Genomic DNA, 87,002 nt, shown 5'->3' on the forward strand with positions numbered 1-87,002 from the left:
ACCCTGAAGGAAGCCCAGCGCCGCGTGCTGTTCGCCTCCGTTCCCTGAACCCGTTTTTTCCGAAACCTGACCGCACCATGAAATTCACCACCTACCTGCGCGACGGCGCGCCCCGCCTGGCCGTCGTCGACGGCACCGACCTGATCGACCTGAACGACGCCCAGCCCCAGGTGCCCGCCGACCTGCGCACCGCGCTCAAGACGGGCGTGGATCTGCACGCCGCTGCGAACGCGGCGCTGGCCGCGAAGACCACCCGCCAGCCCCTGGCCGGCACCGCGCTCGCCCCGCTGGTGCCCGAACCCGGCAAGACCGTGTGCCTGGGCCTCAACTACTTCGATCACGCCAAGGAAGGCGGCCGCGAGAAGCCCGACTACCCCTGGTTCTTCTACCGCGGCAGTTCCTCGCTGATCGCGCACGGCGACGCCGGCGTGGTGCCCCGCGTCTCTGGCAAGTTCGACTACGAGGCCGAGCTGGCCGTGGTCATCGGCCGCCAGGTGCCGCGCCACACCACCCAGGCGGATGCGCTGGCCTATGTGTTCGGCTACAGCTGCTTCAACGACATGAGCGTGCGCGACTACCAGAAGCGCACGCCGCAGTGGACCATCGGCAAGAACTTCGACGGCACCGGCGGCTTCGGCCCGGTGCTGGTGACCGCCGACGAGCTGCCGCCTGGCGCCGCCGGCCTGAAGATCCAGGGCCGCCTCAACGGCCAGGTGATGCAGGACGCCAACACCAGCGACATGATCTTCAGCGTGGCCGAGACCATCGCGCTGCTGGCCGAGGTGCTGACGCTGGAAGCCGGCGACGTGATCGTGATGGGCACGCCCGCCGGGGTCGGCCAGGCGCGCACGCCGCCGGTGTGGATGAAGGCCGGTGACACCTTCGAGGTGGAGATCGAGCGCATCGGCACGCTGGTCAACCCCATCGTGAACGAACGGGCCTGACCATGCAACAGCAGCAGCGCGTCTTCGATGTCGCCATCGTGGGCTACGGGCCCTCGGGCGTGGTGGCCGCCGGCCTGCTGGGCCAGGCCGGCCTGAGCGTGTACGTGTGCGACCGGCTCACCGACGTGCACCAGATCCCGCGCGCCATCGCGCTGGACCACGAGATCATGCGGGTGTTCCAGCAGCTCGGCGTGGCTGATGCGGTGGCGCCGTTCTGCGAACCCTTCACGCCCTCGGAGTACTTCGGCGTGGACGGCCAGCTGATCCGCCGCATGACCATGGTGGCGCCGCCCTTCCCGCAGGGCCACACGCCGTCGATGGTGTTCACCCAGCCCGAGGTCGAGAAGATCCTGCGCGCGCGCGTCGCGCAACTGCCCAACGTGGTGGTGGAGCTCGGCGTGGAGATGACCGGCCTCACGCCGCACGACCAGGGCGTGGACCTGGCCATCGGCGATGTGCAGGGCGAGCCCACCCGCACGGTGCGCGCGCGGTACGCCATCGCCTGCGACGGTGGCTCCAGCGCGGTGCGCACCGCAATGGCCATGCCGCTGGAAGACCTGGACTTCGACGAACCCTGGCTGGTGGTGGACGTGCTCATGAACGAGCGCGGCCTGGCCAAGCTGCCCAAAGTGAGCGTGCAGTACTGCGAACCCGAGCGGCCCTGCACCTTGGTCATCGGCCCGAAAAACCACCGCCGCTGGGAAATCTCGCTCAACCCGGGCGAAGACCCGAAGCACGCGGCCACACCAGAAGAAACCTGGCGCCTGCTCTCGCGCTGGATCACGCCCGAGGACGGCACGCTGTGGCGCCAGTCGAGTTACCGCTTTCACGCGCTGGTGGCCCAGCAGTGGCGCCGGGGCCGCGTGTTCCTTGCGGGCGACGCGGCGCACATGCAACCGCCTTTTCTCGGTCAGGGCATGTGCCAGGGCATCCGCGACGTGAGCAACCTCGCGTGGAAACTCACGGCCGTGCTGCGCGGCGAGGTCAGCGGCGCGAGCGCCGAGGCCCTGCTCGACAGCTACGGCGACGAGCGCAAGGCCCACGTGCGCGAACTCACCAGCCGCATCAAGCACGTGGGCGCGGTGATCTGCGAGCGCGACCCGGTGAAGGCCCGCGAGCGCGACGCGGCGATGCTGGCCCAGTGCGGTGGCAAGGTGAAGGACACGCCGCGCCAGGACATCCTGCCGCCGCTGACCACCGGCTGGCTCGCCGCGCAGGACCACACCGCGCGCGGCAGCCTGTTCCCCCAACCCTGGATGCTCAGCGGCCCCCAGCGCCAGCGCATGGACGCCATCGCCGGCAACGGCTGGCGGCTGGTGCTGGCCCCCGGTCAGGCGGTGCCCGGCATCGTGGGTGCCCTGCCCTGGCTGCGGGGTGTGGTGCTGGGCACAGTGGACGCGCTGGAGACCGACGGCGTGGCCGAGGCCTGGCTGCAGCGCCACCAGAGCGTGGCGGCGCTGGTGCGGCCGGACAACTATGTGTACGGCGTGGCCGGCACGGGCGAGGAGTTGGCAACGCTGGTCACCGAACTGGCCACCCGGCTGGGCGCGGCGGCCGAGGCCTGCCCGGCCTGAGGCGGTTCCACGAAAGGCGCCGCATGGGTTGGCATGGCACCCTCGGAGCGCGGATACTCGACGCACCACAGACGCAGCGTCCCATGCCCAACAGGAACACCATCGAGATCAAGGCCTTCCTGCCCGCGATCGACTTCGACCTGTCCCGGCGCTTCTACATCGACCTGGGCTTCACCGAGGCCTGGGCCTCGGAGCAGATGGCCTACCTGCACGCCGGCAGGAGCAGTTTTCTGCTGACGAAGTTCTACGTGAAGGACTTCGCCGAGAACCTCATGATGCACCTGCTGGTGGAGGACGTGGACGCGTGGTGGGCGCACGTCGAGGCGCAGCGGTTGAGAGAGCGCTACGGCGTGCGCGCCGAGCCACCCGAAGACCGGCCCTGGGGCATCCGCGACTTCATCCTGAACGACCCGGCGGGCGTGTTGTGGCGCATCGGGCAGGACATCGAAACAGCGTAGCCGGTCAGCAGATGCCTTTTCACACCTTCGAGAAATCCGGCTTCCTGCGCTCCATGAACGCTCCGAACGCCTCGCGCGCGGCCGGCTCGCCCAGCATGCGGCCAAAGCTGGCGCCTTCTTCGGCCATCACGGCCAGCACCTGCTGCGTCTGGTGCTTCTTCATCAGGCGCTTGGTTTCGATCAGCGCGCTCAGGGGCTTGGCCGCGAGCTTGCGCGCCACGGCCTGCGCATAGCCGGCCGCTTCCATCGGCGGCAGCACGCGGTTGACCAGACCCACCTCCAGCGCGGCTTCGGCCATGAAGGGCTCGCCCAGCAGCAATGCCTCGGCGGCACGGTGGTAGCCCAGCATCTGCGGCACCAGCAGGCTGGACGCGGCCTCGGGGCACAGGCCGAGGTTGACGAAGGGCATGGAGAAGGCGGCGTTGTCACCGGCGTAGACCAGGTCGCAATGGAACAGCATCGTGGTGCCCACGCCCACGGCCGGGCCGCACACCGCCGCCACCAGTGGCTTGGGGAACTGCGCGATGCCGCGCAGGAAGCGGAACACCGGCGAGTCGGTGCCGGCCGGCGGGTTGTTGAGGAAATCGGCAATGTCGTTGCCGGCGGAGAAGATGGTCTCGTTGCCCTGCAGAACGACACAGCGCACGGTGGCATCGTCCTGCGCGACCTGCAGCGCATCGGCCAGCTGGCCGTACATGGCGGCGGTGATGGAGTTCTTCTTGTCCGGGCGGTTGAACGTGAGGGTGCTGACGCCGGCTTCGGTGTGGACGAGGATGTCGCTCATGGGGTGTCTCAGGATGTGCGGGAAGGGACCCGCAAATTACCACGAACGGGCGTGCTTTTTTTGGGCGGCCCATCCAGGGGATGACCGGTGCGTGACAGGGTGTTTCCGGCCGCGCCCGGGACACGGCCCCCGCCTACACTTGCCGCTTCCGGGCGCCACGGCGGCGCCACTGCTCACAGGTGCCGTTCTTCCCATGCCAGCCCGACTTACCGCCCTCATCGTCCACGGCCTCGCCGGCGCGCTCGTCCTGTTGCTGACCGGCGCCCCCGCGCTGGCGCAGCAGGCCCCCGCCCCGACGGCCGAGCGCCCGCGCGTGGGCCTGGTGCTCTCGGGCGGGGGCGCGCGCGGGTTTGCGCACGTGGGCGTGCTCAAGGCGCTGGAGGCCGCGCGCGTGCCGGTGGACCTGATCGTGGGCACGTCGATGGGGGCGATCGTGGGCGGTCTGTACGCCAGCGGCATGACGGCGGACGAGCTGGAGCGCGAGATCCTGGCGGTGAACTGGGGCGACCTGTTCGACCGCCGCGAGCCGCGCCAGCTGCTCTCGCAACGCCGCAAGGAAGAAGACTTCGAGCTCTCCCCGGTGCTGATGCTGGGTTTTCGCGACGGCGCCTTCGTGCTGCCCACGGGCGCGGTCTCCACGCGCTCGTTGGAGATGCTGCTGCGGCGCTACACGCTGTCCACGCGCCACCTGGCGAACTTCGACGGCCTGCCCACGCCGTTTCGCGCGGTGGCCACCGACATGGAGACCGGCAAGCCCGTGGTGCTGGACCACGGCGACCTGGCGGCCGCGTTGCGCGCGAGCATGTCGGTGCCGGGCGTGTTCTCGCCGCTGGCGGTGGACGGGCGCATCCTGGGCGACGGCGGGCTGGTGGACAACCTGCCGGTGGCCGTGGCGCGCCGCATGGGGGCGGACGTGGTGATCGCGGTCAACATCGGCACGCCGCTGGCCGGGCGCGAGACGCTGGGCAGCGTGGTGGGCATCACCACGCAGATGGTGAACATCCTGACCGAGCAGAACGTGCAGGCCAGCATCGCCACGCTGACGCCGAACGACCTGCTGCTGACGCCGCCGCTGGGGCAACTCACCTCCTCCGATTTCGGCAAGGCCCCCGAGCTGGTGAAGATCGGCAACGACTACGCCAAGACGGTGGGGGATGCGCTGGCGCGCTTCTCGGCGGATGCGCCGCGCTACCAGCGCTGGGTGGCCGCGCGCGAGGCGCAGGAGAAGGCCAACACGGGGCGCATCGGCACCGTGGCCTCGGTGACCTTCGAGGGCGTGAACGAGATCCGCGCCGAACGCCTGGCCACCGCGCTGGACACCTCGGAAGGCCAGCGGCTGGACGTGCCCAAGCTCGAGAACGACCTGCAGCGCCTCGCGGCCATGGGCGACTTCGAGGCCGTGGACTACACCCTGACGCGGCGCGAGGACGGCGCCGAGGACCTCAAGGTGCACCTGCGCGAGAACGCCTGGGGGCCGAACTACCTGCGCGTGGGGCTGGACCTGCGCACCGACTTCCAGGGCCAGGGCGCGTTCAACCTGCGCATCAGCCACAACCGGCACTGGCTCAACGACACCGGCGCCGAGTGGCGCAACCGCGTGCAGGTGGGCGAGACGCTGGGCCTCTACTCCGAGATCTACCAGCCCCTGACCCTGCGCAGCGACCGTTTCGCGGCCGCCTACGTGGACGCGAACCTGCGCAAGGTGGAGCTGTTCGGCACCGACGGCGAAGCCCTGGCGCTGGCGCAGCGGCAGAGCCTGCGCGTGGGCGCCGACATCGGCTGGCCCATGGGCCTGCTCGGCAATGTGGGCGACATGCGCGTGGGCGTGATGGCGGCGCAGCGCAAGGTGACGCCGGAGCTGGTCGCGGCCAGCATCGCGAACAGCACCACCTCGCTGAAGTGGCGCGAGGTCGGCCTGCGCGGTGCGGTGATCGCCGATCAGCTGGACTACGCCAACTTCCCGTCGCACGGCTACCGCGCGCAGGGCGAGGTGGTGTTCGGCCGGCGCAGTTTCGACGGCGCGCACAGCAGCAGCTTCACCAGCTTCGAGGGCACGGCCACGGCGGTGACGAGCTGGGGGCCGCACACCATCAATCTCGGCGCGCGGCTCGCCAAGACCAACCAGATCCCGCTGGGCGCGATCGACGAGTATTCGCTCGGGGGTTTCCAGCAGCTCTCGGGCTACCGCGTGGGCCAGGTGGCGGGCAACTACCTGGTGTTCGGCCGCCTCACCTACTACCAGCGCCTGCCCTGGAGCGTGGGCGTGGCGCGCGCCCTGTTCGTGGGCGGCTCGCTGGAAGCCGGCAACGCCTGGACGGCGCGCCGCGACATCTCGCTGGGCGATCTGCGCGCGGGCTCCAGCCTGTTCGTGGGCGCGGACACCGGCATCGGCCCGCTCTACCTGAGCATCGTGAGCGCGCCGCGCGGCTACACCGGGCTTTATCTGTTCCTGGGCAGACCCTGAGCGCGGGTCACTCCTTGTAGTAAACGATCTGGTGCGTGGTGGCCAGCAACACGCCGGCCTCGTTCCAGAGCTGCGCGCTCTGGTCGAAAAAGCCATTGCGGAACGCCTGGCCGCGCGCCTGGGCCAACAGCCAGCCGCTGCCGGTGGCCGTGTGCTCGGCCGAGCCGGCGTGGAAGTACACCGTCATCGACACCGTGCCCGTGGGCACGGGCTTGGCGCGGCGCAGCCAGACGCGCGGGTAGAACACATCGGCCAGCGCGGACAGGCTGGTGAAGTCGAGCCCGCGCTGCGGTTCGTCGCGCACCCACATCTGGATCAGACTGGTGTCGCCCTGGCCGTCCCAGCGCTCGGGGATGGTGCCGGTGATGAAGCGCATGGCGTAGCGCTGGGGCCAGGCCACCTGCGGCGCGATGGTGGCCTGCGCGACGCTCTCGGGTGCGGGCACGGCGGGCAGGGGTTCGTCGTCCACACCCCAGGTCTCGCGCCGCACGGCGGTGACGGCCGTGCCGGTAAGCACCGTGGCGGGCACGCCGTCGGCGCCGGGCTGGGTGATTTCCAGCACCCAGTGCTGGGTGGAGCGGTTGGTGCGCACCGGCCGCGCTTCGATGGCGAAGTCGCCGTCGGCCAGCGCGGCAGCGTAGTTCACCGTGAGCGAGATCGGCTCGCCCAGGCGCTCGGGGTGCTGCATCACCGACTGCATGGCCGCGGCGGCCGTGATGCCCCCGAACGGCCCCACCATGTTGGCGTAGGCGGGCGAGGTGGCGCCGCGGTATTGATGAGCGCCGGTGGGGTGCAGCGCAACGGCCTGGTCGAGCGCGTGCATGCTCAGACCCGCTCGAAGATGCCTGCGGCGCCCTGGCCCATGCCGACGCACATCGTGACCATGCCGTACTTCTTGTTGTGCCGCTTGAGCGCGTGCACCACGGTGGCCGAGCGGATGGCGCCGGTGGCGCCCAGCGGGTGGCCCAGCGCGATGGCACCGCCCATGGGGTTGACCTTGCTCGGGTCCAGGCCCAGGGTGTTGATGACGGCGAGCGACTGCGCGGCGAAAGCCTCGTTGAGCTCGATCCAGTCGATCTGGTCCTGCGTGAGGCCGGCGGACTTCAGCGCGGCGGGAATGGCCTCGATCGGGCCGATGCCCATCAGGTGCGGCGGCACGCCGCGCGAGGCGTAGCTCACGAAACGCGCCAGCGGCGTGAGGCCGAAGCGCTTGATGGCCGCTTCGCTGGCCAGGATGAGCGCGCCCGCGCCGTCGCTGGTCTGCGAGCTGTTGCCGGCGGTGACCGAGCCGCGCGCGGCGAACACGGTGCGCAGCTTGGCCAGTCCTTCAATGGAGGTGTCGGACCGCGCGCCTTCGTCCAGGCTCACGGTGCGCGTGCTCGTGCTGACTTCGGCGCTTTCCAGATTGACGCTGCGTTCGGTCACTTCCACCGGTGTGATCTCGTCGCTGAACTCGCCGTTCTTCATGGCCAGCACGGCGCGCTGGTGCGACTGCAGGGCGAAGGCGTCCTGCGCCTCGCGCGAGACCTTCCACTTCTGCGCCACCTTCTCGGCCGTGAGGCCCATGCCGTAGGCGATGCCGTAGCTCTCCACGTCGTCGGTGTTGCGGAAGATGGTGGGCGAGAGGCTGGGCGAGTTGCCCATCATGGGCACCATGCTCATGCTCTCGGTGCCGGCGGCAATCATCACGTCGGCCTCGCCCACACGGATGCGGTCGGCCGCCATCTGCACGGCCGAGAGGCCGGAGGCGCAGAAGCGGTTGACGGTGATGCCACCCACGCTGTTGGGCAGGCCGGCCAGGATGGCGCCGATGCGCGCCACGTTCAGGCCCTGCTGCGCTTCGGGAATGGCGCAGCCGCAGATCACGTCCTCGATGGCCTTGGGGTCCAGGCCCGGGGCCTGCGCGAGCGCCGAGCGCAGCGCGAGGGCGAGCATGTCGTCCGGGCGCAGGTGCTTGAAGGAACCCTTGTGCGAACGGCCGATGGGGGTGCGGGTGGCGGCGACGATGTAGGCGTCTTGAATCTGTTTGCTCATGTCGTGTCCTTAGTTGCGCACAGGCTTGCCGGTGTTGAGCATGCCCAGGATGCGTTCCTGCGTCTTGGGGTGCACGATCAGCGAGCAGAAGGCCTGGCGCTCCAGCGTCATCAGGTAGTCCTCGTTCACCAGCGTGCCGGGCTCGACGTCGCCGCCGGTCACCACGTTGGCGATCAGCGAGGCGATGTGGAAGTCGTGCTGGCTGATGAAACCGCCGTCGCGCATGTTGACCAGGCTGCCCAGGATGGTGGCCTTGCCATCGCGGCCGGCCACCGGGAACAGGCGCTTGTGCGGTGCGCGGTAGCCGCCGTTGAACAGGCCCTTGGCTTCGTTGATGGCCACGTACAGCAGCTCGTCCTTGTGCGGCACGATCACGTCGGAGTGCAGCACGTAGCCGAGCTGGCGCGACTCGATGGCGCTGGTGCCCACCTTGGCCATGGCAGCGGCGGTGAAGCCTTCGGTGAGGAAGGGCAGCAGGTCCTTGCCCGTGGAGGTCTCGGCGTTCTCGGCCGCGCGGCGCGCGATGTAGGTCAGGCCGCCGGCGCCGGGCACCAGGCCCACGCCGACTTCCACCAGGCCGATGTAGCTTTCCATATGCACCACGCGGCGCGCGCTGTACACGGCCATCTCGCAGCCGCCGCCCAGCGCCAGGCCGCGCACGGCGGAGACCACCGGCACGTTGGCGTAGCGCAAGCGCAGCATGGTCTGCTGCATGAAGCCTTCGGCGTCTTCGATGGCGCTCACGCCCACGGCCATGAAGGCCGGCAGCATGGCCTGCAGGTCGGCGCCGGCGCTGAAGGGCTCGTCGCCCGACCAGATCACCAGGCCCTGGTACTCCTTCTCGGCCAGGTCCACGGCGGCCATCAGGCCTTCGCAGACCTCGGGGCTGATGGCGTGCATCTTGGTCTTGATGCTGGCGATGAGCACCTGCTCGTCCAGCGTCCAGAGGCGGATCGAATCGTTCTCTTCGAGGGTGCTGCCGGCGGTCTCGAATGTCGGGCCGGCTTCGCCGAGCAGCAGCTCGGGGAAGTGCTGGCGCTGGTAGACCGGCAGTTGCAGGCGCGCTTCAAACGCGCCCTTGCTGGGGTTCCACGAACCCTGCGCGGTGTGCACACCGCCCGCTTCGGCCACCGGGCCCTTGAACACCCACTCGGGCAGCGGCGCCTTGCTCAGCGCCTTGCCGGCGTCGATGTCTTCCTGGACCATCTTCGCCACCTCGAGCCAGCCGGCTTCCTGCCAGAGCTCGAACGGGCCCTGCTTCATGCCGAAGCCCCAGCGCATGGCCTGGTCCACGTCGCGCGCGGTCTCGGCAATGCTGGCCAGGTGCACAGCGGCGTAGTGGAAGCTGTTGCGCAGAATGGCCCAGAGGAACCGGCCTTGCGGGCCTTCGCTGTTGCGCAGCAGCTTCAGGCGCTCGGCGGCCGGGCGCTTGAGCATGCGGCCGTAGACCTCGTCGGCCTTTTCGCCGCCGGGCACGTACTCGCCGCTCTCCAGATCGAAGCGCAGGATGTCGCGGCCGACCTTCTTGTAGAAGCCGGCCTTGGCCTTCTGGCCCAGGTTGCCCAGCTCGATGAGCTTCTGCAGCACCGGCGGCGTGCCGAAGCTGCCGTAGAACGGGTCGCTCTCCAGGCTCAGGTTGTCCTGCAGGGTCTTGACCACGTGCGCCATGGTGTCCAGGCCCACCACGTCGGCGGTGCGGAAGGTGCCGCTGCTGGCGCGGCCCAGGCGCTTGCCGGTGAGGTCGTCGACCACGTCGTAGGTGAGGCCGAAGTTCTCCACCTCCTTCATCGTGGCCAGCATGCCGGCGATGCCGATGCGGTTGGCCACGAAGTTGGGCGTGTCCTTGGCGCGCACCACGCCCTTGCCCAGGCCACTGGTGACGAAGGTCTCCAGGTCGTTGAGGATCTGCGGCTCCGTGGTGGGCGTGGCGATCAGCTCCACCAGCGTCATGTAGCGCGGCGGGTTGAAGAAGTGGATGCCGCAGAAGCGCGGCTTGATCGCCTCGGGCAGGGCCTCGCTGAGCTTGGTGATCGACAGGCCCGAGGTATTGGACGCAACGATGGCGTGCTCGGCGATGAAGGGCGCGATCCTGGTGTAGAGGTCGAGCTTCCAGTCCATGCGCTCGGCGATGGCCTCGATGATGAGGTCGCAGTCGCGCAGCTGCTCCATGTGCTCTTCGTAGTTGGCCTGGCCGATCAGGTCGGCATCGGCCGCCACGCCCAGCGGCGAAGGCTTGAGCTTCTTCAGGCCCTCCACCGCGCGGGTGACGATGCCGTTCTTCGGGCCTTCCTTGGCGGGCAGGTCGAACAGCACCACCGGCACCTTGACGTTGACCAGGTGCGCGGCGATCTGCGCGCCCATCACGCCTGCGCCGAGCACGGCGACTTTCTTCACTTGAAATCGGTTCATTGGTTTTCCATGAAAGGGGTCGGACGCGCGGGCTTCACTCGACGCGGATCCACACCTGAGTGCGGTAGAACGGGCCGATGTAGCCGCGCATTTCCAGCTTCTTGCCGTCTTCGACGGGCTTGAGGCGCGTGCGGTAGACCTTGCCGTTGTTCGGGTCGACGATGTCGCCGCCGTCGTAGACGGTCTTGTCGTCGGCGCTCTGCTTGAGGTTGCGCAGGATGGTCATGCCCAGCACGGGCTTGTCCTTGCGCTCGTCGGTGCACTTGTCGCACACCGCGTCCTGCTTGCTGCTGGGGTCCAGCAGCTTCTCGATGGTGCCGCTGTAGACCCCATTGCTTTCCTTGATGCGCACCAGGGACTTCTCTTTCTTCGAGTCGTCGTCGATCGTTTTCCACAGGCCCACGGGCGACATCTGCGCAAGGGCGTGGCCGGCGAAGACGAGGAGCGAAGCGGCAAGCGTTGTCTTGATCATGGAAGTCTCCTGGTGGTGGTGGGAAAAGACGGGTTTACGCGAGCGCAGCGTCGGTGTCCATCAGCACCTTGCTGCCGGCGCGCGCGGTGCGCATCAGCGTCGCGGTCTCGGGGAACAGCTTGGCGAAGTAGAAGCGCGCGGTCTGCAGCTTGGCGGTGTAGAACGGGTCGGTGTTGCCAGCCGCGATCTCGCGCAGCGCCACCTGGGCCATGCGGGCCCAGAAGTAGCCGAACACCAGGTGACCGGCCACGCGCAGGTAATCCACGGCGGCGGCGCCCACTTCGTCGGCGTTCTGCAGGCCCTTGAAGCCGATCTCGGTGGTGAACTTGGTGATCTGCTCACCCAGCACGGCCAGCGGGTTGATGAACTCGGCCATCTTCTCGTTGACGCCCTCTTCCATCACCAGCGCGCCGACCAGCTTGCCGAACTTCTTGAGCGTGGCGCCGTTGTTGCCCAGCACCTTGCGGCCCAGCAGGTCCAGGCTCTGGATGGTGTTGGTGCCTTCGTAGATCATGTTGATGCGGGCATCGCGCACGTACTGCTCCATGCCCCATTCCTTGATGTAGCCGTGACCGCCGAACACCTGCTGGCACTGCGTGGTGGCGTTGTAGCCGTTGTCGGTCAGGAAGGCCTTGGTGATGGGCGTGAGCAGCGAGAGCATTTCGTCGCTGTCCTTGCGCACCTTCTCGTCGGGGTGGTGGTGTGCCTTCTCCAGCAGCACCGAGCAGAACATGGCCAGCGCGCGGCCGCCTTCGGCATAGGCCTTGGCGGTGAGCAGCATGCGGCGCACGTCGGGGTGCACGATGATCGGGTCGGCCGGCTTGTCCTTGGCCTTGGGGCCGGTCAGCGAGCGCATCTGGATGCGGTCCTTGGCGTAGGCCAGCGCGTTCTGGTAGGCCACCTCGGTCAGGCCCAGCGACTGGTTGCCCACGCCCAGGCGGGCCGCGTTCATCATCACGAACATGGCCTGCATGCCCTTGTTGGGCTGGCCCACCAGGGTGCCGATGGCGCCGTCGATCACGATCTGCGCGGTGGCGTTGCCGTGGATGCCCATCTTGTGTTCCAGGCCGCCGCAGTAGATGCCGTTGCGCTCGCCGAGCGAGCCGTCGGCCTTCACGTGGTGCTTGGGCACGATGAACAGGCTCACGCCCTTGATGCCGGGAGGCGCGTCGGGCAGGCGGGCCAGCACCAGGTGGATGATGTTGTCGGCCATGTCGTGTTCACCGGCGCTGATGAAGATCTTGTTGCCGGTGATCTTGTAGGTGCCGTCGGCCTGCGGCTCGGCCTTGGTGCGCATCAGGCCCAGGTCGGTGCCGCAGTGCGGTTCGGTCAGGCACATGGTGCCGGTCCATTCGCCGCTGGTCATCTTGGGCAGGTAGGTCTTCTTCTGCTCGTCGGTGCCGTAGGTGTGCAGCGCGGCGTAGGCGCCGTGCGTGAGGCCGGGGTACATGGTCCAGGCCTGGTTGGCCGAGTTCATCATTTCGTAGAAGCACTGGTTCACCACCAGCGGCAAGCCCTGGCCGCCGAACGCGGGGTCGCACGACAGCGCCGCCCAGCCGCCTTCGACGTAGGTCTTGTAGGCGTCCTTGAAGCCGGTCGGCGTCTTGACTTCGTGCGTCGCCTTGTCGAGCGTGCAACCTTCGGTGTCGCCGCTGATGTTGAGCGGGAAAATCACCTGCGAGGCGAACTTGCCGGCTTCCTCCAGCACGGCGTTGATGGTGTCGGCGTCCACCTCGGCATGCTGGGGCATGGCCTTGAAGTCGTCGGTGACCTTGAGCACTTCGTGCATCACAAACTGCATGTCTCGCAGGGGCGGGTTGTAAACGGGCATGAGGAACTCCTGTGCTGGGTTTGTGAAAAGGCGAAAGGAATCAGCCCTGCGGCTTGCGCGCAGGAGCCGGGGATTTGCGGGCGCGCGCGGGGGCGTCGCCGGAGGGATGGCTGTAGCGCTCCACGATGCCCTCGAAGGCCTGCAGCGCGCGGCGCACCGAGTCGGGGCTGCGCAGAAAGCGGGCTTCATAGTGCAGCGCGAGGATCTGTGCGTGGATTTCAAACGCCATCTGTGACGCGTCGGTGTCGGCCGCCAGGTGGCCTTCCTCGACCGCAATCTCGACCGCGCGGCGCATGGCCGTGAGCCAGGTGTTGACCGAACTGGCCAGCGCGTCGCGCACCGGCCCGGGCCGGTCGTCGAACTCGACCGCGCCGCTGATGTAGATGCAGCCCGAGTCGATTTCCACCGAGGTGCGCTTCATCCAGTTGTCGAACAGCTTGCGCAGGCGCGGGAGCCCGCGCGGCGCGACCATGGCGGGGTAGAACACCTCGTCCTCGAAGCGCGTGTGGTACTCGCGCACCACCGAGATCTGCAGCTCCTCGCGCGAGCCGAAGTGGGCAAACACGCCAGACTTGCTCATCTGCATGACCTCGGCCAGCGCACCGATGGACAAGCCTTCCAGGCCGATCTGCGTGGCCAGACCGAGCGCGGCATCGACGATGGCGGCCTTGGTCTGCTGGCCCTTCTGCAGGGGCTTGTGGGCCGGGGCGTCGGCGCGCGCGCGGCGGGCAGTGGGTGTGACGCTCATGGGTTCGGTCCTGGTTGGATGAGGGGTCAAAAAAACGACCGCTCGAATAAATACGAACGGTCGTTCTATTTTTACCGCAAAACCGGCCCCCGGTGCAAACCACCGGCGATTTGTGTGAGGTTTGTTTAGGGGCTGTGCCCTAAATGCCGCGCTTCTTCAGTGGCGGACGATGGGCAGCAGCAGCGCGAGGCTGTGCTCCAGGCTTTCGCTGGGCGAGCGCTTGAAGCCGCTGCGCGCAAAGCGTTGCAGGCGCCCGACGCAGAACGCCGTGATGGCCGAGGCATCGGCCTGGGCATCGACAGTGGGCGTGGCGGCCCCGGCCACCAGCGAGGTTTCCCGCAGGTTCTGGCGCAGCGCGGCCTCGATCTTGTCGAAGAACAGGTTCATGCGCTGCTGCAGGCGCTCGTTCTCGAACACCAGCGCATCGCCGACCATCACGCGCGTCATGCCGGGGTTCTTTTCGCCGAATTGCAGCAGCAGGGTGACGAGCTTGCGCGAGCGCACGTTGGCGTCGGCTTCGCGCTCGCCGAGCTGGTTGATGAGGCCGAACACCGACTGCTCGATGAACTCGATCAGGCCCTCGAACATCTGGGCCTTGCTGGCGAAATGCCGGTACAGCGCGGCTTCGCTCACCTCCAGCTTGGCCGCCAGGGCGGCGGTGGTGATGCGCTCGGCGCCCGGCTGCTGCAGCATGGTCGCCAGGGCTTCGAGGATCTGCACCCGGCGCTCGCCGGGTTTGGGCCGCTTGCGCCCACCACCCCCATCGGCATGGGCCGCCGCGTCGATGGCCTCGGCGGCTTCGCGCGCGGCAGCGGCTTTGTCTTCCGGGGAGGGGGACTCAGGGGCGTTGGATGTCATGGGCGAGCGATCCGTGTGGTTTCAAACATTCTCGCACAGCCCTTTGACTTTTTATCAACGCCATTGGGCCCTCCAAAGACAGTGAGTGACCGCCTCGATTGAGCGGCCTGGCCGCTCAGTGGGAGCGGATCATGGTGCCGAAGGGCTCGTTGCCGAGCACCTCCAGCAGCAGGGCGTGCGGCACGCGGCCGTCGATGATGTGAACCGCGTTCACCCCGCTCTTGGCCGCATCCAGCGCGCCGGCGATCTTGGGGATCATGCCGCCGGAGATGGTGCCGTCCACCACCAGGTCGTCGATCTGGCGCGGCGTGAGTTCGGTGAGCAGCTGCATGTCCTTGTCGAGCACGCCGCGGATGTTGGTGAGCATGAGCAGCTTCTCGGCCTGCAGCACGGTGGCCAGTTTGGCGGCCACCACGTCGGCGTTGATGTTGTAGCTCTCGTTCTGCTCGCCAAAGCCGATCGGGCTGACGACGGGGATGAACTGGTCGTCCTGCAGGGCCTTGACCACGGAAGGGTCGATGCTGACGATGTCGCCCACCTGGCCGACGTCGTGCTCCAGGTTCGGGTCTTTCTGGTCGGTCATGCGCAGCTTCTGCGCGCGGATCATGGCGCCGTCGCGCCCGGTCAGGCCCACGGCCTTGCCGCCGGCCTGGTTGATCAGGCCCACGATGTCCTGCTGCACCTCGCCGGCCAGCACCCACTCCACCACTTCCATGGTCTCGGGGTCGGTCACACGCATGCCCTGGATGAACTGGCCCTGCTTGCCCAGGCGCTTGAGCAGCGTCTCGATCTGCGGGCCGCCGCCGTGCACCACCACCGGGTTGATGCCGACCAGCTTGAGCAGCACCACGTCCTCGGCGAAGTCCTGCTGCAGGGCCGGGTCGGTCATGGCGTTGCCGCCGTACTTGATGACCATGGTCTTGCCGTGGTACTTGCGGATGTACGGCAGCGCCTGCGCAAGGATCTCGGCCTTGTCGCGCGGCGCAATGGAGGTGATGTCGGTGGGCTCGGTCATGCGGGTTCCTGCTAAGCGGGCAAAAGCGAAATTCTAGGGCCGGCGCATGACTCGCCCGCCGGCCCCGGGCCCGCGGTCAGAAGTGAATGCCGCGCATCATCTGCTGCATCGCCACGGCTTCGGGCGACAGCTGCGGTTTGGCGCCCTTCTCGCCCTTGGCCGCCGACGAGTCCGGGAACATGCGAAAGCTGGTGTTCATCACGATCTGCGCCACGCGCGGCACCAGCGCGTGCATCACCTGGCCGGTGACGCCCAGGCGCGTGGCGATGCGCACCGGCTTGAAGATGCAGGCCTGCGCAATCATGTCGGCCGCCTCTTCGGGCGCCAGCGTGGGCACGTTCTGGTAGATCTTGGTGGGCGCGATCATGGGCGTGCGCACCAGCGGCATGTTGATGGTGGTGAAGGTGATGCCCTGGTCGGCGAACTCGCTGGAGGCGCAGCGCGTCCAGGCGTCCAGCGCGGACTTGCTGGCCACGTAGGCCGAGAAGCGCGGCGCGTTGGTGAGCACGCCGATGGAGCTGATGTTGACCACGTGGCCTTTGCGCTTGGCCACCATGCCGGGCAGGAAGCCCATGGTCACGCGCAGGCAGCCGAAGTAGTTCAGCTGCATGGTGCGCTCGAAGTCGTGGAAGCGGTCGTAGCTGCCTTCGATGGCGCGGCGGATCGAGCGGCCGGCGTTGTTGATCAGAAAATCCACCCCGCCGTGGTTCTGGATCAGCAGCTGCACGAAACGGTCGGCGTCGGCCATGTCGGCAATGTCGGCCGGGTAGGCCACGAACTGGTAGCCCTTGTCCTTGGCCTCCTTGCAGGCCTCGTCCAGTTTGTCCTGGTCGCGCCCGCAGATGATGGTGACGGCACCGGCCTCGGCGAACTTGTGCGCCGCCGCCAGGCCGATGCCCGAGCTGCCGCCGGTGACCAGCACCACCTTGCCCGCCACCGTGCCCTTGAGGCTGCGGTCGATGTGCAGGTCGGGGTCGAGGTGGCGCTCCCAGTAGTCCCACAGGCGCCAGGCGTAGTCCTTGAGGTTGGGGCACTCGATGCCGCTGCCCTTGAGCGCGGCCAGCGTCTCGCGGCAGTCGAAGCGCGTGGGGTAGTTGACGAAGGTCATCATGTCTTCGGGCAGGCCGAGGTCCTGCATGACGGCCTTGTAGACCCGGCGCACCGGCGCCAGCGCCATCAGCCCCTTCTTCACGCTCTTGGGGATGAAGCCCATCAGCGCGGCGTTGACGAACAGGTTCATCTTGGGCGCGTGCGCGGCCTTGCTCAGGATGTCGAGCACATCGCCCACGCGGTAGCCCATGGGGTCGACCAGGTGGAAACAGGCGCCGCTGCCGCGCTTCTGGTGGGCGATGTGGTCGAGCGAATCGACCACGAAATCGACCGGCACGATGTTGATGCGCCCCCCCTCCAGGCCCACGCTGGGCATCCAGGGCGGCAGGATCTGGCGCATGCGCTGGATCAGCTTGAAGAAGTAGTAGGGCCCGTCGATCTTGTCCATCTCGCCGGTGCGCGAATCGCCCACCACGGCGGCCGGGCGGTACACGCTCCAGGGCACCTTGCATTCCTTGCGCACGATCTTCTCGCTCTCGTGCTTGGTCATGAAGTAGGGGTGATCGACGTTCTCGGCCTCCTCGAACATGTCCTCACGGAACACACCTTCGTACAGGCCGGCGGCGGCGATCGAGGAAACGTGGTGGAAATGGCCCGCACCGATCGCCTTGGCGAACTCGACCGTGTTGCGCGTGCCGTCCACGTTGACGGCGATCTGGCTTTCCTCGTCCGCCTCCAGGTCGTACACCGCGGCGAGGTGGAAGAAGTGGTCGATCTGGCCTTTGAGCGCCTTCACGTCGTCGGCCGACACGCCCAGCTTCTTGGCCGTAAGGTCGCCGAACACGGGCACCGCACGCGATGCGCCCACGCCCCAGTACTCGCGCAGCCCCGCCACCTTGCCTTCGCTCTCCTGACGGATCAGGAAATGCACCACCGCGCCCTTGCGCTGCAGCAGCTTGGCCACCAGGCGTTTGCCAATGAAGCCGGTGGCACCGGTGACGAAGTAATGCATGAAGGTCTCCTGAGCGGTTGGATCACAAAAGGCGGGAACGCCGTGTGCCCGCCATTCTTGACCAGGAAGACAGCCCCCGCCTTCCGCAAAAACCCGCGTGGGGTTTAGTTGTGCGCCCCTACACAGGCCCGGCGCACGGGCCGTACAGTGGCCCGTCTTTCCAACCCCTCCAGGAGCATTCCCCATGGTCAAGAAAATCCAGAAGAACGGCAGCGCGGCCAAGCCCACCGCCGCGGCCTTCAACTCCCCCCTGTCCGGCGCCATCAAGGACTCCGCGCAGCAGATCTGGCTGGCCGGCCTGGGTGCTTTCTCCAAGGCGCAGGAAGAAGGCGGCAAGGCCTTCGAGTCGCTGGTGAAGGAAGGTCTGTCCATCCAGCGCAAGACGCAGGCCGTGGCCGAGGAGCGCATCTCCGAAGCCACCAACCGCGTGAGCAGCATGGCCGCCGACATCTCGTCCAAGGCCACCGGCCAATGGGACAAGCTGGAAAACATTTTTGAAGAACGCGTGGCCAAGGCGCTGAACAAGCTGGGCGTGCCGTCCGCGCGCGACGTGGAAGCGCTGATCGAACGCATCGACGCGCTGAACCGCCACGTGCAAAGCCTGGGCGGCAAGGCCCCGGCGAAGACCGCCGCACGCAAGGCCGCACCTGCAAAGAAGGCCGCCCCCGCCAAGAAGGCGGCCGCACGCAAGGCGGCGCCGCGCAAAGCGGCCTGAGCCGATGCGGGCCGGCCACGGCACGATGAACCAGGGGGCGCATGACGCCCCCTTTTCGCGTGCGCACCGCATGCTGCATCGCAGCACTTTCGCCGTGCCTCGCCGTCTACACTCAAACGCATGACGACGTCCCGCAAAGCCTCCCACCCAACGGCCATGCAGAAGTCGCGCCGTCCCCGCATCGCCCTGGCGCTGGCCGGCGGCGGGCCGCTAGGGGCGATCTATGAAATCGGCGCGCTGTGCGCGCTGGACGACACCCTGCAAGGCCTGGACCTCAACGGCTGCGAGCACTACGTCGGCGTGTCCGCCGGCGGGTTCATCGCTGCCGGGCTGGCCAACGGCATCCGCCCGCGCCAGCTGTGCGAGGCCTTCATCGAAGACCGCCCGGGCGACGACAACTTCGACCCGTCCTGGCTGCTCAAGCCGGCGTGGGGCGAGTTCGGCGACCGGCTGCAGCGCCTGCCGCGCCTGATCGGCAGCGCCTTGTGGGCCTGGGGTGTGCACCGCAAGCCCTTCACCCACGCGCTCGAACGCGTGGGGGCTGCGCTGCCCACCGGCGTGCTCGACAACGAGGGCATCCACCATCAGATCGAACGCCTGTTCAGCCAGCCGGGGCGCAGCAACGACTTCCGCGAACTGCGCGCGCGCCTGACCCTGGTGGCCACGCAGCTCGACACCGGCGACGCCGCGCCCTTCGGCCGCCCGGGCTGGGACCATGTGCCGATCTCGCGCGCCATCCAGGCCAGCGCGGCCCTGCCCGGCCTGTTCCCGCCGGTGGAAATCGGCGGCCAGCACTACGTGGACGGGGCGCTGAAGAAGACGCTGCACGCCACGGTGGCGCTGGACGAAGGCACCGACCTGCTGCTGTGCCTGAACCCGCTGGTGCCCTTCCACACCAACCCCAGCCTGCACGACGGCCGGCGCATCCCCTCGCTGGTTGAAGGTGGCCTGCCGGCGGTGATGAGCCAGACCTTCCGCTCGATGATCCATTCGCGGCTGGCGCTGGGCCTCAAGCACTACGAGCGCGCCTACCCCGGCACCGACATCGTGCTGATCGAGCCCGACCAGCGCGACGCCACGCTGTTCTTCGCGAACACCTTCAGCTACCGCCAGCGCCGCGAGATCGCGGAACACGCCTACCAGCAGACGCGCCGCATGCTGCTGGACCGGCAGGCCGATCTGGCGCCGCAACTCGCGCGCCACGGGGTGGTGCTGGACCTGGCCGCGCTGCGCGATCCGCACCGCCGCCTGCTCGGCGCTTCGCGCAAGCCGCCGGCACACACGGCCCTGGCCGCGCGGCTGCACGCCACGCTGGACGAACTGCAGCGGCACCTGGAAGGTTCCGCCGCGCCGGCCCACAGCCGCTGAAAGCGCCGCGCCATGGCCAAGAAAGCCCCGCGACGCACCGCCGAGCGCATCCTGGAGGTGACGCTGGAGCTGTTCAACCGCTTCGGCGAACCCAACGTCTCCACCACCCTGATCTCGGCCGAGCTCGGCATCAGCCCGGGCAACCTGTACTACCACTACCCGGCCAAGGACGAGCTGATCAACTCGCTTTTCGAGCGCTACGAGCGCGCGCTCGGTGAACTGCTGAGCGCGAGCGAAGGCGTGCGCAACGTGGAAGACGCCTGGTTTTTCCTGCACTCGCTGTTCGAGATCATCTGGGAATACCGCTTCCTCTACCGCGACCTCAACGACCTGCTGTCCAAGAACCGGCTGCTGGAAACCCGCTTCCAGACCGTGCTGAAGAACAAATCGCGCGCGATCCGCCTCCTGCTCGACGGCATGAGCCGCCACGGCGCGGTGAGCATCGACGCGCGCGAGAGCGAGCCCACCGCCACCAGCATGGTGGTGGTGCTCACCTACTGGCTGAGCTTCGAGTACGTGCGCGACCCGCGCAACGCCCTCGAACCCGACAACGCGCAGCAGGCCCTGCTGCGCGGCGCACACCACGTGCTCAACCTGCTGGCGCCCTACCTGGAAGCCACGCAGCGGCAACACCTCATGACGCTCACCGGCGCCTACGGTCCCCAATCCTGAACACCTCCCGGGAGAATCCACCATGGCCGACTGGAAACCCTTTCCCTCTGCAGGCCACACCGCGCTCGACGCCGATCGGCTCAAGGCGCTCTGGAACCGCCTGCACCGCGGCGACGCCGAACCCTGGCCCGACGAATCGGCCGTGGTGCAGGCCTGGGTGCTGTTCCACAACGGCGAGTTCCAGCGCGCGGCGGAAGCCGGCCTGGCGCTGGGCGATGCCGGCATGAACGTGGCCAACAAGGCCACCTGCATCTACGCCAACTACCTGGAAGCGCGCACCCAGGTGCGCCAGGACCTGCTGCTCGAGGCGGCGGCCCGCGCCGAAGCCCTGCAGCGCCGGCAGGCCGACCACACCGGCGCCTGGTATTGGCAGGCCTACGCCCTGGGCCGCTACAGCCAGGGCATCAGCGTGGCCAAGGCCCTCACCCAGGGCCTGGGCGTGCGCATCCGCCATGCGCTGGAGACGGCGATCGCGCGCTGCCCGCAGCACGCCGACGCCCACCTCACCCTGGCAACGTTCCACGCCGAGGTGATCGACAAGGTCGGCAGCATGGTCGGGGGCATGACCTACGGCGCGAACAAGGCCACCGGCCTGGCGCTGTACGAGAAGGCCATGGCACTCAACCCGGATTCGGTCGTGACGCTGACCGAATACGCCAACGGCCTGGTCATGCTGGAAGGCGTGGACGCCCTGCCCGAGGCGAACCGCCTGCTCGACCGAGCGGCGTCGATCGAACCGCAGGACGCCATGGAGCGCCTGTACGTCGCATCGGCGCGGGTGGCGCTGGAGAGCTGAGCCGGGCTCAGCCTGCCGACAGGCCGTCCACGGCCTGGAACAGGGCCTGCCGCGCCTGCGCCACGATCTGCGCCTTCCACTCGTCGGTGTCCACGTAGAAAGCAGCCAGGGTGCGCGCCTTGATCGCGGCGCGCAGCTCGGCCGGCGCTTCCGGATGCAGGTGCAGCCAGTGGTCGCCGCGCAGCGCGTCGATCACCTCGGTGACGGGCACCGTGCCGTACTCCATGGCGATGCCGGTGTACTCGGCCTGCGGGCACTCCTGGTAGGCCGCACACCACATCAGGCCGGTGAGCAGGGCCGAGGTGGACGAGCCGTCGTAAATGGAGGTCACCGGGGTCTTGCCGCTGCCCCCCCACCAGGCCCGCGCGCGCTGGAGCGCCGCCGCGTCGTCGGCGCACGCGAAGATGCGCTCGCCCAGGCCCGAAGGCCCCAGGCCGGTGTGCAGGTCGATCCACCCGAGGCGCCGCGCCTGGCGGCCGTGCCGGCGCAGCACCGCGCGCAGCGTCTGGTTGCTCCAGGTCGCGGCGGTGCCGCCGAAGAACAGGCCGTCGGCGAACGCATGCTGGCCCTGCGTCACCGCCGCCTGGAAACGCGGCAGACCATGCTGGGCGATCCAGGCCTGGATCGCGGCCTCGTTCTCCGGTGTCGGCGGCCATTGCGCAGGCAGCAGCAGGCCATGCAACTCGGCGTAGGCCGGGTTGTGCGGCAGGGGCTGGCTGAAGTCCTGGAAGTTGCGGTTGAGGTCGACGTTCTCGTTCGTCACACGCCGCACCCACGAGAAACCGTGCGGGTTGAGCGCGTGGATGTAGAGCACGGCCACGCCGGCCGCGCGCGCGTGCTCGCGCCACTCGGCATCGTGCGCGGCGAACACCTGCACACCCGAGCCGCAATAGCCCTCGACGCCATGGCAGGCGCTGCTGACGATCAGCAGCTGCTCGGCATCGGGCGAACCGTCCAGCGCCACGTCCATCGCCAGCGTCTCGCCGTCGCGGCCGGGCAGCGGGTGGTTGTGGCTGGTGATGGCCATGCCGGCCGCCGCCGCGCCTTCGAGAAAGCGCACCCGGGCCCGGGCGTAGGACGGGGAAAAGGCGTCTTGCGGCGAGATCAAGCGGCACCCCCGGTGCGCGGCTGGCCCAGCCATTTTTCGGCCAGTCGCACCCAGAAGGTCGCACCCAGCGGGATCAGGTCGTCGTTGAAGTCGTAGCTCGGGTTGTGCAGCATGCAGGGCCCGCCGCCGTGGCCCATCTCGCGGTGCGCGCCGTCGCCGTTGGCGATGAAGGCGTAGCAACCCGGCTTTTCCTGCAACATGTAGGCGAAGTCCTCCGCACCCATGGTGGGCTCCTGCTCCAGCACGCGGTCCGCACCGACGATCTCGGCCATCACCTCGCGCGCGAACGCGGTCTCGGCGGGGTGGTTGATGGTGGGCGGGTAGTTGCGGTGGAACTTGAACTCCACCGTGGCGCCGAAGGCCGCGCAGGTGTGCTGGGCGATCTCCTGCATGCGGCGCTCGATCAGGTCGAGCACCTCGTAGGTGAAGGTGCGCACCGTGCCCTGGATCTCGCAGCTGTCGGGCACCACGTTGGTGGCCTCGCCGGTGTGGATCATGGTGACCGAGATCACGCCGGCATCCACCGGCTTCTTGTTGCGCGTGATGATGGTCTGGAAGGCCTGCACCATCTGGCAGGCCACGGGCACCGGGTCGATGCCGTTGTGCGGCAGCGCGGCGTGGGAGCCCTTGCCCCGGATGACGATGTGGAACTCGTTGCTCGATGCCATGACCGGGCCGGCGCTGGCGGCGAAGGTGCCGACCGCCATGCCGGGCCAGTTGTGCATGCCGAACACGGCCTCGACCGGGAACTGCTCGAACAGCCCGTCCTTGATCATCTCGCGCGCGCCGCCGCCGCCCTCTTCGGCCGGCTGGAAGATCAGGTAGACCGTGCCGTCGAAGTTGCGGTGTTTCGCAAAATGCTGTGCCGCCGCCAGCAGCATGGCGACATGGCCGTCGTGGCCGCAGGCGTGCATCTTGCCGGCGTGCTGGCTGGCGTGCGCGAAGGTGTTGTGCTCCTGCATGGGCAGGGCGTCCATGTCGGCACGCAGGCCGATGGCGCGCCCGCTTTGGCCGCCGTCGCGGCCGTGCACGATGCCCACCACGCCGGTGGTGCCCAGGCCCCGGTGCACCGGGATGCCCCAGTCGGTGAGTTTCTGCGCCACCACGTCGGCGGTGCGCACTTCCTGGAAACAGAGTTCGGGGTGGGCGTGGATGTCGCGCCGCACGGCGGCGATGCTGGCCGCCTGGGTCAGGATGGAGTCAATCAGCTTCATGGGGAACCCTCTCGATACCCCTCGGGGCATCTGTTCAAAAGAGGCATGGTACCCAAGGCAGGGGCCGACCCCAGCCCCGGGGGCGACAACCGACCGCGTTCAAGGGGATACCCCGGGGAATATCATGGATGGCTGCCACACCACCCTCCCATGACGCTCCCCACGACCCCCACGGCAACGCTCCAGGTGCGCGGCGCCTGCCCGCACGACTGCCCCGACACCTGCGCCCTGGTCACCACGGTGGAGAACGGCGTGGCCCTGCGCGTGCAGGGCAACCCGGCCCACCGCCACACCGACGGCGCCCTGTGCACCAAGGTCTCGCGCTACGCCGAGCGCAGTTACCACCCCGAGCGCCTGCTGACCCCGCTCAAGCGCAGCGGCCCCAAGGGCAGCGGGCGCTACGAGCCCGTGGGCTGGGACGAGGCGCTGGACGACATCGCGCGGCGCCTGCAGGCCATCGCCGCGCGCGACCCGCAGGCCATCCTGCCCTACAGCTACGCCGGCACCATGGGCCTGGTGCAGGGCGAGGCCATGGCAGGGCGCTTCTTCCACCGCCTGGGCGCGTCCCTGCTCGACCGCACGATCTGCGCTTCCGCCGGCGGCGAGGCCCTGGTGCAGACGCTGGGCGGCAAGGTCGGCATGAAGGTCGAGCACTTCGCGCGCTCCAGGCTGATCCTGATCTGGGGCAGCAACTCGATCGGCAGCAACCTGCATTTCTGGCGGCTGGCGCAACAGGCCAAGCGCGAGGGCGCGCGCCTGGTCTGCATCGACCCGCGCCGCACCGAGACCGCCGACAAGTGCCACGAGCACATCGCCCTGCGCCCGGGCACCGACGCCGCGCTGGCCCTGGCGCTGATGCACCAGCTCATCACCCACGGCTGGCTGGACCACGACTACATCGAGCGCCACACCCTGGGCTGGGAAGGCCTGCGCGAGCGCGCCCTGCAATGGCCGCCCGAGCGCGCCGCCGAGGTCTGCGGCGTGCCGGTGCAGCAGATCGTGGACCTGGCGCGCGCCTACGGCACCACCAAGCCGGCCGCGATCCGCCTCAACTACGGCATGCAGCGCGTGCGCGGCGGAGGCAACGCGGTGCGCGCCATCGCCTGCCTGCCCGCCCTGGTGGGCGCCTGGCGCGACCCGGCCGGCGGCCTGCTGCTCTCGGCCTCGGGTCATTTTCCCGTGCAGCGCGCGGCCCTGCAGCGGCCCGACCTGCTGGCCGGGCGCGCGGCGCGCACGATCAACATGAGCACCATCGGCGACGATCTGCTGCGCGAGACCTCGCCCGGTTTCGGCCCGAAGGTCGAGGCCGTGATCGTCTACAACAGCAACCCGGTGGCGGTGGCGCCGGAATCCGGCAAGGTGGTGCAGGGCTTCGAGCGCGAAGACCTGTTCACCGTGGTGCTGGAGCATTTCCAGACCGACACCGCCGACCTCGCCGACTACATCCTGCCGGCCACCACCCAGCTGGAGCACTGGGACATCCACACCAGCTACGGCCACACCGACGTGCTGCTCAACCGCCCGGCCATCGCCCCGGTCGGCCAGGCCCGCACCAACACCGACATCTTCCGCGCGCTGGCCGCGCGCATGGGCTTCGATGAGCCCTGCTTCGCCGACGACGACCTCACACTCTGCCGCACCGCCTTCGGCGACGCGGTGGACTTCCAGCGGTTGCTGGACCAGGGCTTTGCCACGCTGGGCGTGCCCGAGGCCCCGTTTGCCGAAGGCGGCTTCCCCACCGCCTCGGGCCGGTGCGAATTCCACAGCGCGCGGCTGGCGGCCAAGGGAGAGGACGGCCTGCCCGACCACCTGCCCAACTTCGAGGCCTTCGGCAGCTCGGCCCAGTTCCCGCTCGCCATGATCTCGCCGCCGGCGCGCAACTTCCTCAACTCCAGCTTCGTCAACGTGACCAGCCTGCGCGACATCGAGGGCGAGCCCCTGCTGGAAATCCACGCCGACGACGCCGCCGCGCGCGGCATCGCCAGCGGGCAGATGGTGCGGGTGTTCAACCAGCGCGGCGAATACCGCTGCAAGGCCAGCGTGTCCAAGCGGGCGCGCCCGGGCGTGGTCAACGGCCTGGGCATCTGGTGGCGCAAGCTCGGCCCCTTCGGCACCAACGTCAACCAGGTCACGAGCCAGCGCCTGACCGACATGGGCGGCGGCCCGGTGTTCTACGACTGCCTGGTCGAAGTGGCCGTGCTGTCCGAAGGCGGCTGATGCGGCGCGGCCTGGCGCTCCTGGCGGTGGTTCTGCTGAGCGCAGGCTGCACCAGCACCACGGGCGTGGGCTACTACTGGCAGTCGGTCACCGGCCACCTGCGGCTGATGCAGGCCGCGCGCCCGGTGGACGACTGGCTGGCCGACGCCCAGGCACCGCAGCGCCTGAAGGAGCGGCTGGCCCTGGCGCAGCGCATCCGCGCGTTCGCGGTGACCGAGCTGGCCCTGCCGGACAACGCCAGCTACCACCGCTACGCCGACCTGCAGCGCCGCGCCGCGGTCTACAACGTGGTGGCCGCGCCCCCGCTCTCGCTCACGCTGCAGACCTGGTGCTTCCCGGTCGCCGGCTGCGTGGGCTACCGGGGTTATTTCGACGAGGCCGATGCACGGGCCTTCGCCCGCAGCCTGCCCGCCGGTCTGGAGGTCGCCGTCTACCCGGTGCCCGCCTACTCCACCCTGGGCTGGATGAACTGGGCCGGGGGCGACCCCTTGCTCAACACCTTCATCGCCTACCCGGAAGGCGAACTGGCGCGCATCGTCTTCCACGAACTCGCGCACCAGGTGGCCTACGCCCGGGACGACACCGAGTTCAACGAAGCCTTCGCGACCACCGTGGAGCGCCTGGGCGGCGCGCGCTGGCTGGCCACCCAGGCCGGCAAGCAGGCGCGCACCGACTACGCGGTGTTCGACCAGCGCCGGCGCGCCTTTCGCGCGCTCACCTTCTCGGTGCGCCAGCAGCTGCTGGAGATCTACCGCGACACCACGATCGACGACACCGGCAAGCTGCAGCGCAAGGCCGCCGTCATGGCCGACTTCCAGCGCGCTTACCAGGACCTCAAGCGCGGCTGGGGCGGCTTTGCCGGCTACGACCCCTTCGTGGCCCAGGCCAACAACGCGAGTTTCGCGGCCCAGGCGGCCTACGACGGTCTGGTGCCGGCGTTCGAGGCCCTGTTCGAGCGCGAAGGGCGCGACTTCGCGCGGTTCTATGATGCGGTGCGTGCCCTGGCCGCGCTGCCCCGGGAAGAGCGGCGAACGCGGCTGCGCGGCCTGTTGCCCCTGGTGGCCAGCCAGGGCGGCACGCCACCCTGACGACCCCCAACAACACCACACGAGGCAAGCCATGGCAGACATCCACATCGAACGCGAACACGTCCTGGGGCTGCCCGCCGCGCGCAAGCTGGCCTGGCGCTGGGCCGAGCAGGCGGAGAACGAGTTCGACATGAGCTGCACCTACGAGGAAGGCGACTGCTGCGACGAGGTGCAGTTCACGCGCTCCGGCGTCAGCGGCACGCTCAAGGTCTCGGGGGAGCGCTTCGAGCTCGACGCCCGCCTGGGTTTCCTGCTCGGCGCGTTCAAGGACCGCATCGAAAGCGAGATCGTGAAAAACCTCGACACCCTGCTGGCGGCGAAGAAGCCGGCCGCCAAGGCGGCGGCCAAAAAGAAGAAAGCCGGCTGAGCCGGCTTTCGGTGAGTCGACGCAGGACGGCTCAGCTCAGGGATTCGATGAGGTCGATGTACTGTTGCATCGCGTCCTCGCTGCCCGTGCCCTTCAGGCCGTTCCACGCATCCCACTTGGCGCGGCCCACCATGTCGCCGAAACCGGGCTTCTTCTCGGCGTTGTCGCCGGTGGTCGCCTGCTTGTACAGCGCGTAGATCTTGAGCAGCGTGGCGTTGTCGGGGCGCTCGCTCAGGTTCTTGGAATTCGCCACCGCGGCGTCGAAACGGGATTGGACATCGGCCATGAATGCTCCTGGTTTGAAATGGAAGGCCTGACCCGGCACGACCGGGCTTAGGGCTGTCCCGCTATCTTACGGTTTGGCCTCTCTGCACAATAGAGCCACAACCCCAAGACCCGCGGCACCGGCGCATCCACCGCCCGGTTCACGCACCCGAGGAGCACCCATGGTTCAACGCGTCGCCGCCCGCCCCGGCCCCTCCGCAGCGCGCCCTGCGAAATCCCCGGCCGCCCTCGTGCGGGGCGCAAGCGCCTCGGTCCAGCACGCGTTGGCCACCACGCTGGGTCTGGAGGGCGAGCGCATGAGCAAGGTGGACACCGCCTGGCTGCGCATGGACTCGCCCTCGAACCTGATGATGATCGTGGGCGTCTGGATCCTGCGCCCCGGCGTCACGCCGGCCGCCTTGAAGGAACGCGTGCGCGAACGCCTGCTGCCCTACCCGCGCTTCGTGCAGATCGCGCGCGAAGACGCTGCCGGCGCGCACTGGACCCACGACCCGGACTTCCAGATCGACCGGCACATCGTCACGCACCAGCTCAAGCGCCGACGCGGCCAGACCGAGCAGGACGCGCTGCAGGACCGCGTGGGCGAGCTCGCCATGCAACCGCTTGACCACGGCCACCCGCTCTGGCGCTTCGAGCTGATCGAGCGCTATGACGGCGGATCGGCCCTGATCGCACGCATCCACCACTGCATCGCCGACGGCATCGCGCTCATCAGCGTCATGATGAGCCTGGTCGACGGCGGCGGCGCGCCGCCCGAGCGCCAGCGCCGCAAGGCCTCGAAAAACCGCCTGGACGGCGCCGAGGACTGGCTGGCCGACACGCTGATCCGCCCCTTTGGCGACATCACGGCCAAGGCGCTGGAGGTCGCCGGCGGCGGCGCGGCGAAGTCGCTCTCCATGCTCGCCGCACCGCAGCAGAGCCTGAGCGACACCCTGGGACAGGCGGTGGACATCGCGCGCATGGGCGGCCAGCTCGCCAGCGACCTGGCCTCGCTGGCGCTGATGCCCGACGATTCACCCACCCGCCTCAAAGGCCAGCCCGGACAGACCAAGCGCGTGGCCTGGTGCGAGCCGATCCCGCTGGACGAGGTCAAGGCGATCGGCAAGGCAATGAACTGCTCGGTCAACGATGTCCTGCTGGGCTGTGTGGCCGGCGCCATCGGCGCCTACCTGCGGGGCCTCGGCGACGACACCGCCGGCAAGGAAATCCGCGCCATGGTGCCGATCAACCTGCGCCCGCTGGAAGAAGCCTGGAAACTGGGCAACCGCTTCGGCCTCGTGCCGCTGGTGCTGCCCATCGGCTTGGACAACCCGATCGAACGCGTCTTCGCGGTGCGCTCGCGCATGAACGAACTCAAGGGCAGCCTGCAACCGCTGCTGACCTTCGGCCTGCTGTCGGTGGCGGGCCTGCTGATCAAGCCGGCACAGGACGCCATGCTCAGCCTGTTCGGCCGCAAGACCACAGCGGTGATGACCAACGTGCCCGGCCCCGCCACCAAGCTGAAGGTGTGTGGCTCCACGCTGGAGCAGACCATGTTCTGGGTGCCGCAGACCGGCACCGTGGGCCTGGGCGTGTCGATCCTGAGCTACGGCGGCGGCGTGCAGTTCGGCGTGATCGCCGACACCCGGCTGTGCCCCGACCCGCAGCAGATCATCGACCGCTTCGAGCCGGAGTTCGCCCGGCTGCTGACGCTGACACTGATGCTCCCTTGGGGCGAAGCGAAGGGCTAAAACAGCTTCTCCGGAGTGCACCGTCTTTGTCCAGAGCACCCAAGGAACCGGCTTTGCCGGGCCTTAGGGTGCGCCCCCCTTTTAGGGGGGACGCGCGAAGCGCGGCGGGGGGTCAGACCAATGCAAGGCGGCGGTTGGCGATTTCCAGCAGGCCGTCGAAGATCAGGCTTTCCACCAGTTCGACCTCGGTGGACATGCTCGGCGCCATCTTCCAGCCCGCGCCGCCGGTCATGAAGCAGGCCGGCTCCTCGCCGCAGTGGCGCCGCAGGTTTTCCACCATGCGCTGCACCGCGCCGGCAATGGCGAAGGTGCCGCCGCTGGTGAGCGCGTCGCTGGTGTTGGTGGGAAAGTCGCGCACCTCGCCCGTGGGCACATGCAGACCCGCCGTGCCCGACTCCAGCGCGCGCAGCATGATGCCGTGGCCCGGCAGGATGATGCCGCCGAGAAAGCGCCCTTCGGTGTCGATGGCCTCGACCGTCACCGCCGTGCCCACCATCACCACCACGCAGGGCCGCGCCCGGCCCCGGGCCAGCAGCCGCTGGCGCGCGCCGATCATGGCGACCCAGCGGTCCGACCCCAGCCGGGCCGGGTGGTCATAACCATTGAACACGCCCGCCTCGGCGCTGCTGGAGACGACCCAGTGCGGCGTCACGTCCCACAGCTCCAGCTGCTCGCCCACCCGCCGTTTGACGGCGTCGCCGGCGACCACGCAGCCCAGCACCCATTGCGGAGCGGGCAACTGGCGCCAGTCGCCGTCTTCCAGGGTTTCGATGTTTTCCAGGAATTGCGCGCCACTGGCCAATAGCGTGGCGCCCACGCACGGCGCGTCGTAAAGGGCCCACTTCAGGCGGGTGTTCCCTACGTCCAGGGCCAGAAAAGTCATGCGCGGATTATGACGAAGCCCTGGCGCCCGAATTGCCGCAGTGCAACATGAGTGCGGCCGACGGGTTCAGATCAGACCGATCCAGCAGGCGCGCTGCACGGCGGCCAACTTGTTGTCGGTTTGCAACTTGGACATGGCATTGGCAAGGTGGTAGTTCACCGTGCGCTCGGAGCAATCCATGCGTTGCGCAGTTTCGCGGGCGGTCAGTCCCTCGAAGGCCAGGTTGAGGCTTTCGAGCTCGCGCGGGCTCAGGCCCACGCGCTGTTCGGCGATCGTGCGGCGCAACATCGGCCACACGTTGAAGGCCGACCAGGCCAGCACGGCTGCCTCGGATCGGTCGGCAAAAGCCCGCGGGCTGAACATGAAACACTCGAACGCGCGACCCGCCGGCAGGCTGAACGCAACCCGCACCAGCGTCTGGTAGCCGTGCGCCAGCCACAGGCGGCGCCAGCGGCTGGACTGCTCGAACGACGATTTGGAAATGTCCTGCCAGGCCACCAGCGGCGCATCGCTGTCGCGCCAGCCCGCACCGAAGTCGCGGCTCTCGGCCAACGCCTCCGCAGCCCCCACCAATCGAGGGGGATGCACCGCCAGCACCTCGCGCTGATCCCGCCCGCCAAGGGGGTTCGGGCCCAGCACCAACACGGCGTCCACGCCCTGATCGCGCAGGGCGCAAACCCAGTCGGCCAGAATACCGTCCAGGCCGACACTGTCAAAGTTGACAGGCAGGGTCATGGTTTACAACACCCTGTTGCATTCACAATGCCTGCTAAACCAGGATGGGGGTAACACGCCACAGGTGTCTGGCGATGGAAGGAGTGCATATTGTCTTTTGACCGGTTGTGGATGCTCAGCGCCAAAGCCCGCATGTGGCGGTGGGTGATGGACGAGGTCGTCCATGCGCCCGTGGAGCCTATTTTGCACCCATCCCGGTACCGGCTGCTCTGGATCGGGGCATTCACATTCGTGGGTCACCTGGTCATCTACGCCATCTGGGGCCACCTGGTGCCCCAGCCGTACGAAAACGTGTGGGCCCGCCTGGTCATGGCCTTCCTGGCCCTCATATATGTGTTGCCCCGGATTTCGCGCGATCCGTCGGCCACGGCCAGCGGCCGTCTCTTCAGCCTGGCCACCTGGATCCAGCTGCCCTGGTTCTTCACCTGGATGTACTGGATGAACGGCGGCAATGCCGCCTGGCTGGGCAGCGTGGCGGCGATGATCCTCATTTATTACCACGCCACCGACTGGCGCCTGGCCACGCTGGGCCTGATCACCGGCGGGATCGCGGGCTGGGCCACGGCGGAGTTCTACGGCGGCAGCACCCAGCCGTTCGAGGAGCCCCTGGCGAACCTGGTGGTGATCGTCTTCGCCTGGCTCATGGGCCTGATGCTGGGCTTCTCCAGCGCCAACCTGCGCCGCGCCCGCCTGCTCAACACCCTGAGCACCATGGGCGTGATGGCCCACGAGCTGCGCACGCCGCTGGCCACGGTGAACCTGATGGGCGACGTCATGCGCAACCTGGTCCAGCACGACGTGCCCGAGTCCAAGCGCAAGAAGCTGGAGGAACTCGCCACGCGGCTGCAAAACCTGGTGCGCAGCATGAACCGCCAGATCGACACCCAGATCTCCAACGCGCAGCTGATGCGCCTGCCGCGCGAGCAATCCCTGATCATGGCGGCCGAACTGGTGCAGGAGGTGGTGAATCAGTACCCCTACCGGTCCTCGCGGGAGCGCGACTGCGTGCAGGTGCACATCCAGAGCGATTTCTGCTTCTCGGCCTCACGCCCCCTGTTCGCCCAGGTGCTCACCAACCTGATCAAGAACGCGCTGCACGCCCTGGCCGCCGCCAGCACGGCGCCCAGCCCGGGCGACCTGCGGGTGGACGTGGGCCTTCACCACGGCAAAGGCCGCATTGCGGTGTCGGACGACGGCATCGGCATCACGCACGAGCAACAGCAGCGCATCTTCGAGCCCTTCTTCTCCACCCAGAGCGGGGCCGGCAACGGCCTGGGCCTGACCTTCTGCAAGAACGTGGTCGAGGCCGCCCATGGCCGTCTCAGCGTGCACTCCCAACCCGGGCTCGGCGCGGTCTTCATGATCGACCTGCCCCTCAACACATCCACGGCCCAGACGCTGGCCGTCTCAGGCTGACCAAGATGGCACTGACGATCTCACTCTTTCATCGCCCGGGCAGCGTCCTCTTCCTGGACGATGACACCGACTACCTCGAAATGCTGGGCATGGTCATTCCCGCGCACTGGCAGGTCGAGCTCTATTCGCGCCCCTCGGGTTTTGCCGCCCGCATGCAGAACGAGCCCGCGCGCTGGGAGGCCGACGCCATGGCCCAGCTGCAGATGATCGAACGCTGGCGCCAGGGCCAGCCGCTGCTGCCCCAGGTGTTGCGCTACTGGGCCATCAGCGCCGCGCGCTACGAACTGGCCCAGATCTGCGTGGTGGACTACGCCATGCCCGGCACCGACGGCCTGCGGGTGCTCAACACCTTGCTCGACTGGCCGGGCTCGCGCGTGCTGCTGACCGGGCAGGCCGATGAGCAGATCGCCATCCAGGCCTTCAACAACGGGCTGATCGACCAGTTCGTGCCCAAACAGACCACCGACATCACGCGCCACCTGCTGGGCGTGCTGCGCAAGCTGTCACAGACCCCGCATCCCCGCCTCAACACCCTGTGGCGCGCCGCCCTGCGGCCGGCGCAGCAGTCCATGCTGCAGATCCCGTCGGTGGCGCAGGCGCTGCGCGCCTACACCGAGCAGCATTGGGTGGAGTACGTGGTGCTGGGCGAGCCTTTCGGCCTGATCGGCCTGGACTCCATGGGCAACTGCCACTGGCTGCAGCTCGAACCGACCGCCAGCCTGCCCGATCTGGCCGAACTCGCGGGGTCGGCCGGGCTGGGCTTCGATGCCGTGCGCGCCGTACAGGCCGGGCAACGGCTGGCCGCCGTGGAACTGCACCAGCAGATGGGCCTGCGGGGCCCGGTTCGGACCGCGCAGGCCTTCCCGGTCGGGGACGACGGCGTGTTGTCCGGCGCCCTGTTCAGCCTGGACCGCGCCGACCTGCCCCAGCCCATCTATGCCTACCGGCATTTTCTGGAAGCCCAGGGCGGGCGCGAGGTCCACGACACTTAAGCGGCGAGGGCCTCCTGCTCCTGCGCGCCGGCCTGGACGCGGGCGCGCCGGGCGCACGGCCAATCCCAGGGTTTGACAATGGGCGCGATCTCGCGCGCCACGGCCTCGAGGTGGTCCAGCTCGGCCTCGGTCAGCGCCGCGTTGAGCGTGAGGCGCACCAGGGCGCGCTTGCTGCTGGTGGCCGGGGCGCAGAAGATCGCGCCGAACACGCCGCGCTTCTCCAGCTCGTCGCGCAGGCGCATGGTGTCCGGCTCGGTGCCGGCTTCGAGCGAGATGATCTGCTCCGTGCCCTGGTGGATCCAGTAGCCCAGGCCGCCCAGGGTGTCGCGCACCCGGCGGGTGATGGCCTTGAGGCGGGACCGCTCGTCGTCGGCCTTCTGCAACACCTCGACCGTGGCCCGCAGCCCGGCGATTTCATGGGGAAGCAGGCAGGAGCTGAAGATATTCGGGAAGCTCGAGCTCAGGATGTAGTACCGCATGCTGGCCGGGGCAGTGAAAAAGCCGGCGCGCCCGGCGACCGACTTGGCCAGGCTGGCGGAAATGAAGTGCACCCGGTCCGTCAGACCGAGTTCGGCGCACAGGCCGGCGCCGCTCGGGCCGTGCGTGCCCAGGGAGTGCGATTCGTCCACCAGGATCATGCTGCCATGTTTTTCAACCACCTCGATCATGGCTTCCAGCGGACACACCGAGCCGGTGGTGCTGTAGACCGAGTCCACCACCACCACGCCCGGGCCGTTCTTGGCCATCATCTTGTCGAGGTGGGCCGCGTCGTTGTGCCGGAACGCAAAAGCCGGCGCGCGGGCTGCATGGGCCCCTTCCCACAGGGAGGCGTGGGCCTGGGTGTCCAGGTACACGGGGGTATTGGCGTCCGCGATGGACTGCAGCAGGCCGACGTTGGCCGAGTAGCCGGACTGGCAGACAAAGGCGTCTTCCTTGCCGACCCAGCCCGCCAGCGCCATTTCAAGTGCGCGCGTGGGGTGCTGCTGCAGCAGAAACACGCCCGACTGCACCACGAACTCGCTGGACTTCGTGATGGCCTCGACCTGGGCCGCGACGATGCTGGGGTGGCCGGTCACGCTGAGGTAGTCGTTGCCGTCCAGGCGCACCGCATTGGGGCCGGGGGAAGAGCCGTGCAGCACAAATTTGCCGCCCCAGTTGCCCTCCCAGCGAGGTTTGAAATCCCGATCCATCCGCTGAACCAGTGTGGCGGCCAGCGGTGGGTTCTTGAAGACGGCCTCTTGAGCACGTTCCAGCGTTTCCATGGGGTTCCCCTTAGCGGATAGAAAACCCCATTAAAAAAAGAAATCCGTGAAAAATCACACGACCCCTGTCAGGTTTGACAGGGGTTATGAGGCTTTCTTCTCAAGTTTCAGCTCTTGGTGCCGACAGGCGGTGACGCGGTGCAGCAACACCCCGAAAAGGCCACCGCCTCAGTTCTGCCGCCAGGGCAGCCCGCGGTACCGCCAGCCACCTTTGCGCCCCCGGTGGGCGTCGGCATCGGGATCGCCTTCAAAGCCTTCGAGGATGTTGTAAGCCTCCAGGCCCAGTTCGGCGGCCCGTTTGGCCGCTGCGATGGAACGCACCCCGCTGCGGCACAGCAGCACCAGCTTGCGGTCGCCGGCCGCCTCCCGCACCTGCTGGTCGAAGCTCGGGTTGACCGCCATGCCGGGCCACTGCTTCCAGGCCACCGGCACCGCCCCCGGCACGAACCCCACCCACTCGCGTTCGGCGTCGGTGCGCACGTCCACCAGCACCGCCTCCCCGCTCTGGACCCAGCGCCAGGCCAGCTCGGGCGAGACATCGCCGGCGTAGCTGCCCTGGTGAGCGCCCGACGCCGGCAGGGGTTGCATCTGCAGCGCGCCGTCGACGTCGTGGCGCAAGCCGGAGGTGAGATTGGCGGGCACGGCCTCGTCGATGCGCCTGGGGCGCGGCAGGTTCAGCGAGTTCATCAAGGCCACGAACTCGGCCTCGGTCTTGCCTGCCACCCTGGTATTGGTGGTTTTCTCGCGCCCGATGCTGGAGCACGAACGCCCCTGGTAGTCGTGGCCGGGCCAGACGACGGTGTCGTCCGGCAGGGCGAACAGCACCTGGGTGAGGCTGCGGTACAGGGCTTCGGCGCTGCCCGACTGGAAATCGGTGCGGCCGCAGCCGTTGATGAGCAGGGTGTCGCCGGTGAACACGTGGTCGCGCCAGAGAAAGCTCATGCTGCCGGCGGTGTGGCCGGGTGTGTGCAGCGCCTTGAGCACCTCGCCGCCGAACTTCAGGGTGTCGCCGTCCTGGAGCTGGACGCCGGCCGTGCCGATGCCGCAGCCCTGGGGGGCGGCCGTCCTGGCGCCGGCCAGTTCGGCCAGGCGGCCTGCGCTGGTGATGTGGTCGGCGTGCGCATGGGTCTCCACCGTCCAGACCAGCTTCAGCCCGTACTCCCGCAGGACCGCGAGATCGCGGTCGATCTGCTCGTCGACCGGGTCGATGAGCAGTGCATCGCGGCTGAGTTGGTCGAACAGCACATAGGTGTACGTGCTGGAGGCGGGGTCGAACAGCTGGATCGGCTTCATCGGAAAGTGGGGGTGGAACGCGTGGAGGGGCCATCATGCCCGAGGGCGGAAACCACGAAATTTCAACATCGATTGAAGATATTTTCACGCCCATTTTTGGTGCTGGTGCAAGCAAAAACAAGGACTTGCGGCCGGAAGGGTGATTCACTGGTCGGTGAAAACCCTGCGCACGGCAGTGGCACCTTGGGCGCATCATCGGCGGCTCATCAACCCGACTGGAGACAACAGATGACTGACAAGAAGACCGTCACTTCGCGCCGAGGCATGCTCAAGGGCGCCGCCGTTGCGGCCGGCGCCATGTCCGTGCCCATGATCGCCACGGCTCAGACCACCACGCTGCGCTTCCAGAGCACCTGGCCGGCCAAGGACATCTTCCACGAATACGCCCAGGATTTCGCCAAGAAGGTGAACGACATGGCGGGCAGTCGCCTGAAGATCGAGGTACTGCCGGCGGGGTCGGTCGTGCCGGCCTTCCAGTTGCTGGACGCGGTCGCCAAGGGCACGCTGGACGGCGGCCACGGCGTGGTCGCCTACTGGTACGGCAAGAACTCCGCCCTGGCCCTGTGGGGTTCCGGCCCGGGCTACGGCATGGACGCCAACATGGTCCTGGCCTGGCACAAGTACGGTGGCGGCAAGGCCCTGATGGAGGAGATCTACAAGAGCCTGAACCTCGATGTGGTGTCCTACCTGTCCGGCCCGATGCCCTGCCAGCCGCTGGGCTGGTTCAAGAAGCCGGTGGCCAAGGTCACCGACATGAAGGGCCTGAAGTTCCGCACCGTGGGCCTGGCGGTGGACGTGTTCACCGACATGGGCACCGCCGTGAACCCGCTGCCCGGTGGCGAGATCGTGCCGGCGCTGGACCGCGGGCTGATCGACGCGGCCGAGTTCAACAACGCCTCCAGCGACCGCGTGCTGGGCTTCCCCGACGTGGCCAAGAACTGCATGCTGCAGAGCTTCCACCAGTCGGGCGAGCAGTTCGAGATCCTGTTCAACAAGACCAAGCTCAATGCCCTGCCAGCCGAGCTCAAGGCCATCATCGACAACGCGGCCGAAGCCGCCAGTGCCGACATGAGCTGGAAGGCCATCGACCGCAACTCGCAGGACTACGAAGCCCTGAAGAAAGACGGCATCAAGTTCTACAAGACGCCCGATCCCATCCTGCGTGCGCAGCTGGCCTCGTGGGACAAGACCATCGCCAAGAAGGCGGGCGAGAACCCGCTGTTCAAGAAGGTGCTCGACTCGCAGAAGGCCTTCGCGCAGCGGGCCGGCCAGTGGCACAACGACTACACGGTCGACTTCAAGATGGCCTTCAATCACTACTTCGCCAAGAAGACCTGATTTCGGCACAAGGGAACGAGGGGCATGGCGCCGGCGCGATGCCCCTCTTTTTTTTGCCCGTTCACCGCGCCGGCTGAGGAATCACGATGCAATCCATCTTGTGGACCATCGATCGGCTGTCCACGCTGATCGGCAAGGTCTTCGCCTGGTGCGCCCTCCTGCTGACACTGCTGATCAGCTGGGAGGTGTTCTCGCGCTACGCCCTGAACAACCCCCACGCCTGGGTGCTCGACGCCCAGATCATGTTGTACGGCACGATGTTCATGACGGCGGGCGCGTACACCCTGTCCAAGAACGGACACGTCCGGGGTGACGTGCTCTATGGCTTTTTCCAGCCGCGGACCCAGGCCACGGTGGACCTGGTGCTGTACATCCTGTTCTTCCTGCCCGGCATCGTCGCGCTGACCTGGGCCGGCTGGATCTACGCGGGCGAATCGCTCGCGATCCGCGAACAGACCTTCTCGGCCGACCCCCTGCCACTGTATCCCTTCAAGTATGTGATCCCGCTGGCGGGCCTCACGCTGCTGCTGCAGGGCCTGGTGGAGATCGTGCGCTGCATCCAGTGCATCCAGACCGGCGCCTGGCCGGCGCGCGAAGATGACGTGCAGGAAGTCGACGTCGAAAAACTCAAGGAAATGGTCAACGTGAAAGACGAAGACATCGCTGCACTCGACGCCGTGGTCGTCGCCCAGGAGAAAAAGCAATGAAGCTGCGCAAGGAACTCTGGTTCGGCCTCAGCTTCATGGCCCTCATCGTGGTGCTGGCGGCCGGCGTGCTGCTGAGTGCCGAGACGATCACGCAAGGCCACCTCGGCCTGCTGATGCTCTCGCTGGTGGTTGTCGCCATCATGCTGGGCTTTCCCACCGCGTTCACGCTCATGGGCATGGGCATGCTGTTCACCTGGCTGGCCTATGAACGGGACGTCACGCGCACGCTGGACCTGATGGTGCAGTCGGCCTACAAGACCATGGCCAACGATGTGCTCATCGCCATCCCGCTGTTCGTCTTCATGGGCTACCTGGTGGAGCGCGCGAACCTGATCGAATCGCTCTTCAAGAGCATGCACCTGGCCATGGCCCGCCTGCCCGGCGCCCTGGCGGTGGCCACCCTCGTGACCTGCACCATCTTCGCCACCGCCACCGGCATCGTCGGCGCGGTGGTGACGCTGATGGGCCTGCTCGCCTTGCCGGCCATGCTGCGTGCGGGCTACAGCGTGCCGCTCGCGGCTGGCGCCATCACGGCGGGCGGCTGCCTGGGCATCCTGATCCCGCCGTCGGTGCTGCTGATCGTCTACGGCGCCACGGCCGGTGTGTCGGTGGTCCAGCTCTACGCGGGGGCCTTCTTCCCCGGTCTGATGCTGGCGACGCTGTACATCGTGTACGTGATCGTCGTGGCCAAGCTCAAGCCGCAATGGGCGCCGCCGCTGAGCGCCGAAGAGCGCCGGGTCCACCTGCCCACCCTGACCCAGCGCCTGACGACCGACCCGACCGCCCACGCGGTGCTGGGCCTGCTCAAGGGCCGGCGCAACGCGGATGTGCCGATGTCGCACCTGCTCAAGCAGATCGGCCTGGCCGCGCTGCCCGCGCTGATCTTCGCCGCCGTCATGATCCCGAGCTATGAGGCGGTGACCACGGTGAGGGCGGAGGCCGTGTACGAAATCGAGGAAATCGGCGCCAGCCGCTCCGGCGCCGCCGAGGGCGGCCTGGCCGAGCCGCCGACCGAAGGAGGTCTGGCCGAGCCCCCGTCCGAATCGGGTGGCCTGGCCGAGCCCCCGGCGGACCCCGATGTGCCCGAGGCCGCGGGCGGTCTGCAGCCGCCCCCCGGCGCCGAAGCCGACAAACCGGCGGACGCACCCGCCGCTGCAACCGAAGCGGCCACGGAGGCCGGCGCGGTGGACGACGCCGCCACGACGCAACCCGCCCCTACCTGGTGGTGGGTGGTCTTCGCGGTCACGGGCGCGCTCGTCACCCTGTTCTACCTGTTCCTCAGCTTCGCCCGCCTTGAAATCTTCAAGATGCTGCTGGCCTCGTTCTTTCCGCTGGTGCTGCTGATCCTGAGCGTGCTGGGGTCGATCGTGCTGGGCCTGGCCACGCCCACCGAGGCCGCGGCCATGGGCGCGCTGGGCGGCATGCTGCTGGCGGCCGCTTACCGGCGGCTCAACATGGCCGTGCTCAAGGAGTCGGTCTACCTGACGGCCAAGACCTCGGCCATGGTGTGCTGGCTGTTCGTCGGCTCTGCGATCTTCTCCGCGGCATTCGCGCTGCTGGGCGGGCAGGCGCTGGTGGAGCAGTGGGTGCTCAGCATGGAACTCACCAAGATCGAGTTCCTGGTGATGACCCAGATCATCATCTTCCTGCTGGGCTGGCCACTGGAATGGACCGAGATCATCGTGATCTTCATGCCCATCTTCATCCCGCTGCTGGCTCACTTCGACGTGGACCCGCTGTTCTTCGGCCTGCTGGTGGCGCTGAACCTGCAGACCGCCTTCCTCAGTCCGCCGGTGGCCATGGCCGCCTTCTACCTGAAGGGTGTGGCCCCCCCGCACGTCACGCTGAACCAGATCTTCCTGGGCATGCTGCCCTTCATGGGCATCCAGATCCTGGCCATCGTGCTGCTGTACATGTTCCCCGGCATCGGCCTGTGGCTGCCGCAGCTGCTCTACAAGTGATCTGACGGGTCCGGTCTCACCCCAGGGGGCGCTTCGGCGCCCCTTCTTTTTTTGGGGAAACGGGTTATATTACGTTTACGTAAACGTCAATTGCCCGGATGCGCGAAGAATCGTGTCCGAGCCGCCCCTCGCTGGAGACCGAATGCCCCGCCCGAACGACGCCTCCCCGCCCTTCCCGCGCGCCGCCCTGCGTGCGGGCAAAGGCAGCGCGTGGCGCGACTGGCAGATCGAGCCACTGGCCGAAGGCGCCACGGCCACCAAGGTCTCGCTCAAGAAGCTCAAGCCCGAGGCCAAGCCCTTTTCCAGCGGCGACAAGGCGGCCGACCAGGCCGCCGTGCAGGCCCTCGCCGAAGAGCTCGACGGCCTGCAGGACCTGTTCTACGCCGACCGCCGCTACAAACTGCTCGTGGTGCTGCAGGGCACCGACACCGCCGGCAAGGACGGCACCGTGCGAGGCGTGTTCGCGCGCACCAGCCCGCTGGGCGTGCACACCGTGGGCTGGAAAGCCCCGACCGAGGCCGAGCGCGACCACGACTACCTCTGGCGCATCCACCAGCAGATGCCAGGCGCCGGCGAAACCATGGTCTTCAACCGCAGCCACTACGAAGACGTGCTGGTGCCCGTGGTCAACGGCTGGATCACGCCTGCCCAGACCGCCCAGCGCTTCGCGCACATCAACGACTTCGAGCGCCTGCTCGCCGAGACCGGCACCGTGATCCTGAAGTTCATGCTGCACATCGGCAGCGACGAGCAGCGCCAGCGCCTGCAGGAGCGCGTGGACGACCCGACCAAGCACTGGAAATTCAGCGAAGGCGACCTCGACGTGCGCAAGCAATGGGCCGACTACCAGCGCGCCTACGAGGCGCTGCTGGCCCGCACCAGCACCCCCTGGGCGCCCTGGAACGTGGTCCCGGCCAACTCCAAGACCCACCGCAACCTGATGATCGCGACCATCGTGCGCGACACCCTCAAGGCCCTCGACCTGCGTTACCCGCCGCCCAAGCCCGCGCTGGCCGGCCTGCGCGTCGAGTGAGCCCTTCCGCCATCCGCCCCCAGAGAGAGACACCATGAGCAACCTCGCCGCCGAGTACCAGGCACTGGCCAACTACCGCCCCACGCACAAGGTGCGTTTCGTCACCGCCGCCAGCCTGTTCGACGGGCACGATGCCGCCATCAACATCATGCGGCGCATCCTGCAGGGCATGGGCGCCGAGGTGATCCACCTGGGCCACAACCGCTCGGTGGACGAGGTGGTGACCGCCGCGCTGCAGGAAGACGCGCAAGGCATCGCCATCAGCTCCTACCAGGGCGGCCATGTGGAGTACTTCAAGTACATGGTCGACCTGCTCAAGAGCCGGGGCGGCGAGCACATCCAGGTGTTCGGCGGCGGCGGCGGCGTGATCGTGCCGGCCGAGATCCGCGAGCTGCAGGACTACGGCGTGACGCGCATCTACAGCCCCGAAGACGGCCAGAAGATGGGCCTGGCCGGGATGATCGGCGAGATGGTGATGCGCTGCGACCGCGACCTCAGCCCCTACGCGCCCAAGGCGCTGGCGGCCATCGAAGGCCAGGGCGAGCTGAACTGGCGTGCGCTGGCCCAGCTCATCACGGTGCTGGAGAACGGCAGCGCCGACGCCGCCATCGTCTCCGCCCTGCGCGAACAGGCCAAGAGCAAGAAGGTGCCGGTGCTCGGCATCACCGGCACCGGCGGCGCGGGCAAGTCCTCGCTGACCGACGAACTCATCCGCCGCCTTCGGCTGGACCAGGACGACCGCCTGCGCGTGGCCGTGATCTCCATCGACCCCTCGCGCCGCAAGAGCGGCGGCGCCCTGCTGGGCGACCGCATCCGCATGAACGCCATCAACCCCTGGAGCCAGGGGCAGCGCGTCTACATGCGCTCGCTGGCCACGCGCGACTTCGGCAGCGAGATCAGCGCCGCCCTGCCCGACGTGATCGCGGCCTGCAAGTGCGCCGGCTTCGACCTCATCGTGGTCGAGACCTCCGGCATCGGCCAGGGCGACGCGGCCATCGTGCCGCATGTGGACCTGCCCATGTACGTGATGACGCCCGAGTTCGGCGCCGCCAGCCAGCTCGAGAAGATCGACATGCTGGACTTCGCGGCCTTCGTGGCCATCAACAAGTTCGACCGCAAGGGCGCGCTCGACGCCCTGCGCGACGTGGCCAAGCAGGTGCAGCGCAACCAGGAAGCCTGGAGCACGCCGCCCGACCAGATGCCCGTGTTCGGCACCATGGCCGCGCGCTTCAACGACGACGGCGTGACCGCGCTGTACCAGGCGCTGAAAGTCCGCCTGGGCGAGCTCGGCCTGCCGCTGCAGGAAGGCCGGCTGCCTGCCGTGAAGGTGCGCCACAGCACCAACCAGACGCCGGTCGTGCCGCCCGCGCGCACGCGTTACCTCGCCGAAATCAGCGACACGGTGCGCGGCTACAAGAAGAAGGCGATCGAGCAGTCGCGCCTGGCGCGCGAGATCCAGCAGCTCAACGCCAGCGCGGCCATGCTGCGCAAGGACAAGCCCGAGCGCGCACGCGCCGCCGAGGCCGTGATCGACCTGGCCCAATTGCGCGAGCTCGACCAGGACCCGGCCGCCCGCAAGCTGCTCGCCCAGTGGCCCGACATGCAGAAGGCCTACGCGGGCGACGAGTACGTGGTGAAGATCCGCGACAAGGAGATCCGCACCGCGCTGACGACGAAGAGCCTCTCGGGCACCGTCATCCGCAAGGTCGCGCTGCCGAAGTACGAAGACCACGGCGAGATCCTGAAGTGGCTGATGCTGGACAACGTGCCCGGCAGCTTCCCCTACACCGCCGGCACCTTCGCCTTCAAGCGCGAGGGCGAGGACCCCACGCGCATGTTCGCGGGCGAAGGCGACGCCTTCCGCACCAACCGCCGCTTCAAGCTGCTCTCCGAGGGCATGGCGGCCAAGCGCCTGTCCACCGCCTTCGATTCGGTCACGCTCTACGGCAACGACCCCGACCCGCGCCCCGACATCTACGGCAAGGTGGGCAATTCGGGCGTGAGCATCGCCACGCTGGAGGACATGAAGGTGCTCTACGGCGGCTTCGACCTCTGCCACCCGGCCACCTCGGTCTCCATGACCATCAACGGCCCGGCGCCCAGCATCCTCGCGATGTTCATGAACACCGCGATCGACCAGAACCTGGAGAAGTTCGAGACCGAAAACGGCCGCCAGCCCACCGCCACCGAGGCCGCCAAGATCCGCGAATGGGTGCTGGCCAATGTGCGCGGCACGGTGCAGGCCGACATCCTCAAGGAAGACCAGGGCCAGAACACCTGCATCTTCTCGACCGAGTTCTCGCTCAAGGTGATGGGCGACATCGCCGAGTACTTCGTGCACCACGACGTGCGCAACTTCTACTCGGTGTCCATCAGCGGGTACCACATCGCAGAGGCCGGCGCCAACCCGATCAGCCAGCTCGCCTTCACGCTCTCCAACGGCTTCACCTTCGTGGAAGCCTACTTGGCGCGCGGCATGCACATCGACGACTTCGCTCCCAACCTGAGCTTCTTCTTCAGCAACGGCATGGACCCGGAATACACCGTGCTCGGCCGTGTGGCGCGCCGCATCTGGGCCACGTCCATGCGCGACAAGTACGGCGCGAACGAGCGCAGCCAGAAGCTGAAGTACCACGTGCAGACCAGCGGCCGCTCCCTGCACGCGCAGGAGATCCAGTTCAATGACATCCGCACCACGCTGCAGGCGCTGATCGCGATCTACGACAACTGCAACAGCCTGCACACCAACGCTTTCGACGAGGCCATCACCACCCCGACCGAAGACTCGGTGCGCCGCGCGATGGCGATCCAGCTCATCATCAACCGCGAGTGGGGCCTGGCCAAGAACGAGAACCCCAACCAGGGCGCCTTCATCATTGACGAGCTCACCGAGCTGGTCGAAGAGGCCGTGCTGCAGGAGTTCGAGAAGATCGCCGAACGCGGCGGTGTGCTCGGTGCGATGGAAACCGGCTACCAGCGCGGCAAGATCCAGGACGAGTCCATGCACTACGAGATGCTCAAGCACACGGGCGAATACCCGATCGTGGGCGTGAACACCTTCCGCAACCCGCACGGCGACCTCACGCCCGAGACACTGGAACTCGCCCGCTCGACCGACGACGAGAAGCAGAACCAGCTCAAGCGCCTGGCCGACTTCCACGCCCGCCACGCCGACGAGGCCCCTGCCATGCTGCAGCGCCTGCGCCAGGCGGTGATCGAGAACGGCAACGTGTTCGAGGTCCTGATGGACGCCGTGCGCGTGTGCTCGCTCGGTCAGATCACGAACGCCCTGTTCGAGGTGGGCGGGCAGTACCGGCGCAACATGTGACGAGGCCCGGCGCGGGCCCGGGGTTCACATCGGCCGCGCCAGCGGCAGGTTGAGCAAGAGGTTCTGCGGCTTGAGCTTGAGCAGGCCGTCGGCCGCCATCGCCAGGCCCAGGTAGACCGGCTTGCCGCGCACGTCGGCGCGCATGTCCTGCGGGTCGACGAAGCTCAGCCGGAACAGGCTGATCAGCCGGCGCTGGCGCTCGGGGTCCACCTCATTGCCCAGGTAGAGGTCGTTGAGCAGCGCGGTCGAGGTCACATCCAGCCCCACATGCCAGCGCCACGACGGGTCTTCCACCCGCGCTTCGGGCTGGATCTTCACGGCCACGCCGTGGAAATGGCGCACCCACTTCTCCAGCACCGAGGCCAGCGCCTTCAGGCCCGAGCGGGAGCGCGTCATGGTGAGCGTGAGCCCATGCGGCAATTCGTTCTGGATTTCGTGCGTGAGGTCGAGCACGAAGTTGAAGCGCCCAGCCCCCTCCCGGCTGCGCAGGTATCGCGGCGCATTGTCGTCGCCCAGCACCTCGATCTGCGTGGCCGGCAGCGCCGCGCCGCCCTGCACCAACAGGCGCCCCAGCTCGCCCAGGCCGCCGGTCTCGTTGAGCAGGTCCAGCACCTCGCTGTCGCCGCCAAGCACGCGGCCATCCTGCACGCTCACGCGCTGGCGGCGAAACAGCATCTCGGCCGCGCGCCAGGCCCAGGCGTCGGTTTCGTCTTCCAGGAGGTGGCACACCAGGGCCTGCACCAGCAGGTCCAGAAACAGCGGCGGGATCTGGATCGCACCGGTCTGGAAAAAACCGGCGTAGGCGGCCTCGAGCGAGCCCGCGGCCACCACCGCGTCCCGGAAGCCCAGGAACAGCCGGTGGTTGGCGCGGGCATCCTCGTCCTCGAAGGCGTCGAGTTCGGCCGGCGCGACGGCGCGCGTGGGCTCAGCCATCAAGGCGGCGTGCAACGCCCGCTCGGCTTGGCAGGACTCTTCGACCAGCGCGAGTTCGGGGCGATCGAGCCAGAGCCGCCAGTAGCCGTCGGTGGGGGTCAACCAGCCGCGCGCATCGCGCACCAGGTGCTCGTGGCCGCAGGACGACCAGATGGAAGGGGAAACGTCGGACATGAAGAAAACCCGCTGCGCGCGCAAGCGCGTGGCGGGTTGGGAGTCAATGGGTGAACGCATTGTCGTTCACCCGCAGCGGCGCCGAGGCGCCGCTGCTTCAGGGCGCGGCCTGCAGGGCGCCGGCCTTGCGGCTGCCCGAGATCGCCCGGGAGGCGTAAGGCGCGGGCGCATCGCGGGTGTAGGTCGCATCCGGCACGCCGGCCAGGCCGATCAGGGCCTGCAACGTGGCATTCGGCCAGAAGTTGGGGCTGGTGATGTTGCTCGCGCCCGGGATGTTGGCGGCCACCGAGTTCACGTTGTTCGACTGCGTCACGTTGGAGAAGCTGCTGGCGAACAAGGACTGGTTGCCGGTCCCCGCGAACAGGTTGGCGGTGAGTGCGACCGAGGCGCCGCCGGCCACGGACAGGTAGGCCCCGCCCGAACGGGTGATGGCGACGGTGTTGTGCACCATTTCCAGCGAGGTGCTGGGGTTCGACAAGCCTTCCATGCCGTAGGCGATCGCGTTGTTGTTTTCCGCCAGCGGCCCCTTGTGGAACAGGTTGCCCTTCAGGACCACGCGGCCGCCGTTGGGGAAGTCGGCCAGGTAGCTCGACGTACCCGAAGGGCCGTCCATGAAGTAGCTGTTCTGGATGATGGACTCGCGCGCCCGGCTCTTGAGGTTGTGACCGACCTTGGCCTCGTGGAAGTAGCTGGAGTTCACCGTCAGCCGGTCGATCTGGTTGACGTAGATGTTGTGCGTGTAGCCGTCGCCCCGGCCGTTGCGCGCGAACTCGGAACTCTCGATCGTGATCGTGGCGGAGCCGGCGTTGGCCAGGATGCCGTTCTCGTTGTCGTAGAAGCCGCTGTTGGTGATGCGCAGGTCGCCGGTGTGCTCGGCCCGGATGCCGGCGCCGTTCTGGTCGGGCACCACGGTGTCGCGGAACTCGATGTTGTCGATGGTGATGTTCGCGCCCGACACCACCCACAGGCCCTTGCCGCGGGCGTTGTTGCCATTGGCGAACAGCCGCGCGCGGCTGCCCATGCCACAGATGGTCAGGTTGTTGACGGTCCAGGAGGCCACGTCGCCCCGGTAGTCGCCCCCGTCGATCTTGATCACATCGCCCGCCTGCGCCACGGCCGCCGCCGCACTGGGCACCGCGTAGGTCCGGCCCGGCCCCACCTGGAGCACCCGGCCGGGTGCGGTGTCGCACACGGCGCCGGCCGACAGGGGTGGCGAAGGCGACGGCGTGGGGCTGCCGCCCGAGGAGGAGCCCCCCGAGGACGAACCGCCGCCACCACCGCCGCACGCACTCAGGGCGGCGGCGAGCAGCAGACCGGGGAACGCAAGGGAAGAAAACGGACGGCGAGCAGCAGGGCTCGATGGCAGAGAGAAGGGCGTGTTCAAGATGGGCAAGGAATGGAGGTGCGGGGCGCAGGGCCGGCGGAGAGCTGCGGGGGGAGTCTCGCCGTTCGGCGCCCCACCCCCGCCAGAACCGGGAGATGGGCCGCAGTGTGGGCCCTGACGCAAGACCTATTGTCACATGATGATTCTTTATGTAACCGATGTCCGCCACCCTGCCCGGCAAGCCCCACCGATCGGGGCTTCACCTGTAACAGCTCATACGCTTTGATGCATGAAAAAGGCCCGCACGGGGCGGGCCTTCAGAACGGAGCGAACCGGCCTCAGGGCGCGGCCTGCAGCGCGCCGACCTTGCGGCTGCCCGAGATCGCGCGCAGCGTGTAGGGCGCGGGCGCATCGCGGGTGTAGCTGGCGTCCGGCACCACCGACAGGGCAATCAGGGACTGCAGCGTGGCGTTGGGCCAGAAGTTCGGCGTGGTGACGTTGGACGCGCCCGGGACGTTGCTGGCCACCGAGGTCACGTTGTTCGACTGCACCGCGTTGCCGGCGGCATAGCCGCCGGTGATCAGCGCGGGGCTGCCCGTGCCGGCGAACAGGTTGGCCGTGAGCTTGACCGAGCTGGTGCCGTTGGCGATCGCCAGGAAGGCGCCGCCGGAACGGGTGACGACCACCGTGTTGTGCGCGGCCTCGAAGGTGTTGCTCGGGTTGGACAGGCCTTCGGCGCCATAGGAAATGGCGTTCGGGTTGTCCGCGTTCGGGCCCTTGTGGAACATATTGCCCTTCAGCACCACCTTGCCACCGTTGGGGAAGTCGGCCAGGTAGCTCGACGTGCCGGTGGCGCCGTCCATGAAGTAGCTGTTCTCGAGCACCGACTCTTTCGCCCGGCTCTTGAAGTTGTGGCCGATCTTGGCTTCGTGGAAGAAGCTGGAGGTCACCGCGATGCGGTCGATCTGGTTGACGTAGATGTTGTGCGTGTAGCCGTCACCCCGGCCGTTGCGCCCGAACTCGGAGCGGTCGATCGTGATCGTGGTTGCACCGGCGGCCGCCAGGATGCCGTTTTCGTTGTCGAAGAAGCCGCTGTTGCGCACCGTCAGGTTGACGCCGGGCTCCACGCGGATGCCGGCGCCGTTCTGATCGGGCACGGTCGCGTTGCGGAACTCGATGTTGTCGATCGTGATTTTCGGGCTGGAGACCACCCACAGGCCCTTGCCCTGGACGTTTTTCCCATCGGCGAACAGACGGGCTTTGCCGCCCACGCCGCAGATGGTGATGTTGCTGGCCTTCCAGGTTGCCGCATCGCCCCGGTAGTCGCCGGCGGTGATCTTGATCACGTCGCCCGACTGCGCGACCGCAGCCGCGGCGCTCGGCACGCTGTAGGTCTTGCCCGGACCGACTTGCAGCACGCGGCCGGTGGCCGTGTCGCAGGCCGTGCCCGAGGGAGCTGGCGCCGGTGCCGGTGCCGGTGCGGGGGCTGGCGCCGGTGCGGGGGCTGGCGCCGGTGCGGGGGCTGGCGCCGGTGCGGGAGCTGGTGCCGGTGCGGGAGCTGGCGCCGGTGCGGGAGCTGGCGCCGGTGCGGGAGCTGGCGCCGGTGCGGGGGCTGGCGCCGGTGCGGGAGCTGGCGCCGGTGCGGGAGCTGGCGCCGGTGCGGGAGCTGGTGCCGGTGCGGGAGCTGGTGCCGGTGCGGGAGCTGGCGCCGGTGCAGCCGCGGCCATCACCTCGCAAGTCTTGGTCGCGCCCTTGGCAGGGTCGTTACCGAAATAGCCGCTCGTGCAAAGACCGGCCGTGCGAACCGTCTTGTACGCCCAGCGGCTGCCGGTGCCGTAGCGCACGTTTTTCGTGCCGGAGAACCAGAACACCTTGCCTTCGTTGGCGACCTTGGTCCAGGTCGCGGACGTGCTCTGGGCCTGGGCCGGCGCGGCGGCCATGGCGAACAGCACGGCACAGGCGGCCAACACACCGGCGTGCGACGCCGGACGGGAGAAGGAATCGAGTTGGGACATGAGAAGAATCACCTGAAAGCTGAAGAAGAAAAAGCGACCGCCTCCTGAGCACGGGCTCTGCCGTGCCCTCCTGCCGGGCGGTCCGGCGGGTTATGGGGGTGACTGAAGTGCGCCCACCTTGCGGCTGCCCGAGATCGCCCGGGCGGCGTAGGGGGTGGGCGCATCGCGCGTGTAACTCGCGTCCGGCACCGTCGAGAGGCCGATCAGGGCCTGCAGCGCCGCGTTGGGCCAGAAGTTCGGGCTGGCGATGCTGCTGGCGCCCGGGATGTTGCTGGCCACCGAGGTCACGTTGTTCGACTGCGCCGCGTTGCCCGCGGCGTAGCCGCCCGTGATCAGCGAGGGACTGCCCGTGCCGGCAAACAGGTTGGCCGTGAGCGTGACCGACGAGGTCCCACTGGCGATGGCCAGGAAGGCGCCGCCCGAGCGGGTGATGGCCACGGTGTTGTGCACCGCCTCGAAGGTGTTGGTCGGGTTCGACAGGCCCTCCGCACCGTAGGAAATGGCATTCGGGTTGCTCGCCTGCGGGCCCTTGTGGAACAGGTTGCCCCGCAGGTACACACGGCCGCCGTTGGGGAAGTCGGCCAGGTAGCTCGACGTGCCCGTGGGGCCGTCCATGAAGTAGCTGTTCTCGATCACCGTCTCGCGGGCCCGGCTCTTGAGGTTGTGGCCGACCTTGGCTTCGTGGAAGTAGCTGCGGCTCACCGTCAACCGGTTGATCTGGTTGACATAGATGTTGTGCGTATAGCCGTCGCCCAGGCCGTTGCGCGCGAACTCGGAACCTTCGATGGTGATGGTGGACGAGCCGGCGTTGGCCAGGATGCCGTTCTCGTTGTCGTAGAAACCGCTGTTGACGATGCGCAGGTCGCCGCCGTGCTCGGCCCGAATGCCGGCACCGTTCTGATCGGGCACCGTGGTGTCGCGGAACTCGACGCTGTCGATGGTGATGTTCGAGCCGGTGACCACCCACAGGCCCTTGCCCCGGGCGTTGTTGCCGTTGGCGAACAGGCGGGCCTTGCCGCCCACGCCGCAGATGGTCAGGTTGCTGGCGGACCAGGAGGCGACGTCGCCCCGGTAGTCGCCGGCGGTGATCTTGATCACGTCGCCCGACTGCGCCACGGCGGCGGCGGCGCTGGGCACGGTGTAGGTCTTGCCCGGACCGACCTGCAGCACGCGACCGGTGGCGGCATCGCAGGCGGTGGTGGCGGGTGCCGGAGCAGGAGCAGGAGCAGGAGCAGGAGCAGGAGCAGGAGCAGGAGCAGGAGCAGGAGCCGGTGCGGGCGCCGGAGCTGGCGCGGGTGCGGGTGCGGGTGCAGGCGCCGGAGCTGGCGCGGGCGCCGGAGCTCCCGTGACCGGTTCGGTGGTCGTGCCACCCCCCGCCGCCGTGGAACCACCACCACCGCCACCACCACAGGCGGTCAGCGTGGCCGCGAAGAGCACGGCCAGCAACGGCAGCGACTTGCGGGTCGAGGAGGCATCCATCAAGGGCGTCGGGATCGGAGTCGGGTTCATGTCTGCGGCACAAAAACACCTTGACGCTCACTCGGGGGTGGCGGCTTGGCGATCGGAAGGGAGTTCCGGGTCACACTGCGATGCAGTGTCTGACACGCCTGGAACGTGAGATAAATCACCGCGATGGGCGGAGACCCACCCAGCGCGAACGGAGTATCAGCTTCCCAACGGCTTGGAGTCCGGCACGAAAGGTGTGGGTTGGTAACAAAATTCCCCGACGAAAAACGGGTGCCCGGTGGAGGGCCTGTGCCCAAGGTCCGCCCTGCGGCCGGTGGCTGGTAACACGCCATACGTTTTGAAACCAGCCCGAGGTCGATCACACTCGGGCATCACCTCACTCACAATACCGCCATGCAAAAAGACGTCAGCCTCATCGGTGTGCCGACCGACATCGGCGCCGGCGCCCGCGGCGCCTCCATGGGTCCCGAAGCCCTGCGGGTCGCGGGCCTGGCCACGGTGCTCGAAGGCCAGGGCCTGAGCGTGGCCGACCGCGGCAACCTCGGTGGCCCGGCCAACCCCTGGCTGCCTCCCACCGAGGGCTACCGCCATCTCCAGGAAGTGGTGGCCTGGAACCAGTCGCTGCACGAGGCCGTGCATGCCGAACTTGCGCTGGGTCGCCTGCCGATCGTGCTCGGCGGTGACCACTGCCTGGGCCTGGGCTCGATCAGCGCGGTGGCGCGCCACTGCCGCGAAGCACGCAAGAAGCTGCGCGTGCTCTGGCTCGACGCCCATGCCGACTTCAACACCGCCGCGCTCACCCCCAGCGGCAACATCCACGGCATGCCGGTGGCCCTGCTTTGCGGCATGGGCCCGCCCGAGCTCACCGGCATCGGCGGCACCACACCGGCCATCGACGCCAGCGTGGTGCGGCAGATCGGCATCCGCAGCGTGGACGCGGGCGAGAAGCGCCTGGTGCACCAGGCCGGCCTGGAGGTGTTCGACATGCGCTACATCGACGAGATGGGCATGCGCCACACCATGGAACAGGCGCTGATGGGCGTGGACGAGCAGACCCACCTGCACGTGAGCTTCGACGTGGACTTTCTCGACCCGGAGATCGCGCCGGGCGTGGGCACCACCGTGCTCGGCGGCCCGACCTACCGCGAGGCGCAACTGTGCATGGAGATGATCGCGGACACCGGTCGCCTGTGCTCACTCGACGTGATGGAGCTCAACCCGGCGCTCGATGTGCGCAACCGCACCGCCGTGCTGGCGGTGGACCTGATCGAAAGCCTGTTCGGCAAGTCGACGCTGATGCGGAAAAACTAAAGTTGTAACTCGATTACAACCAAAGGGTGCCTGGCGGCGGAGGCGAGGCGCTCAGCCCTGGCCCACGAGTTCAAAGTGCTCCACCACCGGCGGTTGCACGAAAAAGGGGCCGACGATGGCGCGCCATTGCGCGAAGGCTTCGGAGCCGCGGAAACCCACCGTGTGGTCTTCGAGCGTTTCCCACTGGATGAGCAGCACGTAGCGCCCCGGCGTTTCGATGCATCGCTGCACCTGGTAACCCTTGAGGCCCTTCGCCTGGGAAATGACGGTGCTCACGCCGCGAAGAATGGCTTCTTCAAAGGCTGAGCTCTTCAGGGGGTCGATGCGGATGTCGGCATGCTCGAGAATCATTTTTTGGAGCCCCCCGCGCCGCTTCGCGTCACCCCCCAGGGGGCGATGCCTGCGGCCTGGCAAAGCCAGTTCCGCGGCATCCTGGACGAAACGCGTGCGCGCCGGAGGAGAAGTGGTGGATCGGAGAAGTAAGGTTAACCGGAAACCGCGTGGAACCGGCTTTGCCGGGCCACTGCGGTTGCCCCCTCGGGGGGTGACGCGCCGTCAGGCGCGGCGCGGGGGGAACGATCGGCTCTCATCATATCGACCGCCTTCTCCGCCATCATGATCACTGGGGCGTTGGTGTTGCCGCCCACCACGCTGGGCATCACCGACGCATCCACCACGCGCAAGCCGGCCACGCCGTGCACGCGCAGGCGCGCGTCCACCACGTCCAGGCCCCCGGGCGCGCCATCCGGCCCCATGCGGCAGGTGCCCACCGGGTGGTAGATCGTGTCGGCGTGATCGCGGATGAATTGCTCGATCTGCGCATCGCTCTGCGCCTGGGCGGACGCCGCCGACTCGGTGCCGCCGTGGCGGGTGAGCGCGGGTTGCTGCAGCAGCTCGCGCATCCGCTTGAAGCCCTGCACCAGCCGCGCGGTGTCGTCGGCGTCCTGCAGGAAGGCGGGGTCGATCAGCGGCGGCGCCAGCGGGTCCGCACTGGCCAGCCGCAGGCTGCCCCGGCTCCGGGGGCGCAGCAGGCAGACATGGCACGAGTAACCATGGCCGAAGACCGTCTTGCGGCCGTGGTCCACCAGCTTGCCGACCACGAAGTGCAGCTGCAGGTCGGGAATGGGCTCGGCGGGCGAGCTCTTGATGAAGCCGCCCGCTTCCGCGAAGTTGGTGGTCAGCATGCCGCTGCGCCGGCGCCGCCACTCGAAGATGCCGCGCACCACCCGCGCCACGCCGGTGAGCGAGAGGCCGAACAGGTCCTTGATCCTGGGGGCGTTGACCACCATGACCACGTCCACGTGATCGTGCAGGTTCTGTCCCACACCGGGCAGGTCGTGCACCGGGGCGATGCCGTGCTCGCGCAGCTGCGCGGCCGGGCCGATGCCCGAGAGCATGAGCAACTGCGGCGAACCGAAGGCACCCGCGCTCAGCACCACCTCGCCGCCCTCCTTCAAGCGCAGGATCTGCAGCGGGCCGCGCCCGCCGTTGCCCCGGTACTCCACGCCGACGGCGCGCACCGTGCCGTCCTCGTCGGTGTCGGTCACCACGCGCAGGGTGAGCGCGTCGGTGATCACCCGCAGGTTGGGCCGATCCAGGTGCGGCGTGAGGTAGGCCTTGGCCGCGCTGTGGCGCTCGCCGTTCTTGTGCGTGACCTGGTAGGCGCCAATGCCCTCCTGCTCTGGGCCGTTGAAGTCGGCATTGCGGCGGTAACCCGCCTGCTCGCCGGCGTCGAGGAAGGCCGGCAGAAAGGGGTTGGGGCTGCGCAGATCCATCACATTGAGCGGGCCGCCCTGGCCGTGCCAGGCGTCGGCGCCGCGCTCGTTGTGCTCGGCGCGCTTGAAGTACGGCAACACCTCGTCGAACGACCAGCCGGGGTTGCCCTGCGCGGCCCAGCCGTCGTAGTCGCTGGCATGGCCGCGCGCGTAGATCATGGCGTTGACCGAGCTCGACCCGCCCAGCACCTTGCCGCGCGGCTGGTAGCCGCGCCGGCCGTTCAGGCCGGGTTGCGGCACGGTCTGCAGGCCCCAGTTGGCCTGGCCGTTCTTGGCCAGCAGCGCCAGGCCGGCCGGGCAGTGGATCAGCACGCTGCGGTCCGGCGGGCCGGCCTCCAGCAGGGCCACCCGCGTGGCGGGGTCTTCGCTGAGGCGGGCGGCGAGCACGCAGCCGGCCGATCCGCCGCCCACGATGATGTAGTCGAACATGGTGTCTCCGTGGTGGTCTGCGCCGTGCAAGCCGTGCGCGACAATCAACGGGCAAGGTAGCACAGGGCCTCGCGCCCGGTTAGGCAGCACCGCCTAGGAAAGACACCCCGGCGACGCCGGGTTTTCACGGACTTTTGAACAGGAGCAGCGTCTTCATGAACAGCATCAACACGGTCGGCATCATCGGCTCGGGCACCATGGGCAACGGCATCGCACAGGCCTGCGCCACGCGCGGCATCCGCGTGGTCATGGTCGACATCGCGCCGGCGGCCGTCGACAAGGGCCTGGCCACCGTGGCCGGCAGCCTGGACCGCCTGATCAAGAAAGAGAAGATCACCGCCACCGACAAGGACCAGGCGCTCGCCCTGATCAAGGGCTCGACGAACTACGAAGACCTCAAGGGCGCGCAGCTCGTGATCGAAGCGGCCACCGAGAACGAAGGCCTGAAGGTCAAGATCCTGCAGCAGCTCGACGGCCTGCTCGCACCCGAGGTGATCGTGGCCACCAACACCAGCTCGATCAGCATCACCAAGCTGGCCGCCGCCACCCAGCGGCCCGACCGCTTCATCGGCATGCACTTCTTCAACCCCGTGCCCATGATGGCGCTGGTGGAGATCATCCGCGGCCTGCAGACCAGCGACGCCACGCACGACGCGGTGAAGGCGCTGGCCGAAGCCCTGGGCAAGTCGCCCATCACGGTGAAGAACGCGCCCGGCTTCGTGGTCAACCGCATCCTCGTGCCCATGATCAACGAGGCCTTCTTCGTGCTGGCCGAAGGCATCGCCACGGCGGAAGACATCGACGCCGGCATGAAACTGGGCACCAACCAGCCCATCGGCCCGCTGGCCCTGGCCGACATGATCGGCCTGGACGTGTGCCTGGCCGTGATGAACGTCTACATCGCCGAATTCAACGACAGCAAGTACCGCCCCGCCCCGCTGCTCAAGGAAATGGTGGCCGCCGGCTACCTGGGCCGCAAGACCGGGCGCGGCGTCTACACCTACTGAGCGTCGCCGGGGGCCGCCCAGCGCAGCGGCAAGGCCCCCTGCACCCGCCGCGCGTGGGTCACCTGCATGCGCAGCAGGCGCAACTCGCCGTCCCACACCACCCTCGCCTGCACCGCGAGGTACAGCAGGTCGCCCCGCTCGAAGTCCACGAACAGCAGGCCGGCTGCCGGGTGCAGCGCGATGTTGCCCAGCGTGTTGAAGAAGTGGTTGCCCATGTAGTCGGGCACCGTCAGCACCTCACCGGCCACGTTCACGAAACCCGGCGGGCCGCCCCGGTGCGACACGTCGACCCCATGGCTGGGCTCGCCGCCCGCAGACGCCTGGGGATGGGCCGTGGCGATGAAGAAGGTGTCGGCGGCGCGGATCAGCCGGCGCGACGCCTCGTCGAGGCCAGGCCCCTCGAAAGCGACCTGCCCGGCCGGTGCATCCGGTGTCCATACCGGCTCCCGCGCCTGGATGTACTTCGGGCAATTGCCGAAGCTCTGGCCGACCTCGACCGTGAAGCCATCGTCCCGCAGCCACGCCGTGCCGTTCATGCGGTTGCGCCGGCGCGTGTGCGGCTGGATGCCGAGCAGGCCCAGCGCAGCGCCGTCGCGCAGCGTGGTGTTCAACGGGTCGTGCGGCAGCGGTCGCGCGCCGATGTGCAGGTGCGTGGGGTCGGGCGATCGCAGAAAGCCCGGCGCGCCCGCGAGCACGCTGGCCCAGGGCTGGCCCTGCGCGTCCACGCTGCCCACCAGCACCCAGGGCAACAGGCCGAAGAACTCGCGGTGCTGGTCCGGCATGTGATCGCGCAACACGCGCGGGCCGATCTGCGCCATCTGGGCCTGCACACCGGTGCGCGCCTGCATCGCCTGCTCACCCGCATGGAAGGAGGGGGTCATGGGTCGCTCCTGAAGAGGAAAGACGCCATCTTCTTTCTTGCAAACACATTCACCAATACCCCTGCACGCACAGGACTGCTCCACAAATCGGTCTAATGGCGCATGGACAAGTTCCGCGCCATGGCCACCTTCGTGCAGATCGCCGACGCCGGCAGCCTCACCGCGGCGGCCTGGGCGCAGGGGAGCTCGCTGCCGGCCGTGGTGCGCTCGCTCGCCGCCTACGAGGCCGAGCTCGGGGTGCGCCTGTTCAACCGCACCACGCGCCGCATCTCGCTCACCGAAGAAGGCCGACGCCACCTCGAGAGCTGCCGCCAGCTGCTCGCAGCGGTGGACGACGCCGAGGCCGCGCTGAAGGACGACGCCACCGAACCCGCCGGCCAGCTCACCCTGACCGCGCCCGTCCTGTTCGGCCAGATGCACGTGGCCCCCGTCGTCACGCGGTTCGTGCAGCGCCACCCCCAGGTGCATTGCCGCGTGATGCTGATGGACCGGGTGGTGAACCTGCTGGAAGAAGGGGTCGACGTCGGCATCCGCATCGCCCACCTGGAAGATTCGAGCCTGGTCGCGCTGCCGCTGGGCGAGATCCGCCGAGTGGTCGTGGCCAGCCCGGCCTTTCTGCGCGAGCACGGCCGCCCGCAGCACCCCAACGACCTGCTCAAGGCCAACTGCGTGCGTCTGGTGGGGCATGCCCCGCATTGGGGGCGCTTCCAGGACGGCCACAAGACCTTCAAACTCACCGTCGGTGGCAACCTGGAGTTCAATCACATTGCCCCGGCGGTGCAGGCCTGCGCGGACGGCGCGGGTTTCGGCCAGTTTCTCTCGTACCAGGTGGCGCCCCTGTTGCAATCCGGCGCGCTGGAAACCGTGCTGGACGATTTCGCGGACGCGCCGCGCCCGATCCACGTCGTGTACCCGCACGCCCGCCTGTTGCCCGCGCGCACGCGCGCTTTCATCGATTTCATTCGCCAGGAACTCAAAGGCTTCGAGCCCGGACACCCCCCACCATGAGCACTTCCTCTTTCGACTTTGACCTCTTCGTGATCGGCGGCGGCAGCGGCGGCGTGCGCGCCGCCCGCATGGCCGCGCAGCGCGGCGCGCGCGTGGCGCTGGCCGAAATGCAGGGCGCCGCCGGCCTGGGCGGCACCTGCGTGAACGTGGGCTGCATCCCCAAGAAGCTCTACAGCTACGCCGCCCACTACGCCGAAGCCTTCGAGGAATCGCATGGATTCGGCTGGGAACTGGAGAAGCCCCGCTTCAACTGGGCCACGCTCAAGGCGAACCGCGCGAAAGAGATCAGCCGCCTCAACGGCATCTACGGCAACCTGCTGACCGGCTCGGGCGTGACCGTGTTCGACGCCTTCGCGCGCATCGACGGCCCGCAGGCCGTGGTGCTCCAACCCGCGGGCGAGGCCGCCGAAAAACGCTTCACCGCGAAGCACATCCTCATCGCCACCGGCGGCAAGCCCAGCGTGCCGGACATCGAAGGCCGCGAGCACGTCATCGACTCCAACGCCATCTTCGACCTCGAACCGTTCCCGCAGCGCCTGCTGATCGTGGGCGGCGGCTACATCGCCAGCGAGTTCGCCTCCATCTTCAACGGCCTGGGCGCGACGGTGACGCAGCTCTACCGGGGCGAGCAGATCCTGCGCGGCTTCGACGACGAGATCCGCCACTTCGTGGCCAGCGAGATGACCAAGGCCGGCGTGGACCTGCGGCTGGGCGCGGACGTGACCGCCATCGAGAAGACCACCGACGGCCTGCGGGTGAAGCTCCAGGGCGGGGGCGAGGTGATGGCCGATGCCGTGCTGTACGCCACCGGCCGCGTGCCGCATGTGAAGGGCCTGGGCCTGGACGCGGTGGGCGTGGCGCAGGGCAAGGGCGGCGAGGTGATCGTCGACGAGCAGTACCGCACCAACGTGCCCTCCATCTTCGCCGTGGGCGATGTCACCAGCCGCCTCCAGCTCACCCCCGTGGCCCTGGGCGAGGCCATGGTGGTGGTGGACCAGCTGTTCGGCCCCGCCGCCGGCAAGGCGCCTCGCGGCATGGCCTACGACTTCGTTCCCACCGCCGTGTTCACCCACCCCAGCATCGGCACCGTGGGCCTGAGCGAGGCGGACGCGCGCAAGCAGCATGGCGACGTGACCATCTTCCGCAGCGAGTTCAAGTCCCTCAAGCACACGCTCTCGGGCAGCACCGAGCGCACGCTGATGAAGCTGGTTGTGGACACGAAGAGCGACCGCGTGGTGGGCCTGCACATGGTGGGCGCCGAAGCGGGCGAGATCGTTCAGGGTTTTGCAGTGGCGCTCAAGGCCGGCGCGACCAAGGCGGTGTTCGACAGCACCATCGGCATCCACCCCACGGCGGCGGAAGAGTTCGTGACCATGCGCGAACCCGTCAAGGCCTGAACAGGCTCAGCGAAGCACGGCCAGCAGGGCCATGCACACGGCGGTGTGCACCCACAGGCCGGGCACCAGCCAGGCCGCGTACCGAAGCCCGCCGCTCAGGGCGGCGGTGAGGCTCTTGCTCAAGGCGTGCACGCCCAGCGCCAGCATCACCGCCCAGGGCACGCCGCCCTGCGGCGGCTCGACCGATGCAAACACCGCCGCCAGCGCCGAGTGCAGGTCCACCAGCGAGGCGAGCAAGGTGCCGGCCAACACGCCGGCCTCGCCCAGCCAGAGGCCCAGCGCATTCACCAGCACCTGGATGCCGGCCAGCAAGGCCGCAATGGCGGTGGCCCCCCACAGGCTGAACATGCGGTCGCCCTGCGCGGCCCCCAGCCCCTCGGTGTGCGGCGACGAACCCATCGTGCCCCCTTGCGCCATGGGCGCCCCGCGCACCAGCCACCCGCCCCACACCGCGGCCAGCGCCGCGCCCGCCAGCGCTGGCAGCCACAGGCTGGAGAGCCAGGCCGGGCGGACCGCAGCGGCCACCAGCAGCATCTGCAGCAAGGTCGGCACACACGACAGCAAACCGCCCCCGGCCATCAAACGGGCCTCGCCGCCTTGCTGGCGCGCGCCCATGCCCAGCGTGGCGATGGTCGCCGTGCTGGACACGAAGCCGGAGGCGAAGGCTGAAAACGCCACCGCCTGCCGCGCCTGCAAGAGCCGCCGGCACAGGTGGGCCAGCGACTGCACCGCCAGCAGCAGCGCCAGCAGCTGCACGATGGTGGCCGGGTTGAGCACCGGGCCCCACAGGGGCCGGTTCGGCAGCAGCGGCAGCGCCACCAGCACCAGCGCGGCCAGCACGATGCCGTCGCGGATCTCCGCCGGGCGCAGCCACTCGTTCACGAACCGATGCAGCCGCTCGCGCGCGGCCAGCAGCGCCGTCAACGCGGCGGCCATGGCGGCCGCCAGCGGCAGCTGCCAGACACACACCACGCCGATCAGGTAGGTCAGCCACAGCGCCACTTCGGTGGTCACGCCGGGGTCCTCGGACCGGTCGCGCGCATAGGCCACCACCCCGAGCGCCGCCACGAACACCGCGCCGACCGGCACCAGGCCGGCCTGCGGCAGGAGCGCGGCGGCCGCGCCGCTCACACACGCCAGCGCGAAGGTGCGCAAGCCCGCAAACGCCCGCGCCGGGCCCTCACCCTTGCTGCGCTCGCGCTCGACGCCGATCAGCAGCCCGCAGCCCAGCGCGGCGGCCAGGGTGGCGGCGGCGTGGATCCATTCGGCGGGCAGGGTGAGGGGCGACATGGGGGTTTTCTCCGGGTTCGGTCGGCGTGCGGTGCACGGCACCGGCGCGCCACAATAGCGCATGCAAAAAACCCCTGCCTACACCGCCCCCCTCGTTTTCAAGGACCCTGCCGAAGCGCTGGCTCAGGTGCAGCGCATCTACCAAGACAGCGTGGAGTTCCTGCGCCAGGCCATGCGCGACTTCGTCGCCGGTGGCGATTTCACCCTGACCCACGTGCGGGCGTGTTACCCCTACGTGCGGCTGCACACCCACAGCGTGCTGCGCCAGAACGTGGTCGGCCAGCCGCTCAGCCGCCTGAGCTACGGCTTCGTGGCCGGCCCCGGGCGCTACGAAACCACCCTCACCCGCCCCGACCTGTACAGCGACTACTACCTGGAACAGTTCCGCCTGCTGCTGGCCAACCACGGCGGTGAGCTGGAGGTGGGCACCAGCACCCAGCCCATCCCCATCCACTTCTCCTTCGCCGAGCACGACCACGTGGAAGGCAGCATGGACGTGATGCGCCGCGCGCTGATGCGCGACGCGTTCGACCTGCCCGACCTCACCGCCATGGACGACGGCATCGCCAACGGCACGCACGAGCCCCGCGCGGGCGAGGCGCACCCGCTCTCGCTGTTCACCGCGCCGCGGGTGGACTACTCGCTGCAGCGACTGCGCCACTACACCGGCACCGCGCCCGAGTGGTTCCAGAACTTCGTGATGTTCACCAACTACCAGTTCTACATCGACGAGTTCATCAAGCTCGGCCACGCCGAGATGGCCAAGCCCGACAGCGAGTACGTGGCCTTCATCGAGCCGGGCAACGTGGTGATGCGCCGCACCGGCCTGGCCGCCGAGAACGGCGATGAGCTGGGCCACGCGCCGCCGCGCCTGCCGCAGATGCCGGGCTACCACCTCATCCGCGAAGACCGCAGCGGCATCACCATGGTCAACATCGGCGTGGGCCCGGCCAATGCCAAGACCATCACCGACCACATCGCCGTGCTGCGCCCGCACGCCTGGCTCATGCTTGGCCACTGCGCCGGCCTGCGCACCAGCCAGCAGCTGGGCGACTACGTGCTGGCCCACGCCTACGTGCGCGAAGACCACGTGCTGGACGAAGAACTGCCGCTGTGGGTGCCGATTCCCGCGCTGGCGGAGATCCAGCTCGCGCTCGAGGCCGCCGTGGCCGACGTGACCGGCGTGCCGCCGGCCGAACTCAAGCGCATCATGCGCACCGGCACCGTGGCCAGCACCGACAACCGCAACTGGGAGCTGCTGCCCGACAACATGCCGCAGCGCCGCTTCTCGCAGTCGCGCGCGGTGGCGCTGGACATGGAGTCCGCCACCATCGCGGCCAACGGCTTCCGCTTCCGCGTGCCCTACGGCACCCTGCTGTGCGTGAGCGACAAGCCGCTGCACGGCGAGATCAAGCTGCCCGGCATGGCCAACCACTTCTACCGCGAGCGCGTGGACCAGCACCTGCGCATCGGCATCCGCGCGATCGAGATCCTGCGCGAAGGCGGCACGGACCAGCTGCACAGCCGCAAGCTGCGCAGCTTCGCGGAGGTGGCGTTCCAGTGAGGCCGGTCGCGCCGCGCCTCAGGAACGGCCGGCGCGCACCAGCTCCAGGGTTTCGTTGACGCGGGTGCTGCCCGCCGCAGCGGCACCGGTTCCGAATTCGACATTGAAACGGACCACGCGCATCAAGGCTGGCGCGTACCAGACCGTGGCGCGGTAGGGCACGATGAAATGGAAGAGGCCGAAGACCCGGCCATGCCAGCCCTGCAGGTTGATGCGCACCGTGTCGTACTCGACCTCGCCCACGCGCAGCTGCTGTCCGGGCGCGGCCACGGCCGTCAGATCGTAGGTGGCCGGCTGGCTCTGCCAGCTGGCCTTGACGTTGAGCTTGCGCACGCCGCTCATCACCTGCCCCCCGGGCGCCCAGCCTCCTGGCGGCGTCACCATGTCGAGTTCGACCAGCGCGTGCGACTGGGAATCCAGCGGCTTGCCATCTGGCGCCTCCACGCGCGCGCCGCCATTGAACACGACCCGGTCGGCCGTCACGCGGTCCACCCGCAGGTTCACGGCCTGCTTCAGTTGCGTGTAGTGGTCGGTGATGACGTACTCGAACCAGTCACCCGACTGCCGCTGCGCGGCCAATTCCATCGGGGGCGGGGGTGCGGCGGGCGCTGCGGGCACGCTGGGTGCCGTGGGGCCCGCGCCAGCGGCACGCTGTTCCAGCATGCGGCGGCCGCGCTCGGGCACGTCGGCCACCCGGTAGGCCGGCACCGCCAGGTTGAGGTTCTGCGACTCGCGCCGCATGAAGGTGGTGATGCCGATCAGCCGCCCCTCGGCGTCGAACAGCCCGCCCCCGCTCGACCCTGGCGAGATCGGGGCCGAGGTCTGGATGAACATCAGCTGCCCGTTGGCATCGCGGCGCAGGCCCGACAACAGCCCGTCGCTGAGCGTGGTCTCCATGCCCTGGGGCGTGCCGATGGCGAACACCCGCATGCCCACGCGCAGTTTGTCCATCTCAGCCAGCTCCACCGCGGGCGCGGTGAAGTTGTCCACGCGAAGCTGGCAGAGGTCGTTCTCGGGATCGGGAAACTCCAGCCGGCCGGTGTAGCTCACGTTGGCCTTCATCACCTGGATGCGGTTCATGCGCGCGAGCACATGGCAGTTGGTGACCAGGCGCCCCGGGCCGACCACCACCGCACTGCCCTGCGACAGGTTGCGCCCCTGGGCATCCGACGCCATCACGGTCCAGACGCTGGGCTCCAGCCGGGCGAAGAGCGCATCGGGTTCGAGCGCGGCGGCCGGTGCGCTCAGCCAGCAACCCGCGAGAAGCGTCCACAGGCGGCGGCTCATCGCGCGGCCGTCCCACCCGAAGGGGGCAACAGCATCTCCAGATCGGCCATGCTCACACCCACCCTGCGCGCGGGGCTTTCCACGGGGCGTGGCGCCGTGGCGGTGGTGGTTGCACCGGCCCGCGGGTCCGGCAGGGGCGATGTGCCGGTGAACCGCAGCGAGGACAGGTCGGCCAGCGCCGTGGACTCGGGCCGCACGTTCAGATTCACCCGCCCCACCAGCAAGCCAAATCCCATGCTGGACGCCACGTAAACGGTCTGGCCAGCCACCAGGTCGAACTCCAGCCGCGCCTCGACTTCGGTCTGCGAGGTCGCCAGATGGCGCCCGGGCTGGGTGTCCACGTAGAAGAAGCCCCCGGGCTGCGAACGCCCCACCACCTGACCGTCGAGGCGGATCTCGGGCTGGATCGCCGCGCCCATCATCGACGCGTCGCGGTAGAAAAAGACCCGGCAGGCGTTCCCCTGCAACGGCGGAATCGCGCTGGCCATCTCCTCATAGCGGAATCCGCCGGTGGCGCATCCCGACAGCAACACCACGGCCCAACCGGCCCACACACAGGCCCACCGCCGAATCCATCCCATCACCACCTCCCATGGCTTGTTCCGATCGATGTTACCCGGATGTAACAAGACGAACGCATGGGACTTTCACCAGCCCAGGCCCCCGGGTATGCTGCGCCGACCCCCTTTCAGGACCCCCATGGCCACCACCCGACGCAAGTTCCTCCTCGGCACCCTCGCCGCCAGCGGTGCGCTGGTGCTGGGCTGGTCGGTGCTGCCGCCGCGCCAGCGCCTCACCACGGCCCAGCCGCTGCCGACGGGCGCGAACGAGTCGGCCCTCAATGGCTGGGTGAAGATCGACGCCGAAGGCGGCGTCACCGTGATGCTGGCCAAGAGCGAGATGGGCCAGGGCGTGGCCACCTCGCTGTGCATGCTGCTGGCCGACGAGCTGGACGCCGACTGGTCGCGCGTGCGCTTCGAGGCCTCGCCCATCGACAAGATCTACAACAACATCGCCACCGTGGTCGACGGCCTGCCGGTGCACCCGGACACCGAGAGCCGGGTGCTGGACGCGGCGCGCTGGATGGCGGCCAAGGCCATGCGCGAGATCGGCGTGATGATGACCGGCGGCTCGTCCAGCGTGAAAGACCTGTGGCTGCCGATGCGCGAGGCCGGGGCCTCGGCGCGCGAGATGCTGGTGAACGCAGCGGCCCGTCAATGGGGCGTGGCCCCGGACACCTGCCGCACCGAAAACGGCGAGGTGCTCGGCCCGGCCGGGCAGCGCGCGGGCTACGGCAGCCTGGCCGTCGCGGCCGCGCAGCAGCGCCTGCCGCGCTCGCCCACGCTCAAGGCGCCCGCGCAGTTCAAACTGATCGGCCGGCCCACGAACCGCATCGAAGCCGCCAGCAAGACCGACGGCAGCGCGCGCTTCGGCATCGACGCGCGGCCCGAGGGCCTGCTGCACGCCAGCGTGCAGATGTGCCGCACCCTGCGCGGCCGCGCCGTCCGCTTCGATGCGGCCGCCGCCCAGGCCATGCCCGGCGTGCGCACGGTGGTGCCGTTCGAGCCGCTGAACGGCGGCACCGGCGGCGTGGCCGTGATCGCCGACCACCCCTGGCGCGCCAAGCAGGCGGCCGAGGCGCTGAAGATCGAATGGGACGCGGGCGAACTCGCGAGCTTCCACAGCGCCGAAGCCCTGGAGCAGCTCGCGCGCACGCTGGACACCGACAAGGGCTTTGCCTTCTTCACCGAGGGCGACGTGGACGCGGCCATGGCCGGCGCGGTGCGCGCCATCGAGGCGGAGTACCGCGCGCCCTACCTCGCCCACGCCACCATGGAGCCCATGAACTGCACGGTGCGCTACGACGGCGACCGCGCCACAGTCTGGGTCTCGACCCAGGTGCCCGGCCTGGCGCGCAAGGCCGCCGCCAACGCGCTCGGCCTGCCCGCCGAAGCGGTGACCGTGCACGTGATGCTGCTCGGTGGCGGTTTCGGCCGGCGGCTGGAGGTGGACTTCATCGCCCAGGCCGCCACCATCGCCAAGGCCGTGCCCGGCGCGCCGGTGCAGACGCTGTGGTCGCGCGAACAGGACATGCGCCACGACATCTACCGCCCGGCCTGCGTCTCGCGCTTCAAGGCCGGCTTCGATGCCCAGGGCCAGCTCGTGGCCTGGCAGAACACCAGCGCGGGCCAGGCCATCGTGCCGCAGGTGCTGGGCCGCCTGTTCGGCCTGCCCGGCGGCGGGCCGGACAAGACCACCTCGGAAGGCGCGTTCGACCAGCCCTACGAATGGCCGGCCGCGCGCATCGCACACGCCGCCGTCGCCCTGCCCTTGCAGGTCGGCTTCTGGCGCTCGGTGGGCCATTCGCACCAGGCCTTCTTCAAGGAAAGTTTCGTCGACGAGGCCGCGCACGCCGCGGGCGCCGACCCGCTGGCGTTCCGCGAACGGCTGCTGCAGCGCCACCCCCGGCACCTCGCGGTGCTGCAGGCGGCGGCCAGGGCCGGCGGCTGGGGCACGGCCTCACCGCCTGCGCCCGACGGCGCCAAGACCGCGCGCGGCATCGCGCTGCACGAGTCCTTCGGCAGCATCGTCGCGCAGGTGGCCGAGGTCTCGCTGGCGGCCGACCAGGCGATCCGCGTGCACCGCGTGTGGTGCGCCATCGACTGCGGCACGGCGGTCAACCCGGCTGGCATCGTGCAGCAGATGGAGAGCGCCATCGTCTACGGCCTCTCGGCGGCCCTGTACGGCCAGGTGGACATCGTCAACGGCCAGGTGCAGGCCGGCAACTTCCACGACCAACCGGTGCTGCGTTTCCACGAAATGCCGGCGGTCGAGGTGCTGATCGTGCCCAGCAGCGCGCCGCCCGAAGGCGTGGGCGAGCCGGGCCTGCCGCCCATCGCACCGGCGGTGGCCAACGCGCTGTTCGCGCTGACCGGCCGGCGCCAGCGCAGCCTGCCGCTCAGGTCAGCTTGACCGCACGCCCGATGTAGAGGATCGGCCCGGTCGGGCGGCCGGTGGGCGAGCCGTTGTAGGGCTCCAGCGTGATCTCGAACAGCTGGTTGGGCACCAGCGGCGGCAGTTGATCGAGCTTCACCTCCAGCGGCTGGCCCGGCTGCACCAGGCCCAGCGAGACCGGTGCGTTCCAGCCGTCGGCCTTGGTCCAGAACTGCAGCGAGCGCTGATCGGGCACGGCCGTGGTGCCCAGCGGCACCAGGCGCAAGGTGTTGGCGCCGCTGGTCTGCACCACCCAGCCCGGGGCGGTGCCGTTGGGCGCGACCAGCACCACCATGTACTGCGGCGCGGCGGGGGCGAACAGGCCGGTGGACGGCAGCAGCGCGACCACCGACGCGGCAACGAAACCGGTGGCGGCCACCGCGCGCCAGAAACCGAGGCTGCTCCACCAGGTCTGCCACGCGCTGGCCTGGGCCGGGGCACGCCGGGGCGCGATGCCGCGTTCGATGCGCGCCCACAACGCGGGCGAGGGCTCCACCGCCTCGACCAGCGCGGTCAGCGGCAGCAGGCGGCCTTCCCAGCCGTCGACCGCATCGCGCAAGGCCGCATCGGTGGGCAGGCGCGACTGCACCTCGCGCCGGCGTTCGGCCGACAGCGTGCCCAGCACGTAGGCCGAGGCCAGTTCGTCGATCGGATCGTGCGCGGTCATGCCAGGCACTCCCGCAACGACGCCAGTCCCCGGCGGATCCAGGCCTTGACCGAGCCCAGCGGCGCGCCCAGGCGCTCGGCGATCTCGCCGTGGGTGCAACCGTCCAGGTAGGCGTAGAGCACGCAGTTGCGCTTGGGCGTGTCCAGGCGGGCCAGGCAGTCGTCGAGCCGGCCCAGGTCGGCGCGCAGCGCAAAGGCCTCGGCCATGTCGGGGGCGGCGGGCGGATCGACGGCCTGCAGCGCGTCCAGCTGGTCTTCGTCGGCCGACACGGTGCGCGCACCGGCCCGCACGGCATCGAGCGCGCGGTGGCGCACGATGCCGTACATCCACCCCCGGCCCGCACCGCGGCGGGCGTCAAAGGTGTCGGCGCGGGTCCAGATGTTCATGAAAGCGTCGTGCAACACGTCTTCGGCGGTGGCGCGGTCGCGCACGATGCGCAGCGCCACCCCCAGCAGGTACCGACCTTCGTGCTCGTACAGGCGGCGCAGGGCCGCACGATCGCCCCGCGCACAGGCGGCCAGGGCGGCATCGTGGTCGAAAGCGTCGGGCTCGGGTGGAGGCAAGGGCGGTGCTCGCAAGTGCGGGGGCTGCCGGCCATCCTAGCCGACGGCAGCCCCGCCCGCTCAGGAGGCCTTGTAGAAAATGTAGTCGGCCTGGTACTGCACGACCTGTTTCGCGCCCACGTTGGCGGCGCCGCAGGCGGAATTCGGGGCCACACCACCCTTGGTGGCCACGCGCTGGGTGTAGGTCACGCCGTTGAGGGCGCCCATGCCCATGGCCGGGTTGGCCTTCACGAGCTGCAGCGGGATGTTGCCGTCGCCATTGGGTGCCACGGCGACCTGGGTGGCGGTGAACTTGGAACCGTCCATGGCTTCCCAGGTGGCGGGCGGGCCGTAGTACTTGCCGACCTGCTTGCCGCTGCGGTCCATCAGCTTGGCGTCGGGGCCGCCGAAGACCCATTCGTGCTGGCCAGGCATGTTGGCCTTGACCTTGCATTCGTAGGTGATCTGGCCGACGCCCACGGTTTCCCAGGCGACCTTGTGGCCGGCGGGCACCTTCACCGCGTCGGGCAGGCTGGCCTGCGAATACATCATGGCGGGCGAGCCCATCTGGGACGCGCAGGCGGTCAGGGCGAGCGCGGCGGCGGCAACGAGGGTGGATTTGAACAGCATGGCAGAACTCCTGGGGTTGGGTTGTGGGCAGCAGCGCCAAACAGCGCCACTGCTTCCACTACGCGCCAACCGGCGTTCTGGATGCAGCCCGGTGCAAAAAAATTTCAGGCCCGGCGCGGCCGGACCTTGGAAGCCGCCAGCTTGGCCTGGGTGCGGGCACGCTCCACGTCGGCGTCGAAAGCCAGCGCCACGCCCATGCGGCGCTTGGTGAAGCTCTCGGGCTTGCCGAACAGGCGCAGCTCGGTCTGCGGCACCTGCAGGGCCTCGTCCACGCCGTCGAAGGCGATGCCCGTGGCCTCCACACCGCCGTAGATGACGGCGCTGGCACCCGGGCTCTTGAGCGTGGTGGAAACCGGCAGACCCAGGATGGCGCGCGCATGCAGCTCGAACTCGTTCTGCCACTGCGTGATCATGGTGACCATGCCGGTGTCGTGCGGGCGCGGGCTGACCTCGCTGAACCAGACCTGGTCGCCCTTGACGAACAGCTCCACGCCGAACAGGCCCTGGCCACCGAGGTCGTCGGTCACGGCCTGGGCGATGCGGCGCGACTCGGCCAGTGCCTTGGGCGTCATGGGGTGCGGCTGCCAGCTCTCCACGTAGTCGCCGCTCACCTGCACGTGGCCGATCGGGTCGCAGAAGTGCGTCTCGATGCCGCCGTCGGCACCCCGGGCGCGCACGGTGAGCTGGGTGATCTCGTAGTCGAAATCGATGAAGCCTTCCACGATGATGCGGCCCGGGCCGACGCGCCCGCCCGACATCGCGTACTCCCACGCGGTCTTCACGTCGGCCGGGCCGTCGATCTTGCTCTGGCCCTTGCCGCTGCTGCTCATCACCGGCTTGACGATGCAGGGATAACCGATGCCGCCATCGATGGCGGCCTGCAGCTCGTCCAGCGAATCGCAGAACTTGTAGGGGCTGGTGGGCAGGCCCAGGGTCTCGGCGGCCAGGCGGCGGATGCCCTCGCGGTCCATGGTCAGGCGCGCGGCGCGCGCCGTGGGGATCACGCGCACCACGCCGGCGGCTTCGAGCTCCTGCAACATAGGCGTGGCGATGGCCTCGATCTCGGGCACCACCAGGTGCGGCCGCTCGGCCTCGATCAGCGCCTTGAGCTGCGCCGGGTCGCTCATGGTGATGGTGCGCGCGTGGTGCGCCACCTGCTGGCCCGGGGCGTTCTCGTAGCGGTCCACCGCGATGGTCTCCACGCCCAGGCGCTGCAAGGCGATCAGCACCTCCTTGCCGAGCTCGCCCGAGCCCAGCAGCATGACCCGGGTGGCCGAAGGAGACAGAGGGGTACCGAGCGTGGTCATGAAAACTCCAGAAAAGAATCAGAGGGACTGGCCCATGGCCTCGCCCAGGCGCACGGCGTTGCCGGGGGCCCAGTCGGGGTTGAAGGCGATGGTGTCGCGCGGCCACAGCAGCACCACGGTCGAGCCGAGCAGGAAGCGGCCCATTTCCTCGCCGCGCTGCAGGTGCAGCGGGCTGTCGTCGTAGGACCACTCGCGCACCGTGCCCGGGCGCGGCGGGTTGACCACGCCGTGCCAGGTGGTGGCCATGCTGCCCACGATGGTCGCACCCACCAGCACCTGCACGAAGGGCACGGTGGTCTCGCCCACCTGCAGGTCGAACACGCAGACCACGCGCTCGTTGCGCGCGAACAGGCCGGGCACGCCCTGGGCCGTGGCCGGGTTGACCGAGAACAGGTCGCCCGGCACATGGATCATGCGGCGCAGCGTGGCCGCCGCCGGCATGTGGATGCGGTGGTAGTCCCGGGGGCTGAGGTAGATGGTGGCGAAGGCGCCGTCGTCGAACTGGGCGGCCAAAGCGGCGTCACCGCCCACCAGCGCGCGCGTGCTGTAGGTGTGGCCCTTGGCCTGGTAGATCTGGTCGCGCGCGATCGCGCCGAACTGGCTGATCGCGCCGTCCACCGGGCAGACGAAGGCCGCGTCCGCCAGGGGGCGGGCGTCGGCGCGCAGCGCGCGGGTGAAGAATTCGTTGAAGCTGGCGTAGGCCTGCGGGTCGGGGTTCGCGGCCTCGGCCATGTTCACGCCGTACTTGCGGATGAAGCGGCGGATGATCCACTGCGTGATGCCGCCCCAGCGGCCGTTGGCGACCCAGCCCCCAAACACAGTGAGTGCGCGCTTCGGGAAAACGTATTGCAGGGCAACGGCGAATGACATGGGTGGGCAGGACGGTGACGGGGACAAGACCCTCGCGGGCAGCCCCGCATTGTAGGGGCCGGCCCCAGGCGCGGCGGTGCGAGCGGGCACAATGCCGGCACATGAAAGACGCCCTGTTCGAATGCCAACACCTGGTCAAACGCTACGGCGAGAGCACCGTGGTGAACGACCTGAGTTTTGCCATCGGCCCCGGTGAATGCCTGGGCGTGATCGGGCCCAACGGCGCGGGCAAGACCACCACCATCCGCATGTGCCTGGGCCTGACCGCGCCCGACGCCGGCACCATCACCGCCTTCGGCCAGGACATGCCACGCGACGCGCTGGCCATCAAGGCCCAGCTGGGCGTGGTGAGCCAGATGGACACGTTGGACCCGGACTTCGACTGCGCCGAGAACCTGCTGGTGTACGGCCGCTACTTCGGGCTGCCGGCGGCCACCGTCCGCGAACGCATCCCGAAGCTGCTCGAATTCGCCGCGCTCTCGCACAAGGCCCAGGCCAAGCCCGGCGAGCTCTCGGGCGGCATGAAGCGGCGCCTCTCGCTGGCGCGCGCGCTGGTCAACGACCCGCGCCTGCTGATGCTCGACGAGCCCACCACCGGCCTGGACCCGCAGGCCCGCCACCTGATGTGGGAGCGGCTGCAGATGCTGCTGCAGCAGGGCAAGAGCATCCTGCTGACCACCCACTTCATGGACGAGGCCGAGCGCCTGTGTTCGCGCTTGCTGGTGCTGGACCACGGCCGCAAGATCGCCGAGGGCCGGCCGCGCGAACTGATCGCGCAGCACCTGGAGCCCGACGTGGTCGAGGTCTACGGCAACGGCGCGCTGGCGCTGGCCCATGGCGAAGCGCATGCGGCATTGCGCGCGCTCGCCGCGCGGGTGGAAGTGAGCGGCGAGACCGTGTTCTTCTACACCGCCCAGGCCCTGCCGCTGCTGGCCGCGCTGGGCGAGCACCACCACCTGCGCACGCTGCACCGGCCTGCCAACCTGGAAGACCTCTTTCTCAAGCTCACGGGTCGCCAGATCCGCGAGGACGGCTGATCCATGAGCACCACCCACACCCCCTCCCCCTGGTCACCGCCGCGCCTGTCCATGCGCTGGTGGCCGGTTTTTTTGCGCAACCTGCTGGTCTGGCGCAAGCTCGCCATCCCCAGCCTGGTGGGCAACATCGCCGAGCCGCTGATGTGGCTGGTCGCCTTCGGCTACGGCATGGGCGCGCTGGTGGGCCAGGTCAACCTGGGCACGCCGCAAGGCAGCGTGGCCGTGCCCTACATCCTGTTCCTGGCCAGCGGCAGCATCTGCATGAGCGCGATGAACGCGGCCAGCTTCGAGGCGCTTTACTCGGCCTTCTCGCGCATGCACGTGCAGAAAACCTGGGACGGCATCATGAACGCGCCGGTGAGCCTGGACGACGTGGTGCTGGCGGAAATGCTGTGGGCGGGCTTCAAGGCCCTGTTCACGGTGACGGCCATCCTGGGCGTGATGCTCGCGCTGGGCATCAGCCATTCCCCCAAGCTGCTGCTGGCCTGGCCGGTGCTGCTGGGGGTGGGCATCACGTTCTCGTGCATCGCCCTGGTGTTCAACGCCTTGGCCAAGGGCTACGACTTCTTCACCTACTACTTCACCCTGTTCCTCACCCCCATGATGTTCCTCTCGGGGGTGTTCTTTCCGCGCGAGCAGTTGCCCGGGGTGGTGCGTCAGATCTCGGACTGGCTGCCGCTGACCAACGCGGTGGAACTGGTGCGTCCGCTGTTCATGGATCAATGGCCCACGCAGGCCTGGCTCCATGCCAGCGTGCTGCTGGCTTACACCGTGGCAGCGTTCTGGCTCGCCCTCGCGCTCACGCGCAAAAGGTTTGCCAAGTAGACCTCAGTGAACGGCGCGCAGCGCAGGCTGGGCGTCGCTGTACAGCTCGCTGCCGGTGTCGATGAAGTCTTCGGCTTCGATCACGGCGTCGAACTCGCGAGCGGCGGTGTCGAAGATCTTGGGAATCAGGGGTTTGTCCAGCGGGCGGCAGATGCGGCCGCGGATGCCGCGCAGCGTGGCGCTGGTCTCCATGGCGCTGATCACGGCTTCCGGATCGAGCATCAGGACGAAGGGGTTGAGGCGAGTGGCGGTGGTGGACATGGGGGACTCCCTGGGGTCGGTTTGATCAGTGACAAATGAGCTGTCGATGAAACAAACTGTACCGGCGCCCCCCTGGAACGTTAAGTCGGCGCCCTGCCATTCGCGCTGTAGGAAGTTCGCTGACAGCGCGTGCTCGCCCCCTACAGACCGTCCGTGAACTGCGTCACGAACGGGCGCTGCGCAGGGCTTCCACGCTGGCGCGCACCACCGACTGCACGCTGCCGCTTTCCTTGAACTGGTTGCGCAGGAAGGTCGCGTGGTTGCCCACGCGGCCGGCGGTGCGCTCGATCTCGTCGAGCGCCGCCAGCGAATTCAGCGCCACCCCGTGCGGCGTGAGGTGGCGCAGCGTGGCGAGGATGTCCTCGCGGATGCTGATCTGCTCGCGCGTCTTGGGGTTGACCATCATGCCGTCCAGGCCGAAGCGGCAGGCCTGGAAGCGGTTGTAGGTGTAGACGAGGTAGTCGTCTTCTTCCGGCGGCAGCTCGCGCCGCTCCAGCAGGTGGCGGCACAGCGCCTGCAGGTAGCACGCCAGCCCCGCCGCGCGCTCCACGGTGAGCGGCGTGTCGCACACGCGCAGTTCGATGGTGCCGTACTCGGGCTTGGGCCGGATGTCCCAGTAGAAGTCCTTCATGGACTTGACCACGCCCGTGCTCTCCATCTTGGTGAAGTACACGTCGGTGAACTCTTCCCAGCTCAGCACGAAAGGCGCGCGGCCGCTGAGCGGGAAGGCGAACACCGAGTTCAGGCGCGCCGAGTCGAACAACGTGTCCACTCCCTGGGAGAACGGCGACGAGGCCGACAGCGCGATGAAGTGCGGCACGTAGCGGTTGAGCGAGTGCAGCAGGAACAGCGCCTCGTCGGCGCTGGAGCAGCCGATGTGCACATGCTGGCCGAACACGGTGAACTGTTTGGCCAGGTAGCCGTACAGCCCCGAGAGCTGCTCGAAGCGCGGCTTGGAGAAGATGCGCTGCTCGAACCAGCGCTGGAACGGGTGCGTGCCGCCGCCCGAGAGCTCGATGTTGAGGCGGTCGCCCGCGCTCACCAGCGTGTCGCGGATCTGCTGCAGTTGCGCAAGCAGGGGGCCGTGCTCGCGCTGCACGTCGGTCGCGATCTCGATCATGCTCTGCGTCATCTCGGGCGTGACCACACCCGGAAACGGCTTGCGGCGCAACAGCTCCAGCAGGTCGTTGGCACTGCTGGAGAGGTCGAGGTCGTAGGTGTTGACGAGCTGCAGTTCGAGCTCGACGCCCATGGTCAGCGAGTCGGAGGCCTTGAAGGTTTCGAGAGGCATGGCGTTATCCCTTCGTCACATGGGTTTCGTGCGCGGCCAGCAGCGCGCGCTGCGTGACCACCGGGCCCAGCAGTTCCTGCAGCAGCATCATCCCGGCCATGACCGAGAGCACCTCCACCGCCGGGGCGAAGCCATACAGGCGGCTCTGCTCGATCAGCAGGATGGCGAAGGCCGACATGGGCGTGAGCGCCAGGCCGGTGAGCAGGCCCTTGCGCTCGGTGATGCCCGAGAGCCGGGCCGCCACCAGGTTGCAACCGACCTTGGAGGCCGTGCGGACCAGGATGAGCAGCAGGCCCAGCAACATGCCGGTGCCCACGTCGGCCCAATCGAGCAGCGAGGCGATGTAGACGAACAGGAAGATCGACAGCAGGTCGCCGGCGGTGCCGAAGTCGCGCTGCGCGTTGGTCAGGTGCACGCGGCGTTCGCGCGCCACGATGCCGAAGGTGAGCGCAGCCAGCAGCGGCGAGAGCTTGAGGCCGTAGGCCGCCGTGGTCAGCAGCAGCACCGACAGCGCGAACACCACGGTGACGCCGCGCTCGTGCGTGTTGCGCAGGCGCAGCAACCAGGGCACGGCCACACCGAGCAGGCCGCCCACGGCCACCGAGGTGCCCACCTGGTGGATGCTGCCGAAGGCCGCGAGCACCAGGTCGCCCGAGGTGCTCAGGTACCAGTAGCCCACCACCAGCTTGAGCGCGAGCACCGACACCATGCAGTTGATCGCGCACAGGTGCAGCACGCGCTCCGTCACCTGGCCGGCGCTGCGCAGTTCGTTGGCCACGCGCACGATGCCGGCCGGCGAGGCCGAGATCGAAAGCGCCGCGATGATGAGCCGCAGGTCCGTGGCGAGGTTGAACCAGCCGCTGACCCAGTAGATCACGCCGAAGGTGACGATGGACTCGATCAAACCCAGCACGAGCACCCAGGGGTTGTGGCGGAACCAGCGCAGGTTGATGCGGTAACCCAGCTCGAACAGCACGAGCGAGAGCGCCACGTTGGCCAAGAACGGCAGCCCCGGCACATCGGTCGTGAGACCGGGCAGGTTGACCAGCCCGCCGACCAGCCCCACCGCCACGTAGCTGGTGACGCGCGGGATGTGCCAGACCTCGTGCGCGCGCTCGGCGATGAACCAGGCAAGCAGCAGCACCAGGGGCCAGGCGATGGACTGGAGCAGAAAACTGTAATCGGTAACCATGGGTAAAACTCCTGGGCGAGAGTTTGATGAACGAATGCCGCAAAGCGTGTAGGACACGCGCTGAAAACATCAAGAGGCCCGGCAATCAGCGAAAGCTGAACGGAGCGCCGCGAACACGGCAGCAGGAATGCCGGGTGTGGGAGGGCGAGAAGCGGTCAGGCCGCGAAGCGCTGCGTGAGTTCTTGCAGCTGAAGCTCGTCGAGCACCTGCTGCAAACGCTGCCGGGCACGCGCTTGCGTGCCATGGCGGTCCGAGTCCATTCTACGGGCCAGGATCAATTCGTTCTTGAGCGAGTGTTCCCACCCCACGAGCTCGGTGACGGTGACGGTGTAGCCATGGGCTTCGAGCTGCAGGCAGCGCAGCACGTTGGTGATCTGGCTGCCGAACTCGCGCGTGTGCAGCGGGTGGCGCCACAGCTCGGCCAGCGGCGTGCGCGAGAGGCTCAGCGCCTTGTGCTTGCGCATCACGCCCGCCACCTCGGCCTGGCAACACGGCACCAGCACCATGTGGCGCGCCTGCTTGGTGAGGCCGAACTGGATGGCGTCGTCGGTGGCGGTGTCGCAGGCGTGCAGCGCGGTCACAACGTCGATCGTGGGCGGCAGGGCCGGGTGGCTCAGGGCCTGCTGCACGGTGGTGGCGAGAAAGTCCATGCGCTCGAAACCGAGCCGGGCGGCGAGCGCCTGCGATTTCTCCACCAGCTCGCTGCGGGTCTCCACACCGGTCACGCGACCCACCGGCTTGTCCTTGAAGAACAGGTCGTACAGGATGAAGCCCAGGTAGGACTTGCCTGCGCCATGGTCGGCCAGCGTCACGTCGCCGCGCGCGTCCAGCACCTCGGCCAGCAGGGGTTCGATGAACTGCACCAGGTGATACACCTGTTTGAGCTTGCGCCGCGTATCCTGGTTGAGCTTGCCCTCGCGCGTGAGGATGTGCAGCTCCTGGAGCAGCGCGACGGACTGGCCCGGCCGCAGTTCGGGCAGCTGTTCCTGCAGTGTGGGCACGGGCCGTCCCGCGTTCGCCTTGTGTTTCGACATGGGTCGATCATAGGCGCAGGCTTTTCGCCCCGGGCCAACGGCGACAATCGCGCATGGTTTCCAACAACGACAGCACCCATCCCTACAGCGCCCTCACCCCCGATCGGGTGCAGGACGCGCTGGCCCACATCGGCCTGTGGGGCGACGGGCGCCTGAGCGCGCTCAACAGTTTCGAGAACCGCGTGTACCAGATCCATCTGGAAGCACCGGTGGAGGGCGTGGACCAGGTGGTGGCGAAGTTCTACCGCCCCGGGCGCTGGAGCGATGCGCAGATCGCCGAAGAGCATGCCTTTGCGGAGGAGCTGGTGGCGGCCGAGATTCCGGCGGTACCACCCTTGCGCGTGCAGGGCGAGACGCTGCACCACTTCGGCGGTTTCACCTTCGCGGTGAGCCCGCGCCGGGGTGGGCGCCGACCCGAGCTGGACAATTTTGAGGTGCTGGAGTGGATCGGCCGTTTTCTGGCGCGCATCCACACGGTGGGCGCGCAACGGCCGTTTGCGGTCCGCCCGGCGCTGGATGCCGCGGCCTTTGCGCACGAGCCGCGCGACTGGCTGATGGAGCACGCGGCGATCGCGCCGGAGGTGCGCAGTGCCTGGGCGGCCGCGCTGGAGGAGGCGCTGGCCTTGATCGAGGCGCACCCGGTGCTGCGGCCGGGCGCGGTGGTGGATGAGGACGGCATTCAGCGCATCCGCCTGCATGGCGATTGCCACCCGGGCAACATCCTCTGGACACCCGAAGGCCAACCCGGTGCCGGCCCACATTTCGTGGACCTCGACGACGCGCGCATGGGGCCGGCGGTGCAGGATCTGTGGATGCTGCTCTCGGGCGACCGGCGCCAGCAGATGCAGCAGCTGGGCGCGCTGGTGGATGGCTATGAGCAGTTCCGCCCCTTCGACCGCCGTGAGCTGGCCTTGATCGAAACTCTGCGCACCTTGCGTTTGATTCACTACAGCGCGTGGATCGCGCGGCGTTGGGACGATCCTGCGTTCCCCATCAACTTTCCCTGGTTCGGCAGCCGCGACTATTGGCAGGGGCAGGTGGACATGCTGGTGGAGCAGATCGAAGAGATGCAGGGTGAGCCGTTGATGGCCTGAGTTTCTTGCTCGGTTCTGTTGCTGGCGGAGACCTCGCGCCAGGACGGTGGGGGTACCCGCGTTCTCCGGCCCTGCTCGCGGGCGTCTGCCCGGGCTCGCAACCACCCTCGCATCAACACCCAACTGGCCCACCCGCTCTGTGGCAACCGCGAATGGGGGCCTGCGCCCGCGGATACCCCCACCATCCTGTAAAGCAATGCAGGCACGCAAGCCTGGTGTGCCGGCAACTCGCTGGGGCGGATGGAGTGGGTGCGCGGGCGCAGGCCCCCATTCGCGGTTGCCACAGAGGGCGAGTGCCAGCACCGGATTGACGAAGTGGTTTGGGCCTGCCGGGGCAGACGCCCGCGAGCAGGGCCGGAGAACGGGCACCCACTCCAGCCGACCTCACCAACAACCTCACATCCAAAATGGTTGTTCAAAATTCAATTGCACACAATCAAATAAAAACCTACAGTCCACCCTCATGAACAAGCCCAGCCTCTCCAGCGACCAGGCCCTCAAGCTCGACCACCAGTTGTGCTTCGCGCTCTACTCCGCCTCGCTGGCCATGACCAAGCTCTACAAGCCCCTGCTCGAAGAGATGGGCCTCACCTACCCCCAATACCTCGCCATGCTCGTGCTGTGGGAAACCGACGGCGTGACCGTGTCCGAACTCGGCGAACGCCTGTACCTCGACTCCGGCACCCTCACCCCCCTGCTCAAACGGCTCGAAGCCGCCGACCTCGTGACCCGCCTGCGCGACGTGCAGGACGAACGCCGCGTGCTCATCCGCCTCACCGCCGCCGGCCGCAAACTCAAGGCCCGCGCCGCCCGCATCCCCGGCTGCGTGCTGCAAGCCACCCAGTGCGACGTCTCCGAAGTCATGACCCTCACACGCCAGGTGCAAACCCTGCGCGACCGCCTCACCGCTTGATCGATCCCCAACCCCTTTTTCAACCCAGGAGCCACACCATGCCCACCTCCCTCGACAAAGTCCTCTACACCGCCCGCGCCCACACCACCGGCGGCCGCGACGGTGCCTCGCGCAGCGACGACGGCCTGCTCGACGTGAAGCTCTCGCCGCCCAAGGCCATGGGCGGTGCCGGCAACGCCACCAACCCCGAGCAACTCTTCGCCGCCGGCTACTCCGCCTGCTTCATGGGCGCGCTCAAGCACGTCGCCGGCATGAAGAAGGTCGCCGTGCCCGCCGACGCCTCCATCGACGCCGAAGTGGACATCGGCCCGATCCCGGCCGGCTTCGGCATCGCCGCTCGCCTGGCCGTCAGCCTGCCCGGCGTGGACCGCGCCGTGGCCCAGGACCTCGTGGACACCGCCCACAAGGTGTGCCCCTACTCCAACGCCACGCGCGGCAACATCGACGTGACCATCACGCTGAAGTAAGCCCCCAGGCCGCCCCGCTCGAAGGCCCGCCGGCGCACGCCGACGGGCCTTTTTCGTGCGCGAACCGCGGCGCATAAACTTTCACCCCACACTTTCTGAAGGCGTCGGATTGATCACGCGAGCGCTCGGCAACCTGTCCGCCACCACCGGGCTCCGCCCCCTGGGCCTGTCCCTCCCCCGACTGGGCACCGACCTGAACCGGCTGCTCGCCACCCCGTCGGGCTTGCGACCCCGCAGCGTGCGGGACTTCCTTCAGACCCACCTCGACACCCTGCACGACATCGAGACCCACGGCGCCTCGATCGAGGACCGCGGCCTCGCGGCCGGCTGGCTGAGATTCGCCGCCATGTTCGACCGCCTATCCCCCATGCTGCGCGAGTCGACCACCGCGCCACGGGAACTGGGTGACCTCTGGTCACCCTCCACGCTGGACGCCATCGACCAGGACGTCCAGGCGCTTCTGCAGAAGCATCCGCACTGCGCCGGCCTGCTGGCGGACGACGCCCGGCGCTGGTGGCAACTCGGGCTCTTGCCCGGCGCCACGCCCGACACGCACCTGACGCGCGACGACCTGCGGGCCCTCGTCATGCACACGCACGCGCGCCATCCGTTCTTCGAGCTGCACGGCTTCGCGCAACGGGTGAAGTGGTCCGGGCTCGGAGCCCTCTCGGCGTGGTTCGCCCCCAACCTGATCGGACTGCGCGCCGCGCACGACAAGCTGGCCTTGAACGGCTTCGGCACCCAGCGGACCCTTCGCAAGGGTTTGCACGACGGCCCCGAAACCGATGCCCTGATTCACCGGCTCAGGCGCCACGGCGCCGTCTACATGCCCATGAGCTCCTGGGGCGACACGACGTACAGCTTCGTCGAGAAGAACGGCTACTCCTGTGTGCTCGAAAGCGAGGTACCCGCCGTGGACGTGACGCTGTTCGGTGCGGCCTTTCTGCACCAGGAACCCTCACCGTCTTACAAGGAGTACCTGGTGGCGGAGGGGCTGATGGCGCTCGGGCAGGTCGATCGGTCGTTCACACCCGGCGGTGGGCTGCATCCGGCCTTCGGCAAGCCATTCGACGTGTTCAAGGTGAAGCGCCTGGGCGGCAACTTCACGGGCCCCTAGCGGCCGACGGGTCTCAGTTGCGGTCGTGCGGGTCGTGGATCACCGTGCTGGTGCCCACCCCGACACCCACGCTGGCCCCGCTGTTGCCGATGCGGGTGCTCGTGCCCACCCCGGCACCGGCGCTGACCTGCCCGCGCTGGTTCACACCCACCCCGACGCCGACCGGCCCGACACCGGTGCTCACGCCGGCGCTCACGCCCCCGGTGCCCGCGCCCACGCCGATGGAGAACGGGCCGATGGGCACGCCCACGCCGATCCCCACGCCCATGGAGCCGCAGCCCGCCAGCAGGGCGGCACCGGCCAGCAGCAGGCCGGTGGCGGCACGGGAAAGAGAGTGGGGGGACAGGCGGGTCATGACAGAGCTCCTCGAAAACGCAGCAGGTTCCATTGTGAGCGCTCGCCCACGCAAAAGTGCCCCGGGAATGCAACCTTTCGTCACAGCACGGCTCAGGCGGCCACGCCCGGGCTGAGGCGCTCGATCGCGTCGGCCAGCCAGTCGGTCGGTAACGTGGCCGCCTCCGCCGCCCGCACCACCCAGCCGCCGTCGGCCGCGTCTGCTTCGGCCAGCCCGCCCTGCCAGAGCAGCCAGGCCAGCCAGGCGCACTGGGGCGCCGTCGGCCATTCGCCCACCGGCAGGGACAGCAGGGCGGTGAACGCCTTGCCGTCCGCCAGCCGCACCCGATCCCCCTGCAGCTCGCCTTCCAGCGCCTGGGCCAGCACCGCCAGTGCGCCGGCTCCGTCGCGCCGGGGACCGAACTCCCGCAGCCAGTGGCGCAGGTGGGCCGCGATGGCCGCGCCGCGCTGGGCTTCGGCCTGCATCAGGTCCGCATGGTCCCAGCGATGCCAGTCGATCGCCGGCTCGGTGTTGCCCACGCGCAGCGCAGCCTGGGCAAAACGGTGCAAGGCCTGCTCCTGGTCGTCGTCGCTGTGCACCGCCGCGCCGATCATCAGCAGGGCCGACAGGCGGCTGCCCAGCAACTGACCCTGCTGGGCCATCATCCGGTCGCGCATCAGGCTGTCCCGCTCGCTGCGCAGTTCGGCCAGTTCGAGCGCGTTCTTCAGGTCCGCGCGCAGGCTCTCCAGCTCCCAGGGCTTGTTGATGTAGCGGTAGATCTCGCCGGTGTTGATGGCCTCGATGGCGTCACCCAGCTCCGAATACGCGGTGGTGAGCATGCGCACCACCCCCGGGTAGTACTGGCGGGCGTGGCGCAGCAACTCGTTGCCGTACTCGCCCGGCATGCGCTGGTCGCACACCAGCACCGCGATCTCGGCCCCGTATTTCGCCAGCATCGAGCGCCCCTCTTCCACCGAGCCGGCGGTCAGCACCGGTGCCAGCGGGCTCACCAGACGCTCGAAGTACTTCAGGGCCATGGCCTCGTCGTCAACGTACAAAATTTTCACGGGCTTCACGGATTCTCCTGAATGGTCATTGCGCGAAAGGGAAATAGAGGGAGACGGTGGCGCCCTGGCCCGGCTCGGACCGCACGGTGATGGAGCCCCCCAGGGAGGTCATCACGCGGCGGCAGAACACCAGCCCCATGCCGCTGCCCCCGGTGCTGGCGCGGGTGGTCAGGGGTTCGTGGGTCAGGCGACCCAACACCTCGGCCGGAATGCCGGGGCCGTTGTCGCGCACCTGGATGGCGGCCTGCACCGGCAGGCCTGGCGCAGGGGCTTCGCGCAACAGCACGACGTGCACGTTCGGCTGCGCCGGCGGGTTCGGGCGCAGCGCCAGCACCGCGTTCTTGACCAGGGTGCAGAGCACGAGGTAGAGCAGGTCGCGGCGGCCGGGCAGCACGAAATCGTCGCCCAGGTCGCTGGTGAGCCATTGCGCTTCGTCGTGGTCGAACGGGTATTCCTCGCGCACCGCCTGCACCAGATCGCTGGCGCGCAGGCTGGGCGCGCTGTCGGGCTGGTAGGCGTCGCGCGCGGTCTGCACGAAGGTCGACACCAGCGACTGCGCGTACTCCGCGCGGCGCTGCGCCGCCTCGATCATGAACAGCACGTCGCCCGGCTTCTGCTCCTGGATGTGCGCCACACCGCTGTCCGCCTCGGCGGGGTCGCGGTGCCGTGCGCGCATGGCCGACAGGTAGCCCTGCACCGTGGCCAGCGGCGTGGTGACCTCGTGCGCCAGAAAGCCCAGGGTTTCGCGCAGAGTGGCGGCACGCCGCTCGATCAGGGCCCGCTCGCGCGCGCGCTCCTGGCTGGACTGCAGCGCTTCGCGCAGCGACTGCCGGGTCAGCGCCTCATCCAGCGGTTTCTCGAGGATCTTTTCCACATGGCCCTGGTTGACGGCGGACATCGCCATGTCCTTGTCGGCAAAGGCCGAGACCAGCAGCCTGGCCACGTGCGGGAACTGCTGACGGACTTCGGCGAGCAGCGAGACGCCGTCGCGCTGCGGCATGGCGTAGTCGGTGAGCAGCACGGCCACCTCGTGCCCGCGCTGTGTCAGCACGGCCAGGGCCTCGTCCGCGCTGCTGGCCGTGAACACCACGAACTCGTTGCCGTACAGGCGGGAAAACCATTTGCAGGCCTGCAGCTCGTCGTCCACCATCAGGATGGCGTGGGCGCCCAGCGGGCCGCGCGTCACAGAGGCTGAATCCGGCTTCATTCGGGCCTCGGCAGGTCAAAGGTGAACTCGGTCCAGCTGCCCTGCTCGCTCTCCACCGCCAGCGTGCCGCCGTGCCGCTGCACGATGCCGTAGCTCACGCTCAGGCCCAGCCCGAGGCCGGCGCCCACGTCGCGGGTGGTGAAGAAGGGCTCGAACACGCGCGTGAGGTTGTCCGGGGCGATGCCCGAGCCGTTGTCGCGCACCGACACGCCCACGCGCTGCGCGCCCTCCGTGACCGTCACCGCGATGCGGGGCTGCTCGCGCTTGGCCACCTGCAGGGCCAGCGCGGCGTTGCTCAGCAGGTTGATCAGCACGCCGATGATGGCCGGCTCGTCGCCCAGCACGTGGCTGTCCTGGGGCAGCGAAACGGCGACATCGATGCCCTTGAGCTCGTAGCCCGCCAGGCGCACGGCCGAACGCACCGCGTTCTCCAGCAGGAAGGAGCGCATGCTGTCCTGGCCGGGCTTCTGGTAGGCGAAGGTCTTGAGGTCGGTGACGATGTTCTGGATGCGCTGCATGCCTTCGCGGGCGTCGATCAGGCTCTCCTTGAGCATCTCGTCGTCCTGCACCCCCTTGCAGGTCAGGCCCATGTTGATCGCCATCAGGCTGTAGTTCACCGGGTTGTTGAGCTCGTGCAGCAGGCCGGCCGAAAGCGTGCCGATGGCGGCCATCTTCTCGCGCTGCAGCAGTTGGCCCTTGACCTCGGCCAGCGTGTTGTTGATGTCGCGCAGCGAGGCGTTCTTCTCGGACACCTCGTGCTGCAACTGGAACAGCCGCAGGCGGGCCCGCTCGTTGAACCAGGTGCAGACCGCGCTGGCGCCGGCGGAGAACAGGATGAACAGCGAGTTCGTCACCATGCGCGGCGTGTTGTCGGCCGTGTCGGGGTGCAGGGCACAGGCCACCACGTAGAGCACCAGCGTGACGACGCCAAAGCCGATGCCTTCGAAGAAACTGATCGGCAGGATGATGCCGACCGCGTACAGCGCCAGGTGCAGGCCCACGAAATAGATCGACTGCGCGCCATCGGTCTCGTAGATCATGAAGGCGATCATGATCTGCGGCAGCAGCAGCCAGAGCATGGTGAGCGAGCGCACGTTCTCGCGGCCGAACGGGGTGAACAGCAGGCGCAGGATCCCCAGCGTGAGCAGCACCACCAGCACGCGCAGCAGCGTGAACTCGAGCAGGCGCTCCGGGTACGAGAAGTAGTCCAGCCCGAAACCCGCGAGCACCAGCACGATGGACGTGATGCTGCCCGCCTTGCTGTACGCCAGGCGGAAGTCCGAGAGCTGCCGCTCGTAAGGTGAGCTCGGCCGGTCAACCATTTTCAAGCGCCATGGCCTTGAGATTCGCGTTGACCACCACCTCCGCGAAGATGTTGACCCCCGTGGCGTCGGTGTACATGATCGCGGGCGCGTTCACCTCTTCCATCACGGACTGCATCTGCTTCTCGTCGCGGTAGATCAGGTGCCATTCCAGCAGGTGCTCCATGCCGTAGCGCTCCGGGTTGTCGGCGTGCACGTTGGTGACCAGCAGATGGGCGCCCGGGTTGCTGCGCGAGAGGAAGTAGCGGATCAGCCGCGAGCAGACCTTGTCGGACAGGTAGTCGAACAGGCCGGCGCAGTAGACGAAGTCGAAGCCTTCGCCGTCGAGCGGCGCGGAGTCGCGCACCGCCCGCTTGAGCAGCTCGTGCACCGATTCGTTGACGTACTCCACCTGCACCTTCACCTGGTGCTGCTGCGCGGCCTCGTCGATCTTCTGGCGCGTGTAGTTCAGGGTTTCCTGACTGAAGTCCATCAGGGTGAACTGCAGGCGCGAAAGGTCTTCGCCGCTGGCGATGAGCTTCTGGATTTCCACGCCCGGGCCGCAACCGACGTTGAGGATGCGCACCGGCCGGCCCTTGCTGGCGGCACTGGCCACGGCCTTCTTGAGGAACTCGACCAGGATGTCGATGCGGTTGCGGTGCGCCACGGCGACCGCCGCGCGCAGGAACATCGCGTTGACGAGCTGGATGTAGGTGCTGCTGCCCTGGCGCGGGTCGCCCAGGATCTGGTTGACCATCTCGTAGTCGCCCGCATAGCCCAGCGGCTTGGCGAAGGTGCGGTAGACGAAGGGCGCGCGCAGCACCAGGGGGTGCAGCGCCGTCTGCGCGTAGGCGCGGTGCAGCAGCGAGTCCTCCACCGGCAGGCGGGAGGCTTCGTCTTCCAGCCGCACCAGGAATTCCTTGCCCTTGACCATCAGCGGCTCGGCGATGGCACCGAACACGTCGTCGGTCAGGCGCCCGTCGGGCATGCGGGGCAGGGAGTCCACCATGTCGGCCTGGTCGATCCAGCGCGCCGTCTCGGAGAGGAAGGCGCGGAACTCGCTGATGGTGACCTGGTAGCTCTGCCGGATCTTGAAGCGCGACTCCCAGTCGGCCACGAAACGGGCCGCCTCGTCGCGCACCTGGTTGACGTTGCCCCGGATCGCGTTGAGGTCGGACCACTCGTCGATCAGCGCCACCGAGATCACCGCCATCAGGCCGGTGTTGAGCAGGCTCACCACCACCGCCTTGCCCTTGTAGATGATGCGGTCACCTGACCGGATGGTCAGATCGCTGAGCACCTCGCTCACCTGCACGATGGAGTACGGGTTGTAGATCTCCATCACCAGCGAACGCCGCTGCAGGCTGGTGAGGGTGCCGCGCGCGCTCTCCCCCTGGCTGTTGCGGAAGGTGACGACGTGATCGAATGGACGCTGTAGGTACACGTTGTGGCCGGTGGATCAGGTGGATGGGACAGGTGCGGTGCACTGCGCCCTTGGAGACTCCCCGGCCCCGAGTGTAGTCAACCGCAAGAGGCACTAGGGAGGGGGGTATCGACCTCAGACCAGAAGGCTGTTGACCCGCTTCACATAGGCCGCCGGATCGTCGGGCAGACCGCCCTCGGCCAGCAGGGCCTGATCGAACAGGATGTGGGCCAGGTCGTCGAAATGCGCGCTGCCTTCGAGCTTCTTCACCAGCGCGTGCTCGGCGTTCACCTCCAGGATCGGGCGCACCTCGGGCGCGGGCTGACCGGCCTGCTTGAGCATGCGGGCCAGTTGCGTGGAGTAGTCGCCGTCCTCCACCACCAGGCAGGCCGGAGAATCGACCAGGCGCGAGGTGACGCGCACGTCCTTGGCCTTGTCCTTGAGGCTTTCCTTGAGGCGCTCCAGCACCGGCTTGAAGGTCTCGGCGGCGGCTTCAGCGGCCTTCTTCTCTTCCTCGTCCTGCAGCGAGCCCAGGTCCACCGCGCCCTTGGCCACGCTCTGCAGCGGCGTGCCATCGAACTCGTGCAGGAAGGACAGCGCCCACTCGTCCACGCGGTCCGTCATCAGCAGCACCTCGATGCCCTTCTTGCGGAACACCTCCAGCTGCGGGCTGTTCTGCGCCGCCGCGCGGTTGTCGGCGGTGATGTAGTAGATCGCGGCCTGGCCCTCCTTCATGCGGGCCTTGTAGTCGGCCAGCGCGGTGAGATCGGTGCCCTGGGTGCTGGCAAAGCGCAGCAGCTTCGCGAGCTTGTCGCGGTTGGCGAAGTCCTCGCCCAGGCCTTCCTTGAGCACGGCGCCGAACTCGGCGTAGAAGCGCGTGTACTTCTCGCCGTCCTTGCTCAGCTCGTCCAGCAGGGCCAGCACGCGGCGGGTGTTGCCCTCGCGGATCGCCTTCACGTCGCGGCTTTCCTGCAGCAACTCGCGGCTCACGTTGAGCGGCAGGTCGGCCGAATCCACCACCCCCTTGACCCAGCGCAGGTACGAGGGCATCAGCGCCTCGGCCTCGTCCATGATGAAGACGCGCCGCACGTAGAGCTTGATGCCGGCCTTGCGGTCGCGGTTCCAGAGGTCCTGCGGGGCCTTGGCCGGGATGTAGAGCAGCTGGGTGTACTCGGTGCTGCCTTCCACGCGGTTGTGGCTCCAGGCCAGCGGCGCTTCGGTGTCGTAGCTCAGGTTCTTGTAGAACTCGGCGTACTGCTCATCGCTCACGTCCTTCTTGCTGCGCGCCCACAGCGCGTTGGCCGAATTCACGGCCTCCCATTCGTCGAGCAGCACCTGCTCACTCTTCTCGGCGTCCCACTCCTCCTTCTGCATCAGGATGGGCAGGCTGATGTGGTCCGAGTAGCGGCCGATGATGGACTTGAGCTTCCAACGGTCGAGGTAGTCGCTGGCGTCGTCGCGCAGGTGCAGGATCACGCTGGTGCCGCGCGCGGTGCGCTCGATGGTCTCGACCTCGAAATCGCCCGTGCCGCCACTCGTCCAGCGCACGCCCTCGGCCGCCGGCAGGCCGGCGCGGCGCGATTCCACGGAGATCTTGTCGGCCACGATGAAGCCCGAATAGAAGCCGACCCCGAACTGGCCGATGAGCTGGGCGTCCTGCTTCTGGTCGCCCGAGAGGCGGCTCATGAAGTCCTTGGTGCCGCTCTTGGCGATGGTGCCCAGGTGGTCGATCGCCTCCTGCGCGCTCATGCCGATGCCGTTGTCCGTGATGGTGATGGTGCGCGCCTCGCGGTCGAAGGCCACGCGCACGTCGAGGTTGGGCGCGTCCTCGAACAGGGCGGCGTTGTTGAGCGCCTCGAAGCGCAGCTTGTCGCAGGCGTCCGACGCGTTGGAGACCAGTTCGCGCAGGAAGATGTCGGGGTTGGAATAGAGCGAGTGCGTGACCAGGTGCAGCAGTTGTGCCACTTCGGCCTGGAAGGACAGGGTTTGTTTGCTCATGGGAGTCGGCTGACGTGAAAACGAAGGGAACGCGCTCCGGGGAGCGCAACGCGAGGCGGAATTATGGGCTGGCCGCCGGATTTCAAGCACCGACCGCGGCCGGCGCCAGCCAGGCCTGCAACTGCCCGGCCACCACCGGGCTGGACAGCAGCTCCAGATGGCCCGTGCGGTAGACCGTGCGCTGGCTCTCACGCGCAAACACCAGCCGGCGCCCCGGATCGTCATGCTGGCCCAGCGCGCTGCGCAGCGGCACCAGGCCGTCGCCGGTCAGGCGCTCGGCCAGCAGGCCGCGCTGAGGCGCCAGTGTGGCGGCGACGGTGAAGCAGGCCACGCCTTCGGGCAGGGGCAGGGGTTCGCGGTGGTCGGCACCGGAGCCGAAGCGCTCACGGCCCTGCCAGTCGGCGTCGCGCACATGGCCGTGCCGCAGGTCGGTGATGCCGGCGCTGCGCAACTGGCCCAGGCGCGAGAAAGGGGCGGTGAAAGGGGTCGCGGCCAACAGCACGTCCACCCCGTGGCCCGCGCGCTCCAGCGGCGCGCCATGGTGCGGCGTGCCCAGGAACACCAGGTGCCGCAGCAGCCGCCGCCAGCGGTGGTCGGCCTGCCGGCCATCTTCGCAGGCCGCGCGCGCCACCAGCCCGCCCATGCTGTGGCCGATCAGGGTGATGGTCTGCAGCGGCACCGGCCATTGCGCCGCCAGCCCTTCCAGCTGGCGCGCGAACTCGCGGCCGTTGCTGGAAATGTGCAGGCCGCTGTTGTAGCGCAGGTAGACCGGTGTGGCGCCCAGGGCCTGCGCCAGGAAGGCGCCGTGATCGTGGCCGTTGCGTTGCCATTGCACGTCGTTCATGCACAGGCCGTGCAGCAGCACGATCAGGTGCGGCGAGGCGGGTGCCAGCCGCTCGTGCAGCAGCGGCCTGTTTTCCAGCGGCAGGCGCCGGCCCGCGTGGCGCAGCTCCATCGCCTGCGCCAGCGGGTTGCCCGTCTCCTGCAGCCGATCCCCCAGCACACCGTTGAGCGCAGCCAGCACGGCCTCGCGGCCGGGCGAGGGCTCGGGGTGGCGCGTCGGGTCGTCCACCATGGGCAGCAGGGTCGCCAGCGCGCTGTCCAGCGCGTGGCCCACCAGCTGGGTGACACCGCGGATGCCCTGGTAGATCTGACCGGTCAGGCCGCCGGTGCGGCCGGGCTCGCTGCCGGCAGGCAGGCCCAGACGGGTGCGCACCGCCTGGTGCACGCCCTCGGCCACACCGATCGCGCCGGTGGTGGCCTGCGTGACGAGTTGCGCCGCGGCCTTCAGGTCGGCCGGGCGCACGTGGCGCAGCAGCGCCTCGCGGGTGGGCTTGAGCGGGGTCATGGGCCATTGTGGCCCCTGGAAGACGGAACGTGTGTGACAGGATGCGTGCCCCCGCCCCCC

Annotated in this window: 73 protein-coding genes and 2 pseudogenes; 31 read left to right on the forward strand and 44 right to left on the reverse strand. The window is 68.5% G+C overall.

Annotated elements, in window-relative coordinates:
* Positions 1-77: 77 nt before the first annotated feature.
* The 3 genes from AC07ZS_RS11070 to AC07ZS_RS11080 all read left to right on the forward strand — a co-directional run bounded on the left by AC07ZS_RS11070 (position 78) and on the right by AC07ZS_RS11080 (position 2,976).
* Positions 78-944 (forward strand): fumarylacetoacetate hydrolase family protein, encoded by an 867-nt coding sequence (locus AC07ZS_RS11070; protein ID WP_494798653.1) that lies wholly within the window; start codon positions 78-80, stop codon positions 942-944.
* 2 nt (positions 945-946) lie between these two features.
* Positions 947-2,518: a bifunctional 3-(3-hydroxy-phenyl)propionate/3-hydroxycinnamic acid hydroxylase gene (locus AC07ZS_RS11075; RefSeq protein ID WP_494798654.1), complete on the forward strand. Its 1,572-nt coding sequence runs from the start codon at positions 947-949 to the stop codon at positions 2,516-2,518.
* Positions 2,519-2,601: 83 nt separating this feature from the next.
* The gene (locus AC07ZS_RS11080) at positions 2,602-2,976 is read left to right on the forward strand and encodes a VOC family protein (protein WP_494798655.1); all 375 of its coding nucleotides are present in this window, start codon (positions 2,602-2,604) and stop codon (positions 2,974-2,976) included.
* 19 nt (positions 2,977-2,995) lie between these two features.
* Here AC07ZS_RS11080 and AC07ZS_RS11085 read toward each other — a convergent pair whose 3' ends face one another.
* A complete protein-coding gene (locus AC07ZS_RS11085) occupies positions 2,996-3,760 on the reverse strand; it encodes an enoyl-CoA hydratase (RefSeq protein WP_494798656.1) in 765 nt (254 codons plus the stop codon).
* 193 nt (positions 3,761-3,953) lie between these two features.
* On the opposite strand from AC07ZS_RS11085, the gene AC07ZS_RS11090 reads away from it, so the two are divergent.
* Positions 3,954-6,224, forward strand: a complete 2,271-nt coding sequence (locus tag AC07ZS_RS11090; RefSeq protein ID WP_494798657.1) for a patatin-like phospholipase family protein — start codon at positions 3,954-3,956, stop codon at positions 6,222-6,224.
* A 7-nt stretch (positions 6,225-6,231) separates the two neighbouring features.
* Here the strand turns inward: AC07ZS_RS11090 and AC07ZS_RS11095 are convergent, their stop codons facing one another.
* The 9 genes from AC07ZS_RS11095 to AC07ZS_RS11135 form a co-directional block, all read right to left on the reverse strand.
* On the reverse strand, positions 6,232-7,047 hold the full coding sequence (locus tag AC07ZS_RS11095) for an acyl-CoA thioesterase (protein ID WP_494798658.1): 816 nt from the start codon (positions 7,045-7,047) through the stop codon (positions 6,232-6,234).
* 2 nt (positions 7,048-7,049) lie between these two features.
* Positions 7,050-8,258, reverse strand: a complete 1,209-nt coding sequence (locus tag AC07ZS_RS11100) for an acetyl-CoA C-acyltransferase (RefSeq protein WP_494798659.1) — start codon at positions 8,256-8,258, stop codon at positions 7,050-7,052.
* A 9-nt stretch (positions 8,259-8,267) separates the two neighbouring features.
* A complete protein-coding gene (locus AC07ZS_RS11105; RefSeq protein WP_494798660.1) occupies positions 8,268-10,667 on the reverse strand; it encodes a 3-hydroxyacyl-CoA dehydrogenase/enoyl-CoA hydratase family protein in 2,400 nt (799 codons plus the stop codon).
* A gap of 34 nt (positions 10,668-10,701) precedes the next feature.
* Entirely contained in the window at positions 10,702-11,139 is a 438-nt protein-coding gene (locus tag AC07ZS_RS11110; protein WP_494798661.1) for a DUF2147 domain-containing protein, read from the reverse strand.
* Between the two features lie 34 nt (positions 11,140-11,173).
* Positions 11,174-12,970, reverse strand: coding sequence for an acyl-CoA dehydrogenase C-terminal domain-containing protein (locus tag AC07ZS_RS11115; RefSeq protein WP_494798662.1), 1,797 nt, complete (start codon positions 12,968-12,970; stop codon positions 11,174-11,176).
* Between the two features lie 40 nt (positions 12,971-13,010).
* A complete protein-coding gene (locus tag AC07ZS_RS11120; RefSeq protein WP_494798663.1) occupies positions 13,011-13,718 on the reverse strand; it encodes a TetR/AcrR family transcriptional regulator in 708 nt (235 codons plus the stop codon).
* A gap of 156 nt (positions 13,719-13,874) precedes the next feature.
* Positions 13,875-14,576 (reverse strand): nucleoid occlusion factor SlmA, encoded by a 702-nt coding sequence (gene slmA, locus AC07ZS_RS11125; protein ID WP_382154158.1) that lies wholly within the window; start codon positions 14,574-14,576, stop codon positions 13,875-13,877.
* 115 nt (positions 14,577-14,691) lie between these two features.
* Positions 14,692-15,591, reverse strand: a complete 900-nt coding sequence (gene argB, locus AC07ZS_RS11130; protein WP_494798664.1) for an acetylglutamate kinase — start codon at positions 15,589-15,591, stop codon at positions 14,692-14,694.
* Between the two features lie 76 nt (positions 15,592-15,667).
* Positions 15,668-17,653, reverse strand: coding sequence for an SDR family oxidoreductase (locus AC07ZS_RS11135; protein WP_494798665.1), 1,986 nt, complete (start codon positions 17,651-17,653; stop codon positions 15,668-15,670).
* A 184-nt stretch (positions 17,654-17,837) separates the two neighbouring features.
* Between AC07ZS_RS11135 and AC07ZS_RS11140 the strand changes: the two genes are divergently transcribed.
* The 4 genes from AC07ZS_RS11140 to AC07ZS_RS11155 all read left to right on the forward strand — a co-directional run bounded on the left by AC07ZS_RS11140 (position 17,838) and on the right by AC07ZS_RS11155 (position 21,204).
* Positions 17,838-18,368: a phasin family protein gene (locus tag AC07ZS_RS11140; RefSeq protein ID WP_494798666.1), complete on the forward strand. Its 531-nt coding sequence runs from the start codon at positions 17,838-17,840 to the stop codon at positions 18,366-18,368.
* 120 nt (positions 18,369-18,488) lie between these two features.
* The gene (locus AC07ZS_RS11145) at positions 18,489-19,736 is read left to right on the forward strand and encodes a patatin-like phospholipase family protein (RefSeq protein ID WP_494798667.1); all 1,248 of its coding nucleotides are present in this window, start codon (positions 18,489-18,491) and stop codon (positions 19,734-19,736) included.
* Between the two features lie 12 nt (positions 19,737-19,748).
* Positions 19,749-20,408: a TetR/AcrR family transcriptional regulator gene (locus AC07ZS_RS11150; protein WP_494798668.1), complete on the forward strand. Its 660-nt coding sequence runs from the start codon at positions 19,749-19,751 to the stop codon at positions 20,406-20,408.
* 22 nt (positions 20,409-20,430) lie between these two features.
* Positions 20,431-21,204: a tetratricopeptide repeat protein gene (locus AC07ZS_RS11155; RefSeq protein WP_494798669.1), complete on the forward strand. Its 774-nt coding sequence runs from the start codon at positions 20,431-20,433 to the stop codon at positions 21,202-21,204.
* A gap of 7 nt (positions 21,205-21,211) precedes the next feature.
* On the opposite strand, the gene AC07ZS_RS11160 is transcribed toward AC07ZS_RS11155, so the two are convergent.
* Positions 21,212-22,312 (reverse strand): M14 family metallopeptidase, encoded by a 1,101-nt coding sequence (locus tag AC07ZS_RS11160; protein WP_494798670.1) that lies wholly within the window; start codon positions 22,310-22,312, stop codon positions 21,212-21,214.
* Positions 22,309-23,526 carry a M20 aminoacylase family protein gene (locus AC07ZS_RS11165; RefSeq protein WP_494798671.1) on the reverse strand — a complete coding sequence of 406 codons (1,218 nt, stop codon included), beginning with the start codon at positions 23,524-23,526 and terminating at the stop codon, positions 22,309-22,311. Before AC07ZS_RS11165 ends, AC07ZS_RS11160 begins: the two co-directional genes overlap by 4 nt.
* Positions 23,527-23,676: 150 nt before the next feature.
* Here AC07ZS_RS11165 and AC07ZS_RS11170 point away from each other — a divergent pair, with 150 nt between their 5' ends.
* The 3 genes from AC07ZS_RS11170 to AC07ZS_RS11180 are packed head-to-tail and all read left to right on the forward strand — an operon-like array spanning position 23,677 to position 27,198.
* Entirely contained in the window at positions 23,677-25,743 is a 2,067-nt protein-coding gene (locus AC07ZS_RS11170) for a molybdopterin-containing oxidoreductase family protein (RefSeq protein ID WP_494798672.1), read from the forward strand.
* Positions 25,743-26,831, forward strand: a complete 1,089-nt coding sequence (locus AC07ZS_RS11175; RefSeq protein WP_494798673.1) for an aminopeptidase — start codon at positions 25,743-25,745, stop codon at positions 26,829-26,831. The genes AC07ZS_RS11170 and AC07ZS_RS11175 overlap by 1 nt, the downstream gene beginning before the upstream one ends.
* 31 nt (positions 26,832-26,862) lie before the next feature.
* A complete protein-coding gene (locus AC07ZS_RS11180; protein ID WP_494798674.1) occupies positions 26,863-27,198 on the forward strand; it encodes a polyhydroxyalkanoic acid system family protein in 336 nt (111 codons plus the stop codon).
* A gap of 31 nt (positions 27,199-27,229) precedes the next feature.
* Here the strand turns inward: AC07ZS_RS11180 and AC07ZS_RS11185 are convergent, their stop codons facing one another.
* The gene (locus AC07ZS_RS11185) at positions 27,230-27,484 is read right to left on the reverse strand and encodes an acyl-CoA-binding protein (RefSeq protein WP_494798675.1); all 255 of its coding nucleotides are present in this window, start codon (positions 27,482-27,484) and stop codon (positions 27,230-27,232) included.
* 295 nt (positions 27,485-27,779) lie between these two features.
* Between AC07ZS_RS11185 and AC07ZS_RS11190 the strand changes: the two genes are divergently transcribed.
* A complete protein-coding gene (locus AC07ZS_RS11190) occupies positions 27,780-29,213 on the forward strand; it encodes a wax ester/triacylglycerol synthase family O-acyltransferase (protein ID WP_494798721.1) in 1,434 nt (477 codons plus the stop codon).
* A gap of 112 nt (positions 29,214-29,325) precedes the next feature.
* Here the strand turns inward: AC07ZS_RS11190 and AC07ZS_RS11195 are convergent, their stop codons facing one another.
* Together AC07ZS_RS11195 and AC07ZS_RS11200 are read right to left on the reverse strand one after the other, a co-directional pair.
* Positions 29,326-30,096 carry a type III pantothenate kinase gene (locus tag AC07ZS_RS11195; RefSeq protein ID WP_494798676.1) on the reverse strand — a complete coding sequence of 257 codons (771 nt, stop codon included), beginning with the start codon at positions 30,094-30,096 and terminating at the stop codon, positions 29,326-29,328.
* 66 nt (positions 30,097-30,162) lie between these two features.
* On the reverse strand, positions 30,163-30,831 hold the full coding sequence (locus AC07ZS_RS11200) for a helix-turn-helix transcriptional regulator (protein ID WP_494798677.1): 669 nt from the start codon (positions 30,829-30,831) through the stop codon (positions 30,163-30,165).
* 183 nt (positions 30,832-31,014) lie between these two features.
* Here AC07ZS_RS11200 and AC07ZS_RS11205 point away from each other — a divergent pair, with 183 nt between their 5' ends.
* Together AC07ZS_RS11205 and AC07ZS_RS11210 are read left to right on the forward strand one after the other, a co-directional pair.
* The gene (locus tag AC07ZS_RS11205; RefSeq protein ID WP_494798678.1) at positions 31,015-32,247 is read left to right on the forward strand and encodes a sensor histidine kinase; all 1,233 of its coding nucleotides are present in this window, start codon (positions 31,015-31,017) and stop codon (positions 32,245-32,247) included.
* 5 nt (positions 32,248-32,252) lie between these two features.
* Positions 32,253-33,239 (forward strand): response regulator, encoded by a 987-nt coding sequence (locus tag AC07ZS_RS11210; protein ID WP_494798679.1) that lies wholly within the window; start codon positions 32,253-32,255, stop codon positions 33,237-33,239.
* Here AC07ZS_RS11210 and cqsA read toward each other — a convergent pair.
* The 3 genes and pseudogenes from cqsA to AC07ZS_RS11225 form a co-directional block, all read right to left on the reverse strand.
* Complete coding sequence (cqsA, locus tag AC07ZS_RS11215) at positions 33,236-34,501, reverse strand: alpha-hydroxyketone-type quorum-sensing autoinducer synthase (protein ID WP_494798680.1); 1,266 nt, start codon at positions 34,499-34,501, stop codon at positions 33,236-33,238. The genes AC07ZS_RS11210 and cqsA overlap by 4 nt on opposite strands.
* Positions 34,502-34,669: 168 nt before the next feature.
* Entirely contained in the window at positions 34,670-35,089 is a 420-nt protein-coding gene (locus AC07ZS_RS11220) for a rhodanese-like domain-containing protein (RefSeq protein WP_494798722.1), read from the reverse strand.
* Positions 35,090-35,113: 24 nt separating this feature from the next.
* Positions 35,114-35,794: pseudogene (locus AC07ZS_RS11225) on the reverse strand (MBL fold metallo-hydrolase); the annotation flags it as partial.
* Positions 35,795-36,022: 228 nt separating this feature from the next.
* Here AC07ZS_RS11225 and AC07ZS_RS11230 point away from each other — a divergent pair.
* The 5 genes from AC07ZS_RS11230 (at position 36,023) to icmF (ending at position 44,161) form a co-directional block, all read left to right on the forward strand.
* Positions 36,023-37,132, forward strand: coding sequence for a TRAP transporter substrate-binding protein (locus AC07ZS_RS11230; protein WP_494798681.1), 1,110 nt, complete (start codon positions 36,023-36,025; stop codon positions 37,130-37,132).
* Positions 37,133-37,218: 86 nt separating this feature from the next.
* Complete coding sequence (locus tag AC07ZS_RS11235; protein ID WP_494798682.1) at positions 37,219-37,839, forward strand: TRAP transporter small permease subunit; 621 nt, start codon at positions 37,219-37,221, stop codon at positions 37,837-37,839.
* Positions 37,836-39,800: a TRAP transporter large permease gene (locus tag AC07ZS_RS11240; protein ID WP_494798683.1), complete on the forward strand. Its 1,965-nt coding sequence runs from the start codon at positions 37,836-37,838 to the stop codon at positions 39,798-39,800. Before AC07ZS_RS11235 ends, AC07ZS_RS11240 begins: the two co-directional genes overlap by 4 nt.
* Positions 39,801-39,942: 142 nt before the next feature.
* A complete protein-coding gene (locus AC07ZS_RS11245; protein ID WP_494798684.1) occupies positions 39,943-40,833 on the forward strand; it encodes a PPK2 family polyphosphate kinase in 891 nt (296 codons plus the stop codon).
* Positions 40,834-40,867: 34 nt separating this feature from the next.
* Complete coding sequence (gene icmF, locus AC07ZS_RS11250; protein ID WP_494798685.1) at positions 40,868-44,161, forward strand: fused isobutyryl-CoA mutase/GTPase IcmF; 3,294 nt, start codon at positions 40,868-40,870, stop codon at positions 44,159-44,161.
* 24 nt (positions 44,162-44,185) lie between these two features.
* Here the strand turns inward: icmF and AC07ZS_RS11255 are convergent, their stop codons facing one another.
* From AC07ZS_RS11255 to AC07ZS_RS11270, 4 genes are all read right to left on the reverse strand, one after another.
* The gene (locus tag AC07ZS_RS11255) at positions 44,186-45,268 is read right to left on the reverse strand and encodes a DUF6352 family protein (protein WP_494798686.1); all 1,083 of its coding nucleotides are present in this window, start codon (positions 45,266-45,268) and stop codon (positions 44,186-44,188) included.
* Between the two features lie 97 nt (positions 45,269-45,365).
* Positions 45,366-46,661 carry a right-handed parallel beta-helix repeat-containing protein gene (locus AC07ZS_RS11260; RefSeq protein WP_494798687.1) on the reverse strand — a complete coding sequence of 432 codons (1,296 nt, stop codon included), beginning with the start codon at positions 46,659-46,661 and terminating at the stop codon, positions 45,366-45,368.
* A 269-nt stretch (positions 46,662-46,930) separates the two neighbouring features.
* A complete protein-coding gene (locus AC07ZS_RS11265; protein ID WP_494798688.1) occupies positions 46,931-48,607 on the reverse strand; it encodes a right-handed parallel beta-helix repeat-containing protein in 1,677 nt (558 codons plus the stop codon).
* Positions 48,608-48,697: 90 nt separating this feature from the next.
* Positions 48,698-50,116, reverse strand: a complete 1,419-nt coding sequence (locus AC07ZS_RS11270) for a right-handed parallel beta-helix repeat-containing protein (protein ID WP_494798689.1) — start codon at positions 50,114-50,116, stop codon at positions 48,698-48,700.
* A 351-nt stretch (positions 50,117-50,467) separates the two neighbouring features.
* Between AC07ZS_RS11270 and rocF the strand changes: the two genes are divergently transcribed.
* The gene (gene rocF / locus AC07ZS_RS11275) at positions 50,468-51,385 is read left to right on the forward strand and encodes an arginase (RefSeq protein WP_494798690.1); all 918 of its coding nucleotides are present in this window, start codon (positions 50,468-50,470) and stop codon (positions 51,383-51,385) included.
* 51 nt (positions 51,386-51,436) lie between these two features.
* Here the strand turns inward: rocF and AC07ZS_RS11280 are convergent, their stop codons facing one another.
* Together AC07ZS_RS11280 and AC07ZS_RS11285 are read right to left on the reverse strand one after the other, a co-directional pair.
* Entirely contained in the window at positions 51,437-51,736 is a 300-nt protein-coding gene (locus AC07ZS_RS11280) for an antibiotic biosynthesis monooxygenase family protein (RefSeq protein ID WP_494798691.1), read from the reverse strand.
* A 134-nt stretch (positions 51,737-51,870) separates the two neighbouring features.
* A complete protein-coding gene (locus tag AC07ZS_RS11285) occupies positions 51,871-53,589 on the reverse strand; it encodes a GMC family oxidoreductase (RefSeq protein ID WP_494798692.1) in 1,719 nt (572 codons plus the stop codon).
* A 155-nt stretch (positions 53,590-53,744) separates the two neighbouring features.
* Between AC07ZS_RS11285 and AC07ZS_RS11290 the strand changes: the two genes are divergently transcribed.
* On the forward strand, positions 53,745-54,596 hold the full coding sequence (locus AC07ZS_RS11290) for a 3-hydroxybutyryl-CoA dehydrogenase (RefSeq protein WP_494798693.1): 852 nt from the start codon (positions 53,745-53,747) through the stop codon (positions 54,594-54,596).
* On the opposite strand, the gene AC07ZS_RS11295 is transcribed toward AC07ZS_RS11290, so the two are convergent.
* Positions 54,590-55,477: a flavin-nucleotide-binding protein gene (locus AC07ZS_RS11295; RefSeq protein ID WP_494798694.1), complete on the reverse strand. Its 888-nt coding sequence runs from the start codon at positions 55,475-55,477 to the stop codon at positions 54,590-54,592. The genes AC07ZS_RS11290 and AC07ZS_RS11295 overlap by 7 nt on opposite strands.
* Positions 55,478-55,579: 102 nt before the next feature.
* On the opposite strand from AC07ZS_RS11295, the gene AC07ZS_RS11300 reads away from it, so the two are divergent.
* Both AC07ZS_RS11300 and gorA read left to right on the forward strand, forming a co-directional pair.
* Complete coding sequence (locus AC07ZS_RS11300) at positions 55,580-56,485, forward strand: LysR family transcriptional regulator (protein ID WP_494798695.1); 906 nt, start codon at positions 55,580-55,582, stop codon at positions 56,483-56,485.
* Positions 56,482-57,882: a glutathione-disulfide reductase gene (gorA, locus tag AC07ZS_RS11305; RefSeq protein ID WP_494798696.1), complete on the forward strand. Its 1,401-nt coding sequence runs from the start codon at positions 56,482-56,484 to the stop codon at positions 57,880-57,882. Before AC07ZS_RS11300 ends, gorA begins: the two co-directional genes overlap by 4 nt.
* Before the next feature lie 6 nt (positions 57,883-57,888).
* On the opposite strand, the gene AC07ZS_RS11310 is transcribed toward gorA, so the two are convergent.
* Positions 57,889-59,172, reverse strand: coding sequence for an MgtC/SapB family protein (locus AC07ZS_RS11310; RefSeq protein ID WP_494798697.1), 1,284 nt, complete (start codon positions 59,170-59,172; stop codon positions 57,889-57,891).
* 61 nt (positions 59,173-59,233) lie between these two features.
* On the opposite strand from AC07ZS_RS11310, the gene AC07ZS_RS11315 reads away from it, so the two are divergent.
* On the forward strand, positions 59,234-60,736 hold the full coding sequence (locus AC07ZS_RS11315; RefSeq protein WP_494798698.1) for an AMP nucleosidase: 1,503 nt from the start codon (positions 59,234-59,236) through the stop codon (positions 60,734-60,736).
* A gap of 18 nt (positions 60,737-60,754) precedes the next feature.
* On the opposite strand, the gene AC07ZS_RS11320 is transcribed toward AC07ZS_RS11315, so the two are convergent.
* On the reverse strand, positions 60,755-62,023 hold the full coding sequence (locus AC07ZS_RS11320) for a S1C family serine protease (RefSeq protein WP_494798699.1): 1,269 nt from the start codon (positions 62,021-62,023) through the stop codon (positions 60,755-60,757).
* Positions 62,020-62,604 carry a DUF2846 domain-containing protein gene (locus AC07ZS_RS11325; RefSeq protein ID WP_494798700.1) on the reverse strand — a complete coding sequence of 195 codons (585 nt, stop codon included), beginning with the start codon at positions 62,602-62,604 and terminating at the stop codon, positions 62,020-62,022. Before AC07ZS_RS11325 ends, AC07ZS_RS11320 begins: the two co-directional genes overlap by 4 nt.
* 118 nt (positions 62,605-62,722) lie before the next feature.
* Between AC07ZS_RS11325 and AC07ZS_RS11330 the strand changes: the two genes are divergently transcribed.
* On the forward strand, positions 62,723-64,996 hold the full coding sequence (locus AC07ZS_RS11330) for a xanthine dehydrogenase family protein molybdopterin-binding subunit (RefSeq protein ID WP_494798701.1): 2,274 nt from the start codon (positions 62,723-62,725) through the stop codon (positions 64,994-64,996).
* Here the strand turns inward: AC07ZS_RS11330 and AC07ZS_RS11335 are convergent.
* From AC07ZS_RS11335 to asd, 5 genes are all read right to left on the reverse strand, one after another.
* A complete protein-coding gene (locus AC07ZS_RS11335) occupies positions 64,983-65,684 on the reverse strand; it encodes an anti-sigma factor (protein WP_494798702.1) in 702 nt (233 codons plus the stop codon). The genes AC07ZS_RS11330 and AC07ZS_RS11335 overlap by 14 nt on opposite strands.
* Positions 65,681-66,247: a sigma-70 family RNA polymerase sigma factor gene (locus tag AC07ZS_RS11340; protein ID WP_494798703.1), complete on the reverse strand. Its 567-nt coding sequence runs from the start codon at positions 66,245-66,247 to the stop codon at positions 65,681-65,683. Before AC07ZS_RS11340 ends, AC07ZS_RS11335 begins: the two co-directional genes overlap by 4 nt.
* A gap of 60 nt (positions 66,248-66,307) precedes the next feature.
* Positions 66,308-66,856: a DUF3455 domain-containing protein gene (locus AC07ZS_RS11345; RefSeq protein ID WP_494798704.1), complete on the reverse strand. Its 549-nt coding sequence runs from the start codon at positions 66,854-66,856 to the stop codon at positions 66,308-66,310.
* Positions 66,857-66,960: 104 nt separating this feature from the next.
* On the reverse strand, positions 66,961-68,163 hold the full coding sequence (purT, locus tag AC07ZS_RS11350; RefSeq protein WP_494798705.1) for a formate-dependent phosphoribosylglycinamide formyltransferase: 1,203 nt from the start codon (positions 68,161-68,163) through the stop codon (positions 66,961-66,963).
* Positions 68,164-68,181: 18 nt separating this feature from the next.
* Positions 68,182-69,033, reverse strand: a complete 852-nt coding sequence (gene asd, locus AC07ZS_RS11355) for an archaetidylserine decarboxylase (protein WP_494798706.1) — start codon at positions 69,031-69,033, stop codon at positions 68,182-68,184.
* A gap of 101 nt (positions 69,034-69,134) precedes the next feature.
* On the opposite strand from asd, the gene AC07ZS_RS11360 reads away from it, so the two are divergent.
* Both AC07ZS_RS11360 and AC07ZS_RS11365 read left to right on the forward strand, forming a co-directional pair.
* Positions 69,135-70,070 carry an ATP-binding cassette domain-containing protein gene (locus tag AC07ZS_RS11360; RefSeq protein ID WP_494798707.1) on the forward strand — a complete coding sequence of 312 codons (936 nt, stop codon included), beginning with the start codon at positions 69,135-69,137 and terminating at the stop codon, positions 70,068-70,070.
* A 3-nt stretch (positions 70,071-70,073) separates the two neighbouring features.
* The gene (locus tag AC07ZS_RS11365) at positions 70,074-70,895 is read left to right on the forward strand and encodes an ABC transporter permease (protein WP_494798708.1); all 822 of its coding nucleotides are present in this window, start codon (positions 70,074-70,076) and stop codon (positions 70,893-70,895) included.
* Between the two features lie 3 nt (positions 70,896-70,898).
* Here AC07ZS_RS11365 and AC07ZS_RS11370 read toward each other — a convergent pair whose 3' ends face one another.
* From AC07ZS_RS11370 to AC07ZS_RS11385, 4 genes are all read right to left on the reverse strand, one after another.
* On the reverse strand, positions 70,899-71,156 hold the full coding sequence (locus AC07ZS_RS11370) for a hypothetical protein (protein ID WP_494798709.1): 258 nt from the start codon (positions 71,154-71,156) through the stop codon (positions 70,899-70,901).
* Between the two features lie 163 nt (positions 71,157-71,319).
* Positions 71,320-72,447 carry a YbdK family carboxylate-amine ligase gene (locus tag AC07ZS_RS11375; RefSeq protein WP_494798710.1) on the reverse strand — a complete coding sequence of 376 codons (1,128 nt, stop codon included), beginning with the start codon at positions 72,445-72,447 and terminating at the stop codon, positions 71,320-71,322.
* A gap of 4 nt (positions 72,448-72,451) precedes the next feature.
* Positions 72,452-73,639, reverse strand: coding sequence for a cation:proton antiporter (locus AC07ZS_RS11380; protein ID WP_494798711.1), 1,188 nt, complete (start codon positions 73,637-73,639; stop codon positions 72,452-72,454).
* A 155-nt stretch (positions 73,640-73,794) separates the two neighbouring features.
* Positions 73,795-74,673: a class I SAM-dependent methyltransferase gene (locus tag AC07ZS_RS11385; RefSeq protein WP_494798712.1), complete on the reverse strand. Its 879-nt coding sequence runs from the start codon at positions 74,671-74,673 to the stop codon at positions 73,795-73,797.
* 53 nt (positions 74,674-74,726) lie between these two features.
* On the opposite strand from AC07ZS_RS11385, the gene AC07ZS_RS11390 reads away from it, so the two are divergent.
* From AC07ZS_RS11390 to AC07ZS_RS11405, 4 genes are all read left to right on the forward strand, one after another.
* Positions 74,727-75,767 carry a serine/threonine protein kinase gene (locus AC07ZS_RS11390; RefSeq protein WP_494798713.1) on the forward strand — a complete coding sequence of 347 codons (1,041 nt, stop codon included), beginning with the start codon at positions 74,727-74,729 and terminating at the stop codon, positions 75,765-75,767.
* Positions 75,768-76,230: 463 nt separating this feature from the next.
* Complete coding sequence (locus AC07ZS_RS11395) at positions 76,231-76,680, forward strand: MarR family winged helix-turn-helix transcriptional regulator (protein ID WP_494798714.1); 450 nt, start codon at positions 76,231-76,233, stop codon at positions 76,678-76,680.
* Positions 76,681-76,718: 38 nt separating this feature from the next.
* The gene (locus AC07ZS_RS11400) at positions 76,719-77,147 is read left to right on the forward strand and encodes an organic hydroperoxide resistance protein (protein WP_382321998.1); all 429 of its coding nucleotides are present in this window, start codon (positions 76,719-76,721) and stop codon (positions 77,145-77,147) included.
* Between the two features lie 109 nt (positions 77,148-77,256).
* On the forward strand, positions 77,257-78,264 hold the full coding sequence (locus tag AC07ZS_RS11405) for a hypothetical protein (protein ID WP_494798715.1): 1,008 nt from the start codon (positions 77,257-77,259) through the stop codon (positions 78,262-78,264).
* Between the two features lie 25 nt (positions 78,265-78,289).
* On the opposite strand, the pseudogene AC07ZS_RS11410 reads toward AC07ZS_RS11405, so the two are convergent.
* The 7 genes and pseudogenes from AC07ZS_RS11410 to AC07ZS_RS11440 form a co-directional block, all read right to left on the reverse strand.
* Positions 78,290-78,619, reverse strand: a pseudogene (locus AC07ZS_RS11410) (hypothetical protein); the annotation flags it as partial.
* Between the two features lie 92 nt (positions 78,620-78,711).
* Positions 78,712-79,665, reverse strand: a complete 954-nt coding sequence (locus AC07ZS_RS11415; RefSeq protein WP_494798716.1) for a response regulator — start codon at positions 79,663-79,665, stop codon at positions 78,712-78,714.
* A 25-nt stretch (positions 79,666-79,690) separates the two neighbouring features.
* The gene (locus AC07ZS_RS11420) at positions 79,691-80,872 is read right to left on the reverse strand and encodes a hybrid sensor histidine kinase/response regulator (RefSeq protein ID WP_494798717.1); all 1,182 of its coding nucleotides are present in this window, start codon (positions 80,870-80,872) and stop codon (positions 79,691-79,693) included.
* Complete coding sequence (locus AC07ZS_RS11425; RefSeq protein WP_494798723.1) at positions 80,869-82,194, reverse strand: sensor histidine kinase; 1,326 nt, start codon at positions 82,192-82,194, stop codon at positions 80,869-80,871. Before AC07ZS_RS11425 ends, AC07ZS_RS11420 begins: the two co-directional genes overlap by 4 nt.
* Complete coding sequence (locus tag AC07ZS_RS11430) at positions 82,187-83,617, reverse strand: class I SAM-dependent methyltransferase (RefSeq protein WP_494798718.1); 1,431 nt, start codon at positions 83,615-83,617, stop codon at positions 82,187-82,189. The genes AC07ZS_RS11425 and AC07ZS_RS11430 overlap by 8 nt, the downstream gene beginning before the upstream one ends.
* 114 nt (positions 83,618-83,731) lie before the next feature.
* Positions 83,732-85,594: a molecular chaperone HtpG gene (htpG, locus tag AC07ZS_RS11435; RefSeq protein ID WP_494798719.1), complete on the reverse strand. Its 1,863-nt coding sequence runs from the start codon at positions 85,592-85,594 to the stop codon at positions 83,732-83,734.
* Between the two features lie 82 nt (positions 85,595-85,676).
* Positions 85,677-86,942, reverse strand: a complete 1,266-nt coding sequence (locus AC07ZS_RS11440; protein ID WP_494798720.1) for an esterase/lipase family protein — start codon at positions 86,940-86,942, stop codon at positions 85,677-85,679.
* Positions 86,943-87,002 lie beyond the last annotated feature (60 nt).

This window comes from Hydrogenophaga sp. GW456-12-10-14-TSB4 (assembly GCF_059424305.1).

Coding starts and splice junctions, on each gene's coding strand:
- AC07ZS_RS11230 (WP_494798681.1), top strand. CDS start 36,023: ATGACTGACAAGAAGACCGTCACTTCGCGCCGAGGCATGCTCAAGGGC.
- AC07ZS_RS11365 (WP_494798708.1), top strand. CDS start 70,074: ATGAGCACCACCCACACCCCCTCCCCCTGGTCACCGCCGCGCCTGTCC.
- AC07ZS_RS11100 (WP_494798659.1), bottom strand. CDS start 8,258: ATGAGCAAACAGATTCAAGACGCCTACATCGTCGCCGCCACCCGCACC.
- AC07ZS_RS11210 (WP_494798679.1), top strand. CDS start 32,253: ATGGCACTGACGATCTCACTCTTTCATCGCCCGGGCAGCGTCCTCTTC.
- AC07ZS_RS11185 (WP_494798675.1), bottom strand. CDS start 27,484: ATGGCCGATGTCCAATCCCGTTTCGACGCCGCGGTGGCGAATTCCAAG.
- AC07ZS_RS11170 (WP_494798672.1), top strand. CDS start 23,677: ATGACGCTCCCCACGACCCCCACGGCAACGCTCCAGGTGCGCGGCGCC.
- AC07ZS_RS11115 (WP_494798662.1), bottom strand. CDS start 12,970: ATGCCCGTTTACAACCCGCCCCTGCGAGACATGCAGTTTGTGATGCAC.
- icmF (WP_494798685.1), top strand. CDS start 40,868: ATGAGCAACCTCGCCGCCGAGTACCAGGCACTGGCCAACTACCGCCCC.
- AC07ZS_RS11370 (WP_494798709.1), bottom strand. CDS start 71,156: ATGTCCACCACCGCCACTCGCCTCAACCCCTTCGTCCTGATGCTCGAT.
- AC07ZS_RS11385 (WP_494798712.1), bottom strand. CDS start 74,673: ATGTCGAAACACAAGGCGAACGCGGGACGGCCCGTGCCCACACTGCAG.
- AC07ZS_RS11190 (WP_494798721.1), top strand. CDS start 27,780: ATGAGCAAGGTGGACACCGCCTGGCTGCGCATGGACTCGCCCTCGAAC.
- purT (WP_494798705.1), bottom strand. CDS start 68,163: ATGACCACGCTCGGTACCCCTCTGTCTCCTTCGGCCACCCGGGTCATG.
- AC07ZS_RS11265 (WP_494798688.1), bottom strand. CDS start 48,607: ATGTCCCAACTCGATTCCTTCTCCCGTCCGGCGTCGCACGCCGGTGTG.
- AC07ZS_RS11320 (WP_494798699.1), bottom strand. CDS start 62,023: ATGAGCCGCCGCCTGTGGACGCTTCTCGCGGGTTGCTGGCTGAGCGCA.
- AC07ZS_RS11280 (WP_494798691.1), bottom strand. CDS start 51,736: ATGATTCTCGAGCATGCCGACATCCGCATCGACCCCCTGAAGAGCTCA.
- AC07ZS_RS11110 (WP_494798661.1), bottom strand. CDS start 11,139: ATGATCAAGACAACGCTTGCCGCTTCGCTCCTCGTCTTCGCCGGCCAC.
- AC07ZS_RS11255 (WP_494798686.1), bottom strand. CDS start 45,268: ATGTCCGACGTTTCCCCTTCCATCTGGTCGTCCTGCGGCCACGAGCAC.
- AC07ZS_RS11425 (WP_494798723.1), bottom strand. CDS start 82,194: ATGGTTGACCGGCCGAGCTCACCTTACGAGCGGCAGCTCTCGGACTTC.
- AC07ZS_RS11270 (WP_494798689.1), bottom strand. CDS start 50,116: ATGAACCCGACTCCGATCCCGACGCCCTTGATGGATGCCTCCTCGACC.
- AC07ZS_RS11380 (WP_494798711.1), bottom strand. CDS start 73,639: ATGGTTACCGATTACAGTTTTCTGCTCCAGTCCATCGCCTGGCCCCTG.
- AC07ZS_RS11145 (WP_494798667.1), top strand. CDS start 18,489: ATGACGACGTCCCGCAAAGCCTCCCACCCAACGGCCATGCAGAAGTCG.
- AC07ZS_RS11165 (WP_494798671.1), bottom strand. CDS start 23,526: ATGAAGCTGATTGACTCCATCCTGACCCAGGCGGCCAGCATCGCCGCC.
- AC07ZS_RS11300 (WP_494798695.1), top strand. CDS start 55,580: ATGGACAAGTTCCGCGCCATGGCCACCTTCGTGCAGATCGCCGACGCC.
- AC07ZS_RS11095 (WP_494798658.1), bottom strand. CDS start 7,047: ATGCACGCGCTCGACCAGGCCGTTGCGCTGCACCCCACCGGCGCTCAT.
- argB (WP_494798664.1), bottom strand. CDS start 15,591: ATGACCGAGCCCACCGACATCACCTCCATTGCGCCGCGCGACAAGGCC.
- AC07ZS_RS11245 (WP_494798684.1), top strand. CDS start 39,943: ATGCCCCGCCCGAACGACGCCTCCCCGCCCTTCCCGCGCGCCGCCCTG.
- AC07ZS_RS11080 (WP_494798655.1), top strand. CDS start 2,602: ATGCCCAACAGGAACACCATCGAGATCAAGGCCTTCCTGCCCGCGATC.
- AC07ZS_RS11330 (WP_494798701.1), top strand. CDS start 62,723: ATGGCCACCACCCGACGCAAGTTCCTCCTCGGCACCCTCGCCGCCAGC.
- AC07ZS_RS11375 (WP_494798710.1), bottom strand. CDS start 72,447: ATGCCTCTCGAAACCTTCAAGGCCTCCGACTCGCTGACCATGGGCGTC.
- AC07ZS_RS11395 (WP_494798714.1), top strand. CDS start 76,231: ATGAACAAGCCCAGCCTCTCCAGCGACCAGGCCCTCAAGCTCGACCAC.
- htpG (WP_494798719.1), bottom strand. CDS start 85,594: ATGAGCAAACAAACCCTGTCCTTCCAGGCCGAAGTGGCACAACTGCTG.
- AC07ZS_RS11315 (WP_494798698.1), top strand. CDS start 59,234: ATGCAAAAAACCCCTGCCTACACCGCCCCCCTCGTTTTCAAGGACCCT.
- AC07ZS_RS11200 (WP_494798677.1), bottom strand. CDS start 30,831: ATGACCCTGCCTGTCAACTTTGACAGTGTCGGCCTGGACGGTATTCTG.
- AC07ZS_RS11310 (WP_494798697.1), bottom strand. CDS start 59,172: ATGTCGCCCCTCACCCTGCCCGCCGAATGGATCCACGCCGCCGCCACC.
- AC07ZS_RS11120 (WP_494798663.1), bottom strand. CDS start 13,718: ATGAGCGTCACACCCACTGCCCGCCGCGCGCGCGCCGACGCCCCGGCC.
- asd (WP_494798706.1), bottom strand. CDS start 69,033: ATGTCATTCGCCGTTGCCCTGCAATACGTTTTCCCGAAGCGCGCACTC.
- gorA (WP_494798696.1), top strand. CDS start 56,482: ATGAGCACTTCCTCTTTCGACTTTGACCTCTTCGTGATCGGCGGCGGC.
- AC07ZS_RS11090 (WP_494798657.1), top strand. CDS start 3,954: ATGCCAGCCCGACTTACCGCCCTCATCGTCCACGGCCTCGCCGGCGCG.
- AC07ZS_RS11335 (WP_494798702.1), bottom strand. CDS start 65,684: ATGACCGCGCACGATCCGATCGACGAACTGGCCTCGGCCTACGTGCTG.
- AC07ZS_RS11085 (WP_494798656.1), bottom strand. CDS start 3,760: ATGAGCGACATCCTCGTCCACACCGAAGCCGGCGTCAGCACCCTCACG.
- AC07ZS_RS11220 (WP_494798722.1), bottom strand. CDS start 35,089: ATGCAACCCCTGCCGGCGTCGGGCGCTCACCAGGGCAGCTACGCCGGC.
- AC07ZS_RS11420 (WP_494798717.1), bottom strand. CDS start 80,872: ATGAAGCCGGATTCAGCCTCTGTGACGCGCGGCCCGCTGGGCGCCCAC.
- AC07ZS_RS11390 (WP_494798713.1), top strand. CDS start 74,727: ATGGTTTCCAACAACGACAGCACCCATCCCTACAGCGCCCTCACCCCC.
- AC07ZS_RS11360 (WP_494798707.1), top strand. CDS start 69,135: ATGAAAGACGCCCTGTTCGAATGCCAACACCTGGTCAAACGCTACGGC.
- AC07ZS_RS11440 (WP_494798720.1), bottom strand. CDS start 86,942: ATGACCCCGCTCAAGCCCACCCGCGAGGCGCTGCTGCGCCACGTGCGC.
- AC07ZS_RS11400 (WP_382321998.1), top strand. CDS start 76,719: ATGCCCACCTCCCTCGACAAAGTCCTCTACACCGCCCGCGCCCACACC.
- AC07ZS_RS11195 (WP_494798676.1), bottom strand. CDS start 30,096: ATGACTTTTCTGGCCCTGGACGTAGGGAACACCCGCCTGAAGTGGGCC.
- AC07ZS_RS11155 (WP_494798669.1), top strand. CDS start 20,431: ATGGCCGACTGGAAACCCTTTCCCTCTGCAGGCCACACCGCGCTCGAC.
- AC07ZS_RS11075 (WP_494798654.1), top strand. CDS start 947: ATGCAACAGCAGCAGCGCGTCTTCGATGTCGCCATCGTGGGCTACGGG.
- cqsA (WP_494798680.1), bottom strand. CDS start 34,501: ATGGAAACGCTGGAACGTGCTCAAGAGGCCGTCTTCAAGAACCCACCG.
- AC07ZS_RS11240 (WP_494798683.1), top strand. CDS start 37,836: ATGAAGCTGCGCAAGGAACTCTGGTTCGGCCTCAGCTTCATGGCCCTC.
- AC07ZS_RS11345 (WP_494798704.1), bottom strand. CDS start 66,856: ATGCTGTTCAAATCCACCCTCGTTGCCGCCGCCGCGCTCGCCCTGACC.
- AC07ZS_RS11325 (WP_494798700.1), bottom strand. CDS start 62,604: ATGGGATGGATTCGGCGGTGGGCCTGTGTGTGGGCCGGTTGGGCCGTG.
- AC07ZS_RS11070 (WP_494798653.1), top strand. CDS start 78: ATGAAATTCACCACCTACCTGCGCGACGGCGCGCCCCGCCTGGCCGTC.
- rocF (WP_494798690.1), top strand. CDS start 50,468: ATGCAAAAAGACGTCAGCCTCATCGGTGTGCCGACCGACATCGGCGCC.
- AC07ZS_RS11105 (WP_494798660.1), bottom strand. CDS start 10,667: ATGAACCGATTTCAAGTGAAGAAAGTCGCCGTGCTCGGCGCAGGCGTG.
- AC07ZS_RS11285 (WP_494798692.1), bottom strand. CDS start 53,589: ATGTTCGACTACATCATCGTGGGCGGCGGATCGGCCGGCTGCGTGCTC.
- AC07ZS_RS11180 (WP_494798674.1), top strand. CDS start 26,863: ATGGCAGACATCCACATCGAACGCGAACACGTCCTGGGGCTGCCCGCC.
- AC07ZS_RS11140 (WP_494798666.1), top strand. CDS start 17,838: ATGGTCAAGAAAATCCAGAAGAACGGCAGCGCGGCCAAGCCCACCGCC.
- AC07ZS_RS11290 (WP_494798693.1), top strand. CDS start 53,745: ATGAACAGCATCAACACGGTCGGCATCATCGGCTCGGGCACCATGGGC.
- AC07ZS_RS11175 (WP_494798673.1), top strand. CDS start 25,743: ATGCGGCGCGGCCTGGCGCTCCTGGCGGTGGTTCTGCTGAGCGCAGGC.
- AC07ZS_RS11235 (WP_494798682.1), top strand. CDS start 37,219: ATGCAATCCATCTTGTGGACCATCGATCGGCTGTCCACGCTGATCGGC.
- AC07ZS_RS11135 (WP_494798665.1), bottom strand. CDS start 17,653: ATGCATTACTTCGTCACCGGTGCCACCGGCTTCATTGGCAAACGCCTG.
- slmA (WP_382154158.1), bottom strand. CDS start 14,576: ATGACATCCAACGCCCCTGAGTCCCCCTCCCCGGAAGACAAAGCCGCT.
- AC07ZS_RS11295 (WP_494798694.1), bottom strand. CDS start 55,477: ATGACCCCCTCCTTCCATGCGGGTGAGCAGGCGATGCAGGCGCGCACC.
- AC07ZS_RS11150 (WP_494798668.1), top strand. CDS start 19,749: ATGGCCAAGAAAGCCCCGCGACGCACCGCCGAGCGCATCCTGGAGGTG.